Origin of the sequence: Serpentinimonas raichei, from assembly GCF_000828895.1 — a bacterium.
GTDB lineage: Bacteria > Pseudomonadota > Gammaproteobacteria > Burkholderiales > Burkholderiaceae_C > Serpentinimonas > Serpentinimonas raichei.
Map to the genome: position 1 here is coordinate 1,399,883 of NZ_AP014568.1, position 115,343 is coordinate 1,515,225.

Below are 115,343 nucleotides of genomic sequence, written 5' to 3' on the forward strand. Positions count from 1 at the left end.
ACAACGTGATCTACCGCGTGCCAACCAATTTTCCGGGCGCCGGGCGGCGCGTCTATCCGGGCTTTTTGCAGCACACCGGCTTCATCGCCATGAACCCGGACCGGCACGCCAGCAGCCACTACGACTACTTCCGCGACCTGATCAAGGGCGACAACGAAAGCGCCGAGGCGCACCGCCAGTTCTACGACGAGTACAACGCGGTGCTCGACATGGACGCGCACTACTACCTGGAAACCATCAACACCGTGTTCCAGGAGTTCAAGCTCATGCACGGCACTTGGGACGTGCGCAACGAGCAAGGGCAACCCGAGCGCGTGCGCCCGCAAGACATCTGCAACACGGGCTTGCTGACCGTAGAAGGCGAGCTCGACGACATTTCGGGCTGCGGCCAGACCCGCGCCGCGCACGATCTGTGCACCGGCATCGCCGACCCGGAACAGCGCCACTACGAGGTGCCGGGGGCCGGGCACTACGGGATTTTCAGCGGCCGGCGCTGGCGCGAGCAGGTCTATCCGATCGTGCGCGCCTTCATTGTCGAACACGAGCCCACCTCGGCTGCGGCCCAAGAAGCGGCGCGCAAGGGCGCGGCCGAGCTCGACGACGGCGATTCCGACGAAACGGTGCCGTCCAAGGTTACCGCCACCACCATCACCGACGCCAACACGGCTGCACCCAGGCGGCGCACCGCACGCAAACCGGGCACGGGTGAATGAGAACCTGATCGAGCGCATCGACGCGCTGCTGCCGCAAACGCAGTGCCAGCGTTGCGGCTACCCGGACTGCCGCAGCTACGCGACCGGGCTGGCGGCTGGCACGGCCGAAATCAACCAGTGCCCACCCGGCGGCCAAGCAGGCGTGGTGCGGCTGGCGGCCCTGCTCGGCCGCCCGGCCTTGGCGCTGAACCCCACCCACGGGCCCGAGGGCCCCATGACGGTGGCGGTGATCGACGAACAATGGTGCATCGGCTGCACCCTGTGCCTCAAGGCCTGCCCGACCGACGCCATCGTGGGCACGCACAAGCGCATGCACACCGTGATCGAGCCCTATTGCACCGGCTGCGACCTGTGCCTGCCGGTGTGCCCGGTGGACTGCATCCGCATGGAGCCGGTCAGCGACGCCCAGCCCGTGCCCACCGGCTGGGCTGCTTGGAGCACGGCCCAAGCCGAGCAGGCGCGCCAGCGCTACACCCAGCGCCAGCAGCGGCTGGAGCGCCAAGCCACAGCGCAACAGCAGCGCCTGATCGCCAAGGCCGAGAGCAAACTGGCCGACCTGCCCAGCCACTCCAAACACACCGACCCGGCCGTGCTGGAGCGCAAGCGCGCCCTGATCGAGGCCGCGCTGGCGCGGGCCCGGGCGGCGCAGGCGGCGCGGCTGGAGGGCGCCGCCGATCCGAAGCCCAACCCCGCGCAGCCTTGAGGGGGCTTGGGCCGCCTGTGGCGTTCAGGCGCTGGCTCGCTCAGGCGCTAGGAGGGGCCGCGGTCTGGCCCTGCGCCCGCAACCCCAGGCGCTCAAACAAGGCGCGGTCGCGCGCAGCCTGCGGGTTGGCGGTGGTGAGCAGCCGATCGCCGTAAAAGATCGAGTTGGCCCCGGCGGCAAAGCACAGCGCTTGCAGCGCGTCGTCCATCTGCTCGCGTCCGGCCGAGAGCCGCACCCAGGCGCTTGGCATGGTGATGCGCGCCACCGCAATGGTGCGCACGAACTCGAAGGGGTCGATCGGCTCGGCGTCGGCCAGCGGGGTGCCGGGCATGGGCACCAGGTTGTTGATCGGCACCGACTCCGGGTAGGGATCAAGGTTGGCCAGTTGGGCGATCAGGCCAGCGCGTTGCGCGCGCGTCTCGCCCATGCCGACGATGCCACCGCTGCACACATTGATGCCGGCCTGGCGCACGTGCTCCAGCGTGTCGAGCCGGTCTTGGTAGCTGCGCGTGCTGATGATCTGGCCGTAAAAATCGGGCGCGCTGTCGAGGTTGTGGTTGTAGTAATCGAGCCCGGCGCTTTTGAGCTGCTGCGCCTGCTCGGCGTCGAGCATGCCGAGCGTCATGCAGGTTTCCAGCCCGAGCGCGCGCACGCCCTGCACCATTTCGGTGACGCGCTGCAGATCGCGCATTTTGGGGCTGCGCCAGGCCGCGCCCATGCAAAAGCGGCTGGCGCCTTGGGCCTTGGCATCGCGGGCGGCTTGCAGCACGGCATCGAGCGGCATCAGCTTGCTGGCCTCGATACCGGTGTCGAAGTGCGCCGACTGCGGGCAGTAGCCACAGTCTTCGGCGCAGCCACCGGTCTTGATCGAGAGCAGGGTCGAGAGCTGCACCTCGTTGGGGTCGAAGTGCTGCCGGTGCACTTGCTGCGCCTGGAACAGCAAGTCCAGCAGCGGCCGCTCAAACAAGGCCTCGATGGTGGCTTGCGGCCAGCGCGGGGACGCTTCATGGCCCGCCACTTTGGCTGCAGATGAAGACTTTGGCGCGCCCTTGAGCGCAGAGATATTGATCGGGGCTTCGATTGCGGTATCGGTGGAGGCAGCGCAGGTGTTCATGTCTCTTGGTGTGCAGGTGGGGTTCAAGTCAGCTCAAACAGAGCGCGCAGGGCCGCGTCGTCCAGGTGCGCGGCGGCGGCTTGGGCCATTTGCACGGCACTGGCCGGGGCCAACCGGGGCAACACGCCCAGGCAGGGGGTTTGGTGGCGGCGCTGGAATTCGTGCCGCAGCGTGGCCAGGTTCTGGTCCAAAAAGGGCATGTCGGGGTCGAGCGTATTGGCCACCCAGCCGCCCAGGCGCAGGCCGCGGGCGCTGATGGCTTCGGCGGTGAGCAGCGCGTGGTTGATGCAGCCCAGCCGCAGCCCCACCACCAGCACCATGGGCAGGCCGAGGGCGCGCATCAGGTCGGAGCTGTCCCAGTCTGGCCCCAAGGGCACGCACAGGCCGCCGGCCCCTTCGGCCACCAGCACGTCCACTTGCTGCGCCAGTTGCCGCGCCCCGTGCTGCAAGCGCTCGAAATCGATGGTCTGGCCTTCCAGCGCCGCCGCGATGTGCGGCGCGCAGGCGGTGCGCAGTTGCAGCGGCCCGACCTGCTCGGGGCGCACACCGGGCCAGCCCGCCGCCCACAGGGTTTGCACGTCCTCGTTCTGCCATTGCCCATCGACGGGTTCCATGCCCGAGGCCACCGGCTTGTAGCCGGCGGCGCGCAGCCCGTGCGCGCCCAGCCAGTGCAGCAAGCCGGCGCTGACGCGGGTTTTGCCGACTTCGGTGTCGGTGCCGGTGACGAAGCAGCCTCTGAGGGCTGGGGCTGGGGTGGATGCGGACGGAAGGGTCATAAACTCAATTCCTGCAAGGATTCGGCCAGCGCCGCCAACAGTCGCTCGAGGTCGGCCTGCGTGTGGCTGGCGCTGAAAGTGAGCCGCAGGCGGGCACTGCCCACGGGCACGGTTGGGGGGCGGATCGCTGGCACCCGCAGGCCGCGCGCCTGCAAGGCGGCGTCCAGGGCCAGCGTGCGCGCATTATCGCCGACGATCAGCGGCTGGATCGGGGTGTGTGAATCGGGCAGGTGCAGCCCGCCTTGGCCGCCCTGCCCGCCCTTCGCTGCCGCCAGCAAGGGCTGCACCCCGGCGCGCCAGCGTCCGATCAAGGCTAGCAGCTGCTGGCGGCGCGCCGCGCCTTCGGGGCCTTCGATCAAATCCAGGCTGGTTTGCAGGGCCTGCGCCAGCGCGGGCGGCAGCGCCGTGGTGTAGATATACGTGCGGCTGCGTTGCAGCAGCCATTCGACGATGCTGGGGTGCGCAGCCACGAAGGCCCCATACACGCCGGCCGCCTTGCCCAGCGTGCCCATATAGATCAGGCGCTCGCTGCGCAGGCCAAAGTGCTGCAAGCAGCCGTGCCCGCGCGCGCCCAGCACCCCAAAGCCGTGCGCGTCGTCGATGATCAGCCAGGCGTCGTGGCGTTCGGCCAGTTGCAGCAGCGCGGGCAGGTCGGCCAGGTCGCCGTCCATGCTGAACACCGCGTCGGTGACGATCAGCTTGAGCGGCGTGGCGCAGGCTTGCAACTGCTGCGCCAGCACCCCGAGGTCGGCGTGCGGGTAGCGCTGCACCGCCGCCTTGGCCAGCCGCGCGCCGTCGATCAGCGAGGCGTGGTTGAGCTGGTCGCAAAACAGCGTGGCCGTGGCCTCGCCCAAGGCCGTGAGCAACGCGATGTTGGCCGCATAACCGCTGCCAAACAACAGCGCCCGCGCGCCCGGGATGTGCGCCGCCTGCCAGTCGGCCAGCCGCTGCTCCAGCGCGGCATGCGCCTCGTAGTGGCCGCTGACCAGGTGCGAGGCCCCGCTGCCCACGCCCCAGCGCCGGGCGCCGTCGGCCAGCGCCTGCACCAGCGCCGGGTGATTGGCCAGCCCGAGGTAGTCGTTGCTGCAAAAAGCCAGCAGCGGCGCATCCGCGCCTTGCAGTTGCAGGTGCGGCTGGCAGGGTGTGGTGTGGGTGCGCAAGCGCCGCCGCAGCGCCGCGGCGTCGAGTTCAAGCAGTTGGCGGTTCAGGTGTTCGATCAGCATCGGAGGGCCATGCAGCGCCGGGGTAATCAGCCGCCGCCGGGTTCAGGGTGTCATTCAAGGTGCCGATGAGGCGCTCGGCCAGCCAGCGCGCCAGCGCTTGGTCGAGCAGGTAGGGCGGCATCAGATAGACGGTGCGCCCGATCGGGCGCAGCAACAACTCATGCGCGCGCCCGACCAGGTGCAGGCGCTCGGCAAAGCGCTCTGGAGCGTGTTCGGCGCGCACATCGAAAGCCCAGATCATGCCGCAGCGGCGCAGGTGTTGCAGGCGCGGGTCTTGCGCCAGCGGGGCCAGCGCGGTGTCGAGCACGGCCGCCATGCGGGCGTTGTCTCCCAGCACATCGCGCTGCTCGAAACGATCCAGCACCGCCAGCGCGGCGCGGCAGGCCAGCGCGTTGCCGCTGTACGAGTGCGAGTGCAGGAAGCCGCGCGCCACGTCGTCGCTCAAAAAGGCGCGGTAGATGGCGCTGCGGCACAGCACCACCGAGAGCGGCAAAAAGCCGCCCGTGATGCCCTTCGAGAGGCACAGCAGATCGGGCCAGATGCCGGCTTGCTGGCAAGCAAAAAAGCTGCCGGTGCGGCCAAAACCCACCGCGATTTCATCGGCAATCAGGTGCACCTGGTAGCGCTCGCACAGCGCGCGGACGCGGCGCAGATAGTGTGCGTGGTGCATCGCCATGCCGGCCGCGCCCTGCACCAGCGGCTCGACGATCAGCGCCGCGATGTGGCTGTGGCGCTGCGCCAGCAGGGCCTCCAGCGCAGCGGCGGCGCGCTCGGCCACGGCGGCCGCGTCTTCACCCGGCTGCGCCAGGCGCGCATCGGGCGAGGGCACGAGGTGCGCGCCGCCATAGAGCAGCGGCGCGTAGGCGCTGCGAAACACCGGCACGTCGGTCACGGCCAGCGCGCCCAGCGTCTCGCCGTGGTAGCCGCCTTGCAGGCAGACGAACTCGCGCTTGCCCGGCTGGCCGCAGTTGCTCCAGTGGTGCACGCTCATCTTGAGCGCGATTTCTACCGCCGAAGCGCCGTCGCTGGCAAAGAACAAATGCCCCAGTTCGCCTTCGGTGCGCGCACTCAGGCGCTCGGCCAGTTCCACCGCCGGGGCGTGGGTGCAACCGGCCAGCATCACGTGCGGCAATTCGTCGAGCTGGGCCTTGATGGCGGCCACGATGCCGGGGTCGGCATGGCCAAACAAATTCACCCACCAACTGCTGCTGGTGTCGAAGTAGCGCCGCCCCTCGTGGTCGTACAGCCACGGGCCGCTGGCGCGCGCGATTGGCAGCGGCGGCACGGCGGCGGCGCGCTGCATCTGGGTGCAGGGGTGCCAGACGCTGGCCAGGCTGCGCTGCTGCCAAGCGGCGTTAAGACCGTGCAGCATTGAATCGGGTGTTAGCAAGGGTGCCATCAGGGCATGGTGGGGGGTATCAGGCGCTGCGGCGCCGGCATCGAGGGCGCGTCGTCGTGGGTGTGCATGAAAATGAACCGATGGTGGCCAAAACTTGATGATAACCTTGCTGGCTTGCCCAAGCAGACCGAGCCAGGGCCACCGAGAACGACAGCCCAGCCAACACGCTCAGCCCAGCAAATCCCGGATTTGCAGCAAGGCCGCCGGGTCGTCGAGGGTGCTGAGGTCGCCCGGGTCGCGGCCTTCGCACAGCGCCTGCATGGCGCGGCGCAGCAGCTTGCCGGAGCGCGTTTTTGGCAGCGTGGCCACGAAGCAGACCCGCGCTGGCCGCGCCACGGCCCCGAGTTGCGCATCCACGCACTGCATGATGGCCTGCTCCTGCTCCCGGGTCGCCTCGGCCGAGGCCAGCAGCGCCGGGTTTTTGGACACCACAAAAGCCATCGCCACCTGGCCCTTGAGCGCGTCGGCGCGGCCCACCACCGCCACCTCGGCCACATTGGGGTGGCTGGCAATGGCTTCTTCGATCTCGCGCGTGCCCAGCCGGTGCCCGGCGACGTTGATCACGTCGTCGGTGCGGCCCAAAATGAAGTAGTAGCCTTCGGCGTCGCGCACGCCCCAGTCGAAGGTGCTGTAAAGGTCGCGCCCAGGGATGCTGCTCCAGTAGGTGCGCAGGTAGCGCGCGTCGTCGCCCCACACGGTTTGCAAGCAGCCCGGCGGCAGCGGCCCTTGGATCGCCAGCACGCCCTTGCGGTTCGGCTCGGTGATGTCTTGCCCCGTGCCCTCGTCCACCAGTCGCACATCAAAGCCATAGACCGCGCGGCCGGGTGAGCCGATCTGGCCCACGGCGCCGGGCTCGACGCCGCTGCACAGCGCCAGAATCGGCCAGCCGGTCTCGGTCTGCCAGTAGTTGTCGATGATGGGCTTGTGGATGGCAGCCCCAATCCAGCTCGCGGTGGGTTCATCGAGCGGCTCGCCCGCCAAAAACAGGGCCTTGAGGCTGGAGAGGTCGTATTGGCTTAGGTAGGCCGGGTCTTGTTTTTTGAGCACGCGCGCCGCCGTGGGGGCTGAGAACATCACGTTGACGCGGTATTTTTCTACCAGGCTCCACCAGATGCCAGCGTGGGGGCGGATGGGCAGGCCCTCGTACATCAGGGTGGCCATGCCGTTGAGCAGCGGGCCGTAGATGATGTAGCTGTGCCCGACCACCCAGCCGATGTCGGAGGTGGCAAAGAAGGTCTCGCCCGGCTGGCTGAGGTAGATGTGGCGCATCGAGGCCGCCAGCGCCACGGCGTAGCCGCCGGTGTCGCGCTGCACCCCCTTGGGCTTGCCGGTGGTGCCGCTGGTGTAGAGGATGTAGCTCGGCTCGCTGCTCTCTAGCCACTCGCACGGCACCTGGGTGTGCAGGAAGCGGGCCCGCGCAGTGGCGTAGTCCACATCGCGCCCGCCTTGCAGCGTGACTTCGGCCAGGCCGCGCTTGACCATCAGCACCTGCTGCGGCGGGTGCTGGCTCAAGCGCAGCGCTTCGTCGAGCAAGGGCTGGTAGGGCAGCACCTTGCCGCCGCGCATCCCCGCGTCGGCGCTGACGATCAGGCTCGGGCGCGCGTCGTCGATGCGGTTGGCCAGCGCGTGGCTGGCAAAACCGCCAAAGACCACCGAATGGATGGCCCCGATGCGCACACAAGCCAGCATGGCAAAGGCGGCTTCGGCGATCATGGGCATGTAAATCAGCACCCGGTCGCCCTTGCGCACGCCCAGATCGAGCAGCACCGCCGCCATGCGCTGCACCTCGGCGTGCAGCTCGCGGTAGCTGTAAACCTGCTCGATCCCGGTCTCGGAGGACACATAGATGAGCGCATTTTGCTCGCCCCGCTCGGGCAAGTGCCGATCGACCGCGTTGTGGCACAGGTTGGTGCGCCCACCCACGAACCAGCGCGCAAAAGCCGGCTGGCTGGCGTCGCAGACTTGCTCGAAGGGCTGCTGCCAGTCGATCAACTGCGCCTGCTCGGCCCAGAATGCCTCGCGATCGTCGATCGAACGGCGGTAAAAATCGGCGTAAGTGCTGCTTGGGGTGGCCGTGCTATGGGTCATGGGCTAGTGCTCCTGGAGCGGCTGCGAAGGCGGCAGCCTAGGGTTTTTTCTTCAACTGGCGCGATTTTGACTGCACGGCTTGCGTGTGCCTGACGCCCGCCCCGCCTACTGCCCCAAACGCTTTGACCGCCGCGTTTGGCCTTCGGGCATCAGTCCGGGTCGGCGGCGCCAAACTGGAACTGCCCCGGTGCCTGGATCGGGTCCACCTCCACCGTGATCACGCTCTTGGGCGCAAACCGCCCCTCCAGAATCTGGCGCGAGAGCGGGTTTTCGATGCGCTGCTGGATGGCGCGCTTGAGCGGGCGCGCCCCGAACACCGGGTCGAAGCCGACCTTGGCCAGCTCGGCCAGCGCCGCCTCGCTCACCTGCAAACCGAGTTCGAGCCGCGTCAGGCGCTCGGAGAGCACCTGCAATTGGATGCGGGCGATGCGCGCAATGTGCTCGGCATCGAGGCTGTGGAAAAGCACGGTTTCGTCGATGCGGTTGAGGAATTCGGGCCGGAAGTGCTGCTTGAGTTCGCCCCACACCGCTTCCTTGATGTCGTCGGCGTCTTGCCCGGCCATGGCCTGGATCAGCGGCGAGCCGATGTTGGAAGTCATGGCAATCACGGCGTTTTTGAAGTCCACCGTGCGCCCCTGGCCGTCGGTCAGGCGCCCGTCGTCGAGCACTTGCAGCAGCACGTTGAACACGTCCGGGTGCGCCTTTTCCACCTCGTCGAGCAGGATCACGCTGTAGGGCTTGCGCCGCACCAGCTCGGTCAGGTAGCCGCCTTCTTCGTAGCCCACGTAGCCCGGCGGAGCCCCGATCAGGCGCGCCACCGAGTGCTTTTCCATGAACTCGCTCATGTCGATGCGGATCAGGTGCTCCTCGCTGTCGAACAAAAACGCCGCCAGCGCCTTGCACAGCTCGGTCTTGCCCACGCCAGTAGGCCCCAGGAACAGAAAACTGCCCAGCGGCCGGTTTGGGTCGGATAGGCCGGCGCGGCTGCGCCGAATGGCGTTGGCCACCGCCACGATGGCTTCGTCCTGCCCAACCACGCGCTGGTGCAGCTTGCCCTCCATTTGCAGCAGCTTGTCGCGCTCGCCCTGCATCAGCTTGGCCACCGGAATGCCGGTGGCGCGCGCCACCACTTCGGCGATTTCTTCGGCCCCGACTTGGGTGCGCAACAGCCTGGGCGCACCCGTTGCACCCTGCCCGGCGGCCTCTTTGGCTTGTGCGTCGCGCAGGCGCTTTTCCAGCTCGGGCAGGCGGCCGTATTGCAGTTCGGCGACGCGGTTGAAGTCGCCCTTGCGGGTCCAGCCCTCGATCTGGATTTTGATCTGCTCGATGTCTTTGCGCACCTGGTCCGAGCCCTGGGCGGCGGCTTTTTCGCTTTTCCAGATTTCTTCGAGGTCGTTGTAGTCGCGTTGCAACTTGCTCAGCTCCTCTTCGAGCAAGGCCATGCGCTTTTGCGAGGCTTCGTCTTTTTCTTTGCGCACCGCCTCGCGCTCGATCTTGAGCTGGATCATGCGCCGATCGAGCTTGTCCATCGCCTCGGGCTTGGAGTCGATTTCGATCTTGATCTTGGCCGCCGCTTCGTCGATCAGGTCGATGGCTTTGTCGGGCAAGAAACGGTCGGTGATGTAGCGGTGGCTGAGTTCGGCCGCGGCGACGATGGCCGGATCGGTGATTTCCACGCCGTGGTGCACCTCGTATTTTTCCTGCAGGCCGCGCAAAATGGCGACGGTGGCCTCCACGCTGGGCTCATCGACCAGCACCTTCTGGAAGCGCCGCTCCAGTGCCGCGTCTTTTTCCACGTATTTGCGGTACTCGTCGAGCGTGGTGGCACCGATGCAGTGCAGCTCGCCACGCGCCAGCGCGGGTTTGAGCATGTTGCCGGCGTCGATCGCGCCTTCGGCCCGGCCGGCCCCGACCATGGTGTGTAGCTCGTCGATGAACAGGATGATGCGGCCCTCGTCGGCGGCCACTTCCTTGAGCACCGATTTGAGGCGCTCCTCGAACTCGCCCCGGTATTTGGCCCCGGCCAGCAGCCCGGCCATGTCGAGCACCAGCACGCGCTTTTCTTTCAGGCTCTCGGGCACTTCACCGGCCACGATGCGCTGCGCCAGCCCCTCGACGATGGCGGTTTTGCCGACGCCGGGCTCGCCGATCAGCACCGGGTTGTTCTTGGTGCGCCGCTGCAGCACTTGGATGGCGCGCCGGATTTCGTCGTCGCGCCCGATCACCGGGTCCAGCTTGCCGGCGCGGGCGCGCTCGGTCAGGTCCAGGGTGTATTTTTTCAGCGCCTCGCGCTGGCCTTCGGCCTCGGGGCTGTCCACCTTCTGGCCGCCGCGCAACGCGGCAATCGCCGCCTCCAGCGGCGCGCGTTTCAGGCCCGCCTGCCGCGCGGCATCGGCCAACGCCAGCTTGCTGTCGGCCAGCGCCAGCAAGAACAGCTCGCTGGCCACGAACTGGTCGCCGCATTTGAGGGACTCTTTTTCCGCCGCCTGCAGCAGCCCCACGCAGTCGCGCCCGACCTGCACCTGCTCTTGCCCCTGCACCGAGGGCAGTTTGGCCAGCGCCTCGTCGGCCGCTTGCGCCAGCGCCGCCACGTTGACCCCGGCGCGCTGCAGCAGCGCCTTGGGTCCGTCGGGCTGGCTAAGCAGCGCCGCCAGCAGGTGCGCCGGTTCGATGTAGGCATGATCCTGCGCCAGCGCCAAGGTCTGCGCTTCGCTCAGGGCCTGCTGGAATTTGGTGGTCAGTTTGTCGAGTCGCATACGCCGCTTTCGCAAAGGGGTGATGCAGCCCGACTTGGGGCCTGAACGGGAAATTTCAAGCGGCGTTGCTGGCTGCGATGCCCCATTTGGCCAGCGCCGCGTCGTCGCTGGTGCGCGCATCGACCCAACGCGAACCGGTGGCACCGTGTTCTTTTTTCCAGAACGGCGCTTGGGTCTTGAGGTAGTCCATCAAAAATTCGCAGGCTTGAAAGGCCTGGCCCCGGTGCGCCGCCGTCACCGCCACCAGCACGATCTGCTCGCCCAGGCCCAGCCGCCCAACGCGGTGCAGCACGCGCGCACCAAAAATCTCGAAGCGCTGCCGCGCCTGCTCGACCATGTCCTCGATCGCGCGCTCGGTCATACCGGGGTAGTGTTCCAGCTCTAGGCAGTCGAGCGCTTGGCCCTCATCGAGCTGCCGCACGGTGCCGACAAAGACCGCCACCGCCCCCACCCGCGCATCGGCGGCGTGCAAGGCCGCCACTTCGGCGCTCAGGTCGAAATCCTCGGTCTGGATGCGCACTTGCACCAGTGTTGCGGGCTGCGCTGCCACCTTCAGCCCCCCGTCACCGGTGGGAAAAAAGCCACCTCGTCGCCGTCCTTGAGCGCGGCCGACTCCGTCACCATGGCCTGGTTGAGAGCAGCGCGCACCGCCCGCCCACGCGCCAGCGCCTCGGCATAAGCGCCGCCGCGAGCGATCAGTTCGTCGCGCAAATCGGCCACCGTGGCTGCTGCCGTAGGCAGCCCCAACTCAGTCGCACCCAGCGCCTCGCGCAGGGTGGCAAAAAACCGGATCTGAATGGTGTTCATGGCTTAGATGAAGCGCGCCCGCCACGGTGGCAAGGCAACCGCACTAACATTGTAGCGCTGCAGTTCGTGCGCCAGCAACGAGCGCCAGACGAGGCGCGGGAGCGCCGACGAATTGGTGGCACACGCTTGCACTACACTGCCCGCGTGAGCATGACCGACGCCGACCTCCATCTGCTGCAGCGCCTGCTGCAGGCGCAGCGCTTGGCCGCGCTGGCCACCCTGCACCGGGGCGAACCGGCGGCGTCGATGGTGCCTTTTGCGCTGCTGCCCGAGTGCGGCAGCGCGCTCATCCACGTCAGCCGGCTGGCCACCCACAGCAAAGACATGCAAGAGCAACCCGCCGTGGCACTGCTGATCTTGGCCGAAGCGCAAGCCGACGACAACCCGCTGGCGCGCCCGCGCCTGAGCCTCAAGGGCCGCGCCCTGCCCTGCCCGCTTGAGTCGCCGCGCTACGCCGCCGCCCGCGCCGCCTACCTGGAGCGGCTGCCCGAGGCGCAAGAGCTGTTCTCGTTCCCAGATTTTTCGCTGTTCTTGGTCGAGCCGCAAGCGGCGCGCTTCGTGGCCGGCTTTGGGCGCGCCTACGCGCTCACGGCCGAGCGCTGGCGCGCCGTGCTGGCACCCACAGCAAGCGCCGCCGGGAACTGAACCCCCGGCAGCGCAGCTGCTTTAACCCAGCAGCCGCTGGCGCGCCTGCGCGTACTCGCGCTTGAGTTTCGCCACCCGCTCGGCTGCGGGCAGCACGCGGTCGATCGCGCCGATGCCTTGGCCGCAGCCCCAGATGTCTTTCCAGGCCTTGGCGGCAGCAGCACCAAAGTTCATCGCGCTCGGGTCGCTCTCGGGCAGCTTATCAGGGTCCAGCCCGGCGTTGCGGATCGAGGCCTTGAGGTAGTTGCCGTGCACACCGGTGAACAGGTTGCTGTAGACGATGTCGTCCGAGTTGCTGTCCACCACGCACTGCTTGTAGTCGGCGCTGGCGCGCGCTTCGTCGGTGGCGATGAAGGCCGAGCCGATGTAGGCGAAATCAGCCCCCATGGCCTGCGCCGCCAGCACCGCGCTGCCGCTGGCGATGGCGCCCGAGAGCGCCAGCGGGCCATCGAACCACTGGCGAATTTCCTGCACCAGCGCAAAGGGGCTTTTCACGCCCGCGTGCCCACCGGCGCCGGCAGCCACCGCCACCAGCCCGTCGGCACCTTTTTCAATCGCCTTGTGCGCAAAAGCGTTGTTGATGATGTCGTGCAGCACCACGCCGCCCCAGCTGTGCACGGCCTGGTTCACGTCGGTGCGGGCGCCCAAGCTGGTGATGACGATCGGCACACTGTACTTGGCGCACAGGGCCAGGTCCTGCTCCAACCGGTCGTTGCTCTTGTGCACGATCTGGTTGATGGCAAAAGGGGCTGCGGGTTGCTCTGGGTGCGCGCGGTCGTGTGCGGCCAGCGCCTCGGTGATTTCGGCCAGCCACTCGTCGAGCTGCGAAGCCGGGCGCGCATTGAGCGCTGGCATGGAGCCCACGATGCCAGCCTGGCACTGGGCGATCACGAGTTTGGGGTTGCTGATGATGAACAGCGGTGCGCCGATGACCGGAAACGGCACGCGCTGCAAGGCGGCAGGCAAGTGGGACATGAAGTTTGACTCGATGCTTAAAAGAATTCGGGGGCCATTTCGGTCACGGCGGCGTGGCCTTCGACGATGCTGTCGCGCTGGCTGCCGGCGCGGCTGAGCAGGTGATCGGCATAAAAGCGCGCGGTCAGGATCTTGGCGCGCATGAAATCGGCCTCGTTGCCCGCCACCAGCTCGCGCTCGGCCACCAGCAGCGAGCGCGCCAACTGCCAGCCCGCCACCAGGTTGCCACCCAGCAGCAGGTAGGGCACGCTGCCCGCAAAAACCGCGTTCGGGTCGGCCTTGGCGTTACCGAGCACAAAGTCCAGCACCTCCAGAAAGGCTTGCCGCGCCGCTTGCAGTCGCTGGCACACCGCCAGCGCGTGGGCGCTGCCGCTGGCTTGCAGTTCGGCTTCGGTGCGCTCGATCTGCGCCGCCACGGCGCGCGCGGTGCGGCCGCCGTCGCGCAGGGTTTTGCGCCCCACCAAGTCGTTGGCCTGGATGGCGGTGGTGCCCTCGTAGATGGTGAGAATGCGGGCGTCGCGGTAGTACTGCGCAGCCCCGGTTTCTTCGATGAAGCCCATGCCACCGTGCACCTGCACCCCGAGCGAGGCGACTTCGATGCTCATCTCGGTGCTATAGCCCTTGACCAGCGGCACCAAAAATTCGTAAAAGGCGGCGTGCTGCTGGCGCTGCTCGGCCTCGGGGTGGTGGTGCGCGCCGTCGTAGGCCGCTGCCGCCACGCTGGCCATGGCGCGGCAGCCTTCGGTGTAGGCGCGCATGGTGAGCAACATGCGTTTCACGTCTGGGTGCACGATGATGGGCGCCGCTGCCGCCAGGCTGCCATCCACCGGGCGGCTTTGCAGCCGATCGCGCGCATAGCCCACCGCTTTCTGATAGGCCCGCTCGGCCACCGCAATGCCCTGCACGCCCACCGCGTAGCGCGCCGCGTTCATCATGATGAACATGGTTTCGAGCCCGCGGTTCTCTTGCCCCAGCAGGTAGCCAATCGCACCCGGCCCCGTGGGCAGCTTGCCCGCCAAGCCATCGCCAAATTGCAACACCGCCGTCGGGCTGGCCTTGATGCCCAGCTTGTGCTCGATGCTCACGCAATGCACATCGTTGCGCGGCCCCAAAGAACCGTCGGGGTTGAGCAAAAACTTGGGCACGATGAACAGGCTGATGCCTTTGACCCCCTCGGGCGCGCCGGGGGTGCGCGCCAGCACCAGGTGCACGATGTTGGATGCCATATCGTGCTCACCGTAGGTGATGAAAATCTTGGTGCCAAACACCTTGTAGCGGCCATCGGGCTGCCCGGCTGCGTCTTGCAGCGGCTCGGCGCGGCTGCGCACCAGCGCCAGGTCGGAGCCGGCCTGTGGCTCGGTCAGGTTCATGGTGCCGGTCCACTCGCCCGAAATCATTTTGGGCAGGTAGGTCTGCTGCTGCTCCGGGGTGCCGGCGATCAGCAGCGCCTCGATGGCGCCGTCGGTGAGCAGCGGGCACAGGGCAAAGCTGAGGTTGGCGGAGTTGAGCATCTCCACGCAAGCGGCCCCAATGGCCTTGGGCAGGCCCTGGCCGCCGAACTGCACCGGGTGCTGCAAGCCCTGCCAGCCACCCTCGGCAAACTGGCGAAACGCCTGCTTGAAGCCCGGCGTGGTGCTGACCTTGCCGTCGTGGTAGGAGGATGGGTACTTGTCGCCCTCCCAGTTCAGCGGCGCGATCACCTCCTGGTTCAGGCGCGCGCATTCTTCCAGCACCGCTTGCGCGGTTTCCAGCCCCGCGTCTTCAAAACCGGGCAGGCTGGCCACCTGTTCCAGACCGGCCAGGTGCTGGAGGTTGAACATCAGGTCTTTGACCGGGGCGACGTAGCTCATCTTTTATCTCCGTTTAACGTTGAATGCGGGCGCAGCCAAAGCGCCGCCCCTTGTGCGCACGCTTACAGCGCCTTGACAAGCTCCGGCAGCGCCGTGAACAGATCGGCTTCGAGCGCGTAGTCGGCCACGGCAAAGATCGGGGAGTCCGGGTCTTTGTTGATGGCCACGATCACCTTGGAGTCTTTCATGCCGGCCAGATGCTGGATCGCGCCCGAGATGCCGACGGCGATGTAGAGCTGCGGCGCGACGATCTTGCCGGTCTGCCCGACTTGCAAATCGTTGGGCGCATAGCCCGCATCGACGGCGGCGCGGCTGGCCCCGATGGCGGCACCGAGCTTGTCGGCCAGCGGCGTGAGCAGCTCGTTGAACTTCTCGGCGCTGCCCAGCGCCCGGCCACCGCTGACGATGACCTTGGCCGCCGAGAGTTCGGGCCGGTCGTTTTTGGCCAGCTCGCTGCCCACGAAGTTGCTCAGGCCGCTGTCGGCCACTGCGGGCACGGTCTCGATGGCGGCGTTGCCGCCGCTGGCGGGTGCGGCGTCGAAGCCGGTGCCGCGCACCGTGAGCACCTTTACGGCGTCCAGGCTTTGCACCGTGGCCACGGCGTTGCCGGCGTAGATCGGGCGCTCGAAGGTGTCGGGGCTGAGCACCTTGGTGATTTCACTCACCTGCGCCACGTCGAGCAGGGCGGCCACGCGCGGGGCCACGTTCTTGCCGCTGGCGGTGGCGGCAAACACGATGTGGCTGTAGCCAGCGGCCAGCGCCAGCACCTGCGCTGCCAGGTTTTCGGCCAGGCCGTGCGCCAGCGCCGGGCCGTCGGCGTGCAGCACCTTGCTGACCCCGGCGAGCTGCGCCGCGGCGGCAGCGGCGGGTGCGGCCTGGTGGCCCGCTACCAGCACATGGACTTCTGGGGCGCAAGCCAAGGCGGCGGTGAGGGCGTTGCGCGTCGCGCCTTTGAGCGTGGCGTGGTCGTGTTCGGCTATGAGGAGTGCGGGGAGTGCGGTCATGATGGGTTGGTCCAGTCTTAGATCACTTTGGCTTCGTGGCGCAGCTTGTCCACCAGCTCGGCCACGCTGCCGACTCGGATGCCGGCCTTGCGCGCGGCCGGTTCGGCCACTTTGAGGGTTTTGAGGCGCGGCGCAATGTCCACCCCCAGATCGGCTGGGGTCACGGTGTCGAGCGGCTTTTTCTTGGCCTTCATGATGTTGGGCAGGGTCACGTAGCGCGGCTCGTTGAGGCGCAAGTCGGCGCTCACCAGCGCGGGCAGGCTCAGGCTGAGCGTTTCCAGCCCGCCATCGACTTCGCGCGTGACGCGCGCCCGGCCCTCGATCACTTCCAGCTTGGAGGCAAAAGTGGCTTGGGGCAGCTTGGCCAGCGCGGCCAGCATCTGGCCGGTCTGATTGGCGTCGTCGTCGATCGCCTGCTTGCCCAGAATCACCAGCCCGGGCTGCTCCTTGGCCACCAAGGCGGCGAGCAGCTTGGCCACCGCCAGCGGTTGCAACTCGGCCTCGGTCTGCACCAGAATGGCCCGATCGGCCCCAATCGCCATGGCGGTGCGCAAGGTTTCCTGGCACTGCGCCACCCCGCACGACACCGCCACCACCTCGGTGGCCACGCCTTTTTCTTTTAGGCGCACCGCTTCTTCGATGGCGATTTCGTCAAAGGGGTTCATGCTCATCTTGACGTTGGCGAGGTCCACGCCCGTGCCGTCGGCCTTGACGCGCACCTTGACGTTGTAGTCCACCACGCGCTTGACGGGGACGAGAATTTTCATGCCTTGCTCCTGTGATTGAGGGTGAAACGGCGCACGCCGAATTGACGTTTACGTAAGCGTCAAGATTTTACGCACACCAAAAATAGAACGACCGTTCTTTTTTGCAAATTATAGACGCGCACGGGCTGGGCCTAGCGGATTTTTACCGCGCGCTTTTGCGCAAACTGCTGCAACCAGGGTAATCCCCTAGGGCGGTCTGGGCTGGACCGGGAAGCGTTATAAACTGCTGTATATTACGATCACCCTTACACCCGCATTCGCTCTCAAGGAAACAGCCATGCCCAAGCCTTGGTCACCCCTGTTGCGCCTCTGGAACCGGCTGCACCGGCTGCCCCTGCTGCTGGCGCTGGCCTTGCTACCGGTAATGGGCCATGCCCAGGCGCAACCGATCCAGCTCACCGTCTCGGCCGCCGCCAGCCTGACCAATGCCTTCAACGAAATCGCCGCCGCCTTCACGGCACAAAACCCGGATGTGCGGGTGGCGCTGAACGTGGGTGCCTCGGGCGCGCTGCTGCAGCAGATCGACCGCGGTGCGCCGGTGGATGTGTTCGCCTCCGCCGACGAGTTCACCATGGACCTGGCGCAGCAGCGCGGCCTGATCGTGGCGGCGCAGCGGCACAACTTCACGCGCAACCTGCTGGTGCTGGCGGTGCCCGCCGACAGCCGCCTGGCGCTGGCCAGCCTGGCCGATTTGCGCCAGGAAGCGGTGCGCCGCGTGGCCATCGGCAACCCGGCCAGCGTGCCGGTGGGGCGCTACACGCAGTCTGCGCTGGAGGCCGCCGGGCTCTGGCCCGCGGTGTCGGCCAAAGCCATCTACACCCTGAACGTGCGCCAGTCGCTCAACTACGTCTCGCGCGGCGAGGTCGAGGCCGCCTTCGTCTATGCCACCGACGCCGCCCTCATGCCCGAGCGGGTGCGGGTGGCGTTCCAGGTGCCGACCCCCACGCCCATCGTCTACCCCATCGCCCCGGTGGCGCGCAGCAACCAGCCCGCAGCGGCGCAGCGCTTCGTGGCCTTCGTGCTCTCACCGCCCGCGCAGGCGATTTTGCAGCGCCACGGCTTTTTGCCACCCTAAGCAGGCATACGCAGCAACACATGGATACGGGCAACTGGGCCGATATCTGGACGGTGCTGAGCCTCTCGCTCAAGGTGGCGGGCTGGGCCACCGCCATCACGCTGGTGTTTGGCGTGGCGCTGGGCTGGCTGCTGGCGCGCAAGCGCTTTCCCGGCCGTGAATTGCTCGACACCCTGTGCACCCTGCCGATGGTGCTGCCGCCCACGGTGCTGGGCTACTACCTGCTGGTGCTGATCGGCAGCCGTGGCCCGATCGGGGCTTGGTTGGATGAGCACTTTGGCATCAACCTGATCTTCACCTGGCAGGGCGCGGTGCTGGCGGCGGCCATCGTCACTTTTCCGCTGGTGTTCAAGCCGGCGCGGGCGGCTTTCGAGGCGGTCGAGAGCCAGTACGAGCAGGCGGCGCGGGTGCTGGGCATATCGGAATGGGCGCTGTTTTTGCGCGTCACGCTGCCGCTGGCCTGGCGCGGCATCATGGCCGGGTTGCTGCTGGCGTTTGCGCGCGCGCTGGGCGAGTTTGGTGCCACGCTGATGATCGCGGGCAACATCCCCGGCCAGACGCAAACGCTCTCGATTGCGGTCTATGAGGCGGTGCAGGCCGGGCGCGACGACGTGGCCAACATCCTGGCCCTCATCACCTCGCTGGTGTGCATTGCGGTGCTGCTGTCGGCCACGCGCCTGATGCCGGGGCGGGTGGCAAACCAATAGGGTTGAAGCGCCTATGCAACTCGATTTTCACATCCGCAAAACCCTGCAATCGGGCGCGCGCGTGTTTGCGCTCGACGTGCGGCTGCAAGCGCAGGCGCAGCGCGTGGTGATCGCCGGGCCTTCGGGATCGGGCAAAAGCCAGACCCTGAAGGGCCTCGCCGGCCTGCTGCGGCCGGACGCCGGCCACGTGCGCATCGACGGCCAGACGCTGTACGACTCGCAGCAAGGGATTTTTATGCCGCCGCAAGCGCGCCGGCTGGCCTATGTGTTTCAGGATTACGCCTTGTTTGCGCACCTGAATGTGCGCCAAAACATCGCTTTTGCGCTGGCGCGCGGCTGGCTGAACCCGCGCCGCAGCGCGCGCCATGCGGCCGTGGAATACTGGATCGAGGCTTTTGAGCTGGGGCCCCTGGCGCACCAGTACCCGCACGAGCTCTCGGGCGGCCAGCGCCAGCGCACCGCCTTGGCGCGGGCGTTGGTGGCGCAGCCGCGCGCGCTGCTGCTCGACGAACCCTTTGCCGCGCTCGACGCCGATCTGCGCCTGACCATGCGCGCCGAACTCGACGCCTTGCAGCGGCGCCTGCAAGTGCCAATGGTGCTCATCACCCACGACCCGCAAGACGTGGCCCTGTTTGGCGAGCAGGTGCTGCGCTTGCACGAGGGGCAGGTGCAAGCCACCGACTGAATCTGCCCATGAACCCGCCCGATCCCAACCCCCCTTTCAGCCTGCAAGGCCTGGTATGGATGCGCTTGGGCGAGCGCAACCTGGGCGGCCCGCGGCGCATCGAGCTGCTGGCGCAGATTGCCGAATGCGGCTCGATCACGCAAGCGGCCAAGGCGGTCAAGCTCAGCTACAAGGCCGCCTGGGACGCCATCGACACCATGAACAAGCTGGCCGGTGAGCCGCTGGTCGAGCGCGTGGCCGGTGGCAAGGGCGGCGGCGGCACCCGGCTGACGCGCCGCGGCGAGCTGCTGATCTCCAATTTCCGGCGCATTCAGGCCGAACACCAGCGCTTCATCGAGCACTTGAGCCGCCAGTCGGGCGCGCTGGCCGACGACTTTCTGTTGATCAGGAGCATGGGCATGAAAACCAGCGCACGCAATCAATTTTTGGGCCGCGTCAGCCGCATTCAGCGCGGGGCCGTGAACGACGAGGTGGAACTCGAACTGGCCAACGGCATGAAGCTGGTGGCGGTGCTCACGCACGAGAGCACGCTCAACCTCGGCCTGCAAGTGGGCGGCGAGGCGTTTGCGCTGGTCAAGGCCTCGTCGGTCATTTTGCTGGCGGGCGGCGACGACAACGGGGCGCGTTATTCGGCGCGCAACTGCCTGCCCGGCACGGTGCAGCGCATCAGCACCGGGGCCGTGCAGAGCGAGGTGGTGCTCGACTTGGGCGCGGGCTCCAGCATCGCCGCCGTGATCACGCGCCAGAGCTGCACCGATCTGGGCCTGGAGCCGGGGCAGCCTGCGCGCGCCTTGTTCAAGGCGTCGAGCGTGATCGTGGGGGTGGCGGCCTAAACGGATTTACAGCCGCCGCGCCGGCGGCTGCGCCGCTTCAACCGGAGCCCCCGCACCCACCGCAGGCAGCACCCGGGCCGGTGTGGCGATCTCGACCCCGTGCTCCAAAAATCCCGCCAAAATGGCGCGGTTGATCATCGAGCGCAGCCCGAGCGGTCCGTTTTCCGGGTCGGCAATCCAGTAGCCGAGCGTGAACTCCAGCCCGTCGGCGGCAAAGGCGCTCAGCAAGGCGACCGGGGGCGGGTCGCGCAGCACCCGGGACTGCGCCAGCGCGGCCTCGCACAGCAAGCGGCTCACCAGTTCCACGTCGCTGCCATACACCACCCCGACCACGGTGCTCTGCCACACCCGATGGTCGGCCAGCGAGAGGTTTTCGACCCGGTTCGTGAGCAGCATCTCGTTGGGCACGATGGACTCGCGCCCGCCCAGGTTGCGAATCACGGTGAAGCGCGCCTTGATGTCGGTCACGCGGCCCTCGAAGTTGTCGATGCGGATCATGTCGCCGATGCGCATGCTGCGCTCGGTCAAGATGACGAAGCCGCTCACATAATTGGCCGCCAGCCGCTGCAAGCCAAAGCCGATGCCCACCCCCACCGCGCCGCCGAGCACCGACAGCGCCGTGAGGTCGATGCCCACCGACGACAGCGCCACCAGCAGCCCGACGAACATCAGCAGCGCGCGCAGGGCGTTGGCACCGGCTTTGCGCAGCGACAAATCCTCCCCCACCGCCTTGCGCAGCAGCCGCGCCTCGATCGCCGCCGAGACCCACAGCGCCACGATCAGCACCACGGCGGCACTCAAGGTGCCTTCGATCAGGTTGCGCACCGACAGCGTGGTGCCGCCCAGTTGCCAGGTGATCTGGTCCAGCTCGTGCAACACCAGCGGCAGCAAACCGCTGAGCCAGAGCAGCACCGCCAGCCAGGCGGCCCAGGAAATGGTGCGCTCGATCGGGCGCAGCCAAGCGGCGTCTTTGAACGCCACTTGCAGCACCTTGACGCCGAGCCGAATCGCCGCCAGCGCCAGCAGCACCGGAATGGCGACTTTGAACACCACCAAATCCTGCTGCGTGGCCAGTACCGCACGTGCGCCATAAGCCAGTGCCAGAAGCAGGGCCGGAAACAGCACGCCGTTGATCAGGCTGCGGCCAAACCAGATCGAGGTGTATTGGTCCGGCTTGAAGCCCCGGCGCAGCGCCCACACCAGCGTCAGCGCCAGCGCCACACAGCCCGCCAGCAGCGCCAGCTCGACCCACACCCCGGGCTGGCCCAAGGCCTGCAACCAGAGGTTGAAGTCGAGCAGCGGGGCCGGAGGCGCAGGGGGTGCAAGGGGCGGCAGCGCAGCGGCTGGAACGGTTAAGAGGTCAGCGGGCGCAGTGGGCGCAATGGGCGCAACAGAGGCGGTGGCGGCAGCGGTGGCAGACATGCGTGAGTGGGCAGAGCAGAGTCAGGAACGGGCAGCGGCGATTATCTCGCGCCCGCCGCTCTAGCGCCGGCTCTGGCACCGGCTCACAGATCGGCCAGCACACGCACGTGCGCCTCCACGCTGCGCGCCAAGGCGCTCAGGTTGTAGCCGCCTTCGAGCACGCTCACGATGCGGCCCTGTGCGTGCCGATCCGCCACCGCCTTGAGCCGCTGCGTGATCCACACATAATCCTGCTCGACCAGGCCGAGCTGGCCCATGTCGTCCTCGCGGTGCGCATCAAAGCCGGCGCTGATGAAGATCATCTCGGGCCGGTGCGCCTCCAGCCGCGGCATCCAGACGCTGTCGATGAGCTCGCGCACGTCCATGCCCTTGGAATAGGCCGGCACCGGCACATTGACCAGGTTGTCGGCCTCGGCGTGTGACCACTCCGGGTAGAAAGGGTGCTGGTAGTAGCTGCACATCAGGATTCGCGAGTCACCCGCGACGATTTCTTCGGTGCCGTTGCCATGGTGCACATCGAAGTCGATCACCGCCACGCGCTGCAAACCGTGTCGATCGAGTGCGTACTTGGCCGCCAGCGCCACGTGGTTGAAGATGCAAAAACCCATGGCACGGTCGCGGCAGGCGTGGTGGCCGGGCGGGCGCACGGCGCAAAAAGCGTTTTGCAGCTCACCCGCCAGCACCGCGTCGGTGGCGTTGAGCGCGGCCCCGGCGGCCATGAGCGCGGCCTGGTAGGTGTAGGGGTTGATCGAGGTATCGGGGTCGAGCTGCAGGCGCTGCGGCCCGCCGGCCTTGATTTCCTCGTTGAGCTCGTCGGTCATGCCGCGCAGCGAAGCGATGTAGCTGCGCGAATGCGCCAGCTCCAGCTCCGACTGCGAGGCCGGGCCCGGTTCGCGCCGCTCCAGCGCATCGGCCAGTCCGGTGATGAGCAAGCGGTCTTCGATCGCGCCCAAGCGATCGGCGCATTCGGGGTGGCCCGCGCCCATATCGTGCTTGCGACAAATCGGATGCGTGAAATAGCCGGTCGGTTTCATAAGGGTCTTGTCTCCGTTTTCCGTTATCGTAGCGCCATGCTCGAACCCCAATCCCTCATCGCGCCGCTGCTGCGCCAACTCGAAGCGGTCATCGTGGGCAAATCCGGCGTCATCCGCGATGCCGTGACCTGCCTGCTCGCCGGCGGGCACCTGCTGATCGAAGACTTGCCCGGTGTCGGCAAAACCACCTTGGCCCACGCGCTGGCGCACAGTTTCGGCTTGCAGTTCTCCCGGGTGCAGTTTACTTCGGACTTGATGCCGAGCGATTTAATGGGTGTTTCGGTGTTCGAGCGCGAACGCACCGAATTTGTGTTCCACCCCGGCCCGCTGTTTGCCCAGGTGCTGCTGGCCGACGAGATCAACCGCGCCAGCCCCAAAACGCAAAGCGCGCTGCTGGAGGCGATGGAAGAAAAACAAGTCTCGGTCGAGGGTGCCACGCGGCCGCTGCCGCAGCCGTTTTTCGTCATCGCCACCCAAAACCCGCACGATCAGTTGGGCACGCACGCGCTGCCCGAGTCGCAACTGGACCGTTTTCTCATGCGCCTGCACTTGGGCTACCCGGGCCGGGCCGCCGAACGCGAGCTGCTGCGCGGCCGGGACCGGCGCGCCTTGCTCGATACCCTGCCCGCCTTGCTCGATGCCGCTGCGCTGGCGGGCCTGCAAGGGGCGGTGCAGCAAGTGGCCGTGAGCGACGCCGTGCTCGACTACCTGCAAGACCTGCTCGACGCCAGCCGCAACGGGCGCTGGTTCGTGCAGGGCCTGAGCCCGCGCGCCGGCCTAGCCATTTTGCGCGCCGCCCAGGCCCGCGCCCTGATCGAGGGGCGCCGCTACGTGGCCCCGGACGATCTGGCCGCCATCTTGCCGCAAACGGCCTCGCACCGGCTGCTGGCGGTCGGCAGCGCTGGCCGCGGCGTGGCCGAGCAGGTGCAGGCCATGCTCGAGGCCACGGCCTTGCGCTGATAGGCCCACCGCCATGCAAGCCGCCTCTGACCCCGCCCGCCCGGCCGCGCCATCGGCTGGGGTGCTGCGCTGGCACGCCCCTGCGCGGGGGCTTCGAGGCCTTCTAAGTGGTCAGCGCCTGCGGGCCTGGTGGCTGCGCCGGCTGCCGCCGCAAGACCAGACCGACTTGCAGCACGGCAACCTCTACCTGCTGCCCACCCGCGCCGGCTGGATGCTGGCCCTGACCCTGCTGCTGATCCTGCTGGGCAGCATCAACTACCAGCTCAACCTCGGCTATTTGCTCACCTTCCTGCTGGCGGGCAGCGCCGCGGCCGGGGTCTGGGTCGGGCACCGCAACCTGGTCGGGCTGAGCTTGAGCCTGCACCCCGGCGAGCCGGTCTTTGCCGGCCAGAGCGCGGCCATCGAAATCCAGTTGCGCAACCCCAGCCGGCGCGCGCGCTACGCCGTGGGCTTGCAGTGGCTGGACCACCCCCACGCGTCCCGCTCTGCCCCCAGCGCTGGTGTGTTGGCCGGCGCCGGTGGCCCGACGGCGAGCGACGTCTGGGCCGACGTGGACCCCCAAGACCAGCACACCGTGCACCTGGCCTACCCCACGCAGCGGCGCGGTCGCCACAGCCTGCCCGCGCTGCGCGTGCAAACCGTGTTTCCGCTGGGCACCTTCAAGGTTTGGCACTGGTGGCGCCCGGCGGCGCAACTGTGGGTCTATCCGGCCCCGGAGGTGCCGGCGCCGCCGCTGCCGCTGGGCCTACACGCCGACGACGGACCGGCGCAGCGCCAAGCCGGCAGCCGCCACAGCGACGAGGCCCAAGACGTGCGCCCCTACCGGCGCGGCGACCCCCTCAAATGGGTGCTGTGGAAAAAAGCCGCCCGGCTGGCTGGCAGCGCCCAGCCCCAGTGGCTGAGCCGCGATTTCGGCCTCCCCAGCGCCGCCGAGCTGTGGCTCGACGCCAGCCGCTGCGGCCTGGCCGACGAAGAAGCGCGCCGCGCGCGCCTGTGCGCCTGGGTGCTGCAAGCCGAGGCGCAAGGGCTGCGCTACGGCCTGCGCCTGCCCGGGCTGGAAATCGCCCCCGACCACGGCCCGGCCCAGCGCCGCCGCTGCCTCGAGGCGCTGGCATGGCGCTGAGCGCCCGCGCCCCCACGGCCTTGGCGGCGCTGGTGCGCCCGTCGGCTTGGCCGCGCGAGCTGCGCGACACCCTGTTCGTGCTCGGCGTGACCGCCTTGGTGGTGCTGCTGCAAGCCCCGCACCAGCCGCTGTGGATCATCGCCTTGGCGCTGGCGCTGCTGCTCGGGCGCGCCGGCTTGGCGCTGCAACAGCGCCCCCTGCCCGGCCGCGTGCTGCTGTCGGGGCTGTTGCTGCTGGCCCTGCTCGCCACCTGGGGCAGCCACGGCAGCATTTGGGGCCAACAAGGCGGCACCACCCTGATCGTGCTGCTGCTGGCGCTCAAAACGCTGGAACTGCGCGCGCGCCGCGACGCCTTGGTGATCTTCTTCCTCGGTTTTTTCTCCCTGCTCACGCTGCTGCTGCACTCGCAAAGCTTGCTGACGGCCTTGGGCATCGTGCTGGCGTTGCTGGGTCTGCTCAGTGCGCTGGTGCTGGCGCATCTGCCGGTCGGGCGGCCACCGCTGTGGCTGGCCTTCAAACTGGCGGCCGGCATGACCGCGCTCGGTGCGCCGCTGATGCTGTTGTTGTTCCTGCTCTTTCCGCGCTTTGGGCCGCTCTGGAGCCTGCCCAACGACGGTGGCGTGGGGCGCAGCGGCCTGTCGGACCAGATGCAGGTGGGCCAGATCGCCCGCTTGGCGCTCGACCAAAGCATCGCCTTTCGGGTCGAGTTTGAGCCCGGGCAGCGCCCCACCGAGCAGCAACTGTATTTTCGTGGCCCGGTGCTGAGCCTATTCGACGGCCTCGTCTGGCGCCCGCTGCACCACGCGCAGCAGGTCGCTCCCGCCGGGGCCAACGCGGCGGCAGTGCTGCAAGTCAGCGGCCCGCCGATTCGTTACCGGCTCACCCTAGAGCCCAGCAACCGGCCCTGGCTGCTGGCCCTAGAGGCCACACCCGAACTGCCCGCCATCGGCGGCCAGGCCGCACGCCTGACCCCCGACCTGCAGTGGCTGGCCGCGCAACCCGTGGCCGAACTGACCCGCTTCGAGGCCACCGCCTTCCCCAACTTCCGACTCGGGCCGCTGCAGCCCGACGCCAGCCTGCAGATCGACTTGCAACTGCCCGCAGGCTTCAACCCGCGCACCCTGCAACTGGCGGCCGACTTGCGCCAGCAACTGGGCCCCAACAGCCCGCCGCAAGCCTTTATCGATGCCGTGCTGCTGCGCCTGCGCACCGGCGGCTACCAGTACACGCTGGAGCCGGGCCTGTTTGGCCGCCACAGCGCCGACGAGTTCTGGTTCGACCGCCGCCAGGGTTTTTGCGAACACATCGCGGCCAGTTTCGTGGTGCTGATGCGCGCCCTAGGGCTACCGGCGCGCGTAGTGACCGGCTACCACGGCGGCGAACTGAACCCGGTCGATGGCGTCTGGACCGTGCGCCAGAGCGACGCCCACGCCTGGGCCGAAGTCTGGCTGGCCGGCCAGGGCTGGGTGCGCGTCGACCCCACCGCCCACGTGGCCCCGGCGCGCACCAGCGAACTGGCGCGCCTGCTGGCCCCGCCGGGGCTGCTCGAAGGGGCCCTCATCAACCTCAACCCCACTGCGCTGGTGCAACTGCGCTCGCTCTGGGAAGCCACCAACAACCGCTGGAACCAGTGGGTGCTCAACCACGGCCAGACGCGCCAGTTCGATTGGCTGCGCCAGCTCGGCATTCAGGCCCCGCAATGGCAGCATCTGCTGGGGCTGCTGGCGGGCCTGCTGGCGCTGGCAGCGCTAGGTGCGGCGGCGTGGCTGCATTGGCTGCGACCGCGCCCGGACCCGTGGCTGCGGCTGCTGCAGCGCGCGCGCCATGTCATGCAGCGAAACGGCTGCCAGCTTCCCGCACAGGCCACGCCGCGTCAGATCAGCCATGCGCTGAGCCAATTGCCGTGCGATGCCGCCACCGCCGCCGCTTGGACCGACTGGCTGCTGCAACTCGAAATGCAGCGCTACGACCCCGCCCAGCACCCAAACTTGGCCGCTTTGCGCCGACAATGGCGCAGTTTGCCTCCACTGCCGGTTTCTCTGCCCAGCCCTGCACCGCAGCCCAGCCCTTTACCTCGCCCATAGCCGGCTCGCTGCCGCGCCCTTGAACATGCCCTTGGCCCCCTCGCCCTTCGAACCCACGCCGCCAACCATCTCACGCCGCCGTCTGGCGCTGGCTGCCTTGGCTACCACCACACTCCCCGCTGCCGCGCTGGCCAACCCTGCCGCCGGCAGCTTCGCTCAGCACCCCGCCGCGCTGGCCTTTGCGCGCCAGCTCGACGCCGAGCAAGGCTGGCGCGAAGGCTGGGCCGAGCGCTGGATCGGGCAGGAAGCCCGGCACCGGCCGCAGATCGTGCGCCTCATGACCCCCATGCCGCGCGGCACCCTGCGCGACTGGCCGGCCTACCGGGCGCGCTTCGTGGAGCCGGTGCGCATCCAGGCCGGGCTGCGCTTTTGGCAGCAGCACGCCGCCAGCCTAGAGCGCGCCGAGCGCGAGTTTGGCGTGCCCGACTGGCTCATCGTCGGCATCATCGGCGTCGAAACCCTCTACGGCCGCCACATGGGCACGCACCGCGTGCTCGACGCCTTGGCCACACTGGCCTTCGACTTTCCGCCCGAGCACCCGCGCGCAGCCCAGCGCAGCGAATTTTTCCGCTCCGAACTGGCGGCCTTTTTGCGCCTGAGCCACCAGCACCCGCGCCCCCCCGACGGCTGGCGCGGCAGCTTTGCCGGGGCCATCGGGCTGCCGCAATTCATGCCCAGCAACTGGCCGCGCTTTGGAGTCGATTTCGACGCCGACGGCCGCATCGACCTGATCGACAGCGTTCCCGACGCCATCGGCTCGGTGGGGCGCTTCCTGCGCGAGCACGGCTGGCAGCCCGGCATGGCCACCCACTTCCCCCTCAGCTTCGAGGCGGCGCGGATCGACCTGCCCACCCTGCTGGCCCCCAGCATCCGCCCCAGCTTCACCCTCGAGCAGTTGCAGGCCCTGGGTGTGCAGCCCAGCCCGGCAGCGGCGCAACACAGCGGCCTGCTGGCCCTGGTCGAGCTGGAACAAGGCGACCCGGCGCGTGGCGGCCAGCCCTCGAGTTTCTGGCTCGGCACGCAAAACTTCTTTGCCATTTCGCGCTACAACCCCAGCAGCTACTACGTCATGGCGGTGATCGACCTGGGGCAAGCGGTGCGAGCGCGGCGGCAGGCTTGAAAGGATGCGCCACCCATGACTGCACCCAGCACCTCAAGCAGCGCGAGCGCAAGCCCATTGCTGGCCAGCCCGAACGCTAGCCCTGCCGACACCACCCACCAAACCCCGATCGCCCGGCGCATCGACTGGTTGGTCGATCTGGCGCAGCGCCACGGCGAGGCCTTTCGCGGCCCCGAAACCTGGCTGGAACGCCAGCGCTACCGGGCGCAACACCCGAGCGCCATCGCTGGCCTGATGTGCATGGACGGGCGCGTCAACCTGGCGCTGGCCACCCAACTGCCGGCCGGAATCATCACGCCCTTTCGCAACCTGGGCGGCATGTTCAACCTGGGTTGGCCCTACCTGAGCCAACTGCTGAGCGACTACGTCAGCACCCAGACCCAGAGCGGGCGCCGGGTGCTGCTGCTCATCACCTACCACTGGTCGCGGGGCGAGCGCAAGCGCGGCTGCGCCGGTTTTCACTACCGCCGCGACGACAGCCTAGCGCACGCCTGGGCCATTCATGCGCAAGTCTCGCAACTGTTCGGCCATGCGCACCAGAGCGTCTATCCGCTGGTGTGCGGCTTCGAGACCGACGAAGAAGCCCTGCTGCTGCACGGCCCCGCAGGCGAAATCCTCGATCTGGCTGCTTTCAGCGAGACGCCGCCACCGACCTCTGAAACTGGGGCTGGCACCGGCTCCGCACCCGACGCCCTGGCTCTGGAAGCGCAGTTGGTGCGCACGCTGCCCGGCCTGCCGCGCCCGGTGCGCGCCGACCTGCTGCCGCTGCTGCTGGGCAACTTGGCCCATATCGCCGCCGTGCGCGCCCAGCCCGCGCGCGAACTGGCGATCGAGCACCGCGAATGGGTGATCTGCCTCGGGCGCGGCTTCGATTTTTTGCACACTCCCAATCTGGCCCTGATCATCGGGCCCTACAGCCCGGATTTGGCCCAACCCATCCGCACCGCCGCCAGTATCATCCACAGCAATATGCACGCCGGGCGCATCCCCGCCGACGGCTTTTTGCTGCTGACTTCGATGCCCTACGAACAACACGGCGTCGAGCGCGCCGGGGCCGCGTTGCGATCGCGCTTTCTGGCCCACTTCGCCACCCAGGTGATCGCCGAAGCGCACCCCGAACTGGTGCCCCTGATGCACCGGCGCTGCGCCGTGCTCGACTGGCCGGCGCGGCGGCTGGAACTGCTGCCCGATTAGCCTCATGCAGCCGCTTGGGTGCAGCCGCAGAGGGTCAGCCGCCGCTATTCCACGCCCTCCGGTTCAAAGCCCACGCCATCCGGGTGCTGCCAGTAGCGCTGGCGTTGCTGGCGCTGGCAGTGCACCTGTTCCGGGCGCTGGCTGCTGCCCCAGGCGGCACCGCACTGCGCCGTCGCCACCCACGGAATCGCGCGCTCTTGCAGGCGCTCCAGCACCTGCGGGTGCGGGTGCCCATAGCGGCTGCGGTGCGCGGCCTGAATCACCACCCACTGCGGTTGCAGCGTGTTGAGCCAGACCGGCCCGCTCGAAGTCCGGCTGCCGTGGTGCGCGGCCAACAGCACCCCGGCGCGCAGATCGGGCTGCGCCAGCGCCAAGCGGGTTTCCTCGTCGATGTAAATGTCACCCGGCAGCAGCAGCGAAGCGGCACCGTGGCCCACTTGCAGCACGCACGACATGGCGTTGTCGGGGCGCCGCACGGCGTAGTCTTCAGGCCCTGGGTGCAGAATGCGAAACGGCACCCCGTCCCAGACCCAGCTCTGGCCCGCCAGGCAGCGCTGGCTGCTCAGACCCCAAGGTTGGGTGTCGAAAGACGTGCGCCACTCGGCTTGCGGAAAGGCCCGCGCCAATGTGGCGATGCCGCTGGCGTGGTCGGAATCGATGTGGCTGATCAGCACCTTGCTGGGCAGCTCGCCGTGGCGTTGCAGCAGCGGCAGCAGCACACGCTCGGCGGCGTCGCTGTGCGGCCCCATGGGCGGCCCGGTGTCATAGACTAGGGTGTGGTTCTGGGTGCGCACGATCACCGCCGTGCCCTGCCCGACATCCGCCGCCAGCCACTCGAAATGCCCTGGCGGCGGCCGCGCCGGGCTGTAGGCCAGCGCCGGCCAGATCAGCAACAGCCCCCAAGCGCGCAGCGACCACGGCCAGCGCAGCACCAGCAGCAGCCCGCCGAGCGCAGCCAGCAGCGCCAGCACCAGCGGCAGCGCCGGTCGGGTGATGGCGGCCCAGGGCCAGTGCTGCAAGGCTTGCAGCCACAGCATCAGGGCATCGATCATCCAGCCCGCCAGCAGCCACAGCGGCCAGATCAGCACCCCGGCCAGCGCCAGCGGCGTCACCAGCAGCGTGACCCACGGAATGGCAGGCAGATTGGCCAGCAGCCCCACCAGCGAAAACTCGCCAAACCACAGCAGCAGCAGCGGCGCCAGCGCCAGCGTCATCAGCGCCTGCGTGCGCACCAGCCCCAGCACGTAGTGGCGCCCGCTGCGCCCATCGGTAGGCAGCGGCTGGCCCGTGGCAAACAGAATCGCCACCGCCACGAAGCTGAGCCAAAATCCGGCGCTCAGCAGCGCCCACGGGTCCAGCAGCACCACCATCTGCATCACCGCCAGCCACATGAAGGGCCACGGCCACTGGCGACCACTGAGCTGCAACAGCACCAGGGTCGCCAGCATCAGCACCGCGCGCTGCGCCGGCACGCCCCAGCCCGAAAACACCGCGTACACAAAACCCAGCGCCAGCCCGCCCAAGGCGGCCGCCACCGGCGTGGGCACGGCCAGCAGCAGCCTCGGCCAGCGCCGCCCGGCCACGCGCCACAGCAGGCCGATGAGCGCCATCGCCATCCAGGCAAACAGGGTGATGTGGGTGCCCGAGACCACCATCAGGTGCGTCACGCCGGTGATGCGAAAAGTCTCCCAGTGCGCCTGCGGGATCGCGCCTTGGTCGCCCACCACCAGCGCCGCCAGCACCCCCGCCGTGGCCGAGGGCTGCACGTGCGCTTGCATGCGGTCGCGCACCCACTGGCGCGCCTGCTGCACGGGGAAGTGCCAGCCATGACCGAGCAACTGCGGCGCCGGTGTGCCTTGCCCGGCGCGCACGCTGCCCGTGGCGTGGATGCCCTGCTCCCACAGCCGCAGCTCGAAATCAAAACCGCCCGGATTGGCCAAGCCATGCGGGCGCTGCAAGCGCGCCGTCAGGCGCCAGCGCTGGCCGGCGCGCAGCTCGGGTAGGGTCGATGGGCTGAGGGCTTGGGTGCCTTGGGTGCCTTGGGTGCCTGGGGTGCCTGGGGTGTTGGCTTGCGTCGCTGCCCCACGGCCCGGGCGCGGCGCGAACCAAGCCAGCCGCACCCGCTGCGGCACCTGCACCGCTTGCCCGGCTTGCCCTGTTTGCCTTGGCTGCTCGGCTGGCTCTGCGCGCGCACCCTGCCTAGCGCGCCGGCTGGGTTCGGCCAGCGTGGCCTGCGTGACCTCAAACTCAAACTGCCAGCCCAGCTCGCCTTGGCGCGGCAGGCCCGCCACCAAGCCCTCCAGCACCAGCTCGCGCCCCTCCAGCTCGGCCGCCAGCGCACCAGCCTGAAACCACAGCGCCCGCCCACCCGTGCTGGCAAACAGCAGCGCCGCCCCCAGCAGCAGCCAGCCCAGGCTGGGCAGCGCTCTGGAAGCCAAACCCAAGCCCGGCTGGCGCCCCCACAACAGCACGCCCAGCAGCAGCGCCGCCGCCGCCAGCGCGGCATAAGCCCAACCAGACCAGAGCAGCGGCTGCTGCAATTGCAGCCACGCCCCGCCTATGCCACCGAGCATCAGCGGCACACCCAGCGCCAGCGCCGGATGCAGCGCTTGTGGTTTGTCCATCCCGCCCTCCTCCCGTACCGATTGGCTTTTCTTTCTTGTACCCGTTCCCGCAGGCTTGCCGGGCAGTTACGGGTCAATTTTGCGCATCATATCGCCCTAAAATCGCCCACAAGCGCAGACTGGTTGGCACGCCAACGCCACATCCGCCCACCGCCAGCGCGTGCCCCCAATCCTGCCCACCCCTTGCCCAGAAAGCCCCCCATGAGCGTCTATCACACCCTCAAAGCGCTGCAAATCGAGCTGCCGCCCGTATCCACCCCAGCCGCGGCTTATTTGCCCTTCGTGCAAAGCGGACAATTGGTGTTTCTGAGCGGCCACATCGCCAAGCAAAACGGCCAGCCGTGGGTCGGGCAATTGGGCCTATCCATGAACACCGCCGAAGGCCAAGCGGCGGCGCGCGCCGTGGCCATCGATCTGCTGGGCACCCTGCACGCCGCCTGCGTGGCCGCCGGGACGGACCTCGACGGCGTCAAGCGCATCGTCAAAGTGCTCAGCCTGGTCAACTGCAACAACAGCTACACCGAGCAGCACCTGGTCACCAACGGCTGCTCGCAACTGCTGGGCCAGGTGTTTGGCCCGCAGGTCGGGGCGCACGCCCGCAGCGCCTTTGGCGTGGCGCAGTTGCCGCTCGGGGCCTGCGTGGAAATCGAACTGATTGCCGAACTGGGCTAGCACCCCCGCCTCAGCACGCCGCACCCCCGCCGCAGCCGCCGCCTCACACCACCCGCCACACCCGCTGGGGCTTGAAGCCGAAATTGCCTTCCTTGCCCTTGCGGCCCCGGGGCGCGCGGGCGTTGTTGAGGCTGCGCAGCTCCAGCGTTTCCTCGCGCACCTTGCCGCCACGGCCCAGCCCCTCGATGCGCACACTGCGCACAAAGGGCACCGCCGCCAGCAAGCGGTCGGCCTCATCCAGGCTCATCAGTTGCAAGCCGCGCCCGCCCTTGGGCTGGTGCTTGAGCTCATCGAGCGCAAAAACCAAAATCCGCCCGGCTGCCGACACGGCGCACACCTGCGTCGCCTCCCCAATCAACTGCGGTTCGCACAGGGTCTCGCCCTCGGCCAGCGCCACAAAAGCCTTGCCCGCGCGCTGGCGCGAAATCAGGTCGGCCACCGTGGCCAACAGCCCGTAGCCGCCCGAGCCGCACAGCAGCAGCCGCGTCGTGGCGGCAGCGGCCAGATAGTGCAGCGGCTGCGTGCCGGCTTCGAGCTCGATCAGCGTGGTGATCGGCTGGCCGTCGCCGCGCGAGCCCGGCAGGCTGGCCACCGGCACGCTATAGACGCGGCCATTGCTGCCAAACACCAGCAGCGCATCCACCGTGCGGCATTCAAACGTGCCATAGAGCGCATCGCCGGGCTTGAAGGCAAAGCCCGCCGCCTCGTGGCCGTGGCCGTTGCGCGTGCGCACCCAGCCCTTGGCCGACACCACCACCGTCACCGCCTCGTCGATGGTCTTGGGCTCGGCCAGCGTCTGCCGGTCCGGCTGGATCAGGGTGCGGCGCGCATCGCCAAACGCCTTGGCGTCGGCCTCGATCTCGCGCACCAGCAGCCGGCGCAGGCTGGCCGGGTTCGCCACCACCTCTTCGAGCTTGCCCTGTTCGGTGCGCAACTGCGCCAGCTCCTGCTCGATGCGGATCGCCTCCAGCCGCGCCAACTGGCGCAAGCGAATTTCCAGAATGTCCTCCGCCTGGCGCTCGCTCAAATTGAAGCGCGCCATCAGCGCCGCCTTGGGCTCGTCGCTGGCGCGGATGATGGCAATCACCTCATCCAGATTGAGCAGCACGGTCTGGCGCCCCTCCAGCACGTGGATGCGCTCGAGCACCCGCCCCAGCCGATGCTGCGTGCGCCGGCGCACGGTCTGCTGGCGCAAGTCCACCCATTCGTCGAGCATCTGGCGCAGGCTCTTGGGCAGCGGCCGGCCATCTTGCCCCACCATGGTCAGGTTGATCGGGGCCGAACACTCCAGGCTGGTGTGCGCCAGCAGCGCGCCGATCAGCTCGCCCTGCTCGGTGCGGCTGCTCTTGGGCTCGAACACCAGCCGCACCGGCGCGCCCCGGCTCGATTCGTCGCGCACCGCATCCAGCAGCCCCAGCAGCACGGCCTTGAGTTGCGTCTGCTCCGGGCTGAGCGATTTTTTGCCCGCCTTGATTTTGGGGTTGGTGATCTCTTCGATTTCCTCCAGCACCCGCTGCGCGCTCACCCCCGGCGGCAATTCGTTCACCACCAATTGCCATTGGCCGCGCGCCAATTCCTCGATGCTCCAGCGCGCCCGCACCTTCAGGCTGCCGCGCCCGCTGCGATAGGCTTGTGCAATGTCCGCCGCAGTGCTGATGATCTGGCCGCCGCCGGGATAATCCGGCCCGGGCAAGAGCGCCAACAGCTCGTCTTCGCTCAATTCGGGGTTTTTAATCAGCGCCACACAGGCCGCCGCCACCTCGCGCAAATTGTGGCTCGGGATTTCGGTCGCCATGCCCACCGCAATGCCGCTGGCGCCATTGAGCAGCACAAATGGCAGGCGCGCCGGCAATTGCCGCGGCTCCTCGGTCGAGCCATCGTAATTTGGCACAAAATCCACCGTGCCCTGGTCAATCTCATCGAGCAACAAAGCGCTGATGCGCGCCAGCCGCGCCTCGGTGTAGCGCATGGCCGCCGCCCCATCGCCATCGCGGCTGCCAAAATTGCCCTGGCCGTCGATCAGCGGATAGCGCTGCGCAAAATCCTGCGCCATGCGCACCAGCGCATCGTAAGCCGCCTGATCGCCATGCGGGTGATAGCGCCCCAGCACATCGCCCACCACGCGCGCGCACTTGACCGGCTTGGCCGCCGTGCCCGCCCCCGGCCCCGAGTACCCCAGCCCCATGCGCTGCATGGCATACAAAATGCGCCGCTGCACCGGCTTTTGCCCATCGCTCACATCCGGCAAGGCCCGCCCCTTAACCACACTCAGCGCGTACTCCAAGTAAGCGCGCTCGGCAAAGGCGGCCACGCTGTCGGGGTCATCGGCGGGGGGCTGGGCGAGGTCGGGCGAGAGGAGCGGCAAGTCGGGGTTCATGGAGCGGATTATCGGCTGGCCGCACGGCGGGGCTCACAAGGCATCAAGCGGGCTGAACACGCCCTTGCCACCTTTGTTGAGCACGTGCGTGTAGATCATGGTAGTGGCCACGTCGGCATGGCCAAGCAGCTCTTGCACGGTGCGAATGTCGTAGCCGTTTTGCAGCAAATGGGTGGCAAAGCTGTGGCGCAAGGTGTGCGGCGTGGCCGGTTTGGCCAACCCGGCCGCCTGCACCGCCTGCTTCATGGCGCGCTGCAACGCCTTTTCATCCACATGGTGGCGCCGCTGCACACCGCTGCGCGGATCCTTCGAATAGCTGCCGGAGGGAAAAGCGTACTGCCAGCCCCACTCCTGGGCGGCAAGCGGGTATTTGCGCTCCAGCGCATCGGGCAGATAAACCGCTGCCATGCCCTTGGATCGATCATCTTCGTACAAACGCCGCCGCCAGACCCAATGGGCGCGCAGCGGCTCCACCAACTTGCGCGGCAGCATGGTCACCCGGTCTTTGCCACCCTTGCCGTCGCGCACCAGCAGCTCGGTGCGCTCGAAGTCCACGTCTTTGATGCGCAGCCGCACCACCTCCATCAGCCGCATGCCGCTGCCGTAGAGCAGACGCGCCATCAGCGCATGCGTGCCCTGCATCCGCTCCAGCACCGCGGACACCTCGCTGGGCGTGAGCACCACCGGCAGCCGGGCCGGGCGCTTGGCGCGCACCATGTCTTGCATCCAAGGCAAGTCCTGCCCCAGCACCTCACGGTATAAAAACAGCAGGGCCGACAGCGCCTGGTTCTGCGTCGAAGCCGCCACATGGCCCTCCACCGCCAGATGCGTCAAAAACGCCTCCACCTCCGGCGCCCCCATCTCGGCCGGATGGCGCTTGCCATGAAACAAGATGAAGCGCTTGGCCCAGTGGATATACTGGGTCTCGGTGCGTATGCTGTAATGGCGCAGACGGATGCGCTCACGCAACAGGTCCAGCAGCTTCGGTGCGGCGGGGCCTGCGGTAGCCGTGCCAAGCACCGAAATGGGTGTAGTTTCTGGAGTCATCGCAGGGGCAGGAGTGAGATATACACCTTCTGATCGGTTGGATTGTACGCCTTGGGTGGTGTACACTTTACGTTAGCCGTTTTCAAAAGGAGTCTCCGTGCAAGGCAAGGTCAAATGGTTCTCTGAGGAAAAGGGGTATGGCTACATCGTGGCCGACGATGGCAAAGAGCATTACTTCAACATCAGAGATATTCAAGGAGCGAATCTCCCACGTAATGGTGATATCGTCAGTTTTGAATCTGGCCAAGGAAAGAAAGGGCCGAAGGCATCGTCGGTTTCCATCGTGGCCAAATCTCAGGCCCCCTCAAGCAGCCGGGGCAATGATGACAGAGCCACATGCACCCATTGCGGGAAAAAGATGGTGCCTCGAATCATCACGTACAGGGGAGAACCAAGTAAATCTGTCTGCCCTTTTTGCGGTGGCACCTACAAAGATTTTGGTTGGTGCTTTATTGCCACTGCCGTCTATGGTGACTATCACGCTCCCGAGGTTATCGCTCTCAGGCGCTTCCGCGATGAAACCCTCCAACCCTCTCTCATTGGCCGCACGTTCATCGCTATTTATTACCGGGTCTCTCCACCCGTTGCGAGATTTCTTAGCTCAAAACCATTTTTGGCCGCCGCAATCAGGAAAATTCTCAATGTGCTGGCACGCTATCACGGCTAACAATCGCGTCAACACGGACAGGCAAAAGCGCCGCAGCTTCGCCACGCCGCTTTTGCCTGCCGGTTACGCGAAACGTTAGGCCTCGCTCTGGCTTCTGCTGCTCCACTCCCTCGGGCTCCGGCGGCGCTACCCGGTTGCTGGCCTGCTGCTCGGCCTTCGTGGAACGTTCAGGCACACAGCGCTTGCGTTCCTCCACTGCCCCAGCCATAATCTCCGGCAGCACCGCAGCGTTCCAAGGCCACAGCACCCTTCTCCACATCGCCTAACCTGCGGTTCAACTCGGACGTGCCTTCGGCACGCCGGTTAACCTCAACGTTAGGCCTCGCTCTGGCTTCTGCTGTTCCACCTCCACGTGCTCCGGCAACGCTTCAAGGTTGCCGGCCTGCTGCTTGGCCTTCGTGGAGCGGAACAGGCACACCGCGCTTGCTTTCCTGCAAGGCCCCGGCCATAATCTCCGGCAACGCCGCAGCGTTACAAAGCCCCAGCACCCTGTCCCACAGCGCCTAACCTGCGGTTCAACTCGGACGTGCCTTCGGCCCGCCGGTTAACCTCAACGTTAGGCCTCGCTCTGGCTTCTGCTGCTCCACTCCCTCGGGCTCCGGCGGCGCTACCCGGTTGCTGGCCTGCTGCTCGGCCTTCGTGGAACGTTCAGGCACACAGCGCTTGCGTTCCTCCACTGCCCCAGCCATAATCTCCGGCAGCACCGCAGCGTTCCAAGGCCACAGCACCCTTCTCCACATCGCCTAACCTGCGGTTCAACTCGGACGTGCCTTCGGCACGCCGGTTAACCTCAACGTTAGGCCTCGCTCTGGCTTCTGCTGTTCCACCTCCACGTGCTCCGGCAACGCTTCAAGGTTGCCGGCCTGCTGCTTGGCCTTCGTGGAGCGGAACAGGCACACCGCGCTTGCTTTCCTGCAAGGCCCCGGCCATAATCTCCGGCAACGCCGCAGCGTTACAAAGCCCCAGCACCCTGTCCCACAGCGCCTAACCTGCGGTTCAACTCGGACGTGCCTTCGGCCCGCCGGTTAACCTCAACGTTAGGCGTCCAAAAAACAGCTTTACTGCAATATAGATTAAAGCCAGAATTGTCGTCAATCACTCGCAATCAAACTATAGAAAGAAAATTTCATGATAGTGATCAAACCAACCCCACGGGGAATCGGATTAATACATATTCTTCTTTTGCTGGCTTTAATCGCAGCAGCATCTGTCGGCTATAAAGCCTATGAAAACAACAACAGGATTGCAGAAATCGAAAGACAGGAAGCGCAACAAAGGGAAGAGGCTGCGCACGCAGCAGAGTTAGCCAAAATAACAGCAGAACGTAAAGCCAAAATCACTTCCATCCTTAATAAGTGGAATGACGCACTAAAACTGGCAGGCCTAACACCAAGAATCGCATTGGCACAGCCTGTAAGTCAAATGCAGGCCATAAGAAGGGAGTTGGATGAATTGCGAATAAACGAATGCTTTGATGGAGCCACGCGGAAAATTGTTACAGGAATGAATGATGCAATTTTTGCGTTTGAAATGTTCGCTAGGTTTCCAAACAATAGGGTTGCGACCGTGTCAACGGAACAAAATCTAACAAGCTCATCCGAGAAGATCAATGCCGGCAAGCAAATGATGAATAGATGCGAATAATTTTCACATCTCGATCTATTCTATAGACTTTTGGCGCTCCATGCTTCCCGGCTTCGGATGGACTGCTTGTATGCTAGACATCTGCATGGTCTTCGTGGAACGTAACAGGCACATCAAGCCTGCCTTCCTCCACATCCCCTTCCATAATCACCTGCAACGCCGCATAATCCTTCGCACCATCGCCTTATCTGTGGTTCGACCCCGACGTGCCTTCAGCACGCCGCTTAACCTCAACGTTATGCATTTATCAATGAGGCGCTTACATGATTCTTGACGACCTACTCAAAGCCATCGAAAACGGTGCAACATTACGTATCCGCTACTTCGGCGGTTCGTCGGCCGGAAGTGAAAGCGAATTGCAGCCTATTTCTGTTAATGACGGGGAGTTGCGTGCACTCTGCACCTTGTCAGGCGAAACAAAGACCTTCGTTATCGATAAGATGGAGTTGGTGATCGAAGGAGTAGCGTCCGTATTAGCCGCGGCTTATCCACCCCCGGTGTTGCTGTATCCGACGGTTAATGAATTCGCAGCATTTCACACCGCCTCCCTTCAAGAACAAGGCTGGGAAATACTCCATGAAGGGCAATCGCTGACACTACATCGGAAGCTAAAAAATGGAAAACTAATTCAGAATCCCGATGTAGCGCTTCAATTCGAAGCAGTTACTCATGATGCAATCTTCGACGGAGAGAAATTTCTGGAAGCTAATCATCGCGATCGTTCACGACCTTGGATAGTTCGCGCCAAGAATAAAAACACTAAAACATTCGGAGACTTCGGGAGAGCACAGGTAACGTTTCTTGAATTTGCCAAGGCACTCGCGCCGAAAACTTTAAAGCAAAATGCATACCCCGGCAGTCCACAGGGACGCTGCGCGATAAGACCGCGCAGCGCCAGTGACTTCTACGATAGTCCTCCAGTTATGCCCGATTCAAACGCCCCTACCCCGCATTGGTCATATCCCTCTATGAAGGAACTAGTAGAGGCCGAGGGAGCTCCTTTCTCAGCGTACTTTTGCTTCCATTATCTGAGCTCACAAGGGGAGCGAACAATTCGGACCGTACGGTCAACGCACGTTCTTTTTACATCGACTGAGGCCTATCTAGTCGCTCACTGCGAGCTTCGCAACGAGAAGCGCGTTTTCCGAAGTTCGCAAGTCACAAACGCCCACCTTCTAAATATAGGCACAAGCCTCACAAATCTCCCATCTTGGCTTCGTGCCCATGCGCCAGCTCACCGCACGCGGCAATCTAAAGACCCCGTGGTTCGCGAAACAGGAACTGGATATATGGCCATTAATACTTCTCGGGGATTGATTCACTTGTCATCGCAAATCTATGTGCAAGCGCTTAATGGAGTCGTAGTCCAGCCCGAAAGCGAATCCGTCAATTTCTTATTGGAAAGGCTACCCGCACTGTCGCATGACCTGGCATTAGAAATAGTACAAAAGCTTTTTCAAATACATCAGAAATTAATATAAATTTCTCATCTTTACTAAGCCGCTCTTCCAAACACATGGCGCCTTCGCGCAGCGGCCTAACTGGTTTTTCAACAGGACAGCTACCAGCTTCGCTGGCAGCCGCCTGTTAATGCGAGCGCTAGGCCTCGCTCTGGCTTCTGCCGCTCCACTTCCGCGTGCTCCGGAAACGCCACCCGGTTACTGGCCTGCTACTCCCCGGTCTATCCACCACCCTACGCACCGTGCTTGCTTTTCTGTAAGGCCCCAGCCATAATCTCCGGCAACGCCGCAGCACTCCAAGGCCGCAGCACCCTTCTCCACAGCGCCTAACCTGCGGTTCAACTCGGACGTGCCTTCGGCACGCCGGTTAACCTCAACGTTAGGCCTCGCTCTGGCTTCTGCCGTTCCACCTCCACGCGCTCCGGCGGCACTGCTCGGTTGCAGGCCCGCTGCTTGGCCATCTGGGCGCTGCTCGGGCACACCGAGCTTGCTTTCCTGCAAGGCTTCGGCCATAATCTCCGGCAAAGCCGCAGCGTTCCAAGGCCACAGCACCTTTCTCACCATCGCCTAACCTGCGGTTCAACTCGGACGTGCCTTCGGCCCGCCGGTTAACCTCTACGTTAGGCCGGACAGAACGCATCCGTCCCAGATGTAGGCGATCCGTCATCCACGATTGAGGTAGCGATATTGTGAGCAAGACCACCCAACACGCACATGGTCACGGATCCGAACAGCGCGCCAGCCACTTGGCAAGTGGCGGGCACGGGATAGGGAGCCACGACCAGCACGCAGGTCACAGCCCGAAGATGTTCCGGGACAAGTTCTGGCTGTCGCTGATCCTCACCGTTCCGGTCGTTATCTGGGCAGCGCACATCCAGATGATCTTTGGTTACACGGCGCCCGAGTTCCCCGGGTCGGCGTGGATATCTCCTGTCCTCGGCACGGCCATCTTTCTCTACGGTGGCCTGGTCTTTTTGAAGGGTGCGTGGCGAGAGCTTAGAGCCCGACTGCCTGGGATGATGACCTTGATTTCCCTCGCCATCTCGGTGGCGTTCATCTTTTCGTGGGTGGTCCAGCTCGGTCTCATCGAGGCGGACGCGATCTGGTGGGAGTTAGCAACTCTGGTGACAATCATGCTACTGGGCCACTGGATTGAGATGCGCTCGATCTCACAGGCACAGGGGGCGCTACAGGAACTCGCCAAGCTGCTCCCGGATAACGCCACACGGGTCACTGAGCAGGGCGAGCAGACGGTGCCCATCAGCGAGCTGAGGGAGGGCGATATCGTGCTGGTCCGTCCCGGCGAGAGTGTGCCGGCGGACGGCCTGATCCAGAAAGGCACGAGCGATCTCAACGAGGCCATGATCACCGGCGAGTCCCGGCCGGTAAAGAAGAATGAAGGCGATGAGGTCATCGCCGCGACCATCAATGGCGAGGGTTCCCTGCGCATACAGGTCACTGGCACGGGAGAGAAGACCAAGCTTTCCGGGATCATGCGGCTCGTTGCCGACGCACAGACATCGAAATCCAGGGCGCAGCACCTGGCCGACCGTGCGGCCCGGATCCTGACAGCAGTGGCCATCGTCGCCGGCGTGCTGACGCTGGTGGTGTGGCAGTTCCTTGGAGCGCCCATCGATTTCACCATTGTGCGCGTGGTGACCGTCCTGGTGATCGCCTGCCCACACGCCCTCGGCCTAGCCGTGCCGCTGGTCGTTGCCATTTCCACGACCCTGGGCGCACGCAACGGCCTGCTCGTGCGGGATCGACGCGGACTGGAAGAAGCCAGAAACCTAGACATCGTGATTTTTGACAAGACCGGGACGCTCACCCTCGGGGAGTTCCGGGTGGTTGAGATGGCGGTAGCCGACGGGGAGTCCGAGGAGGATATGCTGCGGATTGCGGCGGGAGTCGAGGCGGAGTCCGAGCATCCGATCGCGCGTGGCATCGTGCGGACGGCGGTGGATCGAAAGCTTGATGTACCCCCAGCGGATGAATTCCGGGCGCTGACCGGAATGGGCATCGCAGCGTCGGTCGCAGGTATCGAGTACCGCATGGGTGGTCCCTTGCTCCTCCAGATGGAGGGTACGCAGGTTGCGGACACACTGCGTAAGGCCGCAGAGGCAGCTGCAAATCGTGGCCAGGCCGCCATCTACCTGCTACGGGGTAGCAAGGCCCTGGCGGTCTTCGCCGTGGCCGATGCCATCCGCGAGGAAAGCCGCGAGGCCGTGCGCGCGCTCCATCAGCGCGGCATCAAGGTGGCCATGCTGACCGGTGATGCACAGGCGGTCGCCGATGCTGTCGCCGCAGAGCTGGGGATCGACACGGTGTTCGCCCAAGTGCTCCCCAAGGACAAGGCGTCCAAGGTAAAGGAACTCCAGGCGCAGGGAAAGAAGGTGGCGATGGTCGGCGACGGGGTGAACGATGCACCGGCCCTCGCCATGGCCGACGTTGGGATCGCGATTGGTGCCGGCACCGACGTGGCCGTGGAAGCGGGACACATCGTGCTGGTGCGCTCCGACCCGCGCGACATTCCCAAGATCATTACGCTGTCCGCCGCCACTTATCGCAAGATGCTCCAGAATCTGTGGTGGGCGGCTGGATACAACATCGTCGCCATCCCTCTCGCCGCCGGGTTGCTCGCCGCGTGGGGTGTTCTTCTAACCCCAGCCGTGGGTGCGGTTCTGATGTCGGCGAGCACAGTGGTCGTCGCGATCAACGCCCAGCTTCTGAGGCGGGTGCAGCTGTGACGATTCCCTCATGCCGCCCAACAATCGGTTGCAGCAGACGGCCCGCTGCGCGGCGCGCCGCTGAACCGAAGCGTTAGGCCTCGCTCTGGCTTCTGCCGTTCCACCTCCACGCGCTCCGGCGGCACTGCTCGGTTGCAGGCCCGCTGCTTGGCCATCTGGGCGCTGCTCGGGCACACCGAGCTTGCTTTCCTGCAAGGCTTCGGCCATAATCTCCGGCAAAGCCGCAGCGTTCCAAGGCCACAGCACCTTTCTCACCATCGCCTAACCTGCGGTTCAACTCGGACGTGCCTTCGGCCCGCCGGTTAACCTCAACGTTAGCCACAACATGAAACTAGACCGTGCCAGGCAGTTAATAAATGAGGGGATTGATAGAAACAATCCAATGGGTAGTCTCATTCATATTCTTGAATCAGCTATTGAACTCGTGTCGCTCCCGGATAATGATTTCTGTTGGTCATATTGGGAGAGTGGAGAAGAAGCAAAGCAAGAGATACTTGCTTTAATAGGTTCAGTAAAAAATGGCGTTTTACCTGAACAAGAAAAAATATCAGTACTGTTTGCTGTAGCTGGCCCACTGCAAGAGGTTAGCATGAGCAGTGGCTGGGCTGACGCATACTTAAAAATTGCGGATAAATACGATGAGGTTGAAAGTATTTTATGGTGAGCGGCTAACAAGGCGCTCAAATCGTTCGCTTCGCTCACTGGGACGGGCTAAAGCCCGCCCCTTAGCTTAATCGTTAGACCTTAGGAGGCAAAATTGAACAAAGTTGTTTACGTCAAAGCAAAATTTAAACCTGTAGGCAAAGAAGTCACTATTAAGGTTCCTACAGGCGAAACCAAGAAAGGACTTTTTGGTGGTGAAAAAGAAGTGACGGTAAAAAAGCAAGAGTGGCAACAAACAGGCTGGTCTGATCGTGAAATTGATGGAGAACTTCTCTCCGAAGACATCAACCTAGCCGTTGAGAAATTAAACAAAAATGGTTATGAGGTCGTTGCCATCCAACCCATAACATCGGGAGCGTATAACTATACCTGGGGAAATTACGGAACTGCAGGTAATGGCGGAGCACCGACATGTTACAGCTATGGGTATGGCTACAGCTATACCGAAGGCGTAACAATAATCGCAAAGAAACTCTCACCCGCACCGGTCTAACAATTGGTTCAAGTCGTTCGCTTCGCTCACTGCGGGACCGGCTAAAGCCGGCCCCTTAACCAAACGTTAGGCCTCGCTCTGGTTTCTGCCGTTCCACCTCCGCGTGCTCCGGCAGCGCTTCCCGGTTATCCGCCTGCTGCTCGGCCTTCGGGGCATGGCACGGGCACTTTGCGCTTGCTTGCAGGCGCGGCATCCGCCATAATCTCCAGCACAACAGCAGGCGAAGGCAGCAGCACCCCGCACCACCGCCTAACCTGCGGTTCAACTCGGACGTGCCTTCGGCACGCCGGTTAACCTCAACGTTGGGCGCCACCATCAACAATCACTTCATTAGACTTTTCAAAATGGAACAAAAGCCACCTATCACCATATCCTCGCTTGATGCGGTGCGACTTGAAAAAATGCTCGATTCACTTGGCGGCAAGCAGATTCCAAACAAAGAGGATCTACGAGCCGAGCTAGACCGGGCCAATATTGTGGAGCCGGAGGACATGCCACATGACGTCGTCACAATGAACTCAACGGTAATCTTCCGGATGGAGTCATCTAGTAAGGAGTTCTCCCTGACGCTTGTCTATCCAAGCGACATTGACGAAGGCGGGGGAAAAATATCGGTTCTTGCCCCTGTTGGCAGTGCACTTCTCGGATTACGAGAGGGCGACGAGATATCTTGGCCCAAGCCCGGCGGTGGATTGCTCAAAGTGCGTATCCTGAAAGTTGCATATCAACCTGAGCACTCCGGTGACTTTCGGCGGTAGCTGGCGCACATATTCAGGCGAAAGCTGCATGATTCAGGCGACAACTATCTTGACATGCGCTGCACTTGAGCGCGCCGCTGAACTCCAACGTTGGGCCTCGCTTTGGCTTCTACCGTTACACCTCCGCGTGCTCCGGCAACGCTTCACTGTTGCTGGCCTGCTGCTTGGCCATCTTGACGCTGCTCGGGCACATCGAGCTTGCTTTCCTGCACAGGCCCAGCCATAATCTCCGGCAGCGCCGCAGCGTTCCAAGGCAGCAGCACACTTCGCTCCAGCGCCTAACCTGCGGTTCAACTCGGACGTGCCTTCGGCACGCCGGTTAACCTCAACGTTAGGCCTCGCAAACAACCGTCCCCGGAGTCTCCGCCGCCTTGAATACCGCCTTAGTAGTTCTCATCCTTCTCGCGATTGTCGTCGCCGTTCTGCTGTACCTGAAGAAACGGGGCCTTCTAGAAGGCAGCGGTAGCGGGCAGTGGCCGTTCTACGTCAAGAAGCCACTCACCCAGCCTGAACAGGTCCTATATCACCGGCTAGTGAAGGCACTACCTGAACACATCGTGTTGGCGCAGGTGCAGGTCTCAAGGGTCTTGGGCGTGAAGAAGGGTTCGAACTTCAACGAATGGAACAACCGAATCAATCGCCTGAGCTATGACTTTGTTGTTTGCTCGAAAGACTCAACCGTGTTGGCAGCCATCGAACTTGATGACAAGTCGCATGAGCCAAACCGCAGAATGGCAACGGACGAGAAGAAGAACAAAGCTACCGCAGACGCTGGCCTACTCCTGATTCGATGGAATGTGAAAGCTCTACCCGATGAATCAGCTATTCAGCGGGCACTGCGCAATGAGGCCTAACCCATCGCTCAAAGGGGCGCCAACGGCAGGGCTTACCGGTTACTGGCCTGCTGCGCCCCGGTCTGCCCACCGCCTAGCACACCGCGCTTGCTTTCCTACAAGGCCTCAGCCATAATCTCCAACAACGCCGCAGCGCTCCAAGACCACAGCACCCTTTGCACCATTGCCTAAACATGCGGTTCAACTCGGTCGAGCGTTTCAGCCCGCCGGTTAACCTCAACGTTAGGCCTTCACCATATCGCTCGTTCCACACTCAACCTCAAAGTTCCTCATGGCGAAGTTTCTGAACACAAGCGCGACAAACTACTTCCTCGAAGAGTTGATCAAAGATGCCAAAGACAGGCTCATCCTAATCAGCCCATTTCTGAAGCTCAACGATAAAATGAAAGAGCTTCTCGCTGATAAGAACCGCCTGAAAATTGACGTGCGAATAGTCTACGGAAAGAGCGAGCTTCAACCCGAAGAAATAAACTGGCTCAAAGAGCTTACTTACATTCGCACCAGCTTCTGCAAAAACTTGCACGCCAAGTGCTATCTCAATGAAGAACTGTGTATTATTACGAGCCTCAACCTCTACGAGTTCAGCCAAGTCAATAACAACGAAATGAGCGTTCTAATTCGCCGCTCCGGCGATGCTGAACTATACAAGGAAGCGTACGAAGAAGCGCAGCGCATTATTCGCATCAGTGACGAGGTGCGCATCACACTTGAGAGAGTAGCGCACGAATCTGAGAACAAGCCGGAAACCGAGGAATCTTTTGAAAAGCTAACCTCATCCAAGCTCGCACAGAAGCTTGGAATGAAAACCAACGAGTTCGTTGAAAAACTCGTCGCCGCCGGCCACCTTGAGGCCCGTGACGAAAAACACTACCTCACGGCAAAAGGTAAAGAGGCTGGCGGTGAATTCCGCGTGAGTCCAAAATTCGGCACTTACTTTCTATGGCCAGCGAGTTTCAAACTCTGATCTCAAGGGTAATCCGTCAGCCCACACCGGCGCTGCGCGATAAAGCCGTGCAGCGCGTCTGATCTCCACGTTAGGCCTCGCTCTGGCTCCTGCCGTTCCACCTCCGCGCGCTCCGGAAGGGCTTCCCTGTTGCTGGCCTGCTGCTTGACCTTCGTGGAAAGTCTCAGGCACGCCCCCCGCCGCGCTTGCTTTCCTGCAAGGCCCCAGCCATAATCTCCGGCAGCGCCGCAGCGTGCGAAGGCCCAGTCACCCTTTGAACCATCGCCTAACCTGCGGTTCAACTCGGACGTGCCTTCGGCGCGCCGGTTAACCTCAACGTTAGGCCTCGCTCTGGCTCCTGCTATTCCACTTCCTCGGACTCTGGCAACGCTGCCCGGTAGCTGGCCTGCTGCTCCCCGGTCTGCCCACCGTCACCCAGTGCACCGCGCTTGCTTTCCCGCAAGGCCCCGGCCATAATCTCCGGCAACGTCGCAGCGTTCCAAGGCCCAGTTACCCTTCTCGCCATCGCCTAACCTGCGGTTTGAGCTTGCCCCCGGAAAACGTATCCCTTGCTGAGTGTTTTAATTCAAGCAAGGACAACGGAAATGAACAAGACAGTGCGGGCGCGCTACACGCTGGAGTTCAAGCAAGAGGCGGTGCGGTTGGTGCACGCAGGGCAAAGCATCGCGGCAGCGGCCAGGTCGCTGGGCGTGGTCGAGCAGACGCTGTTCAACTGGATCAAGGTTGACCGGCAGGGCAAGCTTACAGGGGCTGACAGCAAGGTCGTGAGCGCCGAGCAGATGGAGATCAGTCGGCTGCGGGCCGAGCTGGCGCGCGTGAAGATGGAGCGTGACATCTTGGGAAAAGCGACGGCGTACTTCGCGAAAGCGCAGAAGTGAAGTACGCCTTCATCAACCGGCACCGCCGGGTGTGGCCGATCTCGGTGCAGTGCCGGGTGCTTGAGGCCAGCGTGGCCGGGTACCACGAGCATTTTGTGCGGGTGGCCAGCGCGGCGCAGCGGCGCCACCTCAGTGACGATGCGCTGCTGGTGCATATCAAGGTCATTTACGCCGAGACGCGCGGCTGCTACGGCTGGCCACGCACATGGAGAGAGCTGCTGGCCAGGGGCATCCTCGTGGGCAAGGAGCGGGTGCGCAAGCTGATGCAGTTGCACGGCATCAGGGCCAAGGGCAAGCGCCGCTTCAAGGTCACCACGGACAGCAAGCACGATCTGCCGATTGCGTCCAACCTGCTTGATCGACAGTTCGATGTGACCGAACCCGACAAGGTCTGGGTGGGCGACATCACCTACATCCACACCGACGAAGGCTGGTTGTTCTTGGCGGTTGTGATCGACCTGTTCAGCCGCCAGGTGGTAGGCTGGTCGCTGCGTGAGGACATGGGTCGCGACATCGTCATCGACGCGCTGCGCATGGCCTGGTTCAAGCGCCATCCGGGCAAGCAAGCTGGGCTGATCTTTCACAGCGACCGTGGCAGCCAATACGCCAGTCAGGACTTCCGGGATGTGCTGAGCGAGTACGGTGCCACGGCTTCGATGAGTCGGCGCGGCAATTGCTGGGACAATGCCTGCAGCGAGACGCTGTTCGGATCGTTGAAGGTAGAGCGGCTACACGGGCAGCGCTTCGTGACAAGGCGCCAAGCCAAGGACGAGGTCATCGACTGGGTACTCTGGTACAACAGCACCCGGCTACACTCGACGCTGGCTTACGTCAGCCCGATGCGCTTCGAGAAAAACTGGCTCGCGGCTCAGGCCAAGCAAGCCAATTCGTGACTCGGCTATGGGATACGGATTCTAGGGGCAAGGTCAGTTCGGACCTGTGTGGTCTGTCTTGTTTGTGCTCATGGGCACGTCAGCTTGGCTTGTTTGGCGCAGGAAGGGCTTCAGTGGTGCGGGCACAGCCCTGAAGCTATACCTCGCACAGCTTGTCGTCAACGCCCTTTGGTCATGGCTCTTCTTCGCTTGGCATCTGGGTGCCTTGGCGCTTGCCGACATTGCGCTGCTGTGGCTGCTGATCGCGGGAACGATCGTCGCGTTCTGGCGGCATCACCAGGTTGCGGCGCTTCTGCTGCTGCCGTACTTGGCTTGGGTGAGCTTTGCCGCTGCGTTGAACTATTCGCTATGGCAGCTGAATCCAGCAGTGCTCGGTTGAGCCTGCCGCAAGTGGGGTCTAGGCGAGCCTTGCAACCCGCCGGTTGACCTCAACATTAGCCGCCCTGCAACTGCCGCTCCAACTGCTGCAGCACGCGGTAGCACGGCAGCACCTGGGCCACGCTGGCCCGGGGTTCGCGGCCCTCGCGGATGGCGGCAAAGAACTCGCGGTCTTGCAGCTCGATGCCATTCATGGACACATCGACTTGGCTCACGTCGATCTGCTGCTCTTTGCCGTTGAACAGGTCGTCGTAGCGCGCCAGGTAGGTGGCGCTGTCGCCGATGTAGCGGAAAAAGGTGCCCAGCGGGCCCTCGTTGTTGAAGCTCAGCGACAGGGTACAGAGGGCGCCGTTGGCGGCTTGAAGCTGGATGCTCATGTCCATCGCAATGCCCAGCTCGGGGTGGATCGGACCCTGCAGGGCGTTGGCCTTGACGATGGGGGAGCCGCACTGCCACGCGAACAGGTCCACCGTGTGCGCGGCGTGGTGCCAGAGCAGGTGGTCGGTCCAACTGCGCGGCTGGCCGAGCGCGTTCATGTTGCTGCGCCGGAAAAAATAGGTCTGCACATCCATTTGCTGGATGTTGAATGCGCCGGCCGTGATTTTTTGGTGCACGTACTGGTGGCTGGGGTTGAAGCGGCGCGTGTGGCCGCACATCGCCACCAAGCCGGTCTGCTGCTGCAGCGCCACCACGGCCTCGGCACCCTGGAGGCTGTCGGCCAGCGGGATTTCCACTTGCACGTGCTTGCCGGCTTGCAGGCAGGCCAGGGTCTGGGCGGCGTGCATCTGCGTGGGGGTGCACAGGATGACGGCATCCACCGCTTTCAGGGCCAGGCTGTCGGCCAGCTCGGTGCTCACGTGCCCGATGCCATACTGCTTTGCCACTTGGCGCGTCTTGTCGAGGTCGCGGCTGATGAGCGAGACCACTTCGACCTGCTCGATTTTGGCGATGGCGTCGAGGTGCTTGATGCCGAATGCACCGGCACCGGCGAGGGCAACTTTGAGGGTCATGGGGTTCTTCCTTCAGGCGGGTTCGAGAATCAAATGGCCGACGGCGGTGTTGCTGGCGGGCACGTGGTAGAAGCGGTGCTTGACGACGGGCGCAGGCCCCTGCACCTTGCCATCGACGATGTCGGGCATGGCGCCGCGGGCAATCAGCCACATCACGAGTTCGATGCCTTCGCTGCCGGCCTCGCGCACGTAGTCAATGTGCGGCCTGGCGGCGCAGGCGGCCGGGTCGGCGATCATCTGATCCAGCCAGGCCTTGTCCCACTCGCGGTTGATGAGGCCGGCGCGCGCGCCCTGCAACTGGTGGCTCATGCCGCCGGTGCCCCAGATGTGTACGTTCAGGTGCTCGTCGTAGCTCTCGACCGCCTTGCGTATGGCCTGGCCCAGCGCAAAGCAGCGCCGCCCGGAGGGCGCCGGGTACTGCACCACGTTGACCGCAAACGGGATCACCGGGCAGGGCCAAGCGCCTTGGAGCGGGTCGCGCTCGCCGCACAGCAGCGACAGCGGCACCGTGAGGCCGTGGTCCACCTCCATTTTGTTGACGAGGGTGAGGTCGAAGTCTTGCTGGATCACCGACTGCGCGATGTGCGCCGCCAGCTCCGGGTGCCCCTTGACGACCGGCACCGGGCGCGGGCCCCAGCCCTCGTCGGCGGGGCGAAATTGGGCGCCGGTGCCGATGGCGAAGGTGGGGATGAGGTCGAGGCTGAAGGCGGTGGCGTGGTCGTTATAGACCAGAAAAATCACGTCGGGCGGGTTCTCTTGCAGCCACTGTTTGGAGCAGTCGTAGCCGGCGAACACGGGTTTCCAGTAGTCTTCTTGGGTTTTTTTCTGGTCGATGGCCACGCCGATGGCGGGCACGTGCGAGGTATAGACCGAGGCGGTGATTTTTGCCAATTTAATGCTCCTGTTGAGGAAAGCCGAAGCGCGGGTTCAGCGCGGCCAGGATGCCGTGGGTCCGGGTTTCCCGGCCCGCAGGCATCGCCCCCTTGAGGGGGACGCGCGCAGCGCGGCGGGGGTGGGTCATCGTTTGCCTTGGGGCTGGCGCTGCGGCTGCGCGTCGCCGTCTTCGCCGAGGTAGCGGTTGCCTTGGATGGAGCGGCCGCCTTTGATCATCATGTCGCGGTATTCTTGCTCGCTCATGCCGGTCATGGAGCCGGCCATTTGCTGGAAGCTCTTGCCGTCGGTGGCGCCGATCTTGGCCAAAAAGTAGATGTTGCCGCCGGTGCGCATGCACCAGTTGAGGTCGCGCGCCAGCACGGCCTGCTTTTGCTCCTCGGTCATGGGCCATTGGTCGAGGTAGGCGCGCTCGTCGGCCTTGAAGCGGGCGCGGTTGGCGGCCTGCATGAGCGACATGCAAAACTGGTTCAGCCAATAGCCCTTGCGGCTTTGCTCGGCGTCGAAGATGATGGTTCCGGGCACGTCTAGGTAGGGTTTGTCGAGGGGCATCAGAGTGACTCCTGAAAGTTAAACCAAGCGCCGCCGGGCCGCCCCAAGGCGATTGGCGCCCCCTCGGGGGGCAGCGCAGGCGCGCAGCGACAAGCGTGGGGGCTCATTCGTCGGGCCAATACAGGCGCATCGGGTTGTCCACCAGCAGCTTGCGCTGCAACTCGGGCGTGGGCGCGATGTGGGCGATGAAATCGACCAGCAGGCCGTCATCGGGCATGTGGTCTTTGAGGTTGGGGTGCGGCCAGTCGGTGCCCCACAGCACGCGCTCGGGGAACTGCTCGACCACGCGGCGCGCAAAGGGCCGCACGTCGCGGTAGGGGGCGGCTTGGCCATCGAGGGCGGGCGGGCCGGCCAACGAGAGCCGCTCCGGGCACGAGACCTTGCACCAGACGTGCGGGTGCTGGCGCATGAATTTTAAAAACAGCTCAAACCCGGGGCCATCGACGGGCTGGCTCACATCCGGGCGGCCCATGTGGTCCACCACCACCGGCGTGGGCAGGGCACTGAAAAAATCCCACAGCTCGGGCAGGTCGGCGGCCTCGAAATACACCACCACGTGCCAGCCCAGCGCCTGGATGCGCTGCGCGATCTCCAGCAGTTCCTCTTTGGGGGTGAAGTCCACCAGCCGCTTGACGAAGTTGAAGCGCACCCCGCGCACCCCGGCGGCGTGCAGCGCTTGCAGCTCGGCGTCGCTGACGCTGCGCCGCACCGTGGCCACCCCACGCGCACGGCCGCCGCTGGCCAAGCAGGCATCGACCAGGGCCCGGTTGTCGGCCCCGTGGCAGGTGGCCTGCACGATCACGTTGCGCGCAAACCCGAGGTGGTCGCGCAGGGCAAATAGCTGCTCTTTGCTGGCGTCGCAGGGGGTGTATTTGCGCTCGGGGGCGTAGGGAAATTGCGCCCCCGGCCCGAACACATGGCAGTGCGCGTCCACCGCACCGGGCGGCAGCTGGAAGCTGGGCTTGGACGGGCCGGTGTACCAGTCCAGCCAGCCCGGGGTTTTGGTGAAGCCACCGGAAACGGGTTTGCTCATGGTGTGGATCTCTGTGCTGGCTTACCCAGGCTAGCTTTGAATAATCTAGGGCCCCGTGTGCGGTCAGTCGACATAGCGCAAGCCCTTGGCGGCCAAGGGCTCGCGCATGCGGTACATGTCCAGCCCCAGCACCCCGGCGGCGAGCTGGGCGCGCTTGGCGCCTTCGTTGGCTTCGCGCTGGCGTGCGACCTCCAGCGTGGCGGCGGCGCGCTCGCGCGGCACGCAAACCACACCGTCGTCGTCGGCCACGATCACATCGCCGGGCCGCACCCACATGCCCGCGCACACCACCGGCACGTTGACCGAGCCCAGTGTTTCTTTGATGCAGCCCTTGCTGGAAATGCACTTGCTCCAGACCGGAAAGCCCATTTCGGTGAGCGTGCGCACGTCGCGCACCCCGGCGTCGATCACCAGCGCACGCGCCCCGCGGGCCTGGAAGCTGCTGGCGAGCAGGTCACCAAAGTAGCCGTCGCTGCATTCGGCGGTCAGGGCCGCGACCACCACGTCGCCGGGCTGGATCTGCTCGGCTGCTACGTGCAGCATCCAGTTGTCGCCGGGGTGCAGCAGCACCGTGATGGCGGTGCCCGAAATGGGCACGCCGGAGTAGATCGGGCGCAGATAGGGCTTCATCAGCCCGACCCGGCCCATGGCTTCGTGCACGGTGGCGCTGCCCAATGGGGCCAGCGCATCGGCCACGGCGGCTTCGGTGCGCTCGATGCGGCGGTAAACGACGCCCAGTTCGTACATAGGGGGTGCCTCTTGCGGGTGGGTGGTGTAAGAAACGGGGGCTGCGCTGAAATCAGCGCCTCTGCGCCTTGAGGGTGGCATCGAGCCGCGTAAAAACGCGGCGCGCATTGCCTTCAAAGACCTGGAAGCGCTCGGCCTCGTTCAGGTGCGGGGTGGCGAGCACGAAGCGCTTGGTGTCGTCGTAGGCGTGGCCGGTTTCGGGGTCGATGCCGCGCACGGCGCCGATCATCTCGCTGGCAAACAGGATGTTGGCCACCGGCAGCACACGGGTGAGCAAGTCGATGCCCGGCTGGTGATAGACGCAGGTGTCGAAAAACACATTGCCCAGCAGGTGCTGTTGCAGCAGCGGTTTTTTGAGCTCTTGCGCCAGCCCCCGGTAGCGGCCCCAGTGGTAGGGCGCAGCGCCGCCGCCGTGCGGGATGAGGAACTTGAGGGTGGGGAAATCGGCAAACAGATCGCCTTGCAGCAGTTGCATGAAGGCGGTGGTGTCGGCGTTGATGTAGTGCGCGCCGGTGGTGTGAAAGCAGGCGTTGCAACTGGTGCTCACGTGGACCATGGCCGGAAGGTCGTACTCGACCATTTTTTCGTAGATCGGGTACCAGTGGCGGTCGGTCAAAGGGGGGCTGGTCCAGTGCCCGCCGGAGGGGTCGGGGTTGAGGTTGAGGCCGACGCAGCCGTAGTCGCGCACGCAGCGCTCAAGCTCGGGGATGCAGGTGGCCGGATCGACGCCGGGCGACTGCGGCAGCATGGCCACCGGAACGAAGTGCTGCGGGTACAACTGGCTCACGCGGGCGCACAGCTCGTTGCAGATCGCGGCCCAGTCGGAGGAGGTGCGCAAATCGCCGATGTGGTGTGCCATGAAGCTGGCGCGCGGGCTAAAGAGGGTCAGGTCGCTGCCGCGCTCGCGCATTTTGGCCAGTTGGTTGCGCTCGATGGTGTCGCGGATTTCGTCGTCGCTGATGCGCAGGCTGCGCGGGTCGGGCCGCTGCGCGGGCTGCCCGAGCGCAGCTATTTGCAGATCGCGCCAAGCCCCGAGCGCGGGCGGCGCGGTGGTGTAGTGGCCGTGGACGTCGATGATCAGAGGCGGGCGCGCTGGGGTGGGGTTCATGGGCGTTGGCTGGTGTGTGGGGTGGGGTAGAACCGGGGGGCTTAGAGCGGCGCCATGCCATGGCGGCGCTTGCAGTCGGCGCTGGCGGGGGAGGCCAGAAAATCGAACCAGGCCCGCACCGCATCGGGCTGCGCGCTGGCGGTGCACAGGCCGGCAGAAAAAACGGTTTCGATGGCGCAACCCGACGGCAGCGGGCCCAGCAGCGCGATGCCCGGCAGCGCCAGCAGCTCGCTCAACTGCTGGAAACCCAGCTCCACCGCGCCACTGGCCACCAAGCTGCCCACCGGCACCCCCGGCGGCGGCGTGACCAAGCGCGGGCGCAGCGCTTCCAGCACGCCCCAGCGCTCAAACAGTTGCAGCAAGGCGGTGCCGCTGGGGCCGGTGGACACGCCCAGACTGCGCGCCGCGCACACCGCCTGGCGCAGCGCCGTTTCGCTGCCCACATCGGGCACGGGCGCCCCGGCGCGCACCGCCAAGGCCACTGGGCTGCGCACCCAGTCCACCCGGCTGCCGGCCTGCACGTGGCCGCTGGCGATCAAGCGCTCGATGGCGTCGGCGGCTAACAGCACGGCGTCGAACGCCTCACCCGCCTGCACCCGGCGCGCTGCATCGACGCCGCCGACCGACTCCAGCCGGATCTCTACGCCGGTTTGGGCCTGGTGGTCGTGCGCCAATTCGGCCAGCAAGGCTCGGGTGGCCATCGAAGAAATCGCGTGCAGGGCGGGGGCCATGTTGGGCAAGTTATTAAATGATGAAATCAAGACGGTCTGGGCACGACACCGATTGTGTAGCGCCTGGGTGCGGCTGGCAAGTGGGGGTGCGGCTCTAGCAGTTATAAAAAATTTGCATTTCCGGCCCGTTGCTATCTAAAATTCGCCGATGGACTTGAAACAACTCGGCTACTTCGTCCGCGTCGCGGAATTGGGCAGTTTCACCAAGGCGGCGGCGGCGCTGCAGGTGGCGCAGCCGGCGTTGAGCCGCCAGGTGCGGCTGCTCGAAGTGGAGCTGCGCCAAAACCTGCTGCTGCGCAACGGCCGCGGTGCCGTGCCCACCGAAGCCGGGCAGTTGCTGCTCGAACACGGGCGCGGCATCTTGCACCAAGTGGAGCGGGCCCGCGAAGAACTCGGCCTGGTGCGCGGCACCTTGGCCGGGCGGGTAGCCATTGGGCTGCCGCCTTCGCTGGCGCGGCTGGTCGCGGTGCCGCTCACGCGCAGCTTTCGCCAGCAACTGCCGCAGGCGCGGCTGTCGATCACCGAGGGGCTTTCGGTGAGCATGCAAGACGCGCTGCTCAACGGCCGGCTGGATTTGGCGCTGCTCTACAACGCACAACCGCTGCCCGAGCTGGACTTGCAGCCCCTGTTCGACGAAGAACTGCTGCTGGTGCAGGCCCGCAGCGGCGCAGCGGCCCAGCCCCCTGCCCCGCTGCCACTGGCCGAACTGGCGCAACTGCCGCTGCTCATTCCCACCCGCCCCAACGCGCTGCGCATGCACGTGGAGGTGGAACTGGCCAAGCTCGGCCTGCGCCCGCGCATTGCGCTGGAGATCGACGGCGTTTCCGCCATCCTTGATCTGGTCGCCGACGGCCTGGGCTGCGCCGTGCTGTCGCGCCATGCGGTGGCGGCTTCTGGCAAGCCCGCGGCTTTTGCGGTGCGGCCCATCGGCCCGCCCGCGCTGCAGATCCAGGTCGCGCTGGCCAGCAGCGCGCAGCGCCCCAGCACACTCACCCAGCGCGCCGCGCGCGACCTCATCCGCCAGGTCTGCGAGCAAAGCTTGGGCCCGCTCAAGCCGCTGACCGCAGCCGCTTGAGCGCTGCCCGTGCGGCGCTATAGCTGCAACAAAAACAGCGAAATCCCCGGGAACGCCACCAAAATCGCGGTGCGGACCAAGTCGCTGGCCACGAAGGGCATCACGCTGATGTAGGTCTGGGTGATTGGCACGTTGCGCGCCATCTTGTTGATGATGAACAAATTCATCCCCACCGGCGGCGTGATCAACCCAACCTCGACCACGATCAGCACCAAAATGCCGAACCAGATCGCGGTTTCGGTGGGGGTGAGGCCAAAGTCCAGCCCCATCATCACCGGAAAGAAGATCGGCACCGTGAGCAAAATCATGGAGAGCGAATCCATCACACAGCCCAGCAGCAGGTAGATCAACAAAATCACGACCAGCACATTCCACGGGCTGATACCGAGTTCGATCACCCAGCGCGCCAGCTCTTGTGGCAGTTGCGACAGCGCCAGGAAGGTGTTGAACAGGCCAGCCCCGAGCACGATCATGAAAATCATGCCGGTGGCAATGGCCGTGCCCAGCAGCGCATCGCGCAGCGTGCGCCGGTTCAGCCCGCCCGCCGCCCAAGCGGCCACACCGGTGCCAAAGGCGCCCACGGCCGCCGCTTCGGTGGGGGTGAAAATGCCAGTGTAAATGCCACCAACCACCGCCAGAAAAATCACCAACACCGGCCAGACCTTGACGGTGGCCTTCCAGCGCTCCTTCATGGGCAGCGGCTCGATGCGGCCGGCGCTTTCGGGCTTGACGCGCACGTAAATGGCGATCACGATCATGTAGCCGATCGCCGCCATGATGCCGGGAATAAAGGCCGCCACAAACAGGTGCGCAATGTTTTGCTCGGTCAAAATGGCGTAGATCACCAGCACGATCGAGGGCGGGATGAGGATGCCCAGCGTACCGCCAGCCGCCAGCGCGGCGGTGGACAGGCCGCCCGCATAACCGGCGCGGCGCAGCTCGGGCAGCGCCACCTGCCCCATGGTGGCGGCGGTGGCCAGCGAGGAGCCGCAAATCGCCCCAAAACCGGCGCAAGCGCCCACGGCGGCCATGGCCACCCCGCCCTTGCGGTGCCCGATCCAGGCCTCGGCGGCCTTGAACAGCGCCTGCGACAAGCCGCCGAGCGCGGCAAACTGCCCCATCAGCAAAAACAGCGGAATGATCGAGAGCGAGTAGTTGGCAAAGGTGCTGTAGGTGAATTGCTTGAGCTGATTGAGCATTGGGCCGGTGTCGCCCAACACCAGCATCGCCCCCACAAGGCCGCACAGGGCCATCGCCAGCCCGATGGGCATGCGCAAAAAAATCAACAGCAACAGAATGGGGAACGACCAAGCGGCCATTTCGATGGGGGTCATCTCAGTGTTCCTTCGCTTCTTCGGTGGACCAGCCTGCGGGGTAGTCGGCCAGACCCAGGCGGATCAGGGTTTGCGACAGATAAGCCAGGCAGCCAATCACCGCCCCGACCAGGCACAGCGCATAGCCCCACCAGATCGGCATCTGCAAAATGAAAGTGGTCTCGAAGAACTCGCGCCGCTCCAGCAGGCCCTGCCACAGTTGCCAGGTGAGCACCAGCCAGAGCGCCAGCATCAGCAAATCGCAAAGCAGCAAAATCGCGCGCTGCACCGGCTTGGGCAGGTAGAGGTAGAGCAGATCGACCGAGGCATGGCCGCCGCGCAGATAGGTCCAGGGCAGAAAAAAGAACACCACCACGGCGGCACCCATTTCAACCAGCTCGAAATCGCCCGGCACCGGGGCCAGGCCTATCGGCACCAAGGCGCGCCCCGTGATGCTGACGACGATCATCACAATCATCAGGCACAGCAACACCCCACCCAACAAGGCTGCCCATTGGGACAACCGAAAAACCCATGTAATCATGTTGTTTGTTTCCTTGTCTCCGCTGTGGATGATGCACCCGTGGCCCGGCGCTCGTGTGTTGCTCGGCGCGTTGCAGCCATAGTCGCCGCACGCTGGCCTATGGCGGTGAAGGCCAAGGTTTCAACGCTAGCTGCATTATACTGCATGTTTCGGCGAACGCGACAGCCGGGCCGATTGTCTCGGGTGGCATGGGTGGAACATCAGGCACGGGCAGGCAGCACCGTACCCGCGCACTCACCAAAACCGATGCGCGCCACGCCGGGGCGCTGGCAGCAGCCGCGCAGCCACACGGTGTCGCCGTCTTCGAGGAAGGTGCGCACCTCGCCGTTGGGCAGTGTGAGCGGCTGGCGGCCACCCAGGGTGAGCTCGATCAGCGCCCCGGCCTGCTGCGGCTGCGGCCCCGAGAGCGTGCCGGTGCCCAGCAAATCGCCCGGTTGCAGGTTGCAGCCGTTCACGCTGTGGTGCGCCACCATCTGCGCCAGCGTCCAGTAGCTGTGGCGGCTGTTGCTGCGCACGAGGGTGGCGGCCTCCATGCCCTGCTCGCGCATGCGCGGCGTTTGCAGAGCCACTTCGAGCTCGATATCGAGCGCGCCATGCAACCGGTTGTACGCGCTGTCGAGGTAGGGCAGCGGGGCCGGGTCGTCGGAGCTGCGCTCCAGTGGGGCGCGGTAGGGGGCCAGCGCCTCCAGCGTGAGCACCCAGGGCGAGACGGTGGTGGCGAAATTTTTGCCCAGAAAAGGCCCCAGCGGCTGGTACTCCCAGGCTTGCAGGTCGCGCGCCGACCAGTCGTTGAGCAGGCTCAGGCCAAACACCTGCTGCTCGGCCGCAGCCAGTGCGATCGGCTCGCCCAGCGCATTGCCAGGGCCGATGTAGGCCCCCAGTTCGAGCTCGAAGTCGAGCCGCCGGGTGGCGGCCAGCAGCGGCGTGGCGGCGTCCGGGGGCTTGATCTGCCCCTGCGGGCGCTTAAAGGGCTGCCCGGAAACGATCACGCTCGATGCCCGGCCGTGGTAGCCGATCGGCACCCACTGGTAATTGGGCAGCAGCGGGTTGTCGGGGCGCATCAGCTTGCCCACATTCGTGGCGTGGTGGATCGAGGTGTAGAAATCGGTGTAGTCGCCGATGCGTGCGGGCAGCGCGTATTCGGCCTCGCTTTGCGCCAGCAAACAGCCTTGCAGCCCCGTTTGCAGCGCGCTGCCTTGGCGCAAGGCGCGCGACAGGGCCAAGCGCAGAGCCGACCAAGCCGGCGCCCCCAAGGCCATCAAGGCATTGAGCGAACTTTGCGCGCCGGCTTGCAGCGCCGCCTGCACCAGCTCGCCCTGCCCTTGCAGCGCGCCGCTGCGCAGCACGGCGGCCAGGTCGAGCACCTGATCGCCAATTGCCACCCCGCCGCGAAAAGGCTCTGGCGTGCCGCGCCTGCGCAACACTGCAAAGGGCAGGTTCTGGATCGGGAAATCGGTGCCGGGCTGCTGCGCCGACTCGACCCAGCTTTGCAGCGCCGGGTCGTGGGTTTCATTGAGTGGGTACATGAGCGGTCTGGGTGGTGGGTGGTGCAGTGGCTAGGGTGTTGCTGCGCGCTAGGGCGATGGCTTCGCTCAACAGCGCACGATCGCCCACGTGGTTGCACAAAATCAGCACCAGCTTGGCCAGCATCATATCGGCCTGCCCCTCGCTGAGCTCGCGCTGGGCCTCGATCAGTTCGGCATAAAACCAGTCGGGCTCGGGGATGTTGGGTTGACGCTGCAAGGGCATGTGGGCCTCCTTTTTCAGTGCAGTTTGAGGGCGCGGCGCACGGCGGTTTGCACCTGCGCGGGGTCGAACTGGCGCCAGCGCGCCGCCACGTGCTGGTCGGGGCGGATCAAGTAAACCGTTCCGGGCTGGCCGTCGTAGCGCTGCGCCAGCAGGCCTTGGGAGTCGAGCACATCCAGGCCCACTTGCAGCACCGGCAGCGTGAGCCCCGCCGCTTTCACGGGCTCTGCCGGGCCAAAGCTGAGCAGCACAAAACCCTGCCCGAGCCGCTCCAGCAGCCAGCCGGGTTCGCCGCAGGACTCGATCGGGGCGTCGGCGCAGGGGCTGCCGGGCCGCATGGGGCCGGCAAAAGGCGCGGCGTCGGGGGTGTTGAGGCTGGAATCGAGGTAGGGCGTGGGCGTTGAGAGGCGGCCGCTGTTGACCAGCGGCCGCGCAAAGGGCTCGGTGCGCGCCAGCTCCAGCACCGCGTTGCGCAGCCGCCGCGAGCTGCGGCTCTTGGGGGTGATGAAGTCGGTCGCGCGGGTGGAGTGGCCGAGGTTGTCGTCGGCGGCCACGGCGCGCTCCTCGTGGTAGCTGTCGAGCAAGGCAGTGGGCGCGTGGCCTGCGAGCACGGCGTGCAGTTTCCAGCCCAGGTTGTCGCAATCCTGAATGCCGGTGTTGGCCCCGCGCGCGCCAAAGGGTGAGACCTGGTGCGCGGCGTCGCCCGCAAACAGCACCCGGCCGTGGCGAAACTGGTCGATGCGCCGACAGGCAAACTGGTACACCGATACCCACTCCAGCTCGAAATTCACCTGCGGCCCGAGCATGGCCTGGATGCGTGGCATCACTTTTTCGGGCTTTTTTTCCTCCGCCGGGTCGGCGTCCCAGCCAAGCTGGAAGTCGATGCGCCAGACCCGGTCGGCCTGCTGGTGCAGCAGCACGCTCTGGCCGGGGTGAAAGGGCGGGTCGAACCAAAACCAGCGCTCGGGCTCGGCGGCAAAGGGCTGGGCGGCCACGCCCTCGGGGTCGATCACCACATCGGCAATCAGGAACCGGTCTTGGAAAAACTGGCCGCTGAAATCGGCCCCGAGCAGCCGCCGGGCGTCGCTGTGCGCACCGTCGGCGGCCACCACCCACTGCGCCTGCAGCTTGAACAGGCCATCGGGGGTTTGCACCGTGAGGGTGACGCAATCGGCGTCTTGCTCGATCGCCAGCACCTTGTGCTTCCAGCGCAGCTCCACCTGCGGCGCCTGGGAGCAGGCCTGCACTAGGTGTTCCTCCACGTGGTACTGCTGGCAGTTGATCATGGCCGGCAGCTTGTGCCCGGCCTCGGGCAGGAGGTCGAAGCGGTAGGCCAGCCCGGTGCCAAAAAACACCTTGCCCACCTTCCACTGCACGCCCTTGGCCAGCAGCGGTGCCGCCACCCCGAGCCGGTCCCAAATCTCCAGCGGCCGCTTGGCGTAGCACACCGCACGCGAGCCCACGCTCACGGTGTCGTTGTCGTCCAGCACCACACAGGGTATGCCGCGCTGGGCCAGATCGAGCGCCTGCGTGAGCCCGATCGGGCCAGCCCCGATCACAACGACCGGGTGCCGCACGGTCTGCCCCGTGCGCTGCTCGGGGCTCTGCACGTAGGGGTAATGGGGATAGGTGTAGGTTTTGAGCACGGAACCTCCAACAAACGGCTGCAAGCGAGGGCGGAAGGGGTGGGCGAATCAGTCCAGCGCCTTCAACTCTTGCTCGTGCATCCAGGCAGCGTGTTTGGGGGCGCGCCGGGTTTGCGCCCACTCGTCGAGCATTGGCCACTTGACCGCGTCGAGCCGCTGCAGCATGTCGGGGGTGGCGCAGTCGGCGACCAACTCCAGCCGGTGCCCGTTGGGGTCGAAAAAGTAGATGCTCTTGAAAATGGTGTGGTCGGTCGGGCCGATCACCTCGATGCCCGCCGCTTGCAGGCGCGCCTTGGTTTCCTCTAGCACCGCGAGGCTCTCGACCTTGAAGGCGATGTGCTGCACCCAAGCCGGGGTGTGCGGGTCGCGGCCCATTTCGGGCGAGTTGGGCAGCTCGAAAAAGGCCAGCACATTGCCCTGCCCGGCATCCAGGAACACGTGCATATAGGGGTCGGGCGCTTTGGTGGAGGGCACCCGGTCTTCGGCAATCGCCAGCACAAAATCCATCTGCAAGTGCTGCACATACCAGTTAACGGTCTCGCGGGCGTCGCGGCAGCGGTAGGCCACGTGGTGGATGCGTTCGATGGTCATGGCGGTTTTCCTCTCGGTCGAACAAAGGCGGATCAACCCTCCAGCGCCAGCCACATCTGGCGGTCGCGCTCGGCGGTCCAAATGCGCGGATTCGGGTGCTGGGTGGCTTCGTCGTAGGCGCGCGTGACATCAAAAGGCAGGCAGTGGTTGAAGATCACCCAGTGCCCATACTTGGGTTGCAAGCGGGCAAAGGTTTCTTCATACACGGCGCGCAGCTCGCGCCCCGCCGCAACCCCGGCCCGCACGCTGTCCCAGAGCTCGCTCACAAAGGCGCGCGTGCCCTCGATGCCCTGCTGCACCTGCTGCGCCCCGCGCAGCGCCGGCCCACGCCCCGGCAGCAAGGCCAGCGGCTGCAGCGCGGCGACCCGCTCCAGCGTCTGGGGCCAATCCTGAAAATAGGCGTCGCCGGCGTAGGGGGTGGCGTCGAATTCGACCAGATCGCCCGACAGCAGCGTGCGCTCCTGCGGCAGCCACAGCACGGTGTCGCCCTTGGTGTGGCCGCGCCCGAGTTGCAGCATCTGCACCTCCAACCGCCCTAGCCAGAGCGTGAGCTGGCCGGTGAAGGTCAGGGTCGGCCAGGTCAGGCCCGGCGGCACCGACTCGACGTCGCGAAACAGACGCGGGAAGCGCCCAATCTCGCTCGCCTTGTCCTGCTCGCCGCGCTCGACGATCAAGTCGCGCGTGTCCTGGCTGGCGATGATCTGCTGCCCGCCCTCGGCCATGAAGGCGCTGGCACCGAGCACGCGCACCGCGTGGTAGTGCGTGAGCAGCACGTATTTGATCGGTTTGTCGGTGATTTCGCGGATGCGCCGGATCACGTCGGCCGCCATGGCCGGGGTGGCTTGGGTGTCGGCGACCAGCACCGCATCGTCCCCGATCACCACGCCGGTGTTGGGGTCGCCCTCGGCGGTGTAGGCCCAAGCGTGCTCCGACAAGCGCTCGAACGTGACCTTTTTTTCTTCCAGGTCGGCAGCAGAGGCGAAAGTTTTTTGGCTCATCCTAAAGGCTCCAGAGTGGCACAGATCAGGCTCTGTGACGGAAAAATCGTTTCCCCTATCCTAAGGCCAAAATTCAACCATGACAAATCAATTCGCATAGGTACAAACCCGATCCGGCTGGATACCAGCCCCTGGAGCCGGTCAAAATCGCCCCATGCACCCCATCCCTCACCCCATCGAAGCCGACACCGGCCCCCACCCCAAAACGGCCCGCCCCTCGCGCGGCATACAAAGCGTGGAAGTGGGCGGCCAACTGCTCAAAGCGCTGGCACACAGCGGGCGGCGCATGGCGCTCAAAGATTTGGCCCGCGCCGCTGGCATGACGCCAGCCAAGGCGCACCCCTATCTGGTGAGCTTTGGCAAGCTGGGGCTGATCGTGCAAGAACCGGTGAGCGGCCACTACGGGCTTGGGCCGCTGGCCATGCAGTTGGGCTTGATCAGCCTGCAACTGGTCGATCCGGTGGCGCTGGCTGTGGCCGAACTGCCAGCCTTGGCGCAGCAAACCGGCTGCACCGTTTCGGCGGCGGTCTGGGGCAGCCAGGGCCCGGTGATCGTGCGCGTGGAGCACGGCCCCATGCCGGTCTATGTGGCGATGCGCCACGGCATTCCGGCTTCGCTGCGCCACACTGGCACCGGCAAAATTTTTGCCGCCTTCCACCCCAGCCGCGCCGCAGTGCAAGCCGCGCTGGCGCAAGAAGGCCTGGCCGGTGCGCTAGACGACCCCGGCTTTGCCGCCGAACTCGACACCATTCGCGCCCAGGGCTTGTCACGCGTACAAAATGAGCTGCTGCCCGGAATCAGCGCCCTGGCGGTGCCGGTATTTGATGGCTTTGGCGCACTGGCGCTGGCCATCGCCGCCATCGGCCCGAGCCAGATGCTGGATTTGGGGCCCCACAGCCCCCAGGCCCGCGCCCTGAGCGCTGCGGCGCAGGGCTTGTCGCGGCGGTTGGGCTCTCGGGTGGCGTGACTCACCGCCCCACAAACACCGCCGCCCGCCGCTGCGCAAACGCGGCGCGGCCTTCGGTAAAATCGGCGCTGCGCTGGCTGCGGGCTTCGCGCTCGCGCCAGCCTTGCAGATTCGGCTCACCCAAGGCCATCTCTTGCAGGCTTTGCTTCATACCCTGCAGGGCCAATGGGGCCAAGCGGCACAAATTGCGGCACCAGCGCGCCACTTCGGCGGGCAAGGCATCGGGTGCTACCAAGGCATCGAGGTAGCCCATGCGCAGCAGTTCGTCGGCGGGCAGCGCTTGCGCCAGCAAAAACAGGCGCCGCGCGCCTCCCAGCCCCAAGCGGGCCACACTGCGCTGCAAACCGCCGGGGTAATAGTGCAAGCCGAGCGCGGCGGCGGGCATGCGCAACTCCATGCCGTGCACCCCTAAGCGAAAATCGCAGGCCAGCGCCAGATCGGTGGCGCCGCCATAGACGCTACCATTGAGCGCGCACAGCGTGACTGGGCGCAGGCGCGACAGCGCTTCGCACACGCGCTCGAAACCTTGCGGCCCTTGGCTGGTATCGGCATCGAAACCGCCCATGTGGTAGCCCGCGCTAAACACCGCCGCCGCGCTGTGCAGCCGCGCCGTGAGCACCAGCACCCGCACGGCCGCATCGGCCTCGATGGTGGCCAAGTGCTGCGCCAGCTCCTGCAAATCAGCGTCGGTCAGGCTGTTGCGTTGTTGCGGGCGGTTTAAGGTGAGGGTGGCCACCCCGGCGTCGATGTGCAACATGGGGCCGCTGGCGGCGGGCCAGTCGGTGGTGGGTGGATGGAGTGGCATGAGTCGGTATCCTGATGCGCTACGATCATAGATTGAATTTTTACAGCCCAGCCCTTGAAAGCGCCGCCAGACACCCCCACTCTGGGCCACTGAGCCCTAGACCCTGCCCCGCCACCGCGCCGGGCGCCCTTTCGTTTTAAGCCGCCATGTCCGCCAACCCAGACCCGACTTACCACCGCCCCGACCGCCCCGACACCGCCGATGCGCCGTTCTCGCCCGAGGAGGCCGAAGCGGCTGCGGCGGCCGATGCCGCCCTGCAAGACGAGCTGTCTCTCGAAGTGGAGCGACTGCAAGCGCAAAACACCGAACTGGCCGAGCAGTACCTGCGCGTCAAGGCCGAGATGGAAAACCTGCGCCGCCGCACCGACGAAGAAGTGAGCAAGGTGCGCAAATTTGCCGTCGAGGGCTTTGCCGAGAGCCTGCTGCCGGTGCTCGACAGCCTGGAAGCCGGGCTGGCGATACAAGAGGCCACGGCGCAGCAGATACGCGACGGGGCCGAGGCCACGCTCAAGCAGTTGCAAAGCGCCTTGGCCCGCCACAAGGTGCAGCCGATCGCGCCCGCAGCGGGCAGCCGCTTCGACCCGCACCAGCACCAGGCCATCGGCGTGGTGGCAGCACCCGGCCAAGAGCCAAATTCCGTGGTGGCGGTGCTGCAAAAAGGCTACCTGATCGCCGAGCGGGTGCTGCGCCCGGCCATGGTCACGGTCACTGCGCCCAAATAAGCCGCCTTTCAAACCCTCATCCCGGTGCTTGAAATCCGGCCCTCCAGCCGCATCTGCACCCCATCCGTTTTATTTGAACTTTAGGAGCCATTCATGGGCAAAATCATCGGCATCGACCTGGGCACCACCAACTCGTGCGTCTCGGTCATGGAAGGCAACACCACGCGCGTAATCGAAAACAGCGAAGGCGCGCGCACCACACCCTCCATCATCGCCTACCAAGAAGACGGTGAAATCCTCGTCGGTGCCTCGGCCAAGCGCCAGGCCGTGACCAACCCACGCAACACCCTGTACGCGGTCAAGCGCCTGATCGGGCGCAAGTTTGAAGAAAAAGAGGTGCAAAAGGACATCGGCCTGATGCCCTACACCATCGCCCGCGCCGACAACGGCGACGCCTGGGTGGAAGTGCGCGGCAAAAAACTGGCCCCGCCGCAGGTGAGCGCCGAAGTGCTGCGCAAGATGAAGAAAACCGCCGAAGACTACCTCGGCGAGGCCGTGACCGAGGCCGTGATCACCGTACCGGCCTACTTCAACGACGCCCAGCGCCAGGCCACCAAAGACGCCGGGCGCATCGCCGGGCTCGATGTCAAGCGCATCATCAACGAGCCCACCGCCGCCGCGCTGGCCTTTGGGCTGGACAAGCACGGCAAAGGCGACCGCAAGATCGCGGTCTATGACCTCGGCGGCGGCACTTTTGATATTTCGATCATCGAAATTGCCGACCTCGAGGGCGAAAAGCAATTTGAAGTGCTCTCCACCAACGGCGACACCTTCTTGGGCGGCGAGGACTTCGACCAGCGCATCATCGACTACATCGTGACCGAGTTCAAAAAAGAGCAAGGCGTCGATCTGACCAAAGACGTGCTGGCCTTGCAGCGCCTCAAGGAAGCGGCCGAGAAGGCAAAGATCGAGCTCTCCAACTCGACCCAGACCGACCTCAACCTGCCCTACATCACCGCCGACGCCAATGGTCCGCGCCACCTCAACATCAAGCTCACGCGCGCCAAGCTCGAAGCGCTGGTCGATGAGCTGATCGAGCGCACCATCGCGCCCTGCCGCACCGCCATCAAAGACGCGGGCGTGAGCGTGGGCCAGATCGACGACGTGATTCTCGTGGGCGGCATGACGCGCATGCCCCGGGTGCAAGAGAAGGTCAAAGAGTTCTTTGGCAAAGAGCCGCGCAAAGACGTGAACCCCGACGAAGCCGTGGCCGTGGGCGCTGCCATCCAAGGCCAGGTGCTCTCGGGCGAGCGCAAAGACGTGCTGCTGCTCGACGTGACCCCGCTCAGCCTGGGCATCGAGACCATGGGCGGTGTGATGACCAAAATGATCACCAAGAACACCACCATCCCGACCAAGTTCGCACAGGTGTTCTCCACCGCCGACGACAACCAACCGGCGGTCACGATCAAGGTATTCCAAGGCGAGCGCGAGATCGCCGCCGGCAACAAGCTGCTGGGCGAGTTCAACCTCGAGGGCATCCCGCCCGCCCCGCGCGGCCTGCCGCAGATCGAGGTGAGCTTTGACATCGACGCCAACGGCATTTTGCACGTGGGCGCCAAAGACAAAGGCACCGGCAAAGAAAACAAGATCACGATCAAGGCCAACTCGGGCCTGACCGAGGCCGAAATCCAGAACATGGTGAAAGACGCCGAACTCAACGCCGCCGAAGACCACAAAAAAGTGGAACTGGTGCAGGCGCGCAACCAGGCCGACGGCTTGGTGAGCTCGGTGCGCAAGAGCCTGAAAGAATACGGCGACAAGCTCGACGCGGCCGAAAAAGAGAAAATCGAAGCCGCCATCAAGGCCGCCGAAGAGGCTGTCAAAGGCGAGGACAAGGCCGCCATCGAGGCCACCAGCGCCGAGCTGATGAGCGCCAGCCAAAAGCTGGGTGAAAAAATGTACGCCGAGCAGCAGGCCGGCGCGGCGGCGGGTGCAGCAGGCGCCGCGGGCGGCCCCACTGCCGATGCCGGTGCCCGATCGGCATCGGCCGACGATGTGGTCGATGCCGAAGTGAAAGAAGTCAAGAAAGACTGACGCCCAAATGGCCAAACGCGACTTTTACGAAATCTTGGGCGTGCCCAAGAACGCCAGCGACGAAGACATCAAAAAAGCCTACCGCAAGCTGGCGATGAAGCACCACCCGGACCGCAACCAGGGTGATGCGACCAAGGCTGCGGAAGAAAAATTCAAAGAGGCCAAAGAAGCCTACGAGATGTTGAGCGACCCGCAAAAGCGCGCCGCCTACGACCAGTACGGCCACGCCGGCGTCGACCCCAATATGCGCGGCCCCGGCGGGGCGGGCGGGGCGGACGGTTTTGGTGGCTTTTCCGAATCGTTCGGCGATATTTTTGGCGATATTTTTGGCGGCCAGCGCGGCGGTGCCGGGCGTGGGCGCCAAGTCTATCGGGGCAGCGACTTGTCTTACGCGATGGAGATCTCGCTCGAAGAAGCCGCTGCGGGCAAAGAGTCCGAAATTCGCATCCCAAGCTGGGACAACTGCGGCACCTGCCACGGCAGCGGCGCCAAGCCGGGCACCAGCGTCAAAACCTGCCCGAGCTGCAACGGCTCCGGTGTGGTGCAGATGCGCCAAGGCTTTTTCAGCGTGCAGCAAACCTGCCCGCACTGCCACGGCAGCGGCAAGATCATCCCCGAACCCTGCACCGCTTGCAACGGCCAGGGCAAGGTCAAGAAGCACAAAACGCTGGAAATCAAAATTCCGCCCGGCATCGACGACGGCATGCGCATCCGCTCGACCGGCAACGGTGAGCCCGGCCGCAATGGCGGCCCGTCGGGCGATCTGTACATCGAGATTCGGCTGCGCAAGCACGATTTGTTCGAGCGCGAGGGCGACGACCTGCACTGCCACGTGCCGGTGAGCATCAGCACCGCCGCGCTGGGCGGCGAGATCGCCGTGCCCACGCTGGGCGGCAAAGCCAGCATCGACATCCCCGAAGGCACCCAGCACGGCAAAACCTTCAGACTGCGCGGGCGCGGCATCAAGGGCGTGCGCTCGAGCTACCCCGGCGATCTGTACTGCCACATCAACGTGGAAACCCCGGTCAAGCTCACCGAACACCAGCGCAAGCTGCTGCGCGAGCTCGAAGAATCGTTCCAAAAGGGCGGCAACAAACACAGCCCGAACGACAAAGGCTGGTTCGAGAAAGCGAAGGCGTTTTTCTTCTAGATCCCTCAAGGCCGGACTCCTCCCAACCACCCCAAGATGACTGCATAATTCAAGCTAAATAGTTGTCACATAATCTGGGGAGGATCCATGCATGAGTACGCTGACTGGATTGATGCGTTTCTAAGCAAGAGAGGGCTTTCACGCCCTAATGGCGAGATGTTATTTGGCTACCGCGCGACAAAAGCGGAGTACTTGTCGCTGCAAGCGCTGATGGCACGCAAACTGGAAAGCTTGGAAGGCACACCTTGGATACTGCGATCAACCTCGGAGTGCGCGTGCTTTGTTTTTTATGCGTCTGAGTGGTGGAGACGCGAGTACAACGGTGGGCCATGGCGCTGGACACACATCCTTCAGTCGCTGGGTCAGCCATTTTCACTGGACGTGCTTGAGCGTACGGCGGCCGTCGAGCTTGGGCTCAGAGCATGGGGCCATAGGCCCGGTGGCCAAGGCAAGAAGTATCTCGGCGCAATCGTCGCCCATGGCGGTCTCCCACTTCAGCTGATTGAGCGGGGTGATGGATCCATTGCTAGGCTACTGATTCGTGCAATGCGACAGGCCCAGCTCTATAGCTGGGACTCCAATCGCCTTGCAAGCTTCTTCGACGCCCATCAGTTCGAGCTGGTGCAGCATCTTCGAGACGACGACATCTACCGACTCCTCGCGTCGGTAGTCGTGACTGTGCTTTCACTTCGCCAGGAGTGCCAGCTGGCGGGTGTGGCCAACCCGGTTGAGGTGCTCGACAGGCTCCGCCCGAGCTGGCGCGAACGTTTTCCTATCGCTGTGGACGACAACTCGGCCGAGCCGCTGCTTGTCGGTCTGGTCAAGGAGGCAGCCAAGGAGTATGCCCCGGTCACATCCTTTCCCGTCATCGCGACTCGCTCACTCACCCTTGGTGACGACGGAGAGACCTACGGCCTGGCCATGACTGCGGACATGCCTGGAAGCATCACGCTGGCTGCACTGTCCGCCGCAATCGGATTGAGTCCCGACGCTCTCCCGCAATCCTTCTCGGTTGATCTGGTCGGGGTCGAGCGGGTGTCGCTGGGCGAGGGACGTCAACTTCTCGGTGGCAGTGAGCCCACAGCAATCCTTGCGGGACGGACTGGGCCCATTAAAGGAGATGCAGCCCTAGCGGAGCACCTGCTGGTGCTCCGCTGCCTAGGTGAGGATTTGCATGCACCTGCGGAAGTGCCCGGTGCCTACGCACTGGATGAGACTCAGCCTTGGGTGTTTGTTTCACGCGACACTGGGATCGTTTTGGCGGGTATCGGAGGGTGTAGCGTTCCGGAGGACACCTGTTTGGTGGCTGTGCCTGACGACTGCAATGTGGCTGCAGGTGACGACGGCAGCACAGCCGACCTGAAAGGCATGATCGGCGGGCTGGCCCAGACTCGCTGGGTGTACATGGTGCGCGGTGCCGCTCGTGTCTTGGCTCAGGGATCGCACTTCATTGTTCGGACGGGTCAGACCGCAGATCCAAGCAGTCAACTACTGTGGCGGGGCACACGGGCCCCCTACTGCTCCGGATCGATGTCGGTGTACCTTGGTGTTCCGGTTCTGTGTCGGCTTGCGTTGGACGGCTCTCTGGCTCAAGTGCCACCGCGTTCTATCGAGTGGACGATACTTGGAAGAGCAAGTGAGCTGGTTGAACAGCCTCGCCAGCACCGTGGCCCCATAGACGCGTGGCTCATCGAAGATGGGGCAAGGCAACGCCGCTTCAGGATGGTTCTTTTACCACCCGAGGCTAAGCTTCGCTTTAAATCAGGAGCGACGGAATGTGAGGGAGCCATCGAGTTTCACGCTTGGGGTATCGAGTCAATCGATGCACCCAAGGAGCTCAAGGCTCGAACCGACCCAGTGGCAAATGGCCCGAAGCTTCAACTACATGCTGAGGACCGTCCGCCTGCCCACGTACCGGTCTCTGTCAACTGGCCACACACTCCGTATGCACTGCGGTTGGAGCTACCCTTTCCCGCGACGGGCGGTCGATTCACCACCACTGATGGCGTCAGCCTTCAGGCCGGCCAGGCAGTGCCTATCAGGCAGCTGCAGACAGTTCGAGTACAGGTGTTCGATCGAAACCCTGATGCGCCGAAGCGGTACTCGTTGATTGTCGAGCTTTCGGGCCGTGGTGGAATTTCCGGCGTAGGCCGGTTGCACGTCGAGCATGCCATTCCGATAGACAAGCAAGGATTTGGCGAACTTCGTTTGCTTGAGGTGGAGTCCAGTTTGCTAGGACTGTTGTGCCAGAGTAGTCAACTTGATGCAAGGCTCGAACTTAGTCTCACGGTGAACGGTGCCGCCAGCTCGAAGATTGACGTCAGTCGCTACGACGCCGACCTAGAACTCCAGCACCAGTCGCAGGCGATGACCCTCCCGGGGGCGTGCTTGGCGGGGCTGAGCGCTGATGAGTTGGGTAGCGTCAACCTGCGCGCGTTGCCGCTCCTGCTAGCAAATGCCGAGGAGGTTGTGCTGAGTCAGGCTCAATCGGAGGGTACGCCGGCTGGTCGATGGAGCGTCGCAAGCCTATCTGCAGAGCGCGGACCTTGGATGGTCTACCCGTCTTCGACCTCGACGCTACAGCTTCGACCCACCCTTTACGCGGGCTTTTCCATTGGCGCTGCTTCTTCCCGGACTGCGCGGCTTTGCCCCTTGGGAGAGGCAATGGCTATCGCATACGCTGATGAGCGTGCGAAGGCCGTCAGGCGGGTTGTCGGCGTGATGGCCCAAGACCTTGACCATGAGTCTTGGCTCTTGATCACAAGGCAGTACCAACTGTTATCGCACTTGCCGCTAAGCACATTCGACTACTGGCGAGCGCTCGCCAGCAGCATGCCGAGCAGTCTGGCCGCCTTGCTCAAGCTCTCCCATGACGTCCACTCGCTGGTGAAACGCATGCGCGATGAGTTGGGCGTCGTATGGGAACTCATGCCTCACTCCACCTTGGCAGAGGGACTCAGTGGCTTGCAGCAGTCGTGGGCGAAGCAGTTGACAACAGACGCAGAAGACCCCGTCGTGAAGACTCTGTCCGAGCAAGTTTTTCGCACGATTGGAGTGTCGGACCCGCTGCTCGACGACTTGATTGAACTGGTACTCTTTCAAGCGGGATACAACCGTACCGACAAACTGGATCGACTCATTGCCCCGTTCTCGACGGGCGCACGCCTGCTGGTGGCACGCCTTTGGTTAGGTGAGAACAGCATGCTTCAGCGTTTTCTTCTTCGAACACATACCGAAGACAGGATCTGGCCGCACTTTGACCTGTCCCGAGCGTTGGTCCAACTCTGGCAAGCGATGCAGCCCGATGCCGCGTCAAAACTCTTTGAACTCTGCGGCAAGGATTTGATTTGGATGCCGACTGCTGGCCAAGCAGGCCCGTACTCTAAGAACGTCAAGGAGGACGTGGCCAACGCACCGGTTCTGGCGGGACTGGTGAGTCAACTTCTGCCAGCCGAATCGCCCTGGTGGACTGACAGTCAACTGGCCCAGTTGAGGCAGATTCGGAACTTCGATCCCGCTTGGTTCGAACTCGGTTGCCGTACGGGTCTGTTGCTGGCGCTGATGCTCGAACAAAAGCTCGCCCAGACGAAGCCAAACACTGGGGCAGGACGTTCATCAACACCGCGCTCATCCGGCAGCGCTTGAGCCACCGATCACTTGTATCCCGATGCAAACCTCCTACTTCGCCGATCTGCTGCCAGAGCTGTCAACACGCGCGGCCCGCGCCACGATCAGCAAGCTCGGCTTCTCCAACCAGCCGCTCCGAAAGCACCTTTTTGAAATCTTCGCTAGGGGCTTTGGCGAAACCGGGTGCTTCCTTGCAGACCCTGTCTTCGAAGCCACCTTCGGGTGGAAGCAGGCCGATGCGAGCATGGCCTCATTGACGAAGGGGCTGCTTCATGCTGACCTAGTCAATGCCATGGACAAGCCGTGGGGAGACAACGCCAAGGAGTACCGGTTCCCGCGCGAGGCCAAGCCCTATGTCCACCAGCTCACGGCATGGAATGCACTTCTCGCCCCGGGCTATCAATCCGTGGTCGTCACCAGCGGCACGGGGTCCGGGAAGACCGAGTGCTTCATGGTTCCCGTGCTAAGCAGCCTTGCGCACGCACGCACCAAGGAACCTGACATTCGTGGGATACGCGCCCTGTTCTTGTATCCCATGAATGCCCTGATTCAGAGTCAGCGAGAACGGCTGCGCGCGTGGACCGGCCCGTTCAACGGTGACATCCGCTTCTGCCTTTACAACGGCATGACTCCGGAAGAGGCCAGGGCTGAGAAGTACCGGGAGTCGCCCAACGAGGTTCACGACCGCGCGACGCTTCGAAGCAGACCGCCGCCGATCTTGGTGACAAACCCTACGATGCTGGAGTACATGCTCGTCCGTGCTCAGGATGCGCCGATTCTCGAGCAGTCGCAGGGCACACTCGAATGGATCGTGCTGGACGAAGCACACAACTACATCGGTTCACAGGCGGCGGAACTGGCGCTCTTGCTTCGTCGCGTGCTGCATGCCTTCGGCACCGACGCGCAGAAAGTTCACTTCGTTGCTACTTCGGCAACGATCGGTTCCGGAGACGTTAATGCAAAGGCGCAACTGCAAGAGTTTCTCGCAAAGCTTGCAGGTGTTGAGACTGGTCGGGTGGTTGTTGTTGAGGGCGAACGACGTGTTCCGCAAGTCGATGCGCCCATTGACTTGGCAGCTGCCAAGACAAGCCCGACCGAGCTTGCCAGTCTCCCGGATGACGAGGGTCGATATCTTCGGCTTGCCGTTCATCCAGTAGCGCGAAAGCTGCGAGACCTCTTCGTTCCTGCGGTGTCCGGACAGGGCTATCAACCCCTCTCCGCCATCAAGAAGGCGTTGCAGAGCGCCGGCCCTACGAGGACGGATACTGAGGCACTTGAGTGGATCGACCTGCTGACCAGCGCGGTTCAGGGTTCCGGGCGTGAAGCGGTTCCTTTCCTTCCGCTTCGCCTTCACGCCTTTCACAACACGCTGAACGGCCTTTGGGCCTGCGCAAGTCCTTTGTGCAGCAAGAAGATCACGACCCTGCTCGCAGATGCCGATTGGCCTTTCGGCTTGGTCTATACCGAAGAGCGCAGCCGCTGCGGCTGTGGCGCACCAGTGTTCCCATTGACCTCTTGCAATGACTGCAACGAAACCTTCCTGAGTGCGGACTTGATCTACAGCGGCGGAATGCGGTGTTTGAAGCCGCCCATGCAGGACGATGTTGACGAGTTCACGCTGGATCGAGACCCAGAGGAACGTGAACCCAGTGACGACGACGTGGCTGATGACGAAGCGCCGACGTCTGGGCCGCGAACCCACGCGTTGATCGTCAACGGATCAAGTCGTGGCGCAGCAGTCTCCATTGACGTCGAGACGCTTGAGCTCGTGCCCAAGCCCGTGGAGTCAGCCCTGGCTTTGAGGGTGCAGGACGTTTCGCTCATCGACAAGCAACAGGTACTGAAATGCCCTGGCTGCGGTGGCGCAGCGCCGCAGCTCGAACAGTTCAGACGCCCGATGCTGGGAGCGCCCTTCCTGCTGGGGAACATCATCCCAACGCTGTTGGAGTTCTGTCCTGACGGGGAGCAACCGCTCGACTCGCCGATGCGAGGCCGTCGCATGATCACCTTCACCGACAGCCGACAAGGAACAGCACGCATCGCGGCGCAGCTTCAGCAGGATGCCGAGCGGAATGCCTTGCGCGCTGCGGTGTATCGTAGGCTCGTACTTGCGATGTCTTCGTCTGGGCCGGAACAGGCCGAGATCAATAAGAGGCTGGCGGACAACAGCACCGTACTCAAGGTGCTTCCGGCAGGTACGCCGGCGGCCTTGACTGTCGAAAAGATGATGAGGGACGACGAGGAGAAGCTGAGGAAGCTGGCAGGCGGCAAGCCGGTACTGCATGCCGAGCTTGTCCAATGGCTGGCCACTCAAGTACCCGACATCAGCCGGTGGATCCACAGGTACTACGAAGAATCCGACTCACATTTCCGAACGGGGCGTGGCAAGGAACTTCTGACCGAGATTCTCCTGTGTCGAGAGTTCGCTCGGCGCCCCAAGCGCCAGAACAGCTTGGAGACCATGGGGCTGATGGCGGTTAAATACCCCAAGCTTGCAGCCATCGTCTCCAGACGGCCCGCAGTCGAACAGGCTGGGATGACGCTGCCCGAGTGGGTTGATTTCCTGAAAATCTGCTTGGACTTCTATGTCCGGCAGAGCTTCTGCTTGAAGCTGCCCACAAGCTGGGAGCGGTGGGGAGGCAATCGAGTCTTCTCAAAGCAACTGCTACCGCCTTTGTCGGTAGAGCGCAGCACCTCGAAGCTCTTAAAGTGGCCCAAGGTTCGCCTTGGCGATCGGCAGCACCGACTGGTAAGACTGTTAGCGTATGCGCTGAAAGTCGATCCGCAAACGGCTACAGGCCGCGATCGGATCGACAGCTTGCTGCTTGCTGCATGGGACGATCTCTCCGGCACCGCCAACCTGTTGCAGCTAGGCGGCGGCCAAGGCCGGTACCTAGATCTTGCCGACTTTGCATTCCAGACCATCACCAAGGGATGGGTCTGCCCGGTGACGAGGCGCATTCTGGACGTCACGCTGCGCGGGGCAACGCCGTACTTGCCTGAGCGACAGATGCGTGAGGACGTGGTCCTCTGCCGGTCCATCGAAATCCCAGTCTGCGATGTCATCGGTCGTGACTTCTCCAGTGAGTCCGAGAAGGTTCTCGCAGCACGCGCCTGGGTTGAAGCTCAACCATCGCTGGTAGATGCCCGGATAGAAGGCATCTGGTCCAATGTCAACGACCGCGTGATTGAGGGGGCAGGCTACTTTCGCGCTGTCGAGCACTCGGCGCAACAGGCTGGGAGCCGACTTCAGCAGTACGAGGGGCAGTTCAAGCGAGGGGCAATCAACCTGATGAGCTGTTCGACGACGATGGAAATGGGCGTCGACATCGGCGGCATCAACACGGTTGCCATGAACAACGTTCCTCCGCATCCCGCGAACTACCTTCAGCGGGCCGGACGTGCAGGTCGTCGCTCCGAGACACGCTCGATTGCGCTCACCGTGTGCAAGAACAATCCACATGATCAGCACGTTTTCAAACACACGACGTGGCCGTTCGAAACCCGCATCTCCACGCCGGGCATCTCGCTGTCGAGCCCGCAGCTTGTTCAGCGGCATGTCAATTCCTTGCTTCTGTCAAAGTTCCTTCGTTTGCAGGACCGACAAGGCAAGCTGGACAAGTTGACGCTCGACTGGTGGATGCTGCCCCGGGGGAGCAGTCGACAAGAGCGGTTTGTCGCATGGTGCGAGTGCTTCAAGCCAGACGCACACCGCGACCTGAATCTCGGCATCAGCTCGCTTGTGAAGCGAACCGTTCTGGAGGGACGCGAGTCGAACTTCTCACTCGTCGCGGACGTTGGGCAGGCTGCGGCGCGTCATGCGACTGAGTGGATGGCGGAGTTGAATGCGATCGACGAGCAGATCTCCGAGCTTTCCAAGCGAACTGACGAGGACAGAATCCCGCTCAAGGCCCTGCAGATTCAGCGCAAGAGGCTCACCGGGGAGTACCTTCTGCGCGAGCTCGCAACAAGCGGGTTCCTCCCTGGCTACGGTTTCCCCACGGATATCACGACCTTTGAGACCTTGAACAAGGACTCGGCGGAACTCAACCAGTTTCGCGGCGAGTCCGGGGGGCGCGAGGACAACCGCTACCAGCGGCGGGAGTTGCCTAGCCGCGACACGGTGACCGCTCTCCGGGAGTACGCGCCGGGCGCCAGTGTGGTCATCGATGGTCTTGTCTACGAGTCTGCAGGTATCACCCTCAACTGGCACGCACCCGCCACACTTGATCAAGTCAATGAGTTGCAGAACATCCGTCAAGCTTGGCGATGTGGGCACTGCGGATCTAGTGGCACCAGCGTGCTGGCCTCGCCCTTGGATCACTGCCTTGAGTGTGGCGCGCGGCTGACTCGCGAAGGCAATCGCAACAAGCAGTACCTAGAGCCGGCGGGATTCAGCGTCGATCTTTACTCCGAGACTCACAACGACATCAGCCTCCAGAAGTACATACCGGTTGAGACACCGTGGATCTCAGCTCAGGGCGACTGGGTGCCCCTAGCGAACCCTGCGCTGGGCGCATTCAGGTGCTCTTCGGAAGGATCGGTCTTTCACTTTTCGTCGGGCCTAGGTGGTTCTGGATATGCAGTCTGCCTAGAGTGCGGCCGGGCTGCGCCTTTAGGGCACGGCGAGGATCCGGAGGAAACTCCTGCGGTGTTCAAGCGTCCGCACAAGCGACTACGCGGCCGACGAGGCAACGGAGATGACTGGAACTGTGGCGGCAGCGATAGCCCATTCAAGATCAAGAAAGGTGTCAGTTTCGGTCGCGAGTACACCACCGACGTGCTGGAGCTATCTCTGGTGGGACTGGATGGGCACGCCTTGGCGGTTGCTGACGCCGCTTATACGCTGGCTGTTGCCCTTCGAACCGCGATAGCTGCTCGGCTTGGCGTCGAAGAGAGCGAGCTCGGTTGTGACACCAAGCCTATCCGAGACCCCAACGGTAGACCGTGTCGGGTGGTTCAGATTTTCGACATGCGCTCTGGTGGCTACTCAAGCCTTGTTGTCACGGACTTGCCCAGTTTACTTCGGGACGCGCGCAAGGTTTTGATGTGCGAGAACGAGTGCGAGTCTGCGTGTCAGAGTTGCCTGCTGACGTTCGACACGCGGTTCCGGCTGGACAGTCTCAATAGGCATTCAGCGCTTCAGTTTCTGAGCGACGAGTGGATTCAATCGCTGCAACTGAAGGAAGATCAGCAGATCTTTGGCAAGACATCTCGAGCGGAATACCAACCCCTAGCCGAGGCGATCACGCGCGAACTCAATCGTACCAACGCTAGGTGCCTCTACGTGTTCATGGCTGGAGATCCATCGGACTGGGACATTGCTGCCTCGCCACTTCGCCAGCTATTGCATCGCCTCTCAGTGAAGAGTGGCGTTGGGCTCGCCCTCGTGACACCCTTGGCCGACCTCAACTCGCTGTCTATCGGGAACGCGTCGACGCTCCGTAGCCTAGAAACAATCTGTAACGTCAAGCTCCTCGTTGGCAATCCACCAGTGGTCAGCAGTTCGGGTGTTTGCTTGGCTACAGTTGAGGCCCTCGACGGAACTTGCACATCATGGGGTGTGTCAGATCAATGGCTTGCGGTTCCGGACCTCCGATGGGGCGTATTGGGATCAGCACTTCCCCTAGTGGTTTCGTCCAGTTCCACCCCAGCGCTCACCAACGCAGCACCCAAACTTCCACCGCCCACATCTGCCGGTGCGCGGGCCATCGAGGTAGCGGGAGAACTGGACGGCCCGGGCCAAGGATTTGGCATGCGATTCTGGGCCGCGGTCAGCCCACCTGACCTGCCCAACGGGCTGCCTTTGGACGGATCGATCGTATCGGTGATCTACGAAGATCGCTATCTTGTGACGCCACTCAGTTGCGCTCTGTTGATTGAGTTGATCAGTGCTCTGAAGGTTCGATTCGAGCCAATGGACCGGTGGGATGACCCCGAGATCATCGTGTCATCCATGTACATTGATGACACGCGACAAGGGCGTCATCGAGACCAATGGACGAGCGACTGGCCAAGCACCGAACTTCGCGATGCTGCCCTGCACTCAGCCCTAGAGTACTGCGGCCTGAGGGCCTCGATCACCTCAAAGGCCAAGCGTGATCTTATCCATGGACGGCGAATGGTGATTCGCTTTGATCGAGGCCCGGACTGCACCATCTGGATGGACCAAGGACTTTCGTATTGGACCGTCGCTCGGCAGCAATCTCGCACCAGTGCGATCATCTTCACCTTCGCCGACGACGCGGCATCGCTCGGCGAAAGATTGGCGGAGGTCAAGGTCGGCGTCGAAGGTCATGGCATGCCCACACAAATCTTCTTGACTCGTCGGGATCGTTGATTTCCCCTATCGACATCCCCGAAGGCACCCAGCACGGCAAAACCTTCAGACTGCGCGGGCGCGGCATCAAGGGCGTGCGTTCGAGCTACCCCGGCGATCTGTACTGCCACATCAACGTCGAAACCCCGGTCAAGCTCACCGAACACCAGCGCAAGCTGCTGCGCGAACTGGAAGAGTCGTTCCAAAAAGGCGGCAACAAACACAGCCCGAACGACAAAGGCTGGTTCGAGAAAGCGAAGGCGTTTTTCTTCTAGTTTTGTGATCCAATGGACGCATGAGCGTCCAAGTCATCTTCCTGGGCGGGGCCGGTACTGTCACCGGCTCCAAGTTTTTGGTGCGGCATGCGGGCAAGGGCCTGCTGATCGATTGCGGCCTGTTCCAGGGCTACAAGCAGTTGCGGCTGCGCAACTGGGCCGCGCTGCCGGGCCTGGAAGAAGGCGGCATCGACGCCGTGGCGCTCACGCACGCGCACCTCGACCACAGCGGCTACCTGCCGCTGCTGGTGCGCCAGGGCTACCACGGCCCGGTCTGGTGTACGCCGGGCACGCGCGACCTGTGCCGCATCCTGCTGCCCGACAGCGGCCACATCCAGGAAGAAGACGCCCAGTTCGCCAACCGCAAGGGTTTTTCCAAACACCACCCGGCGCTGCCGCTCTACACCGAACAAGATGCGCGCAAATGCCTGAAACAGTTGCGCAGCGTGGCGCCACTGCACCTGTTCGAGCCGCTGCCGGGCTGGCAGGCGCGCTTTCATGGAGCCGGGCACATTTTGGGCGCCTCCAGCCTGTATCTCGAAGTGGGCGGGCGGCGGCTGCTGTTTTCGGGCGACCTCGGGCGCTGCGACGACCTGCTCATGTTCCCGCCCGAGGCACCACCGGGAGCGGATGCGGTGTTCGTCGAGTCCACCTACGGCAACCGCGAGCACCCGAGCGAGAACCTGATCGACGAACTGGCGGAACCGCTGCAACGCGCAGCCGCCCGCAGCGGCACCGTGGTGGCGCCGGTGTTTGCGGTCGGTCGCGCGCAGGCGCTGTTGCACGCCATTGCGGTGCTCAAGCAGCAAGGGCGCATCCCGCAGGCGCTGCCGGTGTTTCTGGACAGCCCGATGGCGATCGAGAGCACCGAGCTGTTTGCCCAGCACCTGGGCCAGCACCGCCTGAGCGCCGCCGAGTGCAGCGCCATGGCGCGCGCCGCCACCATGACGCGCAGCGCCGACCAGTCCAAAGCCATTGCGCGCCAGCACGGCCCGAAAGTGATTTTGTCGGCCAGCGGCATGGCCACCGGCGGCCGCGTGCTGCACCACCTGCAACTGTACCTGGGCGACCACCGCAACCTGGTGCTGCTGACCGGCTTTCAGGCCGCCGGCACGCGCGGGGCCACGCTCGCCAACGGCGGCACCAGCCTGCGCATCCACGGCCAAGACTGGCCGGTGCGCGCCGAGGTGCTGCAACTGCATTCCTCCTCGGCCCACGCCGACGCGCCACAACTGCTGAACTGGCTGCGCGCCATTCCGGGTCAGCCGCAGCGCGCCTTCGTCATCCACGGCGAACCCGAAGCCGCCGACACCCTGCGCCGGCGCATCGAAACCGAGCTGCGCTGGAGCGCGCTGGTGCCCGAGCACGGCTCGACTTGGGAGCTTTGAGGCTTCCAACTCATCCCCGCAGCCATTCTGGCCCGCTTCACGCCCGCATCATCCTCGCATCTGCACCATGAACGCCCCCTCCCCCCCGCTCGCCCCCAGCAACGCCGCCCTGATGGCGCGCCGCCGTGCCGCCCTGCCCGCCGGGCTGGGCCAGACCTACGAGGTGTTCGTCGAGCGCGCCGACAACGCCGAAGTCTGGGATGTAGAAGGCCGGCGCTACATCGACTTTGCCGGCGGCATCGCGGTGCTCAACACCGGGCACCGGCACCCGCGCATCGTGCAGGCGGTGAAGGAGCAGCTGGACAAATACCACCACACCTGCTTTCAGGTGCTGGCCTACGAGCCCTACGTGGAGCTGGCCGAGCGCCTGCTGGCCAAGGCCCCGGGCGACTTTGCCAAGAAGGCGTTTTTCCTCTCCACCGGGGCCGAGGCGGTAGAAAACGCGGTCAAGATCGCGCGCGTGGCCACCGGGCGCTCGGCGGTGATCGCCTTTGGCGGCGGCTTTCATGGCCGCACCCTGCTTGGCATGGCGCTCACCGGCAAGGTCGCGCCCTACAAAAGCGGCTTTGGCCCGTTCCCGGCCGAGATCTACCACGCCGAATTCCCCAACCCGCTGCACGGCGTGAGCGTGGCCGATGCGCTGCGCTCGCTCGAACACCTGTTCAAGTACGACGTCGAAGCCAACCGCGTGGCCGCCATCATCCTGGAGCCGGTGCAGGGCGAAGGCGGCTTTTACGTGGCCCCGCCCGAATTTGCGCAGGCGCTGCGCGCCCTGTGCGACCGCCACGGCATCGTGCTGATCGCCGACGAGATCCAGACCGGCGCCGGCCGCACCGGCACCTGGCTGGCGTGCGAGCAGTGGGGGCCGCAGGCCTGCCCAGACCTCATCACCATGGCCAAGTCGATGGCCGGCGGCTTTCCGCTGGCGGCCGTGATCGGCCGCGCCGAGCTCATGGACGCCCCCGCCCCCGGCGGCCTGGGCGGCACCTACGCCGGGCACCCGCTGGCCTGCGCTGCGGCGCTGGCGGTGCTCGAGGTGTTCGAGCAAGAGCAGTTGCTGGCGCGTGCCCAAGCCGTGGGCGCACGGCTGCGCACCGGTTTGCAGGCGCTGGCGGCGCAGCACCCCGAAATCGGCGACGTGCGCGGCCTTGGGGCCATGCTGGCGATCGAGTTGTTTCAAGCCGGTACGGTGCAGACCGGCTCACACGCCTCTGGCCCGCCACAGCCCGACCCGGCGCTGACCCAGCGCGTCTGCGCCGAAGCGCTGGCGCGCGGGCTGGTGCTGCTCTCGTGCGGCCTGTACGCCAACGTGATCCGCATCTTGGTGCCGCTGACCGCCTCCGACGCCCTGCTCGACGAAGGGCTGGCGCTGCTGGGCGCGGCGCTGGCGGCGGCCAAGGGCGTGGCGCCCCCCAAATAAGGCGCTGCCGCTCGCCCGATCCGCTTTAGCTCCGGCCCCACAGCGCATGGTCGAGCGAGAATCGGCCGGCGCCACGGCCCAGCAGGTACAGCAGCGCCACGGTCCAGGTCAAATGGGTCGGCCAGGCGTCGGGATAGACCCAGAACTGGATCACCGCCGTCATAAGCAGCAGGCCCAGCGCGGCCCAGCGCGTGCCCAAACCCAGCACCAGCAGCAGCGGAAACAGGTGTTCGGCGTACGCGGCCAGGTGCGCCGCCCACAGGGGCGGAAGCAGCGGCAGGGCGTATTCGTGCTCGAACAAAAGCAGCGCCGACTCGTTGACCTGCAACCCGCCATCGACCTTGGTGCGGCCCGAGAACCAAAAGATGCCGGCCAAGCCGAAGCGGCTGGCCAGCGCGATGAGCTCGTGGCTGATCCAGCGTTCGAATCGGTCGGTGATGGCTTGGGTGTTCATGCGGGGTGCTCCAGCGCAAGGGGTGAAGAGAAGGTCGGGCGAGCAAAAACGCCTAGCTTGAGCAGGGCGTGCAAGGTCTGCACCGGGTCGGGGCCGGGGTTCAGCGACGCATCCAGTGCCACCCCCAAGGGCAAGCCCTGGGCGCAGGCGTCGAGCAAGGCGGCAGCGGCTGGGCTGAGCGGCTGCCACTGCACATTGCCGTCTGGGGTGCGCGTGAACAGCAGGCCGTCACCCTGCCAATGGGGCGGGTTGGGGTCGTCCCAGTGCTCGCGGGCGGCGCGCCAGAGGCTGCCGATCGGCAGGTCGGCAAACCAGGCCCAGCGCGTGGCCGGGTGCAGCGGCAGCCGCAGCGCAGCCAGATCGACCGCAGCCAAGCCGGCCAAATCCTCGGGCCAGAGGCGCTCTGCCTCGGCGGCGCTGTGGCTTTGGTTCCAGAGCCAGTCCAGCCGGGCCACACCGGGCAGGTAGGGCAAGCCGACCAAGGCTGCACACCGCCCCAAAAAATTCGGGAAACCGTCGCCGTAGCACAGCAGGCGGCGGTCGCGGGGCGGGTGCGCGTGCACGTAGTCCAGGGCGCAGGCGCGAAAACACGCCTCACCCACCAAGGTCGCGACGGCCGGGAAGTTGGCTTGCAGCGCATCCACGCAGCCCTTGAGCACGGTGTTGCGATAAACCTGCCAACCGGGCTGGGTTTGCCACTCGGGTAGGGCCGCTTGGGCCGCCTCCTTGTCCGGCAGCGCCTCCGGGGCCCACAGCGCGGCCCAGAAGGTGTGCTGAAAGCCGTTCAAATCCGAGCGTGGGTTCATGATTGCCCGCCTCGCAAAGGGTCGGTCTGGTCGCGCCCACTGGCGCCACCCTGCGGTTGCGCTGCATCGGCATTGCAATCACCCCTTGGCCATTGCGCCGCCCCCAGCGGCTGCCAACCAGCGCCCTCCAAACCCCGCTGGGCGCGTGCGCGCTCGAGCAGCAAGTCCTCAAACGGCGGGATGTCGCCATCGCGCTCGATCAGGGTCGGGCGTGGCCCCATGCGCTCGATCAGGCGCTGGTAGAGCTGCCACACGCCCTCTGGCACCGCCGAGGCGTGCGAATCGATCAGCAAGCGCTCCCCCCACTGCGGGTCGGCGTGGTGCCCGGCCAAGTGAATTTCCAGCACCGCGTCGGGATCGAACGCGCACAGCACCGGCCACGGATCAAAACCGAGGTTGTGTGCCGACACATAGACGTTGCTCACATCCAGCAACAGCCCGCAACCGCTGCGCCGCGCCAGCGTGTTGAGAAAATCGGCCTCCTCCCACTCGTGCCCCGGCAGCACCAGGTAGTGGGAAGGGTTTTCGATCGCGATGCGCCGCTGCAAGCGCTCCTGCACCTGGTCGATGCGCCGCTCCAGCCGCACCAGCGCCTGGCGGTTGCGCACGATCGGCAGCAGATCGGGCGCGTAATGCCCGTCCAGCACCGACCACGCCAGATGTTCCGACACCAGCGCCGGCTGCACCCGCTCACACAGCGCGGCCAGGCGCTCCAGGTGCAGCGGATCGGGCTCGTCAGGGCCGGCCAAAGACATCGACACCCCGTGCAAGGAAAGCGGATGCCGCTCACGCACCGCCTCCAGCCACGCCAGGCGCGGCCCGCCCTCGACCAGGTGGTTCTCGGGGTGAACCTCGAACCACAGGCCGCTGGCGCTGCAAGCGCAGGCCGCGTCGTAATGCGCCGGCTTGAGGCCCAGCCCGGCCCCCAAGCTCGCAGCCGGTGTCGGATTCATAACAGCCACTTGCAGCATGTGGGTTTCAGGAACGGATCGGGGTCAAAGAGCCCATGCCCGTGGGCGTTTTGATCGAGGTGCAGGTGCCCGCCGGAACGTACTTCCAGGCGTTGCCCTGGTAGTCCACGCGCGAGCTGCCGGCGCAACTGGTGCCGGGGCCGGCGGCGCAGTCGTTCTTGCCCGCCATCGAAACGCCAAAGCAGCGCTCCTGCGCCACGCGCTGGCCGGTGTTGCTGCGGTCTTGCGCCACAACCACGCCGGCAGAAAGGGCCGTGAAAGCGGCCAGAGTGGCCACGGCGGCCAGCGAATGTCCAAGGGTGCGAGTGTTCATCAAAAGCTCCATGAAAGTGTAGGGTTGCCATGCCCGGCGGCTGCATCCAGCGCAGTGCCGTGGCACCTGCTAGTTCGTTGGCAGGCGGCCAGCGGTTACAGTGCGCAGCAGAAAATTATTTTTTGACCCCGCTGTAACCTTGGCCCCCCATGCAACGAACTAGCGATGTGACTGCAACTGAGCACGAGCTGCGCGGCTTGTTCCTGCTGGGGCTGGACGGGGATGCCCCCGCCTACCACCGCTTCCTGCAACGGCTGACGCTGCTGCTGCGCGGATATTTTCGTCATCGATTAAACAACTTGCCAGATGAAGTTGAAGATTTGGTTCAGGAGACTTTGATGGCCCTGCACGCCCAACGCCACACCTACCGGCGCGATCAGCCGCTGACGGCCTGGGTGCACGCGCTGGCGCGCTACAAGCTGGTCGATCTGTGGCGCCGCCGCTCGCGGCACGAGGCGCTCAACGAACCGCTGGACGACGAAATGGAATTGTTTGGCCACACCGACGACCGCGTGCACGAAACGCAACGCGATCTGGCGCTGCTGCTCGACGCCCTGCCCGACCACCAGCGGTTGCCGATCGTGCGCACCAAAATCGACGGCCTATCGGTGCGCGAGGCGGCGCTGGCCACGGGTTTGTCGGAGTCGGCGATCAAGGTCGGGGTGCACCGCGGCCTCAAAGCCCTGGCACTCGCCTGGAAGAAAAGCACATGAACACCGACGAATTGCTGCGCCTGTTGGCCTCCGACACCCAAGCCGTGCCCCGGCACGCGGCAGAAAAACGCTTCGCGCTGGCGCTGCTGGCGGGGCTGGGCCTGGCCCTGCTCTGGGTCGTCTGGGGCTTGGGCGTGCGCCCCGATCTGCTGGAGGTGATCGGCAGCGGCCCGTTTTGGAGCAAGCTGCTGATGCCGGCGCTGGCAAGCGCCCTCGGTGCCGCCTTGCTGTGGCGGCTGGCGCACCCCGGCATGCGGCCGGGCGCGCTGGCTTGGGCGGTGCTGCTGCCCGTTGCGCTGCTGTGGCTGTGGGCGGCCTGGGTGCTGTGGCAGGCCGCGCCCGCGCAGCGGCTCGATCTGCTGCTGGGCCAGACCTGGCGCGTGTGCAGCCTCAACATCGTGCTCACCGCCCTGCCCTTGGGGCTGGGGCTGTTTTGGGCCCTGCGCGGCTTGGCCCCGACGCGGCCAGGCTGGAGCGGTGCGGCCGCCGGTTGGCTGGCGGGTGCCTTGGCAGCGCTGGTGTATTCGCTGCACTGCGCCGAAATGGCGGCGCCGTTCTTGGCCGCTTGGTACGTGCTGGGCATGGCCGCCTGCGCCGGCTTGGGGGCGGCCTTGGGTGCACGCAGCTTGTGCTGGTAAAACCGATCGGATGTGACGGGGCCTAGGGCCGTGCAATTGGCAACACCTTTCCCTGTAGTTTTCGGTGCAAATGCGCCGCCTGGGCGCTAAACTTGCTGGAATGATGCGCCCCCTGGCTGCGTGCAGCGAGCCCAACTGAGCCGCCCGCTTGGCCCACCCACCCGACCCTCCTGCTACCGCGTTCGACCCTAAAAGCCCACTGAGCCGTGCGCCACCCCGCCATGCCACCACCCACCCCTTTCCACGCCGACCCCGCCGCCGCGCCCACGCCCACCGCACCACCGCGCCCGCTCGAAGGCGTGCGCGTGCTCGACCTCTCGCGCGTGCTCGCCGGCCCCTGGGCGGCGCAGATACTGGCCGACTACGGCGCCGACGTGATCAAGGTCGAGCGCCCCGGCTGCGGCGACGACACCCGCGCCTGGGGCCCGCCCTGGTGGGGCGAAGGCGAGCAACGCCTGTCGGCCTACTTCGTCTGCGCCAACCGTGGCAAGCGCTCGGTCGCCATCGACCTGACCCAGCCCGAAGGCATCGAGCAGGTGCGCCAGCTCGCGCGCGAGGCCGACGTGCTGATCGAAAACTACAAAGTCGGCCAACTGGCGCGCTACGGGCTCGATGCGCCCAATCTGCAAGCCCTCAACCCGCGCCTGATCTACTGCTCCATCACCGGCTACGGCCAGAGCGGGCCGTTGTCGCCCAATGCTGGCTACGACTTCGCCATCCAAGCCGAAGGCGGGCTCATGAGCATCACCGGCACGCCCGAGGGCGAGCCGCAAAAGGTCGGTGTGGCCGTGACCGACTTGCTCACCGGCGTCTATGCCTGCAGCGCCATTCTGGCCGCCCTGCACGAGCGCGGTCGCAGCGGGCGCGGGCGCGTGATCGACGCCGCCTTGTTCGACGTGCAAGTCGCCATGCTGGCCAACCAGGCCAGCAACCAGCTCATCGGTGCCACCCGGCCCAGCCGCATGGGCAACGCGCACCCCAACATCGTGCCCTACCAGGTCTTTGCCACCCGCGACGGCCACCTCGTACTGGCCGTGGGCAACGACGCCCAGTTCGGCCGCCTGTGCGAAGCCATCGGCCAGCCGGCGCTGGCGCGCGATGCGCGCTTTTGCACCAACCCAGCGCGGGTGCAACACCGCCACATACTGATCGAGCTCATCAGCCCGGCGCTGCGCCAGCGCGACACCGCCGACTGGCGCCCCCTGTTCGACACGCTGGGCATTCCCTGCGCCCCCATACTGGACGTGGCGCAGGTGCTGGAACACCCCCAAGTGGCGGCGCGCGGCCTGATCATTTCGGCCCAAGCGGGCAGCACCGAGGGTGCGCCGGGCACCCCGCCCGCGCTGGCGCACCCGATCCTGCTCGACGGCCAGCGCCCCCGCGCCCCGCTGCCCCCGCCCGCGCTTGACTCCGGCCAGGCGCACTGGAATCCGCTGCGCGACACCTGAGCCGTGGCGCGCCCCGCCGTCTGGCCTTATGCTGCACCCCACCCCAGCCTGAACCCCGAGCAAGACCGAGCGAGATCCCTCCCATGCAAACCCCCGCCTGCCCTTTAAGCCTGCTGCGCGACCCCACCCTGCTCAAAACCGACGCCCTGATCGACGGCCGCTGGGTGCCGGGCAGCCAGCGTTTCGACGTCTTCGACCCGGCCACCGGGGCCAAGCTGGCCGACGTTGCCAACCTTGGACCGGCCGAGGCGCAGCAGGCCATAGCCGCCGCCGAGGCCGCTTGGCCGGCTTGGCGCAACCAAAGCGCCAAGCAGCGCAGCCAGATTTTGCGGCGCTGGTTCGAGCTGCTGCTGGCCCACCAGGAAGACCTGGCGCGGCTCATGACCGCCGAGCAAGGCAAGCCGCTGGCCGAAACCCGCGGCGAAGTCGCCTACGGGGCCAGCTTCGTCGAGTGGTACGCCGAAGAAGCCAAGCGCGTGAATGGCGAAACCCTGCCGCAATTCGACCAGAACCGGCGCCTGCTGGTGCTCAAGCAACCGATCGGCGTCTGCGCCGCCATCACGCCGTGGAATTTTCCGCTGGCCATGATCACGCGTAAAGTGGCCCCGGCGCTGGCGGCCGGCTGCCCGGTGATCGTCAAACCGGCCGAACTCACGCCCCTGACGGCGCTTGCCGCCGCCGAACTGGCGCTGCGCGCCGGCCTGCCACCGGGCGTGCTCAACGTGCTCAGCGCCGACAGCGCCCAATCCATCGCCATCGGCCAGGTGCTGTGCGCCAGCGACGCGGTGCGCCACTTAAGCTTCACCGGCTCCACCGAAGTCGGGCGCATTCTGATGGCGCAGTGCGCGCCGACGGTAAAAAAACTCGCGCTGGAACTCGGCGGCAACGCGCCCTTCATCGTCTTTGACGACGCCGACCTCGAAAGCGCCGTCGAAGGCGCGCTGGCCAGCAAATACCGCAACGCCGGCCAGACCTGCGTCTGCGCCAACCGGCTCTACGTGCAGGCCGGCGTCTATGAAGCGTTTTTGCAAAAATTCGCGGCCAAGGTCGGCACGCTGCAAGTGGGCAACGGCTTTGCCGAAGGCATAAGCATTGGGCCGCTGATCGAGCCCGCCGCGCTCGACAAGGTGCAGCGCCACCTCGACGACGCCATCGCCCAAGGGGCGCGCTTGCTCACAGGCGGCCAGCGCCTGAGCGCGCTCGGCAGCGGGCAGTTTTTCGCCCCCACCGTGCTGGCCGACTGCCACGCCGCCATGCTGTGCGCGCGCGAAGAAACCTTCGGCCCGCTGGCCCCGGTGTTCAAGTTCCACACCGAAGCCGATGCCATCGCCGCCGCCAACGCCACCGAGTTTGGCCTGGCCAGCTACTTCTACAGCCGCGACGTGGGGCGCATCTGGCGCGTCAGCGAAGCGCTGGAATACGGCATGGTGGGCGTCAACGTCGGCATTTTGGCCACCGAGCACGTGCCCTTTGGCGGCGTCAAACAGTCCGGCCTAGGGCGCGAAGGCTCGCACCACGGGATCGACGAATACCTGGAGCTGAAGTACGTCTGCGTGGGCGATGTGCAGCGCTGAAGACGCTTGAAATCAACGCTGCGTGACGGTTATCGGCACACTCACCGACCAACACCATGGCCGAAGCAAGTGCATGGCAAGTGAGCGCAGGGACGTGCATCGATTGCTCAAAATGCACCCATTTCTGTGGGATAGTCAAGGCAATAGAAAAAATGAGCGTCAGGGGGCATTACTGGCGGGCGATTCTGCGCTTCGTGCACAAGAACGGAAGCAACCTGATGTTTCAATCCACGCCCACCATTACTGGCAGGCGATTCTTTGCGTAGGTCCCAGATCACGACGATGACGGCGAGGTTTCAATCCACGCCCACCATTACTGGCGGGCGATTCTGGTGACAGGGCGCGGGCCTCGGCTCGCGTCAGAGGTTTCAATCCACACCCACCATTACTGGCGGGCGATTCGTACATTGACGCCCAGCGGCGCCGACTCGAAAAAGTTTCAATCCACACCCACCATTACTGGCGGGCGATTCAGGGTACGCCCTACGACAACGGCCAGCTCTTCATCGTTTCAATCCACACCCACCATTACTGGCGGGCGATTCCTGGCAGGAAGAAACCGGCGAGGACGCATACAACGTTTCAATCCACACCCACCATTACTGGCGGGCGATTCGGTTTTGCTCAGACGGGTCGTCTGGCAGGCTGGGGTTTCAATCCACACCCACCATTACTGGCGGGCGATTCGGCCAGCGCTGCCGGGAACGCAGCAGCCATCCAGACGGTTTCAATCCACACCCACCATTACTGGCGGGCGATTCCGTGGCGCTTGCCTTTTTCGGTGAGCAGGAAGTCGTTTCAATCCACACCCACCATTACTGGCGGGCGATTCGCAGCTTGGTAGTACCTTTGCCGGGGGGTGCGGCGTTTCAATCCACACCCACCATTACTGGCGGGCGATTCGGTCGGGGTACGTCTGTTTCTTGGGTGCAGCCCATGTTTCAATCCACACCCACCATTACTGGCGGGCGATTCGCGCACCGAAGGCGAGCACGGCTGGTACGATGCCGTTTCAATCCACGCCCACCATTACTGGCGGGCGATTCAGGCAGTCCGAGCCGTCTCAAATCAACAACAGTGCGTTTCAATCCACGCCCACCATTACTGGCGGGCGATTCACCAATGACTGGCTGTAGTAGTTTAGCTATGGAATGTTTCAATCCACGCCCACCATTACTGGCGGGCGATTCCCAAGTACAGATAAGACTCGGGCTACTAAAGGCTGTTTCAATCCACGCCCACCATTACTGGCGGGCGATTCCATGGCTGGCCGCAAGACCTTCCTTGGCGCACGCCTGTTTCAATCCACGCCCACCATTACTGGCGGGCGATTCTCGGGCATAGGGCATCCTCAAAGTGGCAATGCTGGTTTCAATCCACGCCCACCATTACTGGCGGGCGATTCTTTCACGCGCCATGCTTCGATGCCTCCACGGTCTGTTTCAATCCACGCCCACCATTACTGGCGGGCGATTCCCGGGCCAATGCCGACAAGCTGGCACCGATGGAAGTTTCAATCCACGCCCACCATTACTGGCGGGCGATTCATGCTATACGCCCACGGTGGGCACCTTTGCAAAGGTTTCAATCCACGCCCACCATTACTGGCGGGCGATTCCAGGCGGCGCTGGTAGGCACGCTCCCAGTAGGCCGTTTCAATCCACGCCACCATTACTGGCGGGCGATTCCACAAAGTCACGCGGTATATACTGGCCGCGTGCAGTTTCAATCCACGCCCACCATTACTGGCGGGCGATTCGCGCGCCGAGCGCTTGGTGGCCGAGCTGTTCGCGGTTTCAATCCACGCCCACCATTACTGGCGGGCGATTCAGGCCGACATTCGCAACGGCCTCGCACGTCGCGTGGTTTCAATCCACGCCCACCATTACTGGCGGGCGATTCCATTCAGCGAGCATCGTTGCTGGTGCCGCATAGTGTTTCAATCCACGCCCACCATTACTGGCGGGCGATTCGTCAAGGTTTGGGTTCGGGCACTTTGCGTGGCGAAGTTTCAATCCACGCCCACCATTACTGGCGGGCGATTCGTGCATCGGCCAGAGCTGATGCGCCAAAAGGCCAAAGTTTCAATCCACGCCCACCATTACTGGCGGGCGATTCGACCGACCAGGTGACGGCCGACATTGGCGACGTGTCGTTTCAATCCACGCCCACCATTACTGGCGGGCGATTCGCTATCAGCGGCCAGAGGCACGTAAAGCCGAGACAGTTTCAATCCACGCCCACCATTACTGGCGGGCGATTCACAAAATCGGGCTTCGGCAACTGTCCCTGCCATAGTTTCAATCCACGCCCACCATTACTGGCGGGCGATTCCTGGCCAAGGGAGTTGGCTACCGGCAGCACCAAAGTTTCAATCCACGCCCACCATTACTGGCGGGCGATTCGCCTAAGCCGGTCTGCTCGGGCAGCCTCCCGTGCAAGTTTCAATCCACGCCCACCATTACTGGCGGGCGATTCGCGCAGCCTCCAAACTCTCCATCACGGCTTCGATGTTTCAATCCACGCCCACCATTACTGGCGGGCGATTCCCGCATGGAGCGCGCCAGAAAAAGCCAAATGGGACGTTTCAATCCACGCCCACCATTACTGGCGGGCGATTCATAGGCACCCGTGAAGTAGGTGTCGCAGTTGACCAGTTTCAATCCACGCCCACCATTACTGGCGGGCGATTCGTTATCCAGGCACCCGCAAGCCTGGTTTTTCAAGGTTTCAATCCACGCCCACCATTACTGGCGGGCGATTCGCGCAACTGAGACGCCCTACATGGTCGAGCCCATGTTTCAATCCACGCCCACCATTACTGGCGGGCGATTCTGCCGCAAGCCAGCGCAGCCATTTTGGCGGCCCTGGTTTTCAATCCACGCCCACCATTACTGGCGGGCGATTCCCCCCCGCAAGCGGGCCCCCCCCATTGTTTAACAGTTTCAATCCACGCCCACCATTACTGGCGGGCGATTCGCGCCGCCTCGCGTCAGCGCGCCTGCAACCACGGTGTTTCAATCCACGCCCACCATTACTGGCGGGCGATTCCCAGCCAGCCAGCCCTAAGCAGCTACACGCCCGAGGTTTCAATCCACGCCCACCATTACTGGCGGGCGATTCAATCCAAACATGGACGTTTTCAACAGCTTTCACGAGTTTCAATCCACGCCCACCATTACTGGCGGGCGATTCCAGCCGCGATTGATCGCGGGCGCGTGGCTGCTAAAGTTTCAATCCACGCCCACCATTACTGGCGGGCGATTCCCTGCTGTGCCTGCTTGATGGAGTCGAGAAGGTTGTTTCAATCCACGCCCACCATTACTGGCGGGCGATTCATCATGCCCATGGCAAGACCTCCACCAGCCAGCAGGTTTCAATCCACGCCCACCATTACTGGCGGGCGATTCGCTCGAGGGGGCGGCGGGGCGGGGTCGAGCTCGAGGTTTCAATCCACGCCCACCATTACTGGCGGGCGATTCAGCAGCAGGCCGCGCGATTGTGCAGGGCCACATTGGTTTCAATCCACGCCCACCATTACTGGCGGGCGATTCCAGAGGTGGTGGCTTTTGTGCGGGCTGCACGAGACGTTTCAATCCACGCCCACCATTACTGGCGGGCGATTCTTGCGCAACTCGCGCACCGAGTCGGCGGCAATTTGTTTCAATCCACGCCCACCATTACTGGCGGGCGATTCGGCGCTGGCGATGGCGGCTGCTGGGTTCGACGACGTTTCAATCCACGCCCACCATTACTGGCGGGCGATTCGCCCTGTAGATTGCTCAATGCCAAGCCGACTGGTGTTTCAATCCACGCCCACCATTACTGGCGGGCGATTCCTGGCCTTTGCAGCGCCAAGCCAAATCCCAAATGCTGTTTCAATCCACGCCCACCATTACTGGCGGGCGATTCAACTGGTGCAAGCCTACGTAGCCGCGCCTACTGGTGTTTCAATCCACGCCCACCATTACTGGCGGGCGATTCGCGCGGGCAGCGGGTGGCGTACTGGATGCACCGGGTTTCAATCCACGCCCACCATTACTGGCGGGCGATTCGGGCTGTTTGGCCTGCCCAGCGATGAGCAGTTGCTGGTTTCAATCCACGCCCACCATTACTGGCGGGCGATTCCAGCCAGCTTCGGTTTGCGGCTGCCAAATGTCGATGTTTCAATCCACGCCCACCATTACTGGCGGGCGATTCGCCGCATCCGTCCACCACTCGCGCACCGGCTGGCAGTTTCAATCCACGCCCACCATTACTGGCGGGCGATTCCCACCCTTTTGGGTGAAGTGTAGCAAGTTGGCGTTGTTTCAATCCACGCCCACCATTACTGGCGGGCGATTCCTATGGCTGTGGTGCAGCGTTTTGACGGATTTGTGTTTCAATCCACGCCCACCATTACTGGCGGGCGATTCAAGGAGCGCTGCTTTGAGCAAGCTCTGGACAGCCGTTTCAATCCACGCCCACCATTACTGGCGGGCGATTCAGAACTTGCGCGCCTTTGGGGCCGAGTCTGATGTGGTTTCAATCCACGCCCACCATTACTGGCGGGCGATTCGATTGCCGGGCGGCCCATTACGCTGCAACCGATTGTTTCAATCCACGCCCACCATTACTGGCGGGCGATTCAACGACGGCGCTACTCTCACCCGCTGCCAATTCTAGTTTCAATCCACGCCCACCATTACTGGCGGGCGATTCAACGCGCCACCTCGCAAGGGCTGGCGACAGAGTGGTTTCAATCCACGCCCACCATTACTGGCGGGCGATTCCTCAGTCGTCGGCAAAAGCGCCATGAATTGACTGATGTTTCAATCCACGCCCACCATTACTGGCGGGCGATTCGCGAAGTGCTGAAAGCAATCAACCAGACCGCCATGTTTCAATCCACGCCCACCATTACTGGCGGGCGATTCCGCCGCCGATTGCTGGCTCGCCGGTGGGTGTGGTGTTTCAATCCACGCCCACCATTACTGGCGGGCGATTCGCCATGCAGTGGCGGCGGCGGCAAGCAAGGATTGAGTTTCAATCCACGCCCACCATTACTGGCGGGCGATTCGCGGGCGATCACCACGGCTTGTTCTGTGGTGGCCGTTTCAATCCACGCCCACCATTACTGGCGGGCGATTCTCTGCCAGACTCGGGAAGTTCGATCATCATCGTTTGGTTTCAATCCACGCCCACCATTACTGGCGGGCGATTCGCAACCGTAGTGCCCGGAGCAACCAGCCCGTAATGGTTTCAATCCACGCCCACCATTACTGGCGGGCGATTCGAGCGTGGCCGCCACCAGTGCGATGATGAATATCTGTTTCAATCCACGCCCACCATTACTGGCGGGCGATTCGCAATTTCCGACGCTTGCCGGTCAGTCATCGACATGTTTCAATCCACGCCCACCATTACTGGCGGGCGATTCGAGCCAGCCGACGGCAATCACGCCTACGAAAATCATGTTTCAATCCACGCCCACCATTACTGGCGGGCGATTCGCGGCACGGTCGGCGTCGTAGGCGAGGTCAAGAAGTTTCAATCCACGCCCACCATTACTGGCGGGCGATTCCGGGACTATGCAGATACTGGAGCCGGGGGAGGATATGTTTCAATCCACGCCCACCATTACTGGCGGGCGATTCGCCGGGACTACTACGATCACACCTGCACCATCTGGTTTCAATCCACGCCCACCATTACTGGCGGGCGATTCAACACCGCCTGCTGGTGAACACCGCCTGCGCTACAGTTTCAATCCACGCCCACCATTACTGGCGGGCGATTCTTACATTAAAAAAGCCTATGTCGGCAAAACGGGGGTTTCAATCCACGCCCACCATTACTGGCGGGCGATTCGACATGAAGGGCCTAGCAGGGTCCTGCTGGACATGTTTCAATCCACGCCCACCATTACTGGCGGGCGATTCCCTTCTCAGCTACAGCCATGCACCGCATGCCATTTCACTGCATGTTGCGCGAACCGTGTTTGCTGCGGCGCACAAACAACCGGAAAAATTGACTTCATCTGAAAGGATACTGTAAAAACATCATGTTGCGATGCGCGCGAATCTAGCTGCAAATCTGCCGTCACTTCACTTTCGCGCATTCAGCATGACGCAGCCCTAGGATTAAAGCACAAGTGGAGCATCAAAATCCACCGCCCTGAAGCGCCCATGCTCCCGGACCTCTGCGCCGCGCGTGTCCGGTAAACGGTACAGACGCAAACAATCCTGTGCCGGGTCAATTTCCAACAACAGCCTCCGCTCCAGCTCTTCAAAGCCAGCCAGTTCCACGCGACATTCAAACACCGACTTCTGCACCCGCTGCCCCGTGCTCTCGCAGACCTTGGCCACACGGCGCAACCTGCGCCGACCGGCTGCGGTTTCTGTGCTCACGTCGTAGCAAACGATGATCAGCATAATGCACCACCTTTCAGCGCACCAAGAATGGCAGATAACCACTCACTTGGCCGCTGACGTCGGCTTCCGCGCGTATGGCGCGCGCCATCAACCGGGCTTGAACCAGCGGCACCAACCCCAGCGCCAGCGACTGCGCCAGCACCGGGTGTTGAACCTCTTCCTGCTTGCGCTCCTGAAAAGCCACCACCACCGCCTTGCGCGCGTCGGCGGTCAACGACACACCGCCGCCTTCCCGCACCAGAAAATCATCCACACCAATCTGCCCACGGTTCACCAAGGACAACGCCAAGCGATCCGCAAAGGGCCTGAACTCTTCCATCAGATCCAACGCCAAGGCCGCACGGCCAGGGCGCAACACATGCAGAAAGCCCACCTGCGGGTCCAGACCCACCGCCTCCAGGGCGCTGCGGCAATCGTTCATCCACATGGAATACAGAAACGACAGCAACGCATTCATGCGGTCGCGTGGCGGCCGACGTGTCCGCCCATCCATGGAAAAGTCAAGCCGCAAATCGGCCTTCACCAGCATCGGCTGCCGCTCGAAGTACTGCCGCGCGGCCTCCCCTTCCAGCCCACGGAGCACGTCCAAGTCTTGCGCATCCGGTAAGGCCCGCAAGGTGGCGGCCAGGTCTTGCGCGCCACGCGTCAACGCAGCGGCATCGCTTGCAGCTTTGGCATCTCTGGCGCCCCGCAGCAGTACCTGGCGCGAATTGCGCACCTTGCCCGCCACACAAGCCCGCGCAAAGTCCAGCGCAAACGCCGGGTTCATTGACTGGTTGTGCTGCGCCCGGCGCAGCAACACATTGCCCGCAGTGGCCCCCTCAAGCCGTGCCTTGAAGCGGCCGTTTTCATCCAGCAGCACCAACGCCACCGCCTCCTCGGCCAGCCGATGCATCAGCGGCAACGAAATGCCCACCCGCCCAAAACACACCACCGCCTGCAGATGGTGCAACGGCACACGCAGCCGCGTTTCGTCATCCACCATCACACGCAAGGTGTCGTTGTCCAGGCGCATGTAACTGTCTTGCGTGTTGACGTACAGCGTGTTGAGCAGGTGCATGGTGTGGCCTTAGCCCGGTATGCCCGGTTCTGCATCCGGATCAAAAAGGGCCTGCCTGCTCTGCTGCATCAGAACGGATTGCCCGGCCTCTGGCTGGCAGCGATCACGCAGCGAACAGCCCCGGCAGCGCTGCACCGCCTGGGGTCCCGTCAGCGGCGGCGCAAGCTGTTGCGACTCAAACATGCCCCGCACCGCATCCATCACTTGTTGCACCTTCGAACGCAAGGGCGCATCGATCAGCACCACGCGCCTGCGCTTGGAGCTGGCGTAATAAATTGCCCCCTCTGGCACGGCGAACCCTGTCATCGCCTCCAGACACAAGGCCTGTGCCGCCAGTTGCAGGTCGTCGCAAGCCGCGATGTCTGCCGCCTTGTGGCGGCTGCCGTGCTTGTATTCCACGGGGTAGGGTCGCCCTGCCTTGTCGAACTCCACCACATCGGCCTTGCCGATCAGCCCCAGGCCGTCGTGCCACAGCGGCAAAGCATGCTCAACCCGCACCCCCTTGGCGGTTTCCACCCCAGGCTGGTCCACCCGCCTGTGGACGGCCTGCCCGCGCAGGGTGTGCACGTTGTCGTCAAAGACCTGATCCAGGTGGATCAGGCCGCACTGGCGCGGGCAGTAGGCCCAGTGTTGCAGGGCGGACAGGGGGATGGTGTCTTCCTGGTCCATGGCGCGTTGCCGACAAGGTGATTCAGTCGAACAGGCGTTGGAGCAAGGCATCGCGGCTGAGCGCGTGGTGCTGGCACACCGCGTCCAACACCGCCGCCAGCGTGCCGATGCGCAAGGGGTCGTGCACAGGAACGGTGACGTGGTGCCGACCGGGCTGCGCACAGCTCAGGCGAATGTGGCTACCCGTCTGCCGGGACACGGTGTAGCCCAGCCGCCCAAGGCGCTTGACCAACTCAGCGCCCGACAAATCGCGCGGCAGCCTCATGCGGCCAAGACCTCTTCGCGCGTGATATGCAAGCGGATCAGGCTGGGCGCCTGGCCCTCGTCAAAATGACAGCGCACCGCATCGCGCACCAGGGTGTGCAACTCGGGCAGGGAATCGGCTTCGGTGAAGATGTCTTGCCCCACGGCACGGGCCACGTACCCACCCTCGGGTGACTCTTCGACGATGAAATGAATGTCTGTCATGGCGACCCTTTCAAACGATGCGAATCAAGCTTACCCCATCTGGAATGTCGGACTGATCTACCTTGACTTCGTAGTCTGAGAAGTTGCGCGGCACGTCCACCTTTTTCTTGGCCTTGATGCGATCAAACAGTTTGTGAGCGTGTGCGTTGCCCAGCTCGCTGTCGTGCTTGAACACGTAGAGACCGCGTGTGGACATTTCGCCTCGGGCCGCAGAGCGGTCGTGCTCAAACATGTTCTCCAGCGCCTGCCACAGCAGCTCCAGATCGTCCGCACCAAAACCGGTCTGTTTGGCTAGGAACGACGACACAAACCCGTGCGCCATGTACAGGCCATACGGCACGGTGTGCTTGCGGCCCATGGTGCGGTTGTCGCCCTGCTGCTTCTCGGCCTCTGCTTCGGTGGCCACGGCCATGCGGGTGATGGAGTGTTCCAGCGCCACGATGGGGTCGATCGACCGGGCAAAGGTCAGTTGCACCGGCCCCCGAACCTGCCCGGCATTGGTGCCGGTGGACATCACCGCGCCAAAGGTACGAACGTCAAAGAAGTTTTGGCACATCCACTTGCGGGCCAGGTCCACATCGCTGGCGCTCCCCTTGCGCTTTTCCTTGCCGCCCTTCTTGGTCTTCTTGTCTTCACCATCAGCGGCTTCTGCAACCTCATCCACCGGCGCATCGAGCTTGAGCGCCGAGTAGGCGCGCTGGTGTTGAAGGTTCAGGATGGCCTTTTCCCGCACGTAGATTTCGAAACGCTTCTCTCCGGGTTCAAATTTCTTTTCAGACACTGGTGTCTCTTGATCATCTGCGTTGGTAAGGGCGACGAAGTTGCGCACCTTGCGCTTGAGCGCCACGTCGGTCATCAGGCCGTGGCCGGTTTCAGCATCGAGGCGCGGCAGGTTGCCGGCGTCGGGGTCACCATTGGGGTTGCCGTCCTTCACGTCGAACAGCAAAACGAAGTCGTAGCGGTTGGTCAGGTTCATTGCAGTTTCCTCCTAGGTGATTTCAGTTGGTGAAAAAGTCTTGTCGCTGGTGGTAGTAGCCGATGGCAAAACGGCCCTGGTCTGGAAGGTTCATGTGCACCGGGAAATCAGAAATACCCGACATGATCTCCGCCAGCAGCTTCTCGAAGTTGACTGCTCTGCCTTTGCTCTGCATCTTGGCAAGGTGGTGATTTTTCAGACGCATCAGCGTGGTGAACACCGCCACCGGGGTGCTGGATGCGGCACCGTAGTAGCGCTCCCGAATCGTTGCATTCAGACCAGGACTGGCTTCTTCCTGGATCTTTTCGAGCGTGGCAAACAGGCGACCCAAACGGTACGCCGTGGACGGACTTTCGATGTCGAGCATGGGGTGAATCTCCCTGGGTTGTGAATCAGACGTGGTGAACGAACGGTTGAGAAACGCCTTGATGGCCGCCGCGCGCATGTAAGTGACCTCTTGTTCTGCGCGGCAGCGCTGGACGGCGGCATTGAGCCAAGTGGTGGGATACGGCGCGCCGGTGAAGATGCTGCGAATCAGATCGCCACCCAGGCTGGGTGGAATGTTGTCGGCCTTGCCTTGCAAGGCTACGGCGGTGAGCAGTCGAAACAGGCTTGGAAACTCCGGATCGTTCGGACCACGCACCAGCGAAAGGTCATCGAACCAGGCGGCGATGCGCTCAGCGATGACATGCACAGGCGCCGCATGCCAGAACCGAATGGAGATGCGCGCCGCATTGGGTGCCAGCCCCAACACATAGAAAGCGTTCTCACCTCTTGCGCCAGAAAACCCCCCACTGTGGATTGCTTCAAGCACCGCTTTGACCTGCAGGGTGTGTGCGTCCGGGTTGTCACCTCCGCCGAGCAAGGCAGCCAACTCGTGCTCCAGGGCGTCGGGCTTCTGAGCCCAGAAGACGGTGGATGCATCGCCAATCTGAACGCGCTGATCTGAGTCCCGCGCCAACAAAGCATTCAGCGCCGTTGTGTAAGCAAAGGCCGCCGCCTGACTCACGGGCGCGTTCGCACCCTGGCTCTTGCCGTAGGAGTTGAACGCATCCAGATTGAACGAAACGATGTTGGCACCTGATGTCTGGGCTCCCCACACACCCTTGATCGAGGTGTGCAGCCGCTCCACCGGCAAGGTATCGCCTGTGATCAGGCACATGGCATTCACGCCGTCAGCCTCTTCACCTGTTTCGTCCTCTGGTGCGCCAGCGACCAAATGGGGCGCGACACCCGGTCTTTGACACACCAGTGCCGTGTCCTCGACCAGCCGGAACGTCAAGACAGGATTCGACGCAGCAATCTCGGCATGGGCGGCAAACCGCGCCACCTGGTCGGCCGGGTTCGCATCCAGAAAGGCCAATACACCGCGCAAACCGGCGTCGTTCTGGGCAAGCTCGGGGAGTGTTGATATGCGGTCGCGAAATGCCTGCTGCATTTCAACGAGACGGGCCAAGTATTCATCGGCACCGCCTTTGGAGCGAGCCAAATCCATCTTTTTCACGTCAGGAAGCGCAAGAACATATTCGGCGTTGTCCCACAGCAGGTTGGCTGCTATGCCCGAGGTCTTCTTGACGCCCTTGGGCACCAGGTAGACCGTGCCGATCTTCTTTTTCCCAGACATCTGCCGCGTGTCGATGATCGCGTGAAGTTGGCCACCGTCGTCCACTTCGAGGATGAAGCCAATCTCCTTTTGCTCCAGTCCAAACGCTGGCAAGCGGTGACCGGGGTCGGCTTCAGCCTGGCGACGCAGGTAGTAGTCATAGAGGGCTTGCAGGATCATCCCCGTACCTCCACACGACTCAAATCAAGAACACCCCTTTGCACTTGAGCACGAAAAAAAAGCGGCTGGGGGGTGGGGCCGGCTGCGAAATCCATGTCGTAGAGCATCCAGCCCAGATCGGGCGACCAGTCGTCCAAGGCGCTCGGCTCGTCTGGTCCAACACGCCAGCCACCACGGCCGTCGCCCACCAACTCAACGGGCCGAAACGCGGCAGCAAATTCGCGGCATCCCAGGTAGGGCTGGTTCACACACTGCCCCGCCTCTGCGCGGCGGGTGAACATGGCGATGTACTTGTTGGGGTTGGCGAGAGCCTCCTCCCCCACCATCTCCATTTCAGCGTGCAGCCGGTAGGCCACATCGCGCAACAGCAGGCTGGCACGCTGCTGGCGCTCATCTTCAATGTAGAGCGCCAGTTCACCATGCCCTTGGTTCATGGCGGCCAGTGCGTTGCGAGAAGAGGCCACCGCACCCACTTCGTTGCGCCGCACGCTGGTCCAGCGCACCGGCTGGAGCACCTCAATACGGGTGATGCGCCATCGGATAACAGGCTTCCACAGAATGGCCTCGAACACCGCCCGCGCTGCGGACGGTGTGATCAGGTCGTAAGACACCCGCTCGACCTTCATTTCGGGCCGGGTGAAGCAGGCGTAGTCGCCGCGAACCTCCAGACAAAATGGCTTCATCTCTTCTCCCTTTCCAGCAATCGTTTACAAGCTGACATAGTTTGCCGGGTCACCCGGCGCCGAATCCACTTTCGCACCCATCACCGGGTCGTAAAACCCATCCCAACCTTCGCGCTGCACATACAGGCTAGGGCAGGTCGCCACTTCCACGATGTCGCCCATGTCCACCAGCCGCCGCACCTGGTGCTGGTAGATCGTGACGCCGTAGCGCTGCAACTTGCGCATCAGCCATCGTGCCGGGCCATCGCGCTCCAACATGCCGATCAGCGCGTCCACATCATCGCAGGCGTTGGCGCTGCGGTATCGAACCAGCACCGTGGTGCTGTCTTTCTCGTCAATGAGCTTGAACGCGTCGGCTGCGGCCCGAAACTGAACGGGCAGGCTCATCGCCTTCAGATCGGGCTCCAGCTTGAGCAGATCAGAAATCCGGGCCTTGTCCGTTGAGGGTGCATCGTGGTACAGGCGTTTGAAGTACAGGTCAATCAGGGGCAACGCAAAAGGGTCTGCCGGCAAACCGCGCCATACCGCCTTGCAGGTGTCGCGCGCCAAGGTCAGCAAACCCGGCGGGGCCTTGGTCGGGGGAACGAACACATGCACCGCCCCCGGCTCGGGCAACTTGCCTTCCCGGTTGCACCGCCCCGCCGCTTGCGCGATGGAATCCAGGCCGGCCAGGGCACGGAAGACCACCGGAAAGTCCAGATCGACACCGGCCTCGACCAACTGGGTTGAGATGACGTGAATAGGGGCCGAAACCTGCCCGGTAGCCAGCGCCTCCCGGCGCGCCTTCAGGGCATTCTTGATCTCGGCGATGGTATCGCTGCGATGTTGCGCGCACATGAGTGCTGACAGGTGCCAACACCGCGCGCCATCGGCGCGAGCCTTGATCAAGCGGTACAGATCGGCGGCGTCTGCGCGTCGGCTGACGATGGTCAAGGCAGCATCGTGCCCGGCGATTTCATCTGCGAGTTCGGGCCAACTGCGCGGGGTTTCCAGGCTGGGGGGCAGGTGCACACGAACGCGCTTCAGCGCGCGGTACAAGGCTGGCACATCGTCAATGATTTCCGTCACCGGGCCGAGGGCACGCCTGAGTCCCCGCTGCGGATCGACGCTGGGCGGTGTGTTGAGAGCGGGCTGGGTGGCGGTACACAGGAGAACGGTCACGCCAAAGTCCTGCACGAGGTAGCGCAACACATCCACCACGGGCTGCAAGAACTCCACCGGCAGCAACTGCGCTTCATCCAGCACGATCACGCTGTCGACCAGACGGTGCAGCTTTCGGCACCGCGAGGTCTTGCGAGCAAACAGGCTCTCGAACAACTGCACGTTGGTGGTGACGATCAGCGGAGCGTCCCAGTTCTCGCAGGCCAGGCGGGAACGCGTGGTCTCGTCTTCGGGGTTGGACTCCGCGTTGCTGTGGTGCTCGATCACGGCGTCTTCGCCCAACGCCTTGAAGACCTCGCGAAACACGTCGGCGGTCTGCTCGATGATGCTGGTGTAGGGAATGGCGTAAACGATGCGCCGCTTGCCATGGCTTGCCGCATGCGCCAAAGCAAACGCCAAGCTCGACAGCGTTTTGCCGCCACCCGTGGGCACCGTGAGGCTGAAGACGCCCGGCGGCAGACTGGCTTTGGATCGACATTGCGTCAACACCTCGGCCCGGATGCGGTTGACCGCCGTGTTGGGTTCGCCAAAGAATGCCAGATGGGCACTCAACTCGTTCAGCAACGGACGAAGATCGTTTGCACCCTGGCGGGCTGCGGTCTTGCCGCCGTCCATGTAGGCCTCGGTGTCCAGAAAGTCGGCGTCCACCAGCGCGGAAAACACCATCCTCACCCAAAGGGCGAAGCGGCCAGGTGTGAGCTTCTGGTGCTCATTGCAGATGGCCATGCTGCTGAGGTCGATGCCTGACAGCGTGGCTTTAAGAATGTCGTCGGCTTGCGGGCGTGCAAGGGCTTCTGACAACTCGCGCTGTGCATCTTCACTCGCCAAGCGGGCGGCAAGACCTGGCCCTTGGCCGCCCTCCCAGTTGTCAAGTCCAGCGTGGTGACCCGCAATTGCGTATTGAAGCAAGCGCCCCAGAATCTTCCCTTGTGCTCCATGCTGCTGTTCAAGGTGTTGAACGGCCCACAGTGCTCCAGCGGCCGAATGCGTTTTATCTCGGTCTGCGATACGCTCGATATGGGCATCGACAATGCCCGCCTGTCGGATGTAACTCTGAAAGCCAGGCCTGCGTTTGCCCAGGTCATGCCAAAGGCCAGCAAGTCGAGCCACGGCTTTTGCGGAGTCGGGGGCGAAGCCTGCAGCCAGATCAGCCACGGAACGAAGATGCTCGTCTAGCCCGTGCGGATCCTTCCCGCTGCCTTCTGGTGGCGAGTGAGCCCAGTCCTGACTGGATGCATCCGTGATCATGCGCATGTTCCCGTGTCCGCCGGCCTTGGTTCCTGTGCCAAGCATGCACATTGTATGGCGCACGCCACTGCGATCCGATCCATCGGAGTGGCGTCATTTCTGCACGATGTGCCGCAAAATAAAAAATGGCTTAGCACCTTTTGAGCGCTAAGCCATTGATTTGTTTGGTCGGCGTGGCGGGATTCGAACTCGCGACCCCTTGCACCCCATGCAAGTGCGCTACCAGGCTGCGCTACACGCCGAAGCCCGAATTCTAGCACGCCCTTTGATGGTATTTGCTCGGCACGCCCGACCGCTTTGCATGCGCCCCAGCCCACATCAGGCCAAGGGCTCCAGCAGGCGGCGAATCGCCAGCAGCTCGGCGCGCACGGCGGCCCAGTCGTTGAGGGCGCCAGCCTCGCTGTCGTGCGGCTCCATGGCCTCGTCTTCGTGTGCCAGCTCGGCGGGGGCCAAGGTTGCAGCGGCGCCACCCCGGCGCTGTTCGCGCTCTTGCTGCGCCAGCTCCTGCAAGCGGTTGCGCGCCCCATGGATGGTAAAGCCCTGCTCGTACAGCAGATCGCGGATGCGCCGGATCATCAGCACCTCGTGGTGCTGGTAGTAGCGCCGGTTGCCGCGCCGCTTCATGGGCCGCAGTTGCGTGAACTCCTGCTCCCAGTAGCGCAGCACATGCGGCTTGACGCCGCACAACTCACCCACCTCACCGATGGTGAAGTAGCGTTTGGCCGGGATGGGGGGCAGCTCCGTAGTCATGGTCTCTAGGTTTTAAATCGTAGAGCAGCGAATCTACCCGAAGCGCAGCCAAATGCAAAGACCGTTTGGCTCAGTAAAACCCGCAAACGACCCCAAAACACCCAATTTCCATTCGCATCGAAGGGCTATACAAAATCCCTTGCCAAAAGGATTGCGAATGATTATCATCCGCCTACATTCTTCCGGAGTCCTTCCATGATTGTCTGCGTGTGTCACCGGGTCAGCGACAAGACCATCGCCGCCTGCGCCCAGCAAGGCGAGGGATTCGATGAGATCCAGTTTGAGCACGGCGTGGCCACCCAATGTGGCCAGTGCGAGCACGCGGCACGGCGCATCTGGTCTGAATGCCACCCGAGCCAGCGCTTGCTGCACTTGCACCAAGAGCTGGCACCTGCTGCATCCCATTGGACCGCCCCATGATGTGGATGGGTCTTTTAATTTCTTTTTTACTTACCGTCGTCTTGGCATTTTGGCTGCTCAGGCGATGACATCTGCGACGCGCGCATCCTAGTTTGGTCGGTGATGTCGCGCAAGCGCCCCTGCTCCAACACCAACACGCGCTGCGCCAAGTGACGCACCAAGGCGCGGTCATGCGAGACCAGCAACACCGCCAGCCGGTGTTCGGCCAGGACGGCGCCCAAGTCTTGCAGCAGCGCCGCCGTGGTCACGCTGTCGAGAGCCGAAAAGGGCTCATCGAGCAGCAACACCTGCGGCTCGGCCAGCAAGGCCCGCGCCAGCACCACGCGCTGGCACTGCCCACCCGAGAGCTGATGCGGCAAGCGCTGCATGTCGGCCTGCGTCAAGCCCAAGCGTTGCAGCATCTGCGCTGCCCGCTGGGGTCGCTCCAGTCGGCTGGCCAGCCCAAAACCCTCCAGTGGTTCGGCCGCCGAGGCCAAGGCGCTGCGGTATGGGTTGAGTGCGCACTGCGGCTCCTGCCACACGTATTGGATGGCACGCCGCTGGGCCAGGGTTCTGGCCGCTGTCAGCGCCTGTCCGTTCAGGCTCAAGCCGCCACTGCTGGGCTGCAGCAGCCCGGCCAGACAACGGGCCAGGGTCGATTTGCCGCTGCCGGAGCGGCCCAGCAGGCCCACCACTTCGCCCTCGTGCAGATCCAGCCCGACGCGGTCGAGCACCGGTGGCTGCTGCGCCCCCCAGCGGTGGCTGAGGTCGGCCGCGCGCAACCGCAGCACGGCTTGGGAGCGGCCCGGTGCGCTCAGCGGATGGCCCGGCGCGCTCATAGGCTCTGACCGTCCAGCCAGCGCGCCGCCTGCACCAGTGCCGCACCCGCGCGGCTGGCTGGCGCAGTCAAGAAACGCTCTGCCGGGGCCTGCTCGACGATGCGCCCGCGCTCGAGCACCAGCACCCGTTGCGCGTGCTGGCGCACCAGGCGCAGGTCGTGGGTGATCAGCAGCAGCGCGCAGCCAGTGGCTTGCTGCATCGCCAACAGCGCGCACAGCACCTCTTGGGCGGTTTCGTCGTCGAGGCTGCTGGTGGGTTCGTCGGCAATCACCAGTTGGGGCCGCAGCAACAGGGCCATGGCGCACAGCACACGCTGCTTCATGCCCCCGCTCAACTGGTGCGCATGGCGGTGCAGCACCGGCGCTGGCAATTGCACCAACGCCAAGGCCTGCTCCACGGCGGCGGGCGGGCGCTGGGCGCGCTGCGCCACTTGCTCAAGCTGATAACCCACGCTGAGCAAGGGATCCAGCAAAGCCCCCGGGCTCTGGAAGATCAAAAAAATGCCGTTGCCGCGCAGCGCATGCCATTGTTTACTGGACAGCAGGCTCATTTCCTGGCCCTGCCACCGGATCGAGCCGGAGCGCCAGCACAGCGGCGGCTGCAGCAGCCCGAGCAGGCATTGGGCCAACACCGATTTGCCCGCGCCGCTACCACCCAGCAACGCCAGCCGCTCGCCTGCAGCCAGATCGAAAGTCAAGCGATCCAGCAACACCGGACCACCAGCGGCTTGAACCGACAGCTCCCGAATTTGCAACAGCGGATCAGGCACGGCTTGGACCCTCACCAACGCAGCGGCCGCCGGGGTTCGAGCCGCTCGCGCAAGCCTTCGCCGACCAAGTTGAAAGCCAGCGCGGCCCACAACACCGCCAGCCCCGGGGCCCACAGCAGGTGCGGTGCAGTCTGAAAGAAGGCGCGCGCTTCGTTGAGCATCACGCCCCACTCGGGCGTGGGCGGCTGCGCGCCCAAACCCAGAAAACTCAAGGTCGAGAGCGCCAAGATCACGCCCGCCGTCTCCAAACTGGCCAGCGCGGCCAGCGGGGCCAGCAGTTGCGGCAGCACATGGCGCCAGACGATGCGCAGATGCGACAAGCCGGCCGCACGCGCTGCGGCCACATAATCGCGCTGCAGCGCTTGCAGCGCCAGGATGCGCACGATGCGCGCCAGCCCGGGCGTCCAGGCCACGATCAGTGCCATTAAAACGGTCAGCAACGAGGGCCCAAACACGCCGATGATGGCCAAGGCCAGCACCAAGGTCGGAAAACCCAGCAGCACGTCGGCGCTGCGCATCAGCAGGGCATCGACGAGGCGCCAGCGCACCGAATGCGCACACCAAGCCGCCGTCACGCCCCAGAGCAAGGCCAGCGCCAACAGCACCGCCGACGCTGCCAGCGCCGCACCCAGCGACAGCCGCGCCCCCGCCAGCACGCGCGACAGCACGCAGCGCCCCAGCACGTCGGTGCCCAGCCAGTAGGTGCCGGAGGGAGGCTCGAGGCGGCGCAACAAATCCTGTGCCAGCGGGTCGTGCGGCAACCAGACCGTCGGCCACAGCAGCAACAGCAGCAGTGGGGCGAGCAGGAACAGTCCGACGTGGGTCGCGCTCAAGCGGCTGCTCATTGCGGCCCCACGATGCCGGCGCGTATGCGCGGGTCGAGCCAAGCCGCCAAGGCATCGGCGAGCAGGTTGGCGCACACATAGACCACCCCCATCAGCAGCAAATAGGCTTGCAGAATGGGCAGATCGCGCTCGGCAATGGCTTGCAGCACCAAGCGCCCGAGGCCGGGCCAGCCAAACACGGTCTCGATCACCACCGCGCCGCCCAGCAGCGCCCCGAAGGCATTGGCCCACAGACTGATGCTCGGCACCAGGGTGCCCGGCAGGATGCGGGTCAGCACCAGCAACGCGGGCGACAAGCCCTGAGCGAGGGCTAGGCGAAAGGGGGCCTCGCTCATCACCTGCAAGGCCCGATCCCGGATCAGGCGGCTCACCGGTGCCGCGATCAGCAGCGCCAACACCCCGGCGGGCAGCCACAGATCGGCTGGCGCAGCCTGCCCGATCACCCGCGTCAGGCCCCATTGGACGGCGAACAGGTACAAGGCCAACAAGGCCAGCCAATAACCCGGCAGCGAAACCAGCAGCACCACCAAGGCGCGCCAACAAGCCGCCGCCCAGGCGCTGCGCACCAGCGCCGCCGCCAAGCCTGCCAGCAGCGCCAGTGGCACAGCCAGCGCAAAGGCGGCCGCCGCCAGCAGCAGCGTCGGCCCGGCGTGGGCGCTGAGCTCTTGCGCCACCGGCCGCCCGCTGGCGATCGAGCGCCCCCAGTCGCCCGATAAAGCGGCGCTCAACCAGCGCCAGTAGCGCTCGGCCAGGCTGCCGTCGAGCCCGAGTTGGCGCTGCAAGGCGGCGTGGTTCTCGGGTGTCAGTGCGATGCCTTGGCGCAAGGCCTCGGCCAGCACCGGGTCGCCCGGGGCCGCCGCCACCAAAGCAAATGTCAGCACCGACATGGCCAGCAGCAGCAGCGGCAGCGCGAGCAGGCGCTGCAACAGCCAGCGGCGCATCAGCCGCGCCCCGGCAACGGGCGCACCGCCCCGTAGTCGATCCAGTCGCGGTGCTCGAACATCGGCACCTCCAAACCCGGGCGGGCCAGCACGAACTGCGGCACGTGCAGCACGGCAATCGCTGCGACGGCTTCGTCTACGACAGCGCGGTGCGCGCGCCGCACCGCCTCCAGGCGCTGCTGCGGGTCATCGGTGCGGCGCGCTTGGTCGAGGGCGGCATCCAGCGCCCTGCCCGCCGCCATGTGGCGGTAGCCGCGCCAAGGCGTTTGGCTGTGAAACAGGTTGTAGAGCAAAAACGTGGGATCCAGATTGGTGTTGCTGGCCAGTTCCAGAAACAGATCGCCCGCCCCCGGCTCGAGGAAGCGTTGACCGTACAGCGCGTCGTCCTCCACCGCCACGATCTCGATCCCGATACCGACTTGGCGCACCATCTGTTGCAGCAGCTCGGGGAAGGGAGCCACAGCGGCCAAGTTGGGAAAGGCCGCCACCAGGCGCAGCCGCAATGCTTCGCCGGCACGCGTGCGCAGACCGTCGCGGCCACCACGCACCCAGCCGGCGGCGTCGAGCAGGCGGCTGGCCTCGGCCGGGTCGTAGCCAAAGCCTTGCACATGCGGGCCCAGACCAAACATCCAGTCCGGCAGCAGGCCACGCGCCGCAATGCCCCGGCCAGCGTACAGCACGCGCGCCACGGCGGCCCGATCGATGCTCAACGCCAGCGCGCGCCGCACCCTGGGGTCAGCCAGACGGGTAAAGGGCGGCTGGCCGTGCAGGTTCACCAGCAGCGCCAGATACGACACCGGGCGCGAGGCGTGCAGCCGCACCGGCATCGAATCGCTCAGGGCCAACAACATTTGCGGCGTCACCTCGGCGATCAGATCGACCTCGCCCGCCACCAGCGCCAGCAGGCGCGTCATGGGGTCGGGGACAAACTGAAAAAGCATGCGCTCCTGCACCGCAGGCGGCCCCCAGTACTGCGGGTTGCGCACCAGCTCCAAGGCCCGGTTGGGCTGGTAGCGCACGAAGCGCCACGGGCCGGTGCCGGCCGGTGCCACGCGCCGGTCGCTGTGCTGCGAAAACAGCGAGGTGGCGCGGTGCGACATGTTCTCGAGCAGCAGATTCGATCCGGTGCGCGAGCTGAAAACAAAGTTGCGCGCATCGACGCGGCGCAGACTGGCCGGGTCGATTTGCAGAAAATCAGACCGGCTTTGCCCGACCTGGCGCAAGGCGGCGATGGCTGCATCACTGTCCAAAGCCGTGCCATCGTGATGGCGCAGGTTGGCGCGCAAGGTGATGCGGTAGTGACCTTGGCGCACCTGCCAGCGCTCAAACAGCAGCGGCGCGGGGCGGAAGCTGGCGTCGGGGCGCACCCCGGTTTCAGCGATCTGTGCGTGCGGGTTGCGCACGGTAAAAGTGAAGCGCTGCGGATCGACGTTGTAGCGGTCTGGCCCGGCGGCCACGCGCAAACCCGAAAACCCCTGCGCCAGCGCGGGCCCAGTCCAACCGACGGCAGCCCCGGCGACACCCAGCAACTGGCGGCGTGTGAAGGCAAAGTTCATGGCAGGCTGAAAGAGAGGGTGGCAAAACGGCTGCTCCACGCTGCGCCGACATGCGCCGGTGGCTGCAGCAAGGTGGTGGCGATCAACTGGCGGCCCCGGCAGCGCAGCGCCAAGGTGGCGCGGCCCGCGGCATCGGTGCGCAGCAGCCGCTCGCCCTTGCGGTCAAACAGCCGCAGCGCCGCATCCGGCACCGGCTGGCCGTGCTGGCGCAGTTCGACGCGCAAGCTGGAGCGCAGGCGCAGCCGGGTCGGGTCGCGCAAGGCCACGATTTCCAGCGTTTGACCGAGTGCGCGAACTTTTTTCCAAGGCAAGCCGCCCGCACCGACGCGAAAATAGGCTTTCGCGTCTTTGGCGTAGCGCTCCCGCCAAGGCTGGGCGCGGGCGCGTTGGGCTTGCCAGGCCTGCAGCACCGCCGCAGCGGGCTGCACCTCAGCCAAGTAGGCATCGACCCCGGCCGAGGGGATTTCGATTTCGATCAGATCCGTGGTCAATACAGCACAAGACAGACCGGGCGCGGCCAGTCCGAAGCGCACCCGCACCCGGTTGCGCAAGCGCACCCACGCCACGGGCTGGCGCGGGCGGCCGATCAGCCCGAGGCTGCGCAGGCGCCTCTTTTTGGGCGCGCTCAGCGGCTGCAAACCATGCCCGGCCGACAACTCCAACAGCAGCGGCTGGGCCGGCAGCGGCCGCAGCGGCAGCGGCTGCACCCAGGTGTCGTGCGCCTGCACCGAGCCTGCAGCGCACAACAACAGCAGCAGCAGCCCCAAAGATTGGAGGCGGCGCATCAGAAGTGCACCGTGTAAGACAGTTCCAGCGCGCGCGGCTCGCCCAGCAAAGCCTGCGCCCCGCCGCCGGCGGAGCGCGACAGGTACACCTCATCCAACGCATTGCGCAGGTGCAGCGCCCACTCGCCCTGCCCGACCCACCAAGCCAGGCTGAGGTTCATGGTGGTGTAGCCGGGTAGCCAGACCGTGTTGGCATTATTGGCCGAGCGGGCCCCGACATGGCGCAGGCTGGCGTGCAGTTGCAGGGTGTCGGACGCTTGCCAGCGCGCATACAGATTGGTAACACTCTCGGGCGTATCGGGCGGCAGCAAACCGGCGCGCGACACCGCCGCCCCGCCCACGCTTTCGATGAAGCGATCGAACTGCGCCTCGAGCCGGGTGCCATTGAGGCCCAGCGTCCAGTGCGGGTTGAGCCGCCACAGCAGATCGAACTCGAGCCCCTGGCTGCTTTGTTGGCCGATCTGGATCGTTTGCCCGGGCTGCATCGGGTCGCGCGTCAGGATGTTGCTGCGCACGATATCAAACAGCGCCAGCGTCAATTCGCCGCGCCCGTTGGGTAACTGGCCCTTGAAGCCGACCTCGGTCTGGCGCGCTTGGGTGAGGTCGAAATGGCGCTGCGCCGGCGTCAGCGTCACCACCTGCGCGGGCGGCTCGAAGGCCCGCGCAACCTGGGCGTAGAGCGTCAGGCCCGGTGACACGTCCCACAGCGTACCGACGCGCCAAGAATTGGCGCTCCAGTGCCGATCGAAGTGGCTGCCCAAGCGCAAATCATAGGAGTCGAGGTCGATGCGGTCGTGCCGCGCCGACAGCGACAGCCTCCAGGCATCGGTGAGCGAGAGCAGGTTCTCGGCAAACCAGGCTTGCTGATCGAGCACGGTGCGGCGCACCGGCAAAAAAGGCGAGGTGCTGACAAAAGGCGGCGGCTGCGGATGGAAAAAATCAACCGAGACGGCAGGGGCCGCGAAGGGCGTATTGCTGGCGCGCTGGTGCCGGTTGCGCGACCAGTCAAAGCCGAGCACGAAGCGATTGGGCAGCCCCAGCAGCGGGTGTTCGGCACTCAGTTCGGTGCGGTTGCCCAGCAAGGCTTGGTCGTGCACGATGTGCATAAAGTCCGACAAATCGACCCGCCCGGTGTGCGGGTTGAAACGATGCACCTCGGCGTTGCGCCAACTGCGCCACTCCTCGTTGGCGTAGGTCTCGTTGCGCAAGCGCAGTTGCGAGCTGATGTCGTAATGCAGATTGAGGCGCAGCCATTCGGCCCGTTTGCGCATGTGGCTGTCGCTGACGTTGTAATTGCGCTCGCGCACCCGTTCGTCGAGCCGACCATCAAGCAGCGGGGTGCCAAAATACCACTGGCCTTCGTCTTTCAGCTTCTGAGCCGACAGACTCAGGCGCAACCGGGGGTTGATGCGCCAAGCCAGCTCCCCCACCGCATGCGCGTAGCGAAAAGCGGTGCGATCCACCCAGCCCGAGGATCCGCGCTCGGCCTCGATGGCGTTGAAATCAAAGCGGTAAGTCAACGCCGGCGACCAAGCCCCACCCAATCCCAGCCCCAGGTTGTGGTTCTGCCAGCTGTCGGTGGCGAGCAGCAGTTGGCGCTCTGCTCGGCCATCGGCCGGCCGGGTGACGAAATTGACCGCCCCAGCCACCGAACCCAAGCCGTGCAGCACCGACGAGGGGCCCTTGATGACTTCGATGCGGTCATAGACAAAGGTGCCGCGCGGCGACATCGCCAGCCCGGGGTAGCGCAGACCATCGAACAGAAAAGGGGTCTGTAGGGCGCCGGAGAAACCGCGCAGCGAGACGCAAGTAAAGCCAAAGCACTGACCACTGACCACGCCGGGCGCGCTCTCGAGCGCCTCCTGCGTGCTGCGCTGGCCGCGCTCGTGCATCTGCTCGCTGGTGAGCAGGTAAAGCGCGGCTGGCGTCTGCTGCGGCGTCAGCCCCAAGCGGCTGCCCATGCCGGTAGACCAGTCAAGCGCCAGCGCGTCGGTGCGGCGCTCGGCTGGGGCAGTGACCAGCACCGGCCCGAGCTCCTGCTCCTGAGTCGCTGCCGCGCTGGCAGCAAGCCCTGCGCTTAGCCCCAAGCACCAGCACCGGACGGCCCGCGCCATGCGCCGGGTTTGAAAATCCATGCCTAGCCTCGCATTGGTATGAGTTATGAGGACTTCATCTTACTTCATACAAACGCAAAGGAGCCACTGTTTTGGACTCCGTGCAAACCCCAATCCGCAGGGACGGGCCATGAATCCGGCTATCGGATGATCGCCGGCACCAGGTGCGGATGGCCGTGCTCGTGGTGCAGCGTCATCGGCACCAGATGCAACTGACTGTGGCTGACCCCCGGCTGGGTGATGACGGACTGCGCAAATTCGCGCACGGCCGCCGCGCGGCCACGCAAAATCACGGCCTCGACACAATGGTCATGGTCCAAGTGGGCGTGCATCGTCGAGACAGTCAGTTCGTGGTGTTCGTGCTGCAGATCGGTCAGGCGCGTTGAGAGCTGGCGCCGGTGGTGGTCGTACACATAACTCAGGATGGCCACGCAGGGCTGCTCCGGGCTTTGCTGCAAGCGCACGCGGCCCAGATCGTGGCGCAACAGGTCGCGGAAGGCTTCGGACCGGTTTTCGTAGCCACGCTCGCGCACCAAGGCCTCGAAGGCCTCGGCCAACTCATCGTCGAGCGACATGGTCAGGCGTTTCATCGCTGTGCGCTGTTGGACTCAAACACCCAGCGCCGCAATGCCGGCCTTGGCAATCTGCGCGTCTTCGGGCGACTTGACGCCGCTCACCCCCACCGCGCCCAGGCACTGCCCGTCTTTGAAAATCGGCACTCCGCCTTCGAGCATGCCTTGCAAGGTCGGGGCGCTCAGAAACGAGGTGCGGCCTTGGTTGATCACGTCCTCATAGGCCTTGCTTTCGCGCCGCCCGAGTGCGGCGGTGTGCGCCTTGGCGGTGGCAATCTGCGCCGAAATGGCGGGTGCACCGTCTAGGCGCTGCAACCACAAGGCGTGCCCGCCGTCGTCCACGATGGCAATTGTGACGGCCCAGTGATTTTTTTGCGCCTCGGCTTCGGCGGCAGCGGCGATGGCCTTGACGTCTGCGAGTTCGAGCATGGGTTTGGTTTTCATGAACTTTCCTAGGGATCAGGTGTCTATCAGCAGCAAGCTGAGGATGGCTCTGCTTGGTCCGGTGCACATTATCGGCCCGCCGGCGCTAGAATCCGTGTCAGGCTTTACAAGGAGTTTTGCCAGATGAACCAACCCGCACAATCTTGGGGCCGCTTTGGCTCCACCACCGTTTCGGCGCAGCAGCGCAACCGGGTGCTGCGCAACACCTACTGGCTGCTGGCCCTGAGCATGCTGCCCACCGTGCTGGGCGCTTGGGTCGGGGTGGCCACCGGCATCACCGCCTCACTCGGCGGCATGACGGGCTTGGTGGTGTTTTTGGCTGGGGCCTTTGGCTTTATGTACGTCATTCACAAGACCAAAGATTCAGCGCTCGGGGTGCCGCTGCTGCTGGCCTTCACCTTCTTCATGGGCCTGATGCTGTCGCGCCTGCTGGCGATGGTGCTGGGCATGCAAAACGGCACCAGCTTGGTGATGACGGCCTTTGCCGGCACCGCCGGGGTGTTTGTCGTCATGTCCAGCCTCTCGACCGTGATCAAGCGCGACCTCGAAGGCTTGGGCAAATGGCTGTTCATGGGTGTGCTGGTGCTGATCGTGGGCATGGTGATCAACATCTTCGTCGGCAGCCCGATCTGGATGGCCGCACTGAGCACGATGGCGATTGGCCTCTTTAGCGCGCTGCTGCTGGTGGACCTGAAACGCATCGTCGATGGCGGCGAGACCAACTACATCATGGCCACCATGGGCATCTACCTGAGCCTGTTCAATATCTTCCAGAGCCTGCTGATTTTGCTGGGCCTGACTGGCGGCGACGAGTGAGTGAACCAAGGGCCCGCTCGGCCGGCCTTGAATCATGAATCTGGGGGGCCTGCGCCCCCTTTTTCTTGACACGCGCACGGCGCTTTAAACCGAGATTATCCATTAGGGTTTGGAGGGCAGGCGGATGCAGGGGCGAGGCAGTTTTGCCCTGACTGAGGCGTCCATAGCGTGGGCTATGGACAACGAAGAAGGGCGAAACTGGCCGCCCATGCGCCGTTTGCACCCAAACAGCACCGCTAGGTGCGCCTAATGGATAATCTCGGTTAAACCACAATGTGCCTCACCATGCCCTCCCGTACTGCAAGCCTTCCCCTGCCCCGCTGGTGGCTGCTCGCTGCCCTGCCCGCTTTTTTGCTGCTGAGCGGCTGCGACATGCTGGGGCTGGAAACCCCCGGCATGGTCACCCAACGCCAAGCGGCCGAGGCGCGGGCGGTGGGTGCGGCCTGCCGCCACGCGGTGCGCAGCATCGAGGATTGTTTTGCCTCGAACCCGCGCCTGTCGAGGGCCGAGATGTTCGAGGGCTGGCGCGAGATGGACCAGCACATGCGCGACAACGACATCCAGGGCATGCCACAGCAACCTGCACCCGCTGCGGCGGCCCCGACGGAGCAGCTGTTGCCGGTGTCGCCGGCTGGCGGGGTGGCACCGGCCCCGGCTGGCGCCCCCCGGGCTGCGGGGGCCCCCGCCACCAATCCGGCTACCCCTGCCGCCCCGGCTGCCACCCCAGCCCCACCACGGCCTGCCGCACCAGCCACCCCTGGCGGGGCCACGCCGGGCACGGTGCCGCTGCCGGCACGGCCGGGCTTGGCGACGACCCCTGCTCCAGCGGCTGCACCCGCAGCGCCAGCACCTGCACGTTAGCGCGCTTCTGACCGCAGCAAACGGGTTGGCCCCAAGTGTTCAGCCTGCGTCGGCCCGCTCGAACACCGCCATGCTCTCCACGTGGGCCGTGTGCGCAAACATGTTCACCACCCCCGCCGCCGCGCAGCGGTAGCCGGCCTGGTGCACCAACAGCCCGGCGTCGCGCGCCAACGTGGACGGGTTGCAACTCACGTAAACGATGCGCTGCGGGGGGCGCCAATCGGTCGTCGCGCCAGCCGTTGCGGCTTGGGGGACGCCCTCTTGGCCCTCTTGGTCGCCTTGGCCACCTTGGGCCTGCTGCCAATCGGCCAGCGCCTTGACCAGCGCAAAAGCGCCCTCACGCGGCGGGTCCACCAGCCATTTTTCGGCCACTCCGTCGGCGCACAACTGCTGCGGCGTGATCTCGAACAGGTTGCGCACCTCGAACCGGGTCGGCGCCAAGCCGCCGCGCTGGCCTTGGTTCTCGGCCCAGTTGGCCTGGGCCCGCGCCACCAAGGAGGCGCTGCCCTCGATGCCCAGCACCGCGCGCGCCCGGGTTGCCAAAGGCAGGGTGAAGTTGCCTAGGCCGCAGAACCAGTCGATCACGCGCTCGTGGGCTTGCGGCGCCAGCAGTCGCACCGCACGCCCGACCAGCACCCGGTTGATGTGTGGGTTGACTTGGGTGAAGTCGGTTGGCCTAAAGGGCATGCGCAGCCCAAACTCGCTCAGGGCATAGTCTAGGCAGGGCTGCCCAGCGTCCGCATCCAGCAAGTGCGCGGTGTCGGGGCCTTTGGGCTGCAGCCACCACTGGATCGGGGCCGTGGCACTGCCATGGCTGTGTGCAAAGGCGCGCAAGCGGGCGCAATCGGCTGCGCTCAGGGGTTGCAAGTGGCGCAGCACCAGCGCCGTCACCGCATCGCCCACCGCCAGCTCGATCTGCGGGCAGGTCTCGCGCGCGTCCATGCTGCCAAACAACTCGCGCAGCGGCAGCAGCAGCGCGCTCACATGGGGCGGCAACACCGGACAGACGCGCATATCGGCCACATAGCGGCTCTTGCGTTCGTGAAAGCCGATCAGCACCTGCCCTTTTTTGTGCACGTAGCGCACCGACAGCCGGGCCCGGTAGCGGTAGCCCCATGCCGGGCCTGCAATGGCAGGCAGGATCGAGTCAGGGCGGACCTTGGCCAAGTGCCAGAGGTTGTCTTCCAGCACGCGCTGCTTGACCGCCACCTGGGCCGCCGTATCCAAATGCTGCATCTTGCAGCCGCCGCAAGCCCCGGCGTGCAGGCCAAAGTGTGGGCAACGCGGTTGCACGCGCAAGGCCGACTCGCGGTGTATCGCGCTCAGGTCGGCCTGTTCCCACTGGTTTTTGCTGCGCCGCGTTTTCGCGCTGACCCATTCGGTGGGCAAGGCGCCATCAATG

At 64.6% G+C, this 115,343-nt stretch carries 96 protein-coding genes, 1 tRNA gene, 1 pseudogene and 2 CRISPR repeat arrays (2 of these 100 running past the window's edge); of the genes and pseudogenes, 41 read left to right on the forward strand and 57 right to left on the reverse strand.

Annotated elements, in window-relative coordinates; genetic code table 11:
- Both SRAA_RS06555 and rsxB read left to right on the forward strand, forming a co-directional pair.
- Positions 1-713 carry the 3' portion of a polyhydroxyalkanoate depolymerase gene (locus tag SRAA_RS06555; protein ID WP_045531576.1) on the forward strand. Its footprint begins 715 nt before the window's first position, so 713 of the gene's 1,428 nt are visible here — the last part of the coding sequence; the start codon falls outside the window, past its left edge; the stop codon is at positions 711-713.
- Positions 706-1,416, forward strand: a complete 711-nt coding sequence (rsxB, locus tag SRAA_RS06560; protein WP_045531578.1) for an electron transport complex subunit RsxB — start codon at positions 706-708, stop codon at positions 1,414-1,416. The genes SRAA_RS06555 and rsxB overlap by 8 nt, the downstream gene beginning before the upstream one ends.
- A 40-nt stretch (positions 1,417-1,456) precedes the next feature.
- Here the strand turns inward: rsxB and bioB are convergent, their stop codons facing one another.
- From bioB to moaD, 8 genes are all read right to left on the reverse strand, one after another.
- Positions 1,457-2,530 (reverse strand): biotin synthase BioB, encoded by a 1,074-nt coding sequence (gene bioB, locus SRAA_RS06565; RefSeq protein WP_082039950.1) that lies wholly within the window; start codon positions 2,528-2,530, stop codon positions 1,457-1,459.
- Between the two features lie 23 nt (positions 2,531-2,553).
- Positions 2,554-3,306, reverse strand: a complete 753-nt coding sequence (gene bioD / locus SRAA_RS06570) for a dethiobiotin synthase (protein ID WP_045531580.1) — start codon at positions 3,304-3,306, stop codon at positions 2,554-2,556.
- The gene (bioF, locus tag SRAA_RS06575; RefSeq protein ID WP_045531582.1) at positions 3,303-4,529 is read right to left on the reverse strand and encodes an 8-amino-7-oxononanoate synthase; all 1,227 of its coding nucleotides are present in this window, start codon (positions 4,527-4,529) and stop codon (positions 3,303-3,305) included. Before bioF ends, bioD begins: the two co-directional genes overlap by 4 nt.
- A complete protein-coding gene (gene bioA / locus SRAA_RS06580; protein WP_082039951.1) occupies positions 4,495-5,928 on the reverse strand; it encodes an adenosylmethionine--8-amino-7-oxononanoate transaminase in 1,434 nt (477 codons plus the stop codon). The genes bioF and bioA overlap by 35 nt, the downstream gene beginning before the upstream one ends.
- Before the next feature lie 168 nt (positions 5,929-6,096).
- A complete protein-coding gene (locus SRAA_RS06585) occupies positions 6,097-8,016 on the reverse strand; it encodes a propionate--CoA ligase (protein WP_045531584.1) in 1,920 nt (639 codons plus the stop codon).
- A gap of 149 nt (positions 8,017-8,165) precedes the next feature.
- Positions 8,166-10,772 (reverse strand): ATP-dependent chaperone ClpB, encoded by a 2,607-nt coding sequence (gene clpB / locus SRAA_RS06590; RefSeq protein WP_045531586.1) that lies wholly within the window; start codon positions 10,770-10,772, stop codon positions 8,166-8,168.
- A gap of 55 nt (positions 10,773-10,827) precedes the next feature.
- A complete protein-coding gene (locus SRAA_RS06595) occupies positions 10,828-11,301 on the reverse strand; it encodes a molybdenum cofactor biosynthesis protein MoaE (RefSeq protein WP_045533444.1) in 474 nt (157 codons plus the stop codon).
- Positions 11,302-11,324: 23 nt separating this feature from the next.
- On the reverse strand, positions 11,325-11,579 hold the full coding sequence (moaD, locus tag SRAA_RS06600; protein WP_045531587.1) for a molybdopterin converting factor subunit 1: 255 nt from the start codon (positions 11,577-11,579) through the stop codon (positions 11,325-11,327).
- A 126-nt stretch (positions 11,580-11,705) separates the two neighbouring features.
- On the opposite strand from moaD, the gene SRAA_RS06605 reads away from it, so the two are divergent.
- Positions 11,706-12,224, forward strand: coding sequence for a pyridoxamine 5'-phosphate oxidase family protein (locus tag SRAA_RS06605; RefSeq protein WP_197538500.1), 519 nt, complete (start codon positions 11,706-11,708; stop codon positions 12,222-12,224).
- Positions 12,225-12,245: 21 nt separating this feature from the next.
- Here SRAA_RS06605 and SRAA_RS06610 read toward each other — a convergent pair whose 3' ends face one another.
- From SRAA_RS06610 to SRAA_RS06625, 4 genes are all read right to left on the reverse strand, one after another.
- The gene (locus tag SRAA_RS06610; RefSeq protein ID WP_045531590.1) at positions 12,246-13,199 is read right to left on the reverse strand and encodes an NAD(P)H-dependent flavin oxidoreductase; all 954 of its coding nucleotides are present in this window, start codon (positions 13,197-13,199) and stop codon (positions 12,246-12,248) included.
- A gap of 17 nt (positions 13,200-13,216) precedes the next feature.
- Entirely contained in the window at positions 13,217-15,049 is a 1,833-nt protein-coding gene (locus SRAA_RS06615) for an acyl-CoA dehydrogenase (protein WP_045531591.1), read from the reverse strand.
- A 62-nt stretch (positions 15,050-15,111) separates the two neighbouring features.
- Complete coding sequence (locus SRAA_RS06620) at positions 15,112-16,053, reverse strand: electron transfer flavoprotein subunit alpha/FixB family protein (RefSeq protein ID WP_045531592.1); 942 nt, start codon at positions 16,051-16,053, stop codon at positions 15,112-15,114.
- A 17-nt stretch (positions 16,054-16,070) separates the two neighbouring features.
- Complete coding sequence (locus SRAA_RS06625) at positions 16,071-16,820, reverse strand: electron transfer flavoprotein subunit beta/FixA family protein (RefSeq protein ID WP_045531593.1); 750 nt, start codon at positions 16,818-16,820, stop codon at positions 16,071-16,073.
- Between the two features lie 277 nt (positions 16,821-17,097).
- Between SRAA_RS06625 and modA the strand changes: the two genes are divergently transcribed.
- From modA to SRAA_RS06645, 4 genes are read left to right on the forward strand one after another with little or no spacing between them, the layout of a single operon-like run.
- Positions 17,098-17,895: a molybdate ABC transporter substrate-binding protein gene (gene modA / locus SRAA_RS06630; protein ID WP_045531594.1), complete on the forward strand. Its 798-nt coding sequence runs from the start codon at positions 17,098-17,100 to the stop codon at positions 17,893-17,895.
- Between the two features lie 20 nt (positions 17,896-17,915).
- Complete coding sequence (gene modB / locus SRAA_RS06635) at positions 17,916-18,602, forward strand: molybdate ABC transporter permease subunit (RefSeq protein WP_045531596.1); 687 nt, start codon at positions 17,916-17,918, stop codon at positions 18,600-18,602.
- Between the two features lie 13 nt (positions 18,603-18,615).
- The gene (locus SRAA_RS06640) at positions 18,616-19,287 is read left to right on the forward strand and encodes an ATP-binding cassette domain-containing protein (protein ID WP_045531598.1); all 672 of its coding nucleotides are present in this window, start codon (positions 18,616-18,618) and stop codon (positions 19,285-19,287) included.
- Positions 19,288-19,295: 8 nt separating this feature from the next.
- Positions 19,296-20,120: a TOBE domain-containing protein gene (locus SRAA_RS06645; protein WP_045531600.1), complete on the forward strand. Its 825-nt coding sequence runs from the start codon at positions 19,296-19,298 to the stop codon at positions 20,118-20,120.
- A gap of 6 nt (positions 20,121-20,126) precedes the next feature.
- On the opposite strand, the gene SRAA_RS06650 is transcribed toward SRAA_RS06645, so the two are convergent.
- Positions 20,127-21,542: a mechanosensitive ion channel family protein gene (locus SRAA_RS06650; RefSeq protein ID WP_082039952.1), complete on the reverse strand. Its 1,416-nt coding sequence runs from the start codon at positions 21,540-21,542 to the stop codon at positions 20,127-20,129.
- A gap of 83 nt (positions 21,543-21,625) precedes the next feature.
- On the reverse strand, positions 21,626-22,576 hold the full coding sequence (locus SRAA_RS06655) for a histone deacetylase family protein (protein WP_045531603.1): 951 nt from the start codon (positions 22,574-22,576) through the stop codon (positions 21,626-21,628).
- Positions 22,577-22,612: 36 nt separating this feature from the next.
- Here SRAA_RS06655 and SRAA_RS06660 point away from each other — a divergent pair, with 36 nt between their 5' ends.
- From SRAA_RS06660 to SRAA_RS06680, 5 genes are read left to right on the forward strand one after another with little or no spacing between them, the layout of a single operon-like run.
- Positions 22,613-23,536, forward strand: coding sequence for an AAA family ATPase (locus SRAA_RS06660; RefSeq protein WP_045531604.1), 924 nt, complete (start codon positions 22,613-22,615; stop codon positions 23,534-23,536).
- Positions 23,537-23,549: 13 nt separating this feature from the next.
- Positions 23,550-24,659, forward strand: a complete 1,110-nt coding sequence (locus SRAA_RS06665; RefSeq protein ID WP_052467511.1) for a DUF58 domain-containing protein — start codon at positions 23,550-23,552, stop codon at positions 24,657-24,659.
- Entirely contained in the window at positions 24,650-26,743 is a 2,094-nt protein-coding gene (locus SRAA_RS06670) for a transglutaminase TgpA family protein (RefSeq protein ID WP_045531605.1), read from the forward strand. Before SRAA_RS06665 ends, SRAA_RS06670 begins: the two co-directional genes overlap by 10 nt.
- A 25-nt stretch (positions 26,744-26,768) precedes the next feature.
- Positions 26,769-27,863: a lytic murein transglycosylase B gene (mltB, locus tag SRAA_RS06675; RefSeq protein ID WP_045533448.1), complete on the forward strand. Its 1,095-nt coding sequence runs from the start codon at positions 26,769-26,771 to the stop codon at positions 27,861-27,863.
- Positions 27,864-27,878: 15 nt separating this feature from the next.
- The gene (locus SRAA_RS06680) at positions 27,879-29,057 is read left to right on the forward strand and encodes a hypothetical protein (protein ID WP_197538501.1); all 1,179 of its coding nucleotides are present in this window, start codon (positions 27,879-27,881) and stop codon (positions 29,055-29,057) included.
- A 44-nt stretch (positions 29,058-29,101) separates the two neighbouring features.
- Here the strand turns inward: SRAA_RS06680 and SRAA_RS06685 are convergent, their stop codons facing one another.
- Positions 29,102-31,681 carry a DNA internalization-related competence protein ComEC/Rec2 gene (locus SRAA_RS06685; RefSeq protein ID WP_045531606.1) on the reverse strand — a complete coding sequence of 860 codons (2,580 nt, stop codon included), beginning with the start codon at positions 31,679-31,681 and terminating at the stop codon, positions 29,102-29,104.
- Positions 31,682-31,882: 201 nt separating this feature from the next.
- Between SRAA_RS06685 and SRAA_RS06690 the strand changes: the two genes are divergently transcribed.
- Positions 31,883-32,353, forward strand: coding sequence for a RidA family protein (locus SRAA_RS06690; RefSeq protein ID WP_045531608.1), 471 nt, complete (start codon positions 31,883-31,885; stop codon positions 32,351-32,353).
- A 43-nt stretch (positions 32,354-32,396) separates the two neighbouring features.
- Here SRAA_RS06690 and parC read toward each other — a convergent pair whose 3' ends face one another.
- Together parC and SRAA_RS06700 are read right to left on the reverse strand one after the other, a co-directional pair.
- A complete protein-coding gene (gene parC / locus SRAA_RS06695; protein ID WP_045531609.1) occupies positions 32,397-34,730 on the reverse strand; it encodes a DNA topoisomerase IV subunit A in 2,334 nt (777 codons plus the stop codon).
- Between the two features lie 33 nt (positions 34,731-34,763).
- A complete protein-coding gene (locus tag SRAA_RS06700) occupies positions 34,764-35,777 on the reverse strand; it encodes an integron integrase (RefSeq protein WP_045531610.1) in 1,014 nt (337 codons plus the stop codon).
- Between the two features lie 97 nt (positions 35,778-35,874).
- On the opposite strand from SRAA_RS06700, the gene SRAA_RS12255 reads away from it, so the two are divergent.
- The 11 genes from SRAA_RS12255 to SRAA_RS06730 all read left to right on the forward strand — a co-directional run bounded on the left by SRAA_RS12255 (position 35,875) and on the right by SRAA_RS06730 (position 48,177).
- Positions 35,875-36,444 (forward strand): cold shock domain-containing protein, encoded by a 570-nt coding sequence (locus SRAA_RS12255; RefSeq protein ID WP_082039953.1) that lies wholly within the window; start codon positions 35,875-35,877, stop codon positions 36,442-36,444.
- A gap of 1,128 nt (positions 36,445-37,572) precedes the next feature.
- Entirely contained in the window at positions 37,573-38,088 is a 516-nt protein-coding gene (locus SRAA_RS12475) for a hypothetical protein (RefSeq protein ID WP_144318721.1), read from the forward strand.
- 263 nt (positions 38,089-38,351) lie between these two features.
- Positions 38,352-39,569, forward strand: a complete 1,218-nt coding sequence (locus SRAA_RS12480; RefSeq protein ID WP_144318722.1) for a WYL domain-containing protein — start codon at positions 38,352-38,354, stop codon at positions 39,567-39,569.
- A 668-nt stretch (positions 39,570-40,237) separates the two neighbouring features.
- Entirely contained in the window at positions 40,238-42,295 is a 2,058-nt protein-coding gene (locus SRAA_RS06705) for a copper-translocating P-type ATPase (protein WP_197537884.1), read from the forward strand.
- Between the two features lie 325 nt (positions 42,296-42,620).
- Complete coding sequence (locus tag SRAA_RS12260; RefSeq protein ID WP_082039954.1) at positions 42,621-42,959, forward strand: hypothetical protein; 339 nt, start codon at positions 42,621-42,623, stop codon at positions 42,957-42,959.
- A 93-nt stretch (positions 42,960-43,052) separates the two neighbouring features.
- Positions 43,053-43,451: a hypothetical protein gene (locus tag SRAA_RS12265; protein WP_082039955.1), complete on the forward strand. Its 399-nt coding sequence runs from the start codon at positions 43,053-43,055 to the stop codon at positions 43,449-43,451.
- 344 nt (positions 43,452-43,795) lie between these two features.
- The gene (gene rnk, locus SRAA_RS12270; protein WP_082039956.1) at positions 43,796-44,209 is read left to right on the forward strand and encodes a nucleoside diphosphate kinase regulator; all 414 of its coding nucleotides are present in this window, start codon (positions 43,796-43,798) and stop codon (positions 44,207-44,209) included.
- 371 nt (positions 44,210-44,580) lie between these two features.
- Positions 44,581-45,063 carry a DUF2726 domain-containing protein gene (locus tag SRAA_RS06710; protein ID WP_045531612.1) on the forward strand — a complete coding sequence of 161 codons (483 nt, stop codon included), beginning with the start codon at positions 44,581-44,583 and terminating at the stop codon, positions 45,061-45,063.
- Between the two features lie 271 nt (positions 45,064-45,334).
- Positions 45,335-46,027, forward strand: a complete 693-nt coding sequence (locus tag SRAA_RS06715; RefSeq protein ID WP_045531614.1) for a phospholipase D family protein — start codon at positions 45,335-45,337, stop codon at positions 46,025-46,027.
- A 584-nt stretch (positions 46,028-46,611) separates the two neighbouring features.
- Positions 46,612-47,798, forward strand: a protein-coding gene (locus SRAA_RS06725) for an IS3 family transposase (protein WP_171820229.1) whose coding sequence is annotated in 2 segments (ribosomal slippage) — positions 46,612-46,867 and positions 46,867-47,798 — 1,188 coding nt in all. Because the reading frame shifts where the segments join, the coding sequence is not laid out codon by codon here.
- A gap of 46 nt (positions 47,799-47,844) precedes the next feature.
- Complete coding sequence (locus SRAA_RS06730; protein WP_052467512.1) at positions 47,845-48,177, forward strand: TspO/MBR family protein; 333 nt, start codon at positions 47,845-47,847, stop codon at positions 48,175-48,177.
- A 55-nt stretch (positions 48,178-48,232) separates the two neighbouring features.
- On the opposite strand, the gene SRAA_RS06735 is transcribed toward SRAA_RS06730, so the two are convergent.
- The 7 genes from SRAA_RS06735 to SRAA_RS06765 form a co-directional block, all read right to left on the reverse strand.
- The gene (locus SRAA_RS06735; protein ID WP_045531619.1) at positions 48,233-49,186 is read right to left on the reverse strand and encodes a Gfo/Idh/MocA family oxidoreductase; all 954 of its coding nucleotides are present in this window, start codon (positions 49,184-49,186) and stop codon (positions 48,233-48,235) included.
- Positions 49,187-49,198: 12 nt separating this feature from the next.
- On the reverse strand, positions 49,199-50,077 hold the full coding sequence (locus tag SRAA_RS06740; RefSeq protein ID WP_045531621.1) for a class III extradiol dioxygenase subunit beta: 879 nt from the start codon (positions 50,075-50,077) through the stop codon (positions 49,199-49,201).
- Positions 50,078-50,203: 126 nt separating this feature from the next.
- Complete coding sequence (gene ligA / locus SRAA_RS06745) at positions 50,204-50,629, reverse strand: protocatechuate 4,5-dioxygenase subunit alpha (protein WP_045531623.1); 426 nt, start codon at positions 50,627-50,629, stop codon at positions 50,204-50,206.
- A 103-nt stretch (positions 50,630-50,732) separates the two neighbouring features.
- Complete coding sequence (locus SRAA_RS06750; protein ID WP_045531625.1) at positions 50,733-51,662, reverse strand: amidohydrolase family protein; 930 nt, start codon at positions 51,660-51,662, stop codon at positions 50,733-50,735.
- Positions 51,663-51,725: 63 nt separating this feature from the next.
- Positions 51,726-52,409, reverse strand: a complete 684-nt coding sequence (gene ligK / locus SRAA_RS06755) for a 4-carboxy-4-hydroxy-2-oxoadipate aldolase/oxaloacetate decarboxylase (protein ID WP_045531627.1) — start codon at positions 52,407-52,409, stop codon at positions 51,726-51,728.
- A gap of 52 nt (positions 52,410-52,461) precedes the next feature.
- A complete protein-coding gene (locus SRAA_RS06760) occupies positions 52,462-53,490 on the reverse strand; it encodes an amidohydrolase family protein (protein ID WP_045533454.1) in 1,029 nt (342 codons plus the stop codon).
- A gap of 68 nt (positions 53,491-53,558) precedes the next feature.
- Positions 53,559-54,248, reverse strand: coding sequence for a substrate-binding domain-containing protein (locus tag SRAA_RS06765; protein ID WP_231849260.1), 690 nt, complete (start codon positions 54,246-54,248; stop codon positions 53,559-53,561).
- A gap of 148 nt (positions 54,249-54,396) precedes the next feature.
- On the opposite strand from SRAA_RS06765, the gene SRAA_RS06770 reads away from it, so the two are divergent.
- A complete protein-coding gene (locus SRAA_RS06770) occupies positions 54,397-55,323 on the forward strand; it encodes a LysR substrate-binding domain-containing protein (protein WP_045531629.1) in 927 nt (308 codons plus the stop codon).
- Positions 55,324-55,340: 17 nt separating this feature from the next.
- Here the strand turns inward: SRAA_RS06770 and SRAA_RS06775 are convergent, their stop codons facing one another.
- From SRAA_RS06775 to SRAA_RS06805, 7 genes are all read right to left on the reverse strand, one after another.
- Positions 55,341-56,657, reverse strand: a complete 1,317-nt coding sequence (locus SRAA_RS06775; RefSeq protein WP_045531630.1) for a TRAP transporter large permease — start codon at positions 56,655-56,657, stop codon at positions 55,341-55,343.
- 1 nt (position 56,658) lies between these two features.
- Complete coding sequence (locus tag SRAA_RS06780; RefSeq protein ID WP_045531632.1) at positions 56,659-57,180, reverse strand: TRAP transporter small permease; 522 nt, start codon at positions 57,178-57,180, stop codon at positions 56,659-56,661.
- Between the two features lie 200 nt (positions 57,181-57,380).
- Positions 57,381-58,706 (reverse strand): fumarylacetoacetase, encoded by a 1,326-nt coding sequence (gene fahA / locus SRAA_RS06785; protein ID WP_045531634.1) that lies wholly within the window; start codon positions 58,704-58,706, stop codon positions 57,381-57,383.
- Positions 58,690-58,929 (reverse strand): DUF2783 domain-containing protein, encoded by a 240-nt coding sequence (locus SRAA_RS06790; protein ID WP_045531636.1) that lies wholly within the window; start codon positions 58,927-58,929, stop codon positions 58,690-58,692. Before SRAA_RS06790 ends, fahA begins: the two co-directional genes overlap by 17 nt.
- Before the next feature lie 14 nt (positions 58,930-58,943).
- Complete coding sequence (locus SRAA_RS06795) at positions 58,944-60,572, reverse strand: FAD-dependent oxidoreductase (RefSeq protein WP_045531637.1); 1,629 nt, start codon at positions 60,570-60,572, stop codon at positions 58,944-58,946.
- A 48-nt stretch (positions 60,573-60,620) separates the two neighbouring features.
- Positions 60,621-61,163 carry a VOC family protein gene (locus SRAA_RS06800; RefSeq protein ID WP_045531638.1) on the reverse strand — a complete coding sequence of 181 codons (543 nt, stop codon included), beginning with the start codon at positions 61,161-61,163 and terminating at the stop codon, positions 60,621-60,623.
- Between the two features lie 32 nt (positions 61,164-61,195).
- Positions 61,196-62,161: an MBL fold metallo-hydrolase gene (locus SRAA_RS06805; protein WP_045531641.1), complete on the reverse strand. Its 966-nt coding sequence runs from the start codon at positions 62,159-62,161 to the stop codon at positions 61,196-61,198.
- A 154-nt stretch (positions 62,162-62,315) separates the two neighbouring features.
- Between SRAA_RS06805 and SRAA_RS06810 the strand changes: the two genes are divergently transcribed.
- Positions 62,316-63,128 (forward strand): IclR family transcriptional regulator, encoded by an 813-nt coding sequence (locus SRAA_RS06810; protein ID WP_045531643.1) that lies wholly within the window; start codon positions 62,316-62,318, stop codon positions 63,126-63,128.
- Position 63,129: 1 nt separating this feature from the next.
- Here the strand turns inward: SRAA_RS06810 and SRAA_RS06815 are convergent, their stop codons facing one another.
- The gene (locus tag SRAA_RS06815) at positions 63,130-63,933 is read right to left on the reverse strand and encodes an enoyl-CoA hydratase/isomerase family protein (protein WP_045531645.1); all 804 of its coding nucleotides are present in this window, start codon (positions 63,931-63,933) and stop codon (positions 63,130-63,132) included.
- Positions 63,934-64,079: 146 nt separating this feature from the next.
- On the opposite strand from SRAA_RS06815, the gene grpE reads away from it, so the two are divergent.
- The 8 genes and pseudogenes from grpE (at position 64,080) to gabT (ending at position 80,871) form a co-directional block, all read left to right on the forward strand.
- Complete coding sequence (grpE, locus tag SRAA_RS06820; protein WP_045531647.1) at positions 64,080-64,655, forward strand: nucleotide exchange factor GrpE; 576 nt, start codon at positions 64,080-64,082, stop codon at positions 64,653-64,655.
- Between the two features lie 93 nt (positions 64,656-64,748).
- On the forward strand, positions 64,749-66,692 hold the full coding sequence (gene dnaK / locus SRAA_RS06825) for a molecular chaperone DnaK (protein WP_045531650.1): 1,944 nt from the start codon (positions 64,749-64,751) through the stop codon (positions 66,690-66,692).
- A gap of 7 nt (positions 66,693-66,699) precedes the next feature.
- A complete protein-coding gene (gene dnaJ, locus SRAA_RS06830) occupies positions 66,700-67,842 on the forward strand; it encodes a molecular chaperone DnaJ (protein WP_045531652.1) in 1,143 nt (380 codons plus the stop codon).
- An 87-nt stretch (positions 67,843-67,929) separates the two neighbouring features.
- The gene (locus SRAA_RS06835; RefSeq protein ID WP_144318723.1) at positions 67,930-71,487 is read left to right on the forward strand and encodes an STY4851/ECs_5259 family protein; all 3,558 of its coding nucleotides are present in this window, start codon (positions 67,930-67,932) and stop codon (positions 71,485-71,487) included.
- A 22-nt stretch (positions 71,488-71,509) separates the two neighbouring features.
- On the forward strand, positions 71,510-77,809 hold the full coding sequence (locus SRAA_RS06840; protein WP_045531654.1) for a DEAD/DEAH box helicase: 6,300 nt from the start codon (positions 71,510-71,512) through the stop codon (positions 77,807-77,809).
- Positions 77,810-77,817: 8 nt separating this feature from the next.
- Positions 77,818-78,063 (forward strand): annotated as a pseudogene (locus tag SRAA_RS06845) (DnaJ C-terminal domain-containing protein); the annotation flags it as partial.
- A 20-nt stretch (positions 78,064-78,083) separates the two neighbouring features.
- A complete protein-coding gene (locus SRAA_RS06850) occupies positions 78,084-79,451 on the forward strand; it encodes an MBL fold metallo-hydrolase RNA specificity domain-containing protein (RefSeq protein ID WP_045531662.1) in 1,368 nt (455 codons plus the stop codon).
- A gap of 67 nt (positions 79,452-79,518) precedes the next feature.
- Positions 79,519-80,871, forward strand: coding sequence for a 4-aminobutyrate--2-oxoglutarate transaminase (gabT, locus tag SRAA_RS06855; protein WP_045531665.1), 1,353 nt, complete (start codon positions 79,519-79,521; stop codon positions 80,869-80,871).
- A 25-nt stretch (positions 80,872-80,896) separates the two neighbouring features.
- Here the strand turns inward: gabT and SRAA_RS06860 are convergent, their stop codons facing one another.
- From SRAA_RS06860 to SRAA_RS06875, 4 genes are read right to left on the reverse strand one after another with little or no spacing between them, the layout of a single operon-like run.
- The gene (locus SRAA_RS06860) at positions 80,897-81,325 is read right to left on the reverse strand and encodes a DoxX family protein (protein WP_045531667.1); all 429 of its coding nucleotides are present in this window, start codon (positions 81,323-81,325) and stop codon (positions 80,897-80,899) included.
- The gene (locus SRAA_RS06865; protein WP_052467513.1) at positions 81,322-82,131 is read right to left on the reverse strand and encodes an HvfC/BufC N-terminal domain-containing protein; all 810 of its coding nucleotides are present in this window, start codon (positions 82,129-82,131) and stop codon (positions 81,322-81,324) included. The genes SRAA_RS06860 and SRAA_RS06865 overlap by 4 nt, the downstream gene beginning before the upstream one ends.
- Positions 82,128-83,084, reverse strand: a complete 957-nt coding sequence (gene bufB / locus SRAA_RS06870; RefSeq protein ID WP_082039957.1) for an MNIO family bufferin maturase — start codon at positions 83,082-83,084, stop codon at positions 82,128-82,130. Before bufB ends, SRAA_RS06865 begins: the two co-directional genes overlap by 4 nt.
- Before the next feature lie 25 nt (positions 83,085-83,109).
- Positions 83,110-83,415, reverse strand: a complete 306-nt coding sequence (locus tag SRAA_RS06875) for a BufA1 family periplasmic bufferin-type metallophore (protein WP_045531669.1) — start codon at positions 83,413-83,415, stop codon at positions 83,110-83,112.
- Positions 83,416-83,564: 149 nt separating this feature from the next.
- Here SRAA_RS06875 and SRAA_RS06880 point away from each other — a divergent pair, with 149 nt between their 5' ends.
- From SRAA_RS06880 to SRAA_RS06895, 4 genes are all read left to right on the forward strand, one after another.
- A complete protein-coding gene (locus SRAA_RS06880) occupies positions 83,565-84,128 on the forward strand; it encodes a sigma-70 family RNA polymerase sigma factor (protein ID WP_045531671.1) in 564 nt (187 codons plus the stop codon).
- Entirely contained in the window at positions 84,125-84,766 is a 642-nt protein-coding gene (locus SRAA_RS06885) for an NrsF family protein (protein ID WP_045531675.1), read from the forward strand. Before SRAA_RS06880 ends, SRAA_RS06885 begins: the two co-directional genes overlap by 4 nt.
- A 221-nt stretch (positions 84,767-84,987) precedes the next feature.
- Positions 84,988-86,214, forward strand: coding sequence for a CaiB/BaiF CoA transferase family protein (locus tag SRAA_RS06890; RefSeq protein ID WP_052467602.1), 1,227 nt, complete (start codon positions 84,988-84,990; stop codon positions 86,212-86,214).
- Between the two features lie 83 nt (positions 86,215-86,297).
- A complete protein-coding gene (locus SRAA_RS06895) occupies positions 86,298-87,788 on the forward strand; it encodes an NAD-dependent succinate-semialdehyde dehydrogenase (RefSeq protein WP_045531678.1) in 1,491 nt (496 codons plus the stop codon).
- 220 nt (positions 87,789-88,008) lie between these two features.
- Positions 88,009-89,407: a CRISPR direct-repeat array (repeat unit 37 nt; unit sequence GTTTCAATCCACGCCCACCATTACTGGCGGGCGATTC).
- Positions 89,408-89,510: 103 nt separating this feature from the next.
- A CRISPR array of direct repeats spans positions 89,511-93,709; the repeat unit is 37 nt; unit sequence GTTTCAATCCACGCCCACCATTACTGGCGGGCGATTC.
- Positions 93,710-93,910: 201 nt separating this feature from the next.
- Here the strand turns inward: SRAA_RS06895 and cas2 are convergent.
- From cas2 to SRAA_RS06955, 11 genes are all read right to left on the reverse strand, one after another.
- The gene (cas2, locus tag SRAA_RS06900) at positions 93,911-94,201 is read right to left on the reverse strand and encodes a CRISPR-associated endonuclease Cas2 (RefSeq protein WP_045531680.1); all 291 of its coding nucleotides are present in this window, start codon (positions 94,199-94,201) and stop codon (positions 93,911-93,913) included.
- Positions 94,202-94,214: 13 nt separating this feature from the next.
- Positions 94,215-95,261, reverse strand: coding sequence for a type I-C CRISPR-associated endonuclease Cas1c (gene cas1c / locus SRAA_RS06905; RefSeq protein WP_045531682.1), 1,047 nt, complete (start codon positions 95,259-95,261; stop codon positions 94,215-94,217).
- A gap of 9 nt (positions 95,262-95,270) precedes the next feature.
- Positions 95,271-95,930, reverse strand: a complete 660-nt coding sequence (gene cas4 / locus SRAA_RS06910) for a CRISPR-associated protein Cas4 (protein WP_045531684.1) — start codon at positions 95,928-95,930, stop codon at positions 95,271-95,273.
- Positions 95,931-95,952: 22 nt separating this feature from the next.
- Positions 95,953-96,195: a type II toxin-antitoxin system HicA family toxin gene (locus tag SRAA_RS06915; RefSeq protein ID WP_045531685.1), complete on the reverse strand. Its 243-nt coding sequence runs from the start codon at positions 96,193-96,195 to the stop codon at positions 95,953-95,955.
- Positions 96,192-96,398 (reverse strand): 2-oxoisovalerate dehydrogenase, encoded by a 207-nt coding sequence (locus SRAA_RS06920; RefSeq protein WP_045531686.1) that lies wholly within the window; start codon positions 96,396-96,398, stop codon positions 96,192-96,194. Before SRAA_RS06920 ends, SRAA_RS06915 begins: the two co-directional genes overlap by 4 nt.
- Positions 96,399-96,408: 10 nt before the next feature.
- Positions 96,409-97,374, reverse strand: a complete 966-nt coding sequence (gene cas7c / locus SRAA_RS06925; RefSeq protein ID WP_045531687.1) for a type I-C CRISPR-associated protein Cas7/Csd2 — start codon at positions 97,372-97,374, stop codon at positions 96,409-96,411.
- A 22-nt stretch (positions 97,375-97,396) separates the two neighbouring features.
- Complete coding sequence (cas8c, locus tag SRAA_RS06930; RefSeq protein WP_045531688.1) at positions 97,397-99,157, reverse strand: type I-C CRISPR-associated protein Cas8c/Csd1; 1,761 nt, start codon at positions 99,155-99,157, stop codon at positions 97,397-97,399.
- The gene (gene cas5c, locus SRAA_RS06935) at positions 99,154-99,840 is read right to left on the reverse strand and encodes a type I-C CRISPR-associated protein Cas5c (protein ID WP_045531690.1); all 687 of its coding nucleotides are present in this window, start codon (positions 99,838-99,840) and stop codon (positions 99,154-99,156) included. Before cas5c ends, cas8c begins: the two co-directional genes overlap by 4 nt.
- A gap of 24 nt (positions 99,841-99,864) precedes the next feature.
- Positions 99,865-102,249, reverse strand: a complete 2,385-nt coding sequence (locus SRAA_RS06940) for a CRISPR-associated endonuclease Cas3'' (protein ID WP_082040094.1) — start codon at positions 102,247-102,249, stop codon at positions 99,865-99,867.
- Between the two features lie 165 nt (positions 102,250-102,414).
- Positions 102,415-102,491: transfer RNA gene (locus SRAA_RS06950), tRNA-Pro, on the reverse strand.
- Positions 102,492-102,567: 76 nt separating this feature from the next.
- A complete protein-coding gene (locus tag SRAA_RS06955) occupies positions 102,568-102,999 on the reverse strand; it encodes a MerR family transcriptional regulator (RefSeq protein WP_045531692.1) in 432 nt (143 codons plus the stop codon).
- 195 nt (positions 103,000-103,194) lie between these two features.
- Here SRAA_RS06955 and SRAA_RS06960 point away from each other — a divergent pair, with 195 nt between their 5' ends.
- Positions 103,195-103,419 (forward strand): (2Fe-2S)-binding protein, encoded by a 225-nt coding sequence (locus tag SRAA_RS06960; RefSeq protein WP_045531694.1) that lies wholly within the window; start codon positions 103,195-103,197, stop codon positions 103,417-103,419.
- Positions 103,420-103,445: 26 nt separating this feature from the next.
- Here the strand turns inward: SRAA_RS06960 and SRAA_RS12780 are convergent, their stop codons facing one another.
- From SRAA_RS12780 to SRAA_RS07005, 9 genes are all read right to left on the reverse strand, one after another.
- Positions 103,446-104,237 (reverse strand): ABC transporter ATP-binding protein, encoded by a 792-nt coding sequence (locus SRAA_RS12780; RefSeq protein WP_052467515.1) that lies wholly within the window; start codon positions 104,235-104,237, stop codon positions 103,446-103,448.
- Positions 104,234-105,007: an ATP-binding cassette domain-containing protein gene (locus SRAA_RS06970; RefSeq protein ID WP_045533479.1), complete on the reverse strand. Its 774-nt coding sequence runs from the start codon at positions 105,005-105,007 to the stop codon at positions 104,234-104,236. Before SRAA_RS06970 ends, SRAA_RS12780 begins: the two co-directional genes overlap by 4 nt.
- 11 nt (positions 105,008-105,018) lie before the next feature.
- Positions 105,019-105,840, reverse strand: a complete 822-nt coding sequence (locus SRAA_RS06975; RefSeq protein WP_171820230.1) for an ABC transporter permease — start codon at positions 105,838-105,840, stop codon at positions 105,019-105,021.
- 8 nt (positions 105,841-105,848) lie between these two features.
- Positions 105,849-106,793, reverse strand: a complete 945-nt coding sequence (locus tag SRAA_RS06980; RefSeq protein WP_045531699.1) for an ABC transporter permease — start codon at positions 106,791-106,793, stop codon at positions 105,849-105,851.
- Positions 106,793-108,349, reverse strand: coding sequence for an ABC transporter substrate-binding protein (locus tag SRAA_RS06985; RefSeq protein WP_045531702.1), 1,557 nt, complete (start codon positions 108,347-108,349; stop codon positions 106,793-106,795). The genes SRAA_RS06980 and SRAA_RS06985 overlap by 1 nt, the downstream gene beginning before the upstream one ends.
- A complete protein-coding gene (locus SRAA_RS06990) occupies positions 108,346-109,134 on the reverse strand; it encodes a DUF4198 domain-containing protein (RefSeq protein ID WP_045531704.1) in 789 nt (262 codons plus the stop codon). The genes SRAA_RS06985 and SRAA_RS06990 overlap by 4 nt, the downstream gene beginning before the upstream one ends.
- Positions 109,134-111,158 carry a TonB-dependent receptor gene (locus tag SRAA_RS06995; RefSeq protein WP_231849261.1) on the reverse strand — a complete coding sequence of 675 codons (2,025 nt, stop codon included), beginning with the start codon at positions 111,156-111,158 and terminating at the stop codon, positions 109,134-109,136. The genes SRAA_RS06990 and SRAA_RS06995 overlap by 1 nt, the downstream gene beginning before the upstream one ends.
- Positions 111,159-111,388: 230 nt before the next feature.
- Positions 111,389-111,838 carry a nickel-responsive transcriptional regulator NikR gene (gene nikR, locus SRAA_RS07000; RefSeq protein ID WP_045531707.1) on the reverse strand — a complete coding sequence of 150 codons (450 nt, stop codon included), beginning with the start codon at positions 111,836-111,838 and terminating at the stop codon, positions 111,389-111,391.
- Between the two features lie 18 nt (positions 111,839-111,856).
- Positions 111,857-112,264 carry a GlcG/HbpS family heme-binding protein gene (locus SRAA_RS07005; protein ID WP_045531713.1) on the reverse strand — a complete coding sequence of 136 codons (408 nt, stop codon included), beginning with the start codon at positions 112,262-112,264 and terminating at the stop codon, positions 111,857-111,859.
- A gap of 123 nt (positions 112,265-112,387) precedes the next feature.
- On the opposite strand from SRAA_RS07005, the gene SRAA_RS07010 reads away from it, so the two are divergent.
- Together SRAA_RS07010 and SRAA_RS12635 are read left to right on the forward strand one after the other, a co-directional pair.
- A complete protein-coding gene (locus SRAA_RS07010; protein WP_045531717.1) occupies positions 112,388-113,080 on the forward strand; it encodes a Bax inhibitor-1 family protein in 693 nt (230 codons plus the stop codon).
- 285 nt (positions 113,081-113,365) lie between these two features.
- The gene (locus SRAA_RS12635) at positions 113,366-113,941 is read left to right on the forward strand and encodes a hypothetical protein (RefSeq protein WP_197538502.1); all 576 of its coding nucleotides are present in this window, start codon (positions 113,366-113,368) and stop codon (positions 113,939-113,941) included.
- 39 nt (positions 113,942-113,980) lie between these two features.
- On the opposite strand, the gene rlmD is transcribed toward SRAA_RS12635, so the two are convergent.
- A protein-coding gene (gene rlmD / locus SRAA_RS07020) for a 23S rRNA (uracil(1939)-C(5))-methyltransferase RlmD (protein ID WP_082039960.1) crosses the window boundary here: on the reverse strand, positions 113,981-115,343 show its 3' portion. The gene runs 191 nt beyond the window's last position; the window shows 1,363 of its 1,554 coding nt (coding positions 192-1,554); its start codon lies off the right edge, out of view — the gene reads right to left on this strand; the stop codon is at positions 113,981-113,983.

Excerpts from the sequence above, each read along its gene's own strand:
- bioB (WP_082039950.1), bottom strand. The coding sequence starts at position 2,530 with ATGAACACCTGCGCTGCCTCCACCGATACCGCAATCGAAGCCCCGATC.
- bioD (WP_045531580.1), bottom strand. The coding sequence starts at position 3,306 with ATGACCCTTCCGTCCGCATCCACCCCAGCCCCAGCCCTCAGAGGCTGC.
- bioF (WP_045531582.1), bottom strand. The coding sequence starts at position 4,529 with ATGCTGATCGAACACCTGAACCGCCAACTGCTTGAACTCGACGCCGCG.
- bioA (WP_082039951.1), bottom strand. The coding sequence starts at position 5,928 with ATGGCACCCTTGCTAACACCCGATTCAATGCTGCACGGTCTTAACGCC.
- SRAA_RS06585 (WP_045531584.1), bottom strand. The coding sequence starts at position 8,016 with ATGACCCATAGCACGGCCACCCCAAGCAGCACTTACGCCGATTTTTAC.
- clpB (WP_045531586.1), bottom strand. The coding sequence starts at position 10,772 with ATGCGACTCGACAAACTGACCACCAAATTCCAGCAGGCCCTGAGCGAA.
- moaD (WP_045531587.1), bottom strand. The coding sequence starts at position 11,579 with ATGAACACCATTCAGATCCGGTTTTTTGCCACCCTGCGCGAGGCGCTG.
- SRAA_RS06610 (WP_045531590.1), bottom strand. The coding sequence starts at position 13,199 with ATGTCCCACTTGCCTGCCGCCTTGCAGCGCGTGCCGTTTCCGGTCATC.
- SRAA_RS06615 (WP_045531591.1), bottom strand. The coding sequence starts at position 15,049 with ATGAGCTACGTCGCCCCGGTCAAAGACCTGATGTTCAACCTCCAGCAC.
- SRAA_RS06620 (WP_045531592.1), bottom strand. The coding sequence starts at position 16,053 with ATGACCGCACTCCCCGCACTCCTCATAGCCGAACACGACCACGCCACG.
- SRAA_RS06625 (WP_045531593.1), bottom strand. The coding sequence starts at position 16,820 with ATGAAAATTCTCGTCCCCGTCAAGCGCGTGGTGGACTACAACGTCAAG.
- modA (WP_045531594.1), top strand. The coding sequence starts at position 17,098 with ATGCCCAAGCCTTGGTCACCCCTGTTGCGCCTCTGGAACCGGCTGCAC.
- modB (WP_045531596.1), top strand. The coding sequence starts at position 17,916 with ATGGATACGGGCAACTGGGCCGATATCTGGACGGTGCTGAGCCTCTCG.
- SRAA_RS06640 (WP_045531598.1), top strand. The coding sequence starts at position 18,616 with ATGCAACTCGATTTTCACATCCGCAAAACCCTGCAATCGGGCGCGCGC.
- SRAA_RS06645 (WP_045531600.1), top strand. The coding sequence starts at position 19,296 with ATGAACCCGCCCGATCCCAACCCCCCTTTCAGCCTGCAAGGCCTGGTA.
- SRAA_RS06650 (WP_082039952.1), bottom strand. The coding sequence starts at position 21,542 with ATGTCTGCCACCGCTGCCGCCACCGCCTCTGTTGCGCCCATTGCGCCC.
- SRAA_RS06655 (WP_045531603.1), bottom strand. The coding sequence starts at position 22,576 with ATGAAACCGACCGGCTATTTCACGCATCCGATTTGTCGCAAGCACGAT.
- SRAA_RS06660 (WP_045531604.1), top strand. The coding sequence starts at position 22,613 with ATGCTCGAACCCCAATCCCTCATCGCGCCGCTGCTGCGCCAACTCGAA.
- SRAA_RS06665 (WP_052467511.1), top strand. The coding sequence starts at position 23,550 with ATGCAAGCCGCCTCTGACCCCGCCCGCCCGGCCGCGCCATCGGCTGGG.
- SRAA_RS06670 (WP_045531605.1), top strand. The coding sequence starts at position 24,650 with ATGGCGCTGAGCGCCCGCGCCCCCACGGCCTTGGCGGCGCTGGTGCGC.
- mltB (WP_045533448.1), top strand. The coding sequence starts at position 26,769 with ATGCCCTTGGCCCCCTCGCCCTTCGAACCCACGCCGCCAACCATCTCA.
- SRAA_RS06680 (WP_197538501.1), top strand. The coding sequence starts at position 27,879 with ATGACTGCACCCAGCACCTCAAGCAGCGCGAGCGCAAGCCCATTGCTG.
- SRAA_RS06685 (WP_045531606.1), bottom strand. The coding sequence starts at position 31,681 with ATGGACAAACCACAAGCGCTGCATCCGGCGCTGGCGCTGGGTGTGCCG.
- SRAA_RS06690 (WP_045531608.1), top strand. The coding sequence starts at position 31,883 with ATGAGCGTCTATCACACCCTCAAAGCGCTGCAAATCGAGCTGCCGCCC.
- parC (WP_045531609.1), bottom strand. The coding sequence starts at position 34,730 with ATGAACCCCGACTTGCCGCTCCTCTCGCCCGACCTCGCCCAGCCCCCC.
- SRAA_RS06700 (WP_045531610.1), bottom strand. The coding sequence starts at position 35,777 with ATGACTCCAGAAACTACACCCATTTCGGTGCTTGGCACGGCTACCGCA.
- SRAA_RS12475 (WP_144318721.1), top strand. The coding sequence starts at position 37,573 with ATGATAGTGATCAAACCAACCCCACGGGGAATCGGATTAATACATATT.
- SRAA_RS12480 (WP_144318722.1), top strand. The coding sequence starts at position 38,352 with ATGATTCTTGACGACCTACTCAAAGCCATCGAAAACGGTGCAACATTA.
- SRAA_RS12260 (WP_082039954.1), top strand. The coding sequence starts at position 42,621 with ATGAAACTAGACCGTGCCAGGCAGTTAATAAATGAGGGGATTGATAGA.
- rnk (WP_082039956.1), top strand. The coding sequence starts at position 43,796 with ATGGAACAAAAGCCACCTATCACCATATCCTCGCTTGATGCGGTGCGA.
- SRAA_RS06715 (WP_045531614.1), top strand. The coding sequence starts at position 45,335 with ATGGCGAAGTTTCTGAACACAAGCGCGACAAACTACTTCCTCGAAGAG.
- SRAA_RS06735 (WP_045531619.1), bottom strand. The coding sequence starts at position 49,186 with ATGACCCTCAAAGTTGCCCTCGCCGGTGCCGGTGCATTCGGCATCAAG.
- ligA (WP_045531623.1), bottom strand. The coding sequence starts at position 50,629 with ATGCCCCTCGACAAACCCTACCTAGACGTGCCCGGAACCATCATCTTC.
- SRAA_RS06750 (WP_045531625.1), bottom strand. The coding sequence starts at position 51,662 with ATGAGCAAACCCGTTTCCGGTGGCTTCACCAAAACCCCGGGCTGGCTG.
- ligK (WP_045531627.1), bottom strand. The coding sequence starts at position 52,409 with ATGTACGAACTGGGCGTCGTTTACCGCCGCATCGAGCGCACCGAAGCC.
- SRAA_RS06765 (WP_231849260.1), bottom strand. The coding sequence starts at position 54,248 with ATGGCCCCCGCCCTGCACGCGATTTCTTCGATGGCCACCCGAGCCTTG.
- SRAA_RS06770 (WP_045531629.1), top strand. The coding sequence starts at position 54,397 with ATGGACTTGAAACAACTCGGCTACTTCGTCCGCGTCGCGGAATTGGGC.
- SRAA_RS06775 (WP_045531630.1), bottom strand. The coding sequence starts at position 56,657 with ATGACCCCCATCGAAATGGCCGCTTGGTCGTTCCCCATTCTGTTGCTG.
- SRAA_RS06780 (WP_045531632.1), bottom strand. The coding sequence starts at position 57,180 with ATGATTACATGGGTTTTTCGGTTGTCCCAATGGGCAGCCTTGTTGGGT.
- fahA (WP_045531634.1), bottom strand. The coding sequence starts at position 58,706 with ATGTACCCACTCAATGAAACCCACGACCCGGCGCTGCAAAGCTGGGTC.
- SRAA_RS06790 (WP_045531636.1), bottom strand. The coding sequence starts at position 58,929 with ATGCCCTTGCAGCGTCAACCCAACATCCCCGAGCCCGACTGGTTTTAT.
- SRAA_RS06800 (WP_045531638.1), bottom strand. The coding sequence starts at position 61,163 with ATGACCATCGAACGCATCCACCACGTGGCCTACCGCTGCCGCGACGCC.
- SRAA_RS06805 (WP_045531641.1), bottom strand. The coding sequence starts at position 62,161 with ATGAGCCAAAAAACTTTCGCCTCTGCTGCCGACCTGGAAGAAAAAAAG.
- SRAA_RS06810 (WP_045531643.1), top strand. The coding sequence starts at position 62,316 with ATGCACCCCATCCCTCACCCCATCGAAGCCGACACCGGCCCCCACCCC.
- SRAA_RS06815 (WP_045531645.1), bottom strand. The coding sequence starts at position 63,933 with ATGCCACTCCATCCACCCACCACCGACTGGCCCGCCGCCAGCGGCCCC.
- grpE (WP_045531647.1), top strand. The coding sequence starts at position 64,080 with ATGTCCGCCAACCCAGACCCGACTTACCACCGCCCCGACCGCCCCGAC.
- dnaK (WP_045531650.1), top strand. The coding sequence starts at position 64,749 with ATGGGCAAAATCATCGGCATCGACCTGGGCACCACCAACTCGTGCGTC.
- dnaJ (WP_045531652.1), top strand. The coding sequence starts at position 66,700 with ATGGCCAAACGCGACTTTTACGAAATCTTGGGCGTGCCCAAGAACGCC.
- SRAA_RS06835 (WP_144318723.1), top strand. The coding sequence starts at position 67,930 with ATGCATGAGTACGCTGACTGGATTGATGCGTTTCTAAGCAAGAGAGGG.
- SRAA_RS06840 (WP_045531654.1), top strand. The coding sequence starts at position 71,510 with ATGCAAACCTCCTACTTCGCCGATCTGCTGCCAGAGCTGTCAACACGC.
- SRAA_RS06850 (WP_045531662.1), top strand. The coding sequence starts at position 78,084 with ATGAGCGTCCAAGTCATCTTCCTGGGCGGGGCCGGTACTGTCACCGGC.
- gabT (WP_045531665.1), top strand. The coding sequence starts at position 79,519 with ATGAACGCCCCCTCCCCCCCGCTCGCCCCCAGCAACGCCGCCCTGATG.
- SRAA_RS06860 (WP_045531667.1), bottom strand. The coding sequence starts at position 81,325 with ATGAACACCCAAGCCATCACCGACCGATTCGAACGCTGGATCAGCCAC.
- SRAA_RS06865 (WP_052467513.1), bottom strand. The coding sequence starts at position 82,131 with ATGAACCCACGCTCGGATTTGAACGGCTTTCAGCACACCTTCTGGGCC.
- bufB (WP_082039957.1), bottom strand. The coding sequence starts at position 83,084 with ATGAATCCGACACCGGCTGCGAGCTTGGGGGCCGGGCTGGGCCTCAAG.
- SRAA_RS06875 (WP_045531669.1), bottom strand. The coding sequence starts at position 83,415 with ATGAACACTCGCACCCTTGGACATTCGCTGGCCGCCGTGGCCACTCTG.
- SRAA_RS06880 (WP_045531671.1), top strand. The coding sequence starts at position 83,565 with ATGCAACGAACTAGCGATGTGACTGCAACTGAGCACGAGCTGCGCGGC.
- SRAA_RS06885 (WP_045531675.1), top strand. The coding sequence starts at position 84,125 with ATGAACACCGACGAATTGCTGCGCCTGTTGGCCTCCGACACCCAAGCC.
- SRAA_RS06890 (WP_052467602.1), top strand. The coding sequence starts at position 84,988 with ATGCCACCACCCACCCCTTTCCACGCCGACCCCGCCGCCGCGCCCACG.
- SRAA_RS06895 (WP_045531678.1), top strand. The coding sequence starts at position 86,298 with ATGCAAACCCCCGCCTGCCCTTTAAGCCTGCTGCGCGACCCCACCCTG.
- cas2 (WP_045531680.1), bottom strand. The coding sequence starts at position 94,201 with ATGCTGATCATCGTTTGCTACGACGTGAGCACAGAAACCGCAGCCGGT.
- cas1c (WP_045531682.1), bottom strand. The coding sequence starts at position 95,261 with ATGCACCTGCTCAACACGCTGTACGTCAACACGCAAGACAGTTACATG.
- cas4 (WP_045531684.1), bottom strand. The coding sequence starts at position 95,930 with ATGGACCAGGAAGACACCATCCCCCTGTCCGCCCTGCAACACTGGGCC.
- SRAA_RS06915 (WP_045531685.1), bottom strand. The coding sequence starts at position 96,195 with ATGAGGCTGCCGCGCGATTTGTCGGGCGCTGAGTTGGTCAAGCGCCTT.
- SRAA_RS06920 (WP_045531686.1), bottom strand. The coding sequence starts at position 96,398 with ATGACAGACATTCATTTCATCGTCGAAGAGTCACCCGAGGGTGGGTAC.
- cas7c (WP_045531687.1), bottom strand. The coding sequence starts at position 97,374 with ATGAACCTGACCAACCGCTACGACTTCGTTTTGCTGTTCGACGTGAAG.
- cas8c (WP_045531688.1), bottom strand. The coding sequence starts at position 99,157 with ATGATCCTGCAAGCCCTCTATGACTACTACCTGCGTCGCCAGGCTGAA.
- cas5c (WP_045531690.1), bottom strand. The coding sequence starts at position 99,840 with ATGAAGCCATTTTGTCTGGAGGTTCGCGGCGACTACGCCTGCTTCACC.
- SRAA_RS06940 (WP_082040094.1), bottom strand. The coding sequence starts at position 102,249 with ATGATCACGGATGCATCCAGTCAGGACTGGGCTCACTCGCCACCAGAA.
- SRAA_RS06955 (WP_045531692.1), bottom strand. The coding sequence starts at position 102,999 with ATGACTACGGAGCTGCCCCCCATCCCGGCCAAACGCTACTTCACCATC.
- SRAA_RS06960 (WP_045531694.1), top strand. The coding sequence starts at position 103,195 with ATGATTGTCTGCGTGTGTCACCGGGTCAGCGACAAGACCATCGCCGCC.
- SRAA_RS12780 (WP_052467515.1), bottom strand. The coding sequence starts at position 104,237 with ATGAGCGCGCCGGGCCATCCGCTGAGCGCACCGGGCCGCTCCCAAGCC.
- SRAA_RS06980 (WP_045531699.1), bottom strand. The coding sequence starts at position 106,793 with ATGCGCCGCTGGCTGTTGCAGCGCCTGCTCGCGCTGCCGCTGCTGCTG.
- SRAA_RS06985 (WP_045531702.1), bottom strand. The coding sequence starts at position 108,349 with ATGAACTTTGCCTTCACACGCCGCCAGTTGCTGGGTGTCGCCGGGGCT.
- SRAA_RS06990 (WP_045531704.1), bottom strand. The coding sequence starts at position 109,134 with ATGCGCCGCCTCCAATCTTTGGGGCTGCTGCTGCTGTTGTTGTGCGCT.
- nikR (WP_045531707.1), bottom strand. The coding sequence starts at position 111,838 with ATGAAACGCCTGACCATGTCGCTCGACGATGAGTTGGCCGAGGCCTTC.
- SRAA_RS07005 (WP_045531713.1), bottom strand. The coding sequence starts at position 112,264 with ATGAAAACCAAACCCATGCTCGAACTCGCAGACGTCAAGGCCATCGCC.
- SRAA_RS07010 (WP_045531717.1), top strand. The coding sequence starts at position 112,388 with ATGAACCAACCCGCACAATCTTGGGGCCGCTTTGGCTCCACCACCGTT.
- SRAA_RS12635 (WP_197538502.1), top strand. The coding sequence starts at position 113,366 with ATGCCCTCCCGTACTGCAAGCCTTCCCCTGCCCCGCTGGTGGCTGCTC.